General features: G+C 43.2%; 86 protein-coding genes, 3 tRNA genes and 1 rRNA gene (1 of these 90 cut by a window edge). 42 read left to right on the top strand and 48 right to left on the bottom strand.

The genetic code is table 11. The features are described from left to right. The coding region (locus QXL29_05350; GenBank protein ID MEM2284018.1) for a hypothetical protein at positions 1-448 on the top strand (448 nt) is incomplete at its 5' end. Positions 449-760: 312 nt separating this feature from the next. Here QXL29_05350 and QXL29_05345 read toward each other — a convergent pair. After that, entirely contained in the window at positions 761-1,078 is a 318-nt protein-coding gene (locus QXL29_05345; GenBank protein MEM2284017.1) for a hypothetical protein, read from the bottom strand. A gap of 57 nt (positions 1,079-1,135) precedes the next feature. Between QXL29_05345 and QXL29_05340 the strand changes: the two genes are divergently transcribed. The 4 genes from QXL29_05340 to QXL29_05325 are packed head-to-tail and all read left to right on the top strand — an operon-like array spanning position 1,136 to position 6,050. After that, positions 1,136-1,258 (top strand): hypothetical protein, encoded by a 123-nt coding sequence (locus tag QXL29_05340; protein ID MEM2284016.1) that lies wholly within the window; start codon positions 1,136-1,138, stop codon positions 1,256-1,258. 25 nt (positions 1,259-1,283) lie between these two features. Continuing rightward, positions 1,284-3,302, top strand: coding sequence for a hypothetical protein (locus tag QXL29_05335; protein ID MEM2284015.1), 2,019 nt, complete (start codon positions 1,284-1,286; stop codon positions 3,300-3,302). Positions 3,303-3,317: 15 nt separating this feature from the next. Next, complete coding sequence (locus tag QXL29_05330) at positions 3,318-4,649, top strand: tripartite tricarboxylate transporter permease (GenBank protein MEM2284014.1); 1,332 nt, start codon at positions 3,318-3,320, stop codon at positions 4,647-4,649. A 6-nt stretch (positions 4,650-4,655) separates the two neighbouring features. Continuing rightward, complete coding sequence (locus QXL29_05325; GenBank protein ID MEM2284013.1) at positions 4,656-6,050, top strand: metal-dependent hydrolase; 1,395 nt, start codon at positions 4,656-4,658, stop codon at positions 6,048-6,050. A 135-nt stretch (positions 6,051-6,185) separates the two neighbouring features. On the opposite strand, the gene QXL29_05320 is transcribed toward QXL29_05325, so the two are convergent. Continuing rightward, positions 6,186-6,635: a hypothetical protein gene (locus QXL29_05320; protein MEM2284012.1), complete on the bottom strand. Its 450-nt coding sequence runs from the start codon at positions 6,633-6,635 to the stop codon at positions 6,186-6,188. 201 nt (positions 6,636-6,836) lie between these two features. On the opposite strand from QXL29_05320, the gene QXL29_05315 reads away from it, so the two are divergent. From QXL29_05315 to QXL29_05300, 4 genes are all read left to right on the top strand, one after another. Next, positions 6,837-7,121 (top strand): hypothetical protein, encoded by a 285-nt coding sequence (locus tag QXL29_05315; GenBank protein ID MEM2284011.1) that lies wholly within the window; start codon positions 6,837-6,839, stop codon positions 7,119-7,121. A 155-nt stretch (positions 7,122-7,276) separates the two neighbouring features. Then, the gene (locus QXL29_05310) at positions 7,277-7,993 is read left to right on the top strand and encodes a phosphoribosyltransferase family protein (GenBank protein ID MEM2284010.1); all 717 of its coding nucleotides are present in this window, start codon (positions 7,277-7,279) and stop codon (positions 7,991-7,993) included. A 9-nt stretch (positions 7,994-8,002) separates the two neighbouring features. After that, positions 8,003-8,962, top strand: coding sequence for a triphosphoribosyl-dephospho-CoA synthase (locus tag QXL29_05305; GenBank protein MEM2284009.1), 960 nt, complete (start codon positions 8,003-8,005; stop codon positions 8,960-8,962). Continuing rightward, complete coding sequence (locus QXL29_05300) at positions 8,928-9,473, top strand: hypothetical protein (protein ID MEM2284008.1); 546 nt, start codon at positions 8,928-8,930, stop codon at positions 9,471-9,473. The genes QXL29_05305 and QXL29_05300 overlap by 35 nt, the downstream gene beginning before the upstream one ends. A gap of 27 nt (positions 9,474-9,500) precedes the next feature. On the opposite strand, the gene rimI is transcribed toward QXL29_05300, so the two are convergent. Next, entirely contained in the window at positions 9,501-9,977 is a 477-nt protein-coding gene (rimI, locus tag QXL29_05295; protein MEM2284007.1) for a ribosomal protein S18-alanine N-acetyltransferase, read from the bottom strand. A 59-nt stretch (positions 9,978-10,036) separates the two neighbouring features. Here rimI and coaBC point away from each other — a divergent pair, with 59 nt between their 5' ends. From coaBC to QXL29_05280, 3 genes are all read left to right on the top strand, one after another. Then, entirely contained in the window at positions 10,037-11,287 is a 1,251-nt protein-coding gene (gene coaBC, locus QXL29_05290) for a bifunctional phosphopantothenoylcysteine decarboxylase/phosphopantothenate--cysteine ligase CoaBC (GenBank protein MEM2284006.1), read from the top strand. Further along, a complete protein-coding gene (locus QXL29_05285) occupies positions 11,277-12,149 on the top strand; it encodes a hypothetical protein (protein MEM2284005.1) in 873 nt (290 codons plus the stop codon). Before coaBC ends, QXL29_05285 begins: the two co-directional genes overlap by 11 nt. A gap of 89 nt (positions 12,150-12,238) precedes the next feature. Next, positions 12,239-13,018, top strand: a complete 780-nt coding sequence (locus tag QXL29_05280) for a 4-phosphopantoate--beta-alanine ligase (protein ID MEM2284004.1) — start codon at positions 12,239-12,241, stop codon at positions 13,016-13,018. Positions 13,019-13,147: 129 nt separating this feature from the next. Here the strand turns inward: QXL29_05280 and panB are convergent, their stop codons facing one another. After that, positions 13,148-14,002, bottom strand: a complete 855-nt coding sequence (gene panB / locus QXL29_05275) for a 3-methyl-2-oxobutanoate hydroxymethyltransferase (protein ID MEM2284003.1) — start codon at positions 14,000-14,002, stop codon at positions 13,148-13,150. Between the two features lie 75 nt (positions 14,003-14,077). Continuing rightward, a complete protein-coding gene (locus QXL29_05270; protein ID MEM2284002.1) occupies positions 14,078-15,031 on the bottom strand; it encodes a 2-dehydropantoate 2-reductase in 954 nt (317 codons plus the stop codon). A gap of 87 nt (positions 15,032-15,118) precedes the next feature. Between QXL29_05270 and QXL29_05265 the strand changes: the two genes are divergently transcribed. The 4 genes from QXL29_05265 to QXL29_05250 all read left to right on the top strand — a co-directional run bounded on the left by QXL29_05265 (position 15,119) and on the right by QXL29_05250 (position 20,641). Next, the gene (locus tag QXL29_05265; GenBank protein MEM2284001.1) at positions 15,119-15,865 is read left to right on the top strand and encodes an ABC transporter ATP-binding protein; all 747 of its coding nucleotides are present in this window, start codon (positions 15,119-15,121) and stop codon (positions 15,863-15,865) included. Continuing rightward, entirely contained in the window at positions 15,862-17,091 is a 1,230-nt protein-coding gene (locus QXL29_05260) for an ABC transporter permease subunit (GenBank protein ID MEM2284000.1), read from the top strand. The genes QXL29_05265 and QXL29_05260 overlap by 4 nt, the downstream gene beginning before the upstream one ends. A 149-nt stretch (positions 17,092-17,240) precedes the next feature. Continuing rightward, on the top strand, positions 17,241-19,397 hold the full coding sequence (locus QXL29_05255) for an STT3 domain-containing protein (GenBank protein ID MEM2283999.1): 2,157 nt from the start codon (positions 17,241-17,243) through the stop codon (positions 19,395-19,397). A 14-nt stretch (positions 19,398-19,411) separates the two neighbouring features. Next, positions 19,412-20,641 (top strand): amidohydrolase family protein, encoded by a 1,230-nt coding sequence (locus QXL29_05250; protein MEM2283998.1) that lies wholly within the window; start codon positions 19,412-19,414, stop codon positions 20,639-20,641. On the opposite strand, the gene QXL29_05245 is transcribed toward QXL29_05250, so the two are convergent. Continuing rightward, positions 20,628-21,344, bottom strand: coding sequence for a VTT domain-containing protein (locus QXL29_05245; GenBank protein MEM2283997.1), 717 nt, complete (start codon positions 21,342-21,344; stop codon positions 20,628-20,630). The genes QXL29_05250 and QXL29_05245 overlap by 14 nt on opposite strands. A gap of 36 nt (positions 21,345-21,380) precedes the next feature. On the opposite strand from QXL29_05245, the gene QXL29_05240 reads away from it, so the two are divergent. Then, entirely contained in the window at positions 21,381-21,878 is a 498-nt protein-coding gene (locus tag QXL29_05240; protein ID MEM2283996.1) for a ZPR1 zinc finger domain-containing protein, read from the top strand. 617 nt (positions 21,879-22,495) lie between these two features. On the opposite strand, the gene QXL29_05235 is transcribed toward QXL29_05240, so the two are convergent. The 3 genes from QXL29_05235 to QXL29_05225 form a co-directional block, all read right to left on the bottom strand. Beyond that, on the bottom strand, positions 22,496-22,915 hold the full coding sequence (locus QXL29_05235) for a nucleotidyltransferase domain-containing protein (protein MEM2283995.1): 420 nt from the start codon (positions 22,913-22,915) through the stop codon (positions 22,496-22,498). Beyond that, positions 22,890-23,288 (bottom strand): HEPN domain-containing protein, encoded by a 399-nt coding sequence (locus QXL29_05230; protein ID MEM2283994.1) that lies wholly within the window; start codon positions 23,286-23,288, stop codon positions 22,890-22,892. The genes QXL29_05235 and QXL29_05230 overlap by 26 nt, the downstream gene beginning before the upstream one ends. Before the next feature lie 409 nt (positions 23,289-23,697). Further along, a tRNA-Arg gene (locus tag QXL29_05225) sits at positions 23,698-23,772 on the bottom strand. A 239-nt stretch (positions 23,773-24,011) separates the two neighbouring features. On the opposite strand from QXL29_05225, the gene QXL29_05220 reads away from it, so the two are divergent. Next, the gene (locus QXL29_05220; protein MEM2283993.1) at positions 24,012-24,863 is read left to right on the top strand and encodes a TIM barrel protein; all 852 of its coding nucleotides are present in this window, start codon (positions 24,012-24,014) and stop codon (positions 24,861-24,863) included. Here the strand turns inward: QXL29_05220 and QXL29_05215 are convergent. Continuing rightward, a complete protein-coding gene (locus QXL29_05215; protein MEM2283992.1) occupies positions 24,860-25,033 on the bottom strand; it encodes a hypothetical protein in 174 nt (57 codons plus the stop codon). The two genes, QXL29_05220 and QXL29_05215, sit on opposite strands and share 4 nt — an antisense overlap. Positions 25,034-25,143: 110 nt before the next feature. Between QXL29_05215 and QXL29_05210 the strand changes: the two genes are divergently transcribed. From QXL29_05210 to QXL29_05195, 4 genes are all read left to right on the top strand, one after another. Further along, complete coding sequence (locus tag QXL29_05210) at positions 25,144-26,550, top strand: TrkH family potassium uptake protein (GenBank protein MEM2283991.1); 1,407 nt, start codon at positions 25,144-25,146, stop codon at positions 26,548-26,550. An 85-nt stretch (positions 26,551-26,635) separates the two neighbouring features. After that, complete coding sequence (locus tag QXL29_05205; protein ID MEM2283990.1) at positions 26,636-27,313, top strand: NAD-binding protein; 678 nt, start codon at positions 26,636-26,638, stop codon at positions 27,311-27,313. 79 nt (positions 27,314-27,392) lie between these two features. Beyond that, positions 27,393-28,202, top strand: coding sequence for a hypothetical protein (locus QXL29_05200; GenBank protein ID MEM2283989.1), 810 nt, complete (start codon positions 27,393-27,395; stop codon positions 28,200-28,202). Continuing rightward, positions 28,199-28,819, top strand: a complete 621-nt coding sequence (locus QXL29_05195; protein MEM2283988.1) for a hypothetical protein — start codon at positions 28,199-28,201, stop codon at positions 28,817-28,819. Before QXL29_05200 ends, QXL29_05195 begins: the two co-directional genes overlap by 4 nt. A 56-nt stretch (positions 28,820-28,875) precedes the next feature. On the opposite strand, the gene QXL29_05190 is transcribed toward QXL29_05195, so the two are convergent. Genes QXL29_05190 through QXL29_05170 form a run of 5 tightly spaced genes read right to left on the bottom strand, consistent with a single transcriptional unit; the run spans position 28,876 to position 33,923 of the window. Beyond that, the gene (locus QXL29_05190) at positions 28,876-29,577 is read right to left on the bottom strand and encodes an ABC transporter ATP-binding protein (GenBank protein MEM2283987.1); all 702 of its coding nucleotides are present in this window, start codon (positions 29,575-29,577) and stop codon (positions 28,876-28,878) included. A 35-nt stretch (positions 29,578-29,612) separates the two neighbouring features. Continuing rightward, positions 29,613-30,032 carry a hypothetical protein gene (locus tag QXL29_05185; GenBank protein ID MEM2283986.1) on the bottom strand — a complete coding sequence of 140 codons (420 nt, stop codon included), beginning with the start codon at positions 30,030-30,032 and terminating at the stop codon, positions 29,613-29,615. Further along, complete coding sequence (locus QXL29_05180) at positions 30,011-31,576, bottom strand: hypothetical protein (GenBank protein MEM2283985.1); 1,566 nt, start codon at positions 31,574-31,576, stop codon at positions 30,011-30,013. Before QXL29_05180 ends, QXL29_05185 begins: the two co-directional genes overlap by 22 nt. Before the next feature lie 32 nt (positions 31,577-31,608). Beyond that, complete coding sequence (locus QXL29_05175; protein ID MEM2283984.1) at positions 31,609-33,315, bottom strand: hypothetical protein; 1,707 nt, start codon at positions 33,313-33,315, stop codon at positions 31,609-31,611. Next, complete coding sequence (locus QXL29_05170) at positions 33,312-33,923, bottom strand: DUF447 family protein (protein MEM2283983.1); 612 nt, start codon at positions 33,921-33,923, stop codon at positions 33,312-33,314. Before QXL29_05170 ends, QXL29_05175 begins: the two co-directional genes overlap by 4 nt. An 85-nt stretch (positions 33,924-34,008) precedes the next feature. Between QXL29_05170 and QXL29_05165 the strand changes: the two genes are divergently transcribed. Together QXL29_05165 and QXL29_05160 are read left to right on the top strand one after the other, a co-directional pair. Then, complete coding sequence (locus QXL29_05165; protein MEM2283982.1) at positions 34,009-34,716, top strand: 6-hydroxymethylpterin diphosphokinase MptE-like protein; 708 nt, start codon at positions 34,009-34,011, stop codon at positions 34,714-34,716. Continuing rightward, entirely contained in the window at positions 34,692-35,651 is a 960-nt protein-coding gene (locus QXL29_05160) for a hypothetical protein (GenBank protein ID MEM2283981.1), read from the top strand. The genes QXL29_05165 and QXL29_05160 overlap by 25 nt, the downstream gene beginning before the upstream one ends. A 23-nt stretch (positions 35,652-35,674) precedes the next feature. On the opposite strand, the gene QXL29_05155 is transcribed toward QXL29_05160, so the two are convergent. Next, entirely contained in the window at positions 35,675-36,655 is a 981-nt protein-coding gene (locus QXL29_05155; protein MEM2283980.1) for a hypothetical protein, read from the bottom strand. Between the two features lie 69 nt (positions 36,656-36,724). Between QXL29_05155 and QXL29_05150 the strand changes: the two genes are divergently transcribed. Next, positions 36,725-37,615: a RimK family alpha-L-glutamate ligase gene (locus tag QXL29_05150; GenBank protein MEM2283979.1), complete on the top strand. Its 891-nt coding sequence runs from the start codon at positions 36,725-36,727 to the stop codon at positions 37,613-37,615. A gap of 149 nt (positions 37,616-37,764) precedes the next feature. On the opposite strand, the gene QXL29_05145 is transcribed toward QXL29_05150, so the two are convergent. Further along, positions 37,765-38,241, bottom strand: a complete 477-nt coding sequence (locus tag QXL29_05145) for an Lrp/AsnC family transcriptional regulator (protein MEM2283978.1) — start codon at positions 38,239-38,241, stop codon at positions 37,765-37,767. Further along, positions 38,234-38,476: a hypothetical protein gene (locus QXL29_05140; GenBank protein MEM2283977.1), complete on the bottom strand. Its 243-nt coding sequence runs from the start codon at positions 38,474-38,476 to the stop codon at positions 38,234-38,236. Before QXL29_05140 ends, QXL29_05145 begins: the two co-directional genes overlap by 8 nt. A gap of 80 nt (positions 38,477-38,556) precedes the next feature. On the opposite strand from QXL29_05140, the gene ilvA reads away from it, so the two are divergent. Beyond that, positions 38,557-39,777 (top strand): threonine ammonia-lyase, encoded by a 1,221-nt coding sequence (gene ilvA, locus QXL29_05135; protein MEM2283976.1) that lies wholly within the window; start codon positions 38,557-38,559, stop codon positions 39,775-39,777. Next, positions 39,770-40,108: a hypothetical protein gene (locus QXL29_05130; GenBank protein ID MEM2283975.1), complete on the top strand. Its 339-nt coding sequence runs from the start codon at positions 39,770-39,772 to the stop codon at positions 40,106-40,108. The genes ilvA and QXL29_05130 overlap by 8 nt, the downstream gene beginning before the upstream one ends. On the opposite strand, the gene QXL29_05125 is transcribed toward QXL29_05130, so the two are convergent. After that, on the bottom strand, positions 40,086-40,739 hold the full coding sequence (locus tag QXL29_05125; protein MEM2283974.1) for a DUF1614 domain-containing protein: 654 nt from the start codon (positions 40,737-40,739) through the stop codon (positions 40,086-40,088). The genes QXL29_05130 and QXL29_05125 overlap by 23 nt on opposite strands. Before the next feature lie 186 nt (positions 40,740-40,925). On the opposite strand from QXL29_05125, the gene QXL29_05120 reads away from it, so the two are divergent. Further along, positions 40,926-41,762, top strand: a complete 837-nt coding sequence (locus tag QXL29_05120; protein MEM2283973.1) for a hypothetical protein — start codon at positions 40,926-40,928, stop codon at positions 41,760-41,762. Here the strand turns inward: QXL29_05120 and QXL29_05115 are convergent. From QXL29_05115 to rrf, 3 genes are all read right to left on the bottom strand, one after another. After that, positions 41,763-41,852: transfer RNA gene (locus QXL29_05115), tRNA-Gln, on the bottom strand. Positions 41,853-41,859: 7 nt separating this feature from the next. Continuing rightward, positions 41,860-41,948, bottom strand: a tRNA-Met gene (locus QXL29_05110). A gap of 137 nt (positions 41,949-42,085) precedes the next feature. Continuing rightward, positions 42,086-42,203: ribosomal RNA gene (rrf, locus tag QXL29_05105) — 5S ribosomal RNA — on the bottom strand. A 104-nt stretch (positions 42,204-42,307) separates the two neighbouring features. Between rrf and QXL29_05100 the strand changes: the two genes are divergently transcribed. The 7 genes from QXL29_05100 (at position 42,308) to QXL29_05070 (ending at position 47,609) form a co-directional block, all read left to right on the top strand. Further along, positions 42,308-43,084 (top strand): SagB/ThcOx family dehydrogenase, encoded by a 777-nt coding sequence (locus tag QXL29_05100; GenBank protein ID MEM2283972.1) that lies wholly within the window; start codon positions 42,308-42,310, stop codon positions 43,082-43,084. Between the two features lie 98 nt (positions 43,085-43,182). Beyond that, positions 43,183-43,434 carry a hypothetical protein gene (locus QXL29_05095; GenBank protein MEM2283971.1) on the top strand — a complete coding sequence of 84 codons (252 nt, stop codon included), beginning with the start codon at positions 43,183-43,185 and terminating at the stop codon, positions 43,432-43,434. A gap of 286 nt (positions 43,435-43,720) precedes the next feature. Beyond that, complete coding sequence (locus QXL29_05090) at positions 43,721-44,032, top strand: hypothetical protein (protein ID MEM2283970.1); 312 nt, start codon at positions 43,721-43,723, stop codon at positions 44,030-44,032. Further along, entirely contained in the window at positions 44,029-44,409 is a 381-nt protein-coding gene (locus QXL29_05085; protein MEM2283969.1) for a hypothetical protein, read from the top strand. Before QXL29_05090 ends, QXL29_05085 begins: the two co-directional genes overlap by 4 nt. Next, positions 44,409-44,807 carry a hypothetical protein gene (locus QXL29_05080; protein ID MEM2283968.1) on the top strand — a complete coding sequence of 133 codons (399 nt, stop codon included), beginning with the start codon at positions 44,409-44,411 and terminating at the stop codon, positions 44,805-44,807. The genes QXL29_05085 and QXL29_05080 overlap by 1 nt, the downstream gene beginning before the upstream one ends. Positions 44,808-44,862: 55 nt before the next feature. After that, positions 44,863-46,164 carry a hypothetical protein gene (locus tag QXL29_05075; protein MEM2283967.1) on the top strand — a complete coding sequence of 434 codons (1,302 nt, stop codon included), beginning with the start codon at positions 44,863-44,865 and terminating at the stop codon, positions 46,162-46,164. Next, a complete protein-coding gene (locus QXL29_05070) occupies positions 46,161-47,609 on the top strand; it encodes an acyl-CoA reductase (protein ID MEM2283966.1) in 1,449 nt (482 codons plus the stop codon). Before QXL29_05075 ends, QXL29_05070 begins: the two co-directional genes overlap by 4 nt. Positions 47,610-47,648: 39 nt before the next feature. On the opposite strand, the gene QXL29_05065 is transcribed toward QXL29_05070, so the two are convergent. After that, positions 47,649-48,506: a hypothetical protein gene (locus tag QXL29_05065; protein ID MEM2283965.1), complete on the bottom strand. Its 858-nt coding sequence runs from the start codon at positions 48,504-48,506 to the stop codon at positions 47,649-47,651. 186 nt (positions 48,507-48,692) lie between these two features. On the opposite strand from QXL29_05065, the gene QXL29_05060 reads away from it, so the two are divergent. The 7 genes from QXL29_05060 to QXL29_05030 all read left to right on the top strand — a co-directional run bounded on the left by QXL29_05060 (position 48,693) and on the right by QXL29_05030 (position 59,722). Then, the gene (locus tag QXL29_05060; protein MEM2283964.1) at positions 48,693-49,688 is read left to right on the top strand and encodes an NAD-dependent epimerase/dehydratase family protein; all 996 of its coding nucleotides are present in this window, start codon (positions 48,693-48,695) and stop codon (positions 49,686-49,688) included. Between the two features lie 275 nt (positions 49,689-49,963). Beyond that, on the top strand, positions 49,964-55,087 hold the full coding sequence (locus QXL29_05055; protein ID MEM2283963.1) for a carboxypeptidase regulatory-like domain-containing protein: 5,124 nt from the start codon (positions 49,964-49,966) through the stop codon (positions 55,085-55,087). Between the two features lie 147 nt (positions 55,088-55,234). Further along, positions 55,235-55,774, top strand: a complete 540-nt coding sequence (locus QXL29_05050) for a hypothetical protein (protein MEM2283962.1) — start codon at positions 55,235-55,237, stop codon at positions 55,772-55,774. 6 nt (positions 55,775-55,780) lie between these two features. After that, positions 55,781-56,791 (top strand): SPFH domain-containing protein, encoded by a 1,011-nt coding sequence (locus QXL29_05045; GenBank protein MEM2283961.1) that lies wholly within the window; start codon positions 55,781-55,783, stop codon positions 56,789-56,791. 2 nt (positions 56,792-56,793) lie between these two features. Further along, positions 56,794-57,774: a hypothetical protein gene (locus QXL29_05040; protein MEM2283960.1), complete on the top strand. Its 981-nt coding sequence runs from the start codon at positions 56,794-56,796 to the stop codon at positions 57,772-57,774. Between the two features lie 33 nt (positions 57,775-57,807). Then, on the top strand, positions 57,808-59,286 hold the full coding sequence (locus tag QXL29_05035; GenBank protein MEM2283959.1) for a hypothetical protein: 1,479 nt from the start codon (positions 57,808-57,810) through the stop codon (positions 59,284-59,286). 13 nt (positions 59,287-59,299) lie between these two features. Next, positions 59,300-59,722 (top strand): hypothetical protein, encoded by a 423-nt coding sequence (locus tag QXL29_05030; protein ID MEM2283958.1) that lies wholly within the window; start codon positions 59,300-59,302, stop codon positions 59,720-59,722. An 80-nt stretch (positions 59,723-59,802) separates the two neighbouring features. On the opposite strand, the gene QXL29_05025 is transcribed toward QXL29_05030, so the two are convergent. The 25 genes from QXL29_05025 to QXL29_04905 form a co-directional block, all read right to left on the bottom strand. Then, positions 59,803-60,753: a hypothetical protein gene (locus tag QXL29_05025; GenBank protein MEM2283957.1), complete on the bottom strand. Its 951-nt coding sequence runs from the start codon at positions 60,751-60,753 to the stop codon at positions 59,803-59,805. Between the two features lie 2 nt (positions 60,754-60,755). Continuing rightward, positions 60,756-62,246, bottom strand: a complete 1,491-nt coding sequence (locus tag QXL29_05020; protein MEM2283956.1) for a complex I subunit 5 family protein — start codon at positions 62,244-62,246, stop codon at positions 60,756-60,758. A gap of 66 nt (positions 62,247-62,312) precedes the next feature. Next, complete coding sequence (locus tag QXL29_05015) at positions 62,313-63,815, bottom strand: proton-conducting transporter membrane subunit (protein ID MEM2283955.1); 1,503 nt, start codon at positions 63,813-63,815, stop codon at positions 62,313-62,315. A 73-nt stretch (positions 63,816-63,888) separates the two neighbouring features. Next, complete coding sequence (locus QXL29_05010; protein MEM2283954.1) at positions 63,889-64,392, bottom strand: Na+/H+ antiporter subunit E; 504 nt, start codon at positions 64,390-64,392, stop codon at positions 63,889-63,891. Beyond that, positions 64,376-64,795, bottom strand: a complete 420-nt coding sequence (locus tag QXL29_05005) for a cation:proton antiporter subunit C (protein ID MEM2283953.1) — start codon at positions 64,793-64,795, stop codon at positions 64,376-64,378. The genes QXL29_05010 and QXL29_05005 overlap by 17 nt, the downstream gene beginning before the upstream one ends. Beyond that, positions 64,788-65,621 carry an MnhB domain-containing protein gene (locus QXL29_05000; GenBank protein ID MEM2283952.1) on the bottom strand — a complete coding sequence of 278 codons (834 nt, stop codon included), beginning with the start codon at positions 65,619-65,621 and terminating at the stop codon, positions 64,788-64,790. Before QXL29_05000 ends, QXL29_05005 begins: the two co-directional genes overlap by 8 nt. Further along, positions 65,618-65,866 carry a hydrogenase subunit MbhD domain-containing protein gene (locus QXL29_04995; protein ID MEM2283951.1) on the bottom strand — a complete coding sequence of 83 codons (249 nt, stop codon included), beginning with the start codon at positions 65,864-65,866 and terminating at the stop codon, positions 65,618-65,620. The genes QXL29_05000 and QXL29_04995 overlap by 4 nt, the downstream gene beginning before the upstream one ends. Then, positions 65,867-66,217 (bottom strand): monovalent cation/H(+) antiporter subunit G, encoded by a 351-nt coding sequence (gene mnhG, locus QXL29_04990; GenBank protein ID MEM2283950.1) that lies wholly within the window; start codon positions 66,215-66,217, stop codon positions 65,867-65,869. Between the two features lie 2 nt (positions 66,218-66,219). Continuing rightward, complete coding sequence (locus tag QXL29_04985) at positions 66,220-66,495, bottom strand: monovalent cation/H+ antiporter complex subunit F (protein MEM2283949.1); 276 nt, start codon at positions 66,493-66,495, stop codon at positions 66,220-66,222. Between the two features lie 634 nt (positions 66,496-67,129). Then, positions 67,130-68,053: an ABC transporter ATP-binding protein gene (locus QXL29_04980; GenBank protein MEM2283948.1), complete on the bottom strand. Its 924-nt coding sequence runs from the start codon at positions 68,051-68,053 to the stop codon at positions 67,130-67,132. Position 68,054: 1 nt separating this feature from the next. Continuing rightward, positions 68,055-71,042 (bottom strand): hypothetical protein, encoded by a 2,988-nt coding sequence (locus QXL29_04975; GenBank protein ID MEM2283947.1) that lies wholly within the window; start codon positions 71,040-71,042, stop codon positions 68,055-68,057. A 168-nt stretch (positions 71,043-71,210) separates the two neighbouring features. Next, complete coding sequence (gene aspS / locus QXL29_04970) at positions 71,211-72,950, bottom strand: aspartate--tRNA ligase (GenBank protein ID MEM2283946.1); 1,740 nt, start codon at positions 72,948-72,950, stop codon at positions 71,211-71,213. 159 nt (positions 72,951-73,109) lie between these two features. Further along, complete coding sequence (locus QXL29_04965) at positions 73,110-73,823, bottom strand: ABC transporter ATP-binding protein (GenBank protein MEM2283945.1); 714 nt, start codon at positions 73,821-73,823, stop codon at positions 73,110-73,112. A gap of 1 nt (position 73,824) precedes the next feature. Further along, complete coding sequence (locus tag QXL29_04960; protein ID MEM2283944.1) at positions 73,825-74,595, bottom strand: ABC transporter ATP-binding protein; 771 nt, start codon at positions 74,593-74,595, stop codon at positions 73,825-73,827. Continuing rightward, the gene (locus QXL29_04955) at positions 74,592-75,641 is read right to left on the bottom strand and encodes a branched-chain amino acid ABC transporter permease (protein ID MEM2283943.1); all 1,050 of its coding nucleotides are present in this window, start codon (positions 75,639-75,641) and stop codon (positions 74,592-74,594) included. The genes QXL29_04960 and QXL29_04955 overlap by 4 nt, the downstream gene beginning before the upstream one ends. Next, on the bottom strand, positions 75,638-76,594 hold the full coding sequence (locus QXL29_04950; protein ID MEM2283942.1) for a branched-chain amino acid ABC transporter permease: 957 nt from the start codon (positions 76,592-76,594) through the stop codon (positions 75,638-75,640). The genes QXL29_04955 and QXL29_04950 overlap by 4 nt, the downstream gene beginning before the upstream one ends. A gap of 80 nt (positions 76,595-76,674) precedes the next feature. Then, the gene (locus QXL29_04945; protein MEM2283941.1) at positions 76,675-77,931 is read right to left on the bottom strand and encodes a penicillin-binding protein activator; all 1,257 of its coding nucleotides are present in this window, start codon (positions 77,929-77,931) and stop codon (positions 76,675-76,677) included. A 232-nt stretch (positions 77,932-78,163) separates the two neighbouring features. Beyond that, positions 78,164-78,961, bottom strand: coding sequence for a biotin--[acetyl-CoA-carboxylase] ligase (locus QXL29_04940; GenBank protein ID MEM2283940.1), 798 nt, complete (start codon positions 78,959-78,961; stop codon positions 78,164-78,166). Between the two features lie 51 nt (positions 78,962-79,012). Then, entirely contained in the window at positions 79,013-79,438 is a 426-nt protein-coding gene (locus QXL29_04935) for a CBS domain-containing protein (GenBank protein ID MEM2283939.1), read from the bottom strand. 52 nt (positions 79,439-79,490) lie between these two features. Beyond that, positions 79,491-80,939 carry a sodium:solute symporter family protein gene (locus QXL29_04930; GenBank protein MEM2283938.1) on the bottom strand — a complete coding sequence of 483 codons (1,449 nt, stop codon included), beginning with the start codon at positions 80,937-80,939 and terminating at the stop codon, positions 79,491-79,493. Then, entirely contained in the window at positions 80,936-81,136 is a 201-nt protein-coding gene (locus QXL29_04925) for a hypothetical protein (GenBank protein ID MEM2283937.1), read from the bottom strand. The genes QXL29_04930 and QXL29_04925 overlap by 4 nt, the downstream gene beginning before the upstream one ends. Positions 81,137-81,225: 89 nt before the next feature. Further along, on the bottom strand, positions 81,226-81,945 hold the full coding sequence (locus QXL29_04920; protein MEM2283936.1) for an ABC transporter ATP-binding protein: 720 nt from the start codon (positions 81,943-81,945) through the stop codon (positions 81,226-81,228). Between the two features lie 10 nt (positions 81,946-81,955). Then, positions 81,956-82,690, bottom strand: a complete 735-nt coding sequence (locus QXL29_04915; GenBank protein MEM2283935.1) for an ABC transporter ATP-binding protein — start codon at positions 82,688-82,690, stop codon at positions 81,956-81,958. Continuing rightward, positions 82,687-83,670, bottom strand: coding sequence for a branched-chain amino acid ABC transporter permease (locus tag QXL29_04910; GenBank protein ID MEM2283934.1), 984 nt, complete (start codon positions 83,668-83,670; stop codon positions 82,687-82,689). The genes QXL29_04915 and QXL29_04910 overlap by 4 nt, the downstream gene beginning before the upstream one ends. 5 nt (positions 83,671-83,675) lie before the next feature. Beyond that, positions 83,676-84,210 carry the 3' portion of a branched-chain amino acid ABC transporter permease gene (locus QXL29_04905; protein ID MEM2283933.1) on the bottom strand. It continues 338 nt past the right edge of the window, so 535 of the gene's 873 nt are visible here — the last part of the coding sequence; its start codon lies off the right edge, out of view; the stop codon is at positions 83,676-83,678.

Here is an 84,210-nt window from a genome sequence, read left to right as displayed (position 1 = left end):
GAGTTACGCACGCCTACCCTACAGCATCTCACTCATAATCTGTAAAGCAGACCATAAGATAAGCGATAATGAAGTAGTTGCTTACGCCCTAGGCAGAAAAAGGTATGTGGCCTCACACATAATAATCCTGAAAAGCAACGTTAATTACTTGAAAGACAAGTACTTGATGATTTATGTGTTGACCCCGCTAAAACACGATGCTAGTAAAACCGAGATACTCATCAAGAATTTCTCTGAGTTGAAGAGTCTAGGCATTAAAGTGAGGGAAGTAGTATTCGCTAGATCATATTTAGAGAAGTATGGGAGGATACTTAAGCTCAAGAAAGATTTCCGCTACAAACTACTCGAAGAACTAGATATTAGAGTCATGGGGCGTTACGGGTCTTGGGAAGAACTCAGTATTTGCAACATAATCGCAACGACTTCAAGGTCTCGTGTAGAGACGTGAAGCCAATTGCGGCTCTTCCGGGTTTCGTGAGACTTATAGGGTTGATGTGATATTGTGGGTTGAGCCTGCCTACAATGTAGGTAAGTGGTAAAGACTCGAGTAGGTAGGGTATTCAAAGCCAGGATGTGGGGTTTCCCTACAGCAATGAACCAGAGCTAGATGAGGGTGAGCTGTGGGTGGGGTTACCCTGAAAGAGTGGAGACCGATGGCGTGGGCACCGATGAAAAGCGCTTCGAGGTCTATGAAGCCAAGGATCAACAACGAACAACATCAACCAACCTGAAACCCGAACCCCGCCCACTACCCCTGTACTCAAGCTACTTGCGCGTTCCCGAACTCGTTCTCGTCGTAGAAGACAGCTCCTATTAAAGCTATGTCTTTAGTTGCTCCCTCACCTTCGCAGGCGCTAAGGATTAAATCCTCGATTTCCTCGGGCGTGAGTTTTCTTGATACTACAAACTCTACGTTATTTATTATCAGTGTCACTCGCGATTCTCTCGACATGTAGGGTATCACGTAAACTTCTAAACCGTATTCATGAAATAGTTTCTGCGCTGTAATCCAGACCTGCTTAACTAAGTCTTCACCTAAAGGAGACCCATTAGTTACTATTATAACATCTACAGGCAAGTGACTCCCATAAAATAACTTGCTTTATTCTAGAAATTTTTAAAGACATTACCCATATTGCAGCCGAGAACCTCACTCTCTGATGAGAAGAATGCCTGCTTCAGGCTCCTCAGTAGAATTGCTTCTCTCGCATACGACTATCTAGAGGGTCATCCTACAACGAACGTGGAGCAATCTTAATTAATCTCGTCTAGTTTAAGTTATCATGGGGATAACTATAAAAACAGAAAAAGATTTGACTGAGATTGAAAAATATCTGTTTTATCCTGAGACTACTCCCCGTAAGTTGTATGACGTCGGTTTTCTCCGTGTAGTAGCTGTAACCCTAGTCTTAATAGGCTTAACAGGGATATACTTAGTTTCATATTATGCTCCTACGCCGGTAATGCCGATTAGCCAGTTAGTAGGCAACTTCTTAATGAATTACGCGACAGTGTATATAGAGGGTGTAGTTGTAGAGCCTCCTAGAGCAGAGTTGCAGGCGGGAGGTAAAGTCAGGATAACACTCTACGTAAGTGACGGGTCTACGGAGGAGTCTTTCACGATATTTGTTTATGACCCGACCTCAACAGAACTTCTTAAAATGAATAAGGTTCCGATGGTTGGTGACCGAGTGAGAATTCTTGTTCAAGTGAGAGTTAGAGAAGATTTTACGTATGCTTACTTGCAGGACGCGCGCTCAGTCTACATATATGAGAGGCCTGGCGGAGAGCCTGTCTTCGTGAATAACTTAAGTAATGTCTCTCAGTTTCAGTATGTGTGCGCTAACGGCTTAGTCTCAAACCCTAGGATAGTTAGTTCTGGCCTACTACTAAATCTTGACACTAGAGCCGGCAGCGTCACGGTACTCGTGCCTAATATTCTGCAATACATGTACGCGAATAGTGAAGTATTCAGTAGCTTGTGGGGCAGGCTGCAAGTCGCCAGAAATAACGTCACAGTATGTGGTGTTGTCTACTACTATAGAGGAACCTCACCAGAGATAGTTCCGAGAAGTATTGAGGAAATACGTGTTGAGAGTCTCGCAGAAGAAGCTAAAGAAATAGACATAAGTGAGCTTCCCGCTTACGTAGGTAAGTACGTGACACTTACGGGTAGATTAACTAAGCTCGGATATGACTCACCTACGTACATGTACTTGCTTTACCTTTCTAGTGATGAGAGTGGCGCACAAGCAGTGGGTCTCTGTGATAGGTCTACCCTAGTCACGACTATAGATCCCTGGAGTGTTGGTGTTGGGTCAAAACTGAGGGTTTACGGGTTAGTGAGAAGCGAGTCGATCATTGAGTTAATTAACATGTCAGTCATTGAGGTAGTTCAGCCCCCGAGCCTCACGATTAGTGAGGCTTTACAGGAAGCTTACGGAACAATAGTTATTTTGAGGAACGTCATCGTGAGAAACTCTTACACGACGTCAGGCGGGAGCTGGCAGATAGACGTAGAAGACAGTACTGGCTCAATAAGAATCTTCGTGCCTTCAAGCGTTGCTAGAGGAACAGGAATCTCGATTCCAGGAGTGAATACAGTCATCAGTGTTGCTGGTTACAGAGACGTTTACGGGTCTCTTGAGGAGGTAGTTGTTTTCAGCGAAAATGGTATTAGAATTGAAGGTATCACAACACCTACTACGCCGCCACCCACGCCCGCATTCATACCGATAGAAATAAGTCAAGTAAGTCAGTATATCGACAAGAACGTGTCTTTCGTCGGCGTGTTCTCTAAGATAAAGTACGTTAGTGGGGTGTACTACGTTGAGTTTACATCGCTAGACGGTTACTATGCGGTGAACGTGACTATGAGTAGGTCTCAACTAGCAAGTAATATAGATCCCGTGGTCGTCGGTTGGAAATCTGTCTTCAGGATAAACGGCACAGTTCGGGACGCCACGACCGTTACATTATTTAGTGTTAAGTTGATAGAGCTTAAGAGCCCTCTTGTCGTAAGTGTTGAGCAAGCGTTGAGTATTGGGTGGGGAGTGCCAGTAATGTTGATTAATGTTACAGTTGTGAGTTCTCGCTCGACTTCGGGAAATGACTGGCAAATCTACGTGACGGACCCAAGCAATAAAACCATACTGGTGTTTGTTCCGCGTTCAGTAGTTAGTGAACTTGAGTTTAGTTTGCCTACTCAAGGAACTCTCATAACTGTTGCAGGTTATAGAGACGTGTACGGGTCAACTGAGGAGATAATAGTATACAGTGTCAGCGGACTGATAGTAAAATGACGGGGGTGTTACGTGATGGAAGTCTTCATATCCCCGCTTGACGTCCTCTTATGGAGTCTTACTGGCTCAGCATTAGGACTAGTTTTTTCTTGGATGCCTGGCTTCCACATATACAATCTGCTAGCTTTAGTTGTTTTGCTAGCGCCTAGCTTCATAACCCTTAATCCCTACGCGTTACCTTACTTTGCTTTAGGCGCTGTAATAGCGTTCTCGTTCGCCAGTTCCATAGCGTCAACGTATCTTAGTGTAGCTGACGAGTCTATGATGCTCATGCTGTTTCCTAGCCAGAGATACTTGATGTTGGGTAAGGGTCATAAGGTAGTCTTACTATACTTAATCGGTGCACTCGGTGGCGCGTTATTCTTAAGCGTGTTTAGCTTGACGATCGGGATTTACGTTATGCCAGTAGTATACAACTTGTTTAGCCCCTACTATACGTGGGTACTTGTCGCGGTGGTTTTATTTCTGTTCTTAAGTGAGTGGCCTAAAGAAGGAGATAGGGAGGAGACAGGTTTTAAGAGACTTTTAGTTGCGTGGAGGCAAATACTTGGCGGGGTTTTCGTGTTCTTCACGTCAGGCATTTTAGGCTTCATAACTACCTACACGGGTTTGCTACCTGTTGAAGCTGCTTACGCGAGGCTAACCCCACTCTTCATAGGTTTCTTCGGCATGTCATGGGTTATTAGAAACCTCTTATCAAGGAAGACCCTACCCAAGCAAGACACTAGAGACTCTGTAGAGACTCACTTTACGGCCGTAGTGAATGGTGTCGCGTCAGGAGTTATAGGTGGGGGGATAGCTGCGTTCTTTCCGGTCATAACTGGCGGCATGGGTGCCTTGATAGGAGGTCATATAGCTAGTGGGAAGGGCGATGATACGTTCGTAGTCAGTCAGGGAGCTGCTCGTGTCATCTACTACGTTGGTGCTTTATTCCTTCTTTTCATGCCTACAGCTAGAGTTACTAGAGGTGCTGTGGCTTGGTTGATTGGCAGCATCTACACGCCTAAAACCTGGTTTGAGTTTTATTACGCTGGATTCACTATAATTTTAGTGGCCGCGATCTCCTTCATAGCTACTCTCTACATCTCTAAAGCTGTTTCTAGACTCCTCTCAGTGATTAGCTACGTTCACGTATCGCTGGTCGTCGCGGTATTTCTCGTTTTGCTGACTTACCTCATAACAGGTCCCGTAGGTATTCTATTACTTGCTGTCGCGACAGCGCTGGGCTTCACAGCGCAAGTCTTTAATACTAGGATTAGCTACTGCTTAGGAGCACTGATCTTGCCAGTACTACTTAATATGACTGGAACTTCAGGCATGCTGCTCAACCTACTAGGCAGTAGGTGAGGTGACGTGAGGGGCTGGACACACTACCTCTCAGGTCTTGCGATGTCTACCTTCTTTACCCCACTACTTGAAGACCTGGCTAGAGGGATTTTATGGCCTGTAATAACAGGATTCTACGCCTACTTGCCAGACTTCATAGACTTTAAGTTTAGGAGGTTCTTATGGAGACGTGACGTATTAGTAGATCCAGCGCCGCAAGACAGTGAATTGAGAGTGTCTCCGCGAAGAATACTGATCAGCAAGTTAAGACCTGAGAATAGATGGCAGTTCTACTACATAGAAGGTGTTGTGAAGGCCGTGACAACACACAGCGAAGAACTTACTGAGTTCGTAGTAGAGGACGACTCTGGAGAGATTAGAGTTGTTGCTAAGTATGAGGACTGTCAGAGACTAAAGGAAATCATTGGTGACGAGTTAAGCGTGGGTATGAGGGTTAGGGTTCCAGGCTACATGGACGTCGACGCTGAGGGCAACCCGTACTGGAATGTTGCTGACGCTCCCCACCCAAACTATATTGCCGGGTTAGTAGCTAAAGCTATTGATTTAGCTTACGAGACTGGCAAGAGAGTTACTGTGAAGATCTATAACATAAGAATGCCGGGAGACGTCTACAGAAGATTTCTCATTCATTATGATTCTTCTAATAAGAAGATACGTGTTTTGATGGGGCCTTTAGTATCTACTGGGGGCTTGCCAGTCGAGAATACTGGAGTCCCCTACTATAGGGCGCTTGGCGAGGCTAGCACGAAACACCCCTTCAAGAAAGTTTATCCTAGACCGACTATAATTGACGCGTTTAGTGGTCCAGAGATAGGCTTCGTCAAGAACTCTGAGGAGGGAGTAGTTGAGGAAGAATTCATACCTTGGCACAGAGGCTTTACTCACAGCTTTACCGCGGGTTTCATATTCTCGATTTTCTTAATCCCTATACTGCTTTTCTTAGGTTACGGGAATTACCTCTACTTGACTCTAGCAGCCATGCTGGGGTATTGGATGCACGTGATAGAAGATCAGATGGGGATGATGGGTTCGGTCTTGTTACCGCCAATAACTAAAAAGAGAGTTCCAGGCCTCATGATAGGTCCTCGAATGCCTGCCGCGATGAACTTCGCTACGAACTGGGCGATGATATCTTTAATTGTGTGGAATTTGAACAGGAGTCTTCCATCAATATCTCCCGGCTTCCCTAAAATCATAGACTTAACTAAATTTACGGGGTCGCTAGTACCTGATGTAGTAGCAGATCTCGCGTTGTTAGTGATATTGTTGACTCCCACAATACTTATCTACGTATTCGGGGTCATAGATAGAGCTAAGTTCATCAAGTTGCTGAAGGAGCAGATACGTGAAAAAGAACTTGAAGAACTCATAGATGAGATGGAAGAAGTAGGTGGTTTTTAATTATTGAGTACCTGAAAACTCTTTATTCTAGAGAAAAACCAACTCTTGAATTTACTAAAACATTACCTGACTTGATAGAAGTATTAAGCCGCTTCGAGATAATACGAGGACGTGCTGGAGATTCTTGCATAAGGATTAATTTACTGCAGTACTTGATAATTTCTTGCTTCTAGCTTCTTTTAAGTATTGTATTGCTGCTGAGATACTTCCTCTAGCTTCTATTAAGGGCCCCCACTTCACTCTGAATTTCTTTGGTGATAGCGGTCTTACCCTCTTTTTTATCTTTCTAGGTATGTATGTTGCTTCCATATCTTTAAGTCCGAAAGTGCCGTCTATCATCTCAACTACTAAGTCTTTATCTATTAATTTTAATAGAGTCTTCCTCAACCTGTCCTCTCCTACGAGACCACTTAATTCTTTTCTTAATTCTTTCCAAGTTAGTGGCCTGCCTCTACTCTCAATAATTGAGAGCACTATTTCTTCAAGTTCTTCATCACTAGGAGCTTTCATAACCATTATTTCCTCGTCCTCGTAAATAATCTTCGGTTTCTTCCTAACATCCTTAAAAGTGTTGACTTTCTCCAATATCTCACCCCGATAATAATAGGGGGCTCGTTGCATATAAACTTAAGCTTTAAACATTATTAACGTCGTTAAAGAAGAAACGTAATACCTTAGTAGCGTCAAGACTAATTTTGAGTTCTTTAGATCTGGAGGAGAACTCATGTAAGTGTAGGTAAGTCCTTAAAAGTAAGGTGTTTAACAAGATATAGTCTGGTGGTTTAAGTGAGGTCTTTAACTCTAGTAGCTGAGATACCTCCTCAAAAAAGTGAGGTCTACATGAAGAAACTAATCAAAATCAAGAACTACATTACAGAAGAGATAGGTATTAGTGTTTCTTTAGTTGTTGTAGCGACTAGCGAGCAGCCTAGGCTGATAGTCTATGACGAAGTAATTAACTTAAACGAAAGCTTTACTAACATACTGAAAGCAATAACTAAAGAACTAGCTAATGACTTAGGAGACCCGAACTTCCTGGAAAAAGCTGTAGGGGGTGCTAAGCCTAGCTAGTGACTCACAGTCGCCTTAAAGAACTGTCTTTAATAATTGACGAGTTAGTAGATTACGAGTTAAGAACGCAAAGCAATATTTCAACGCATTAATTAATTTGTAGTATTAATGGCCTTGATTTATTAAGGTTTGAATTAATACAATTATTGAAAGAGGTGTATGAGTTGCTTACTGACATACGTTTAATGGCTGTTGAGTTGCTGAGGGCATATAAGAAGATCCTAAAATATAAAGAGCTGGAAGAACTGACCGGACTTTCAGCGCCGGGTCTCTGGAGATATATCAATAAGCGCATACGCCCTACTAAAGAGAGATCAATAGAGTTGTTTGAGTTATTAACGAACCAACGCATAGTTGAAGAGATACTTAGGAATAAGCTGGTAGAGGTGGGTGACAACATAATTAACTTATCCCCCATAATATATGAAGTGCCTATTCTGAAGATACTTTCTTACGTTGCTTACAAAGAGTTCTACCGATATAATGTGAATGCAGTAGTCACTGTTGAGGTCGACGGCATACCTTTAGGGGTGATGATAGCAGACATACTTGAGTCTAAGTTAGTTATCGTCAGGAAAAGGCCTGAAGTGGGAGTCAAGAATTACAACCAAGTAAGCTATATAGCGAGAGACCCCCCAGCAGTAATTACTCTCTTCATGCCGTCAGAATCTCTTAAAGTAGGTGATAGAGTCTTAATAGTTGATGACTTACTCAATAGTGGGAGAACTTCCTCAGCTCTCGTGAAGCTGATACGCATGAGTGGAGCCACGCCCGTAGGCTTATTCTCTATAGTAGCTATAGGGGAGAAGTGGCGTGAGTTGTTAGAGAACGAAATAGACAAAATACACGTTGTATTAAAGCTTGGCAGATAAACCTAGTTAGTGAGTGAGTTGGGAGGAGTATTTCAAGACACGTTATTTAAGACCAGAGTAAACGTGGTAATAGATATATTCTCGACATCAATACTTTTAGAAGCTTTAGCTCCCTTCAAGCTAAGCACAGTCAGCGGGTATAAGAGCGTGAAAGACTTAAACATAATTCACTTCGTGTACACCCCTAACGTTCTGAGACCCTCGCTGGAGGAGACTGCTAGAGACGCGATCACTAGCAAAGACCTCAGGTTAGGCTCGTACTTGCTAAAGTATGTCGAGAGTGCCAGCACTCACCCGCTCCTCAAGACCAACACTGCTTTCGGGTACTTAATGCTCGCGTCCCCCCTCCTTTACGTGGTAATTAAGGCTCTAGTGTGTGGTGATTCAATAGCTGCCGTAGACAAAGTAGTTACTAAGTATCACCAAGTAATTATTGATGGACTTAAGAAAGAGACTCACAAGGATTTCTATCTGGCGTTAAAGAAAGCCTCGATAAGTCACTTAGGCGAGTATTTCGGGAGGATACCCTCAGTTAACGTTGAAACTGACTCGGCACTAAAGAACTTCAGTTTGTGGGATGTTTTGAAAGACTCTATGTACTTGGACGTAGTTAGTCATGAGATAGTGACGGGCTTCAAGAGAGTTCTGGGAGTTCATGAAAGTCTACTTGAAGAAAAGCCTACCCTAAGTACACTATTAGGCTCTGTCACGACAACGCATACGAAGGTGCTCTCAAGCAACCTAGATACTTTAGTGCTTAAAAGCAAGAACCTCAACAGCGCCCTACTACTCAAGCATTTATCTGTTCTAAGAGCCAGTATCGGTGAAGAGGTGTGGGAACGTATAGACAACTACGTTAGGGAGAACGAGTTAAATCCTGGAAGTACTTCAGACATAGTTGCTGCTGGCTTGGCATTATATCAGGTGAGTACCTATGTTACTCAGAATACTGAACGGAGCACGACTTAAACTCTCAAGAGAGCTCTACTCTCACGTAGACAGTAGTGTGAGTGCTTACGTTTTCGTGGGAGCACCTAGAATACCCCTATACTACGTGAGTTCAGTCCTCAAAAACTTCTTTATAGTGACTAGCAAGCATGACGACATATACGTAACCAAGACTGCCAGAAATTTAGGTGCTTTACTAGACGCCCGCTTAACTGACTTAGGTGATTACCTGATAGCAGGTGTAGGAGGTATAGACCCCTGGCACGCTATCTCGAGACTACGTGTATTGTTAAGTAATCAGTCAAGAAAAAGAATCTTGCTCTTTTCTTACTTTCCCGCCTACGGCTTATGCGACTTCGTGCCGGAGTTTGGGGTTAGGTCGGGACTACCAGAACTCAAAGATTTCCTAGATTATGTTAAGCCGTACGTATTTGTTAGCTCAAGCAACTCTGAGTGCTACACAAGCTATGGTGGAATTAGGGTCTACTCATTAGGTAGAGATACTCTCTTCTTAGACTTGAAACTTACTTGAGTATCGGAGAGTTTTCGGCTCAAGAACTTAAACTTCTCTAGCCATTAACCAAGCGTCTTCACCGTCAAGATAGTAAAACCTTATTCTCTGGACTTTTTTAAAGCCGAGCTTCTCATACAGCTTGATGGCTGACTCATTACTCACTCTAACCTCAAGATAGACTTCACTAACTTTATAGAATTCTTTTAATTTCCTCAGCGCCTCAACCATGAGAGAGTATCCTATGCCCCTACCCCTGTAGTCTGGGTGGACAGCTATGCTTATTATGTGTCCTAGTTTCTTAAGTAGTGATTTATTGATATAGCCTAGGCCTCTCTCAACCCTACACATAACGTACCCTACTACCTTAGAGTCTAAGTCAGCTACTAAGAAAGCTTCACCCCACATCTCTAAGTGGTGTCTCCAGAAGTCTTCAGGGTAGTGTTCTTTGAGTGATATCATGTTAATGTTTATGACTTCCAGAAGGTCTTCAGGCTTTGCTTTTCTTATGTGTACTGAGGTCACCTTAAAGACCCTAGAATAATTATTATTTTAGTATTTTAATTATGTTTGGATGAGTAATGTTGAAAGAGCTAGAGTCTCACCCGGCAGACGAGATTAGAGGTAGTGTCTCAAACCACTTAAGTAATGTTAAGATAGGCTTCGGGCTTACAGGCTCAGTAGCTATTTACAGAGTTATTGACGTTATGCGTGAGTTAGTCAGGAGAGGTGCGGACGTGTACGCTGTTATGTCTAAAGCAGCTACGGAATTACTAAACCCTACTTTAGTTGAGTGGGCTGTTGGTAGTAGAGTCTTAACAGAATTTAGGGGGGAGGTAGGTCATGTTTCTTTAGGTAGAGAAGTGTCTTCTTTCGCGATAGCCCCTGCTACGGCAGACATCATAAGTAAGTTAGCTCACGGCGTGTGTGATAATCCCGTCTCACTAACCGCTGTAAACGTGTTAGGTCTTGGAAAACCTGTCGTGGTAGTGCCTGCTATGCATTCAGGTCTGTGGTACTCGCCGCCAATAAACGAAGCAATGAAGAAGCTTGAAGAATTCGGTGTAGTAGTAGTTCCGCCAGACATCTCCAACACGAGAGCTAAACTGCCAGAGAACGACGACATTATTGCGGCCATAGAAGCATCAACGTTAAGAGGTAGAGACTTAAGAAATATTAAAATCCTAGTAACTGCTGGGCCTACGAGAGAGTACCTAGACCGCGTGAGATTCTTGACTAACGCTAGTTCTGGTAAGATGGGTATAGCCATAGCTAGGGAAGCGTACTTCCGCGGAGCAGACGTAACATTAGTTCACGGACCTCTATCGACTAAGAAGCCACACTACGTAAGGAGCATTAGCGTTACCACCACCGAGGAGATGCTTGACGCAGTATTAAGTGAGGTTAAGAACAGGAAGTATGACGTGGTTGTACTAGCCGCAGCACCTGCTGACTTCAGGTTTAAGAAGTATGTTGAGGGAAAGATCAAATCTGAAGTAGGGTTCTTATCTGTCGAACTAGAAGCTACGCCGAAGATATCGCTAAGTATAAGAAAAGAATTTTCAGGTCTCCTAGTAGGTTTCGCGGCTGAAGCGGCTGAAGGAGAAGTAAGTAAGTTAGCTGAGCTAGCTCTAGAGAAACTAGAGAAGAGAAGTTTTGACGTTATAGTAGCTAACGACATTAGCAGGAGTGATGTAGGCTTCACAGTCGACTATAACGAAGTACTCTTAATCAGTAAGAAAGGGCGTAAAGAGTTAGTAAGTAAGTCTCTTAAGGAAGTAGTAGCTAGGAAAATACTAGACTTGATTAAAGAGGAACTCAGAAATGCGTATTAAGATACCGTTACACATATCCGGTTTTTGGGTTCCGCACGTAACTAATAATCCGTTAACGACAGGCTCTTTAGGAGCTGGGATAACCCTAGAACCACCTGTTGAGGCGGAAATCAAGAAAGACGCTCTTAAGGATGAAGTACTAGTTAACTCTAGCGTCCTCAAGCATGACATTGTGAACGTAGTGAAGAGAATAGTTGGTGCGGACAGAGTCTACGCTGAAATAACTTCCCCGTCACATCTTGGGGAAGGCTTAGGGTTTAGTGCCGCTCTCTCTATAGTGATAGCGGCGTCAGCACTAAGTAATTTAGGGAAGCCCCTAACGCTGAACAGGGTGGGTGTCATAGCACACGAAGCTGAAGTGTCGTTGATGACTGGATTAGGCGACGTAGTCGCAGAATTACGTGGTGGGGGCCTAGTAGTTAGGCTTAAGCCAGGAGCTCCGGGAGTGAGTGAGTTGGATGTAGTTCCAGTAAGAGATTCTATCAGTATAATTCCATGCATCATTAGGAGAGAGATGACGACACCACAGATGCTCAGAGATTACTGGAGCTCAATAAAAGAAGCTGGTGAGAGAGCTTTCAGGAAGTTTATCGCAGAACCGACCTTCGACAGATTTCTTGAGTTGAGTGTCGAGTTTAGTAGGGCAGTATTCATGAGTAAAGAAACAGAAGAGAAACTTAGAGAAACTCTTCACAAACATCTAAGCTCTGGGGGCGTGATAACGTACTTCATTAAGAAAGGTACTCTAGTAGTGATTTCAGACAAACCAGATGAGGAACTCATGAGCGTTTTAAGAAGAAGTTTCAGCAGAGTCTTAGGGGTCTTTAAGCTAACTCACGAAGGTGCCTCAATAAAAATATAAATCTCACTGACTTCCTAACTTAACGAACCTCACGCGCTAGTAGGTATTTAGGACTCTATACTAGTGTTAATGTGGAGGTGTGAGCTTAGTTGGAGGTTAACATACCGCCCACGCACCCCAGGTACAAGTCACTCCTGATAAGAGAGAAGTTAATTAAGGGTTTTGAAGAAGGGTATGTTGCTATGGCTGGGTTAATAGCTCACGGAAGGGGGGAGTGTTTTGATTACTTAATAGGTGAGGTAACTATAGAACCGGCAGTGAGAGCCATAGAGGCTGCTGTAGCCGCCCTACTACTATCTAATAATCCCGTGATTTCAGTCAACGGTAATGTCGCTGCCTTAGTTCCTGGGGAAATAGTTAAGTTAGCTGAAGCCGTTAACGCTAAACTAGAAGTCAATTTGTTTTATAGGAGTGAGGATCGTGTAGCGAAGATAGCTGAGGTTCTCAGAGCTCACGGCGCGCATGAGGTACTTGGCGTAGACGACGCTATCGCTGAAATACCTGAGCTTATGAGTGAGAGAAGAAAAGTGAGTCCTAGGGGAATATTGATAGCAGACACTGTATTAGTACCTCTTGAAGACGGTGATAGAACTGAAGCTTTGAGGAGACTTGGCAAGACTGTCATAGCAATAGATCTCAATCCTCTTTCTAGAACTGCTAGGGCAGCTTCTATAACGATAGTTGATAATGTTGTCAGGGCAGTGCCTAAAATGATTGAGTATGCTCAGAAATTAAGTTCTACTCCCAGAAAAGACCTCTCTAAGATACTGGAGAGATACGATAATAACCTGATCTTAGCTGAGGTACTCAAGCATATAATGAATAGGCTAGAAGAACTCTCGAAATCTGACCTGTTAATTAGGTGTTGAGTCAAACTAGGAAAGTGGGTAAGAGCTCTTGCTCGCGACACTAACTTTTGTGAGTCTGTAAGCACGAGATAATTCTTTGAATGTGGAAACTGCGTGAAGCTCAGAATTGTTCTCACGCGAAGCTTCTACTTAGTCTTTCTTCACGACTCCTAAGCGCTCTTTAAATTTCTTTAGCTCGTCTTCACTCATTCCCCAGAATTCGTTAGGTCCTGGAAAGACGCCTTTTCTCACGTCTTCAGCGTATCTGCTTAAAGCTCTCTGTATCTCGTTATATAAGTCGGCATATTTCCTGACGAAGGGTGGTGGTGTGGGGTTTATCCCTAGGAGATCATGAATTACTAGTATTTGCCCGTCACATTCTGCGCCGGCACCTATGCAGATAGTAGGTACTTTAGTCGCGCGAGTCACTTCCGCAGCTACCTGCCAAGTCGTGTACTCGATAACTATTGAGAAGACTCCCGCGTCTTGGAGAGCCTTAGCTGACTCAAGAATGCTTAGAGCGTCCTCAACATTCTTACCTCTAAGTTTGTAGCCGCCTAGCATTAAGTATCTTTGTGGGTTGAGTCCTATATGACCCATTACTGGTATGCCTACTCTAGTCAGGGCCTCCACGATCTCCGAGACTTCTGAACCCCCTTCTATTTTAACCGCGTCTGCTCCCATCTTGATTAGTTCTCCAGCATTTCGGATGGCTTCAGTCTTGCTAACCTCGTAAGATAGGAAAGGCATGTCACCCACTACTAGAGCTCTGGGTCTCGCGTTCACTACCGCCTTAAGGTGATGCTTCACTTCATCAAGAGTGACTGGTAACGTTGAAGAATAGCCCATTACGACCATCCCAAGAGAATCTCCCACAAGTAAGCCGTCAATACCTGCCTTATCAGCTAAGAGCGCATCATAGTAAGAGTACGCGGTAACCATCACTATCTTCTCGCCGAGCTTCTTTTTCTTCAGAAAATCGTGCGGGTAAATCTTGGAACTCATTCACATCCTATAACTAAGACTTTCAAAGAGTTAATAATATTGAGGTTAACCTAGCTGATCAGTTTCGGTCAAGACTTACTCTAAGGCAACACTCTTAAGGAATTCTTTATATTTGATCATTAACCACAAAACCTCATTGACGGGTGTAGGCACGCCTACTTCTCTTCCCCTCACGACCACCTCGCCATTTATGTAGTCGATCTCTGTTTTCTTCTTATGCATTATGTCTTGAAGCATTGACGAGTAGTTTTCTCCAGTTGCTTTAGCTACTCTCATTACTTCTCCTAGGGGGTCTGTAGGCATCTTTACTCCGTATTTCTCAGCCACCTCCTGAACTTCTGCTACTACCATCGCGGCTATCCTAGAGAGGTTTTCATCAATTGCTATAAACTTGTTCTTCACCTCGTATAAGGCGGTTAGAGGATTTATGGCTGCATTAACAGCTAGTTTAAGCCATCTATAAGGCTCTATATCTTCAACTACCTGAACGTGAAGGTCTTTAAGTAAAGATGCTACAGAGGATAGCACTTCTTTTGGAACGCCTTTACTACCTAAATAACTAGTAGATCCGCCAATCCACTTGAATTCTTGAAGCCCTATCCTAAACACTCCATGATTTAGCACTATAGTGGCTGTTCTTTCAGGACCTAAGATCTTGAGTGCTTCCTCGTAAGACCTTAAGCCATTTTGGCACGTTACTAAAACACCCTCATCTCTTAAATACTCTTTTACAGTCTTGATAGCCTCTAAGGAATCATAAGCTTTAGTAGCTATTAGTATTAAGTCAAATAAATCAAGCATCCTTAGGTCTTCGTAAGATATGAAGTAAGACCCTCCAAGCCTCAGTAAAGAACCTTCAGCAGTAAATATTTTGACTCCTTCCCTCTTAAGAAACTCTAAGTGTTGAGGGTTCCTAACTAACACGTGAGCACTTAATCTCGCACCCGAGTTAATTAACGCGTAAGTTAATAAGACTCCTACATTCCCGCCACCAACTACGAGAACATTTTTGAAGTGCTTGCTCGCCATTAATGAAGTCCTCCTAATACTCTCATGAATGTATCTTTAGTCAGGATATTAAGCTATTAAAACATAGAGTATCTCGGGTTAGCGAGGATGTCTAGCACGAGTAAAGTAGTGTCTGTGCAGGGGGTAGTGAAGAATTTTGGGAAGATTAGAGCTCTTGATGGGGTAAGCGTAGAGATTGATGAGGGACTTATCTTCGGGTTGATAGGTCCTAACGGTGCTGGCAAGACTACCTTACTCAGGATCTTAGCTACCCTACTTAAACAGGATGAAGGTACTGTCAGAGTACTTGATTACAGCTTACCCGAGAATAGAGTCTTAATCAGGAGGTACATATCTTACTTGCCTGAAGACGCTGGACTCTACTCGCGCTTGACTGGCTGGGAGAACCTCTACTACTACGCGATGCTTTACTACGGTAAAACTACTAAAGCGTTAGAAGTTGCTGAAGTAGGTGCTAAGATTTCTGGCTTGAGTGAGCGAGACCTCAACAGGAGAACCTCAGAATATAGTAAGGGGATGGTTAGGAGGGTAGCTATAGCGAGGACCTTAATGATAGGTTCTAAGCTAGTCATATTAGATGAGCCTACATCAGGTCTTGACGTGTTCTCAGCGTACGCGATACGTAAGATTCTCAAAGAATACTCTAGGAGCAACTCAGTCACGATAATCCTCTCATCACATAACATGATTGAAGTTGAAGACTTGTGTGATGAGGTAGCTCTAATAAACAAAGGACGCATAGTAGTTCAGGGTCCTCCGAAAGACTTGATACGCGCGTACGGTAGCAAGAACCTCGAGGAAGTCTTCATAAGCTTGGCTGGTGAAGAGTCATGAATCCCGTCTACGTAGTTATTTGGAAAGAACTTAAAGACATGCTACGCGATATACGCACTTTAGCAGTGATTGCTTTCCTGCCACTCTTTATACTCCCACTCATGAGCTTAACCTCAATTTATGCTCAAGGACTTCAGCCAGGTTATGTAGCAGTAATCAACTACGACAGTTCTTCAGGCAACCTAGGAGGAGTTAATATAACTTCTGAAGACTTCTTAAGAGAAGTTAGTGGGGCTCTAGAGAAGTACGGCTTTCATGTGTTATACGGCGCTGCTAGCAACGTAGATGCTACAATCATAATTAGGGAGGGGTTCGCGAAAAACCTAACCTCACTGACTGACAGAGCTAGACTAGAGCTCATCAAGACTTTAGGGTCTAGCAAGGCGGACCAAGTAGAGAGTATCATATCGAACGTAATTAACGACTTGAATTTTAGGCTAGCTTCACTCAAGGTGATTGAGTTAAGTAGTGTTGCTGGAGTAAACGTCTCTGTAGATTCTGTTTTAAGACCTGTTGAAGCTCGAGTAAGTGTTGTGGGGGTTGGCGGCGCACCTGTTAGTTACGAGGAAGCACTCAAGGTCTACATTTCGAGGTTTCTTTCTTTCAGCCTCATATTCGTTACTACCCCCTCAACAGCTTACATAACAGACTCTGTGATAGGTGAGAAGGAGAGGAAGACTTTAGAAGCTCTGTTAAGTACGCCAGTGCCCAGGCACGCTCTAATACTAGGTAAAGTAGTCTCGACGTCCCTAATAGGGTTGCTCACAGGCTTCACTAACGCTTTAGGGCTTCTTTTGTTTGCTTACGTGCCTTCACTAGTTTACGGAGTCAACTTGTTCTTCTTGATCCCAGGGAGTGTCATGCTAGCTCACTTCATAGCTATATACTTCTCTGTCTTAAGTTCTCTCGCTCTAGTGACTCCCGCGGTGATTAGGTCTGGGAGCTACAGAGCTGCTCAAGCATCTTCGATGGTGATAATTAGTGTCGCCACTATAGTGTTCTTCATATCTTTATACGTAGATATCGAACAACTCAACGAAACCTATAAGTGGATACTATACCTAGTACCCTACACGCACGCGTCTTTATTCATAAAATTCGTTGCTCTCGGCATGCTGAATAACGCGTTAACACACTTAGTAGCTCTCTTGCTAGTTATTCTGTGCTTAATGTATATTTCAATAAAGCTTTTCAGCGAAGAACGCATAATTTATGGGAGGACCTGAACACCCTCTTTCTTTTACGGGTAGGTGAGCATGTTTGACACACTTACAATATAATATCTTCTTCACAGTCTTAATCGCGTCATTTGTGCCGGGCTATGACGGCTTATCTTTATTATGCTTTAAGCTAATTAGTTTTAGCAGGTGATTAGATGAGTTTGGGCTTCCGTGGATTGAGAAGAAAACACGTCACTATGCTGGTATCTTTAGTGGTTTTACTAGCTTCAGCGGTGATTGGTTCTTATCTTAGGCTTTATCCAGTCTTTAATTCTTTTGAATCAGGTTACGGACCTATGTTGAATGAATTAGACCCTTACTCAGAGTATTGGACTGCTGAGAAGCTTCTTGAGAAGGGTCTCGCTTATTTCTTCAGCTTAAACGAGCATAACGAGGAAACACATATTTTCTGGTATCCTTGGGGGAGAGACTTTGTTAGGTCTTCCCTGCCTCTAACACCGATGTTTTCTGTTATTACATACTATGTAGCACGCTTATTCAGTCCTGGTTTGAGCTTGTATGAGTGGATGATGTATGTTCCTGTAGTTTTCTTCATATTGTCCTTAATAGGCATCTACTTAACTACTAGGGAATTGTGGGGTGACATCCCCGCCGCCGTTTCTTCTTTAGTGGCGGCGATAATCTTTAATAGCAGGCAGTTAGCGGGCTTCACAGTAAAGTACTCTGCTGGATTAGGCTTTATTTTCCTGGCTACATACTTCCACGTGAGAACCTGGAAGAGAAGGAGTTACGTTGACGCGTTACTGTGCGGTATTTTCATGTCCTTGACTGCCGCCGGGTGGGCGGGCTTCAACTTACTTCTAGCAGCTATTTTCTTGCAGTTGGTTCTGCAACCCCTGATAACTAAGGTTGCTAAAGAAGACTTAATACTTTGGGGTTTTGAGACATTACCTCTTGCTTTGACTATAGCTATACTGCCTTTTTACGGCCCCTTATACCTGGTTTTGAGTGTAGGCATACTAATACCGTTAGGTTTTGCCGTTATAGGTATTGCTCTACTATTAGAGCACGTAGCGACTCAGAAAGTAGTTAAGTTAAAGTACCCTCTCTTAACTAAGTGGCGTTTCATCTACTTGCTCTTGATAGTCTTGATAGGTGTGGGCGGTCTCGTGGGACTTACTACAGGCTTCCTCCACTTGAAAGGTAAGGGTCTGGCCGCGATGGGTTTAGGGGAAATGACGCACGTGTTGGTAGGTACTGTGCAGGAGTACGCGTCAGCAAGCCCGCAGAACTTCATATGGAGTAGTGGGGCTCCTTTCATCATCTCGCTTTTGATGCTCGCATACTTCGCGTACAGAGCTTTTGTTAAGAAGAGTGTTTTAGATCTCTTCGTAGGCTTAATGGTGCTACTAGCAACGTACGCCACAGCTAACGTATCTTACTTCTTCCCATACCTGAACTGCATCGTGTCAATTTCTCAAGGTAGCTTCATTGCTTTACTAGTCCCATATCTCTCTAGAAAGAAAGACTTGATGCTAGCTTTGCTGAGCGCTTCGTTGATGGTTGCTTACCTGTTCGCTACGTTGTTCCAGGGAGTAACTGTCTGGGTGCCTGCCTACAAGTCTCAGACACCGATGATACTAGACTCAGGTCTCGGTTTCGGGAGAAACGTGCCTGCCTGGCTAGATACTCTAGAATGGATTAAGAACAACACACCTAAAGACTCCGTAATTATTTCGTGGTGGGATTACGGATACTGGCTCAGCGTCTTAGGGGAGAGAGCTACGGTAGCTGATGGCGCTACGCTCAACGCAACACAGATAGAGTTACTAGCTAAAGCTTTAACAGGTACTGAGGAAGAAGCTTTCGAGATATTTACTAGGTACTTCCGTGTACCGCCTGACAAGACATACGTAGTGCTATATGACGTAGTTTTATTCTCGGAACAGCTCAGCTCAGCTTACGTAGGCCCCCTAGCTTTCCAGGGAGGAACTTTCATCGGGGCAGACATGGCTAAAGGCATCTCAGCCATCTATAAGATAGCCGGTAAAAACCCCCCGACCACGACCGTCACTATAGGGCAATACAGCTACCTCATGCCAAACTGGACTAGTCAAACATTAACTAACGCGACCCTATACAAGATATTCCTTCACTCAGTCCATGAAGTATTCGGGACTACTGGCTACCCTGTCAGATTCCTTTACGGAGCACTCCAGTACCCGCAATATGCTCCGCGGCTAGAGAAGCCTGTGCTCACGATATTTAAGCCTGCACACATAGCTGTGAGTCAACTCTATGAAGGGAGTAGTGTTTACGTCGTAGTAGCTGTTTATAAGATGGGTGACTAAAACACTTGAATGAAGTGTGCGGAGATTACGTAGTGATAAACCCCTACCTTTGGTTATCTAAAGCTTGCGTACGTTTCGATACTAGAATTAAGGAAGTGTACGCAGCTCCAGAAACCGCAGAGAAACCTGACAGAGTGAAGATCATCACGCACGGCATGGCAACCACGCACACTCACTTAGGTCTCTACCCAATAAGAAACACTGTTGTATCTGGTATGAATCTAGATGATTGGGTTAAGAATTTCGTGTGGGGTTGGGAGAGGTTTTTAAGAGAGAATCCGGAAGTTAGTTACTACGCGTCTCTGCTAGCTATAAGAGAACTTCTTGCTTCAGGAGTCACAGCTTTCGCAGACATGCACGTTAATGAAGACATGGTTTACAAGGCGGTCTTAGAGAGTGGCGTTAAAGCAGACTTGAGTGTCCCTATAATGAATCGAGGTATCTTCGAGAGTTATGAGGAAGCTCTAGAAGAGAACTTAAGTCTACTCAAGATAGTTGATGAACCTAAGGTCAGGGTGAGGTTAGGACCCTGCACTCCTAGGTTGCTTCCCCCAGACCTCTTCAGAGAAGTAGTTGATTTAGCTAGAGAACGCGAGTTAGGGGTCCACACACACCTGGCAGAAGTTTTTGAAGATCTTGTGTGGCTTAAGAGTAAGTACTCAATGAGTCTCAGAGATTTCGTGAGATTTGTTGGTTTAGATAGAGTGAACGCTATTGTAGCCCATGCTGTGTGGGCTGAGGAAGTAGCGGACGTGCTGTCTTACAGTAACTTCGTAATCTCACACGCTCCAAGATCTAATATACTCTTAGGTGACGGGAGAGCGCCGGTGAAGAGTTACTTGAGGAGTCAGTCGAACGTGACTATAGGTGTTGATGTAGCCCCAACTTACGACATAAGAGATGACTTGAGGGCCTACGCACTCCTTCACTATGAGGGGGAGGGACTCCCTAATCTACAAGAAGCTTTCCTTCTCGCGACTACGGTCGCGTATAGGAGCTTAGGGTTCGGTAAGGGTGAGTTGATTGAAGGAGAGGACGCGGACTTGGTTGTGTGGTCTGTTGAGAATCCGGTTTTAGGGAATCCTGTAGCTCTCGTGAGTTGGTGTAACTCAGTCGTCGAAGAAGTCTACGTGTCAGGTTCTCTAGTCTTCAGTAGTGGGAGACTTACACACGCGCAGAAATCAGTAGACAAAGCACGTGAAGTTCTAGCAGAGATTCTTAACGAATTCTTTAAGCCTGGGTAAGCACTTTTTTAAGGTCCTCTACGATTCCCTTGCTTACTAGACTTAACTCCAGCATTATACACTTAATTGAGGCTTTGAGACCTCTGTCTATATGTGCTTCGACTACTTTAGACCAGTCGATCTTTATGATATAGTAGGAGAATACTAGAGAGACTGCTATGAGGATAGGTATCGTGTGGTATCCTAGCTCCTCACTCAGAGAAGCTAGGATACTCCCGTAAAACACCGCAATACTCTTTAAGAACAACTTACCTAGAAAGACTGAGAAGAAATACACCACCAGAGAAAAGCCTGAGAGTCCTAGGGGGAGGTAGAGTATGTCGTCAGGCAATGGTAGCGCCGCGAAAACGAATATGGCTAGCGCGAGAGACTTCTTAGCAATCTTGTTGAAGAGTTCTAGATTCTTTTTACTACTCTTACTTAAGAGTTTAGAAAATCCTTTCCCAATGAAGTATATGAGGATCTTACCTATGGAGGCCCCCAACGCTGAAGAAATCACTAGTAAGACTCTATCGTATAAGCTTGTATACTTGAATGCAAGCCCTATTATTACTAGCAAGTAAGGGAGTGAAACGAATGGGATAGAGTTACTTATTAAGCTGATTAAGAACGGACCTAGAAAGACTGTTTCGAGAGACTTAAGTACCTCAAGGATTCCATCTATCACTGCTACAGCACCGTTTAGCTCATATATCTCACTCATACTAACTTAATAAGTACTTGAGTAAGTTATGTTTTAGTGTGTGGCGTGATGGAACTAAATAAAGTCTTCAGTAGTGAGGGTAAGTGTCCTGTATGTGGTAGCGAAAAATTAGAAGTAAGTGCTTACGTATATGAAGTGCCTTACTTCAACAAAATAATTATTGAGGTGTGGAAATGCAGTAATTGCGGTTATAAGAGGTCTGACGTGAGTACTCTGGAGCACGAAGGTGAGGTCAAGATAGTTTTTCCAGTAAGGGAAGCAAGAGACTTGAACGCGCTCGTTATTAAGTCTTCTACTGCAAGCATAGAAATACCTGAACTAGGAGTCGAGATATTCCCGGGGCCCGCGGCACAAGGCTACATAACTACCGTCGAGGGACTCCTAGAAAGAATACTGGAAAACACTCCAACAGAGTGTTTTGAAGAAAGTAATCAATGCAACGAATTCGTTAATAGAATTAAGAAAGCAATGAACGGCGAAATAAGCTTTACCATAATACTCACAGACCCCTACGGAAGAAGCGCGATAAGATAATACATGACACTACTTAGCAGTTCCGTTAGTCAGAAAGTTAAGAGGCAATGAAAATATTAGCAAGTCAGGAACTCACAACTTCTCTCAAGACTACGTGTAACGCCCTAGATGTGGGAGTAGGCCCAAAGACGGGGTTTGGGTTTCATGTTTGTTGTCGACCCTTGGCTTCATTGACCTCAGGCCCCTTTTCATTGGAGGTCTTATCATCGGTCTCTACTCTTTCAGGGTAACCCCACCCACGGCTCGCCCTCACCTAGCTCTGGTTCATTGCTGTGGGGAAACCCCCACATACTGGCTTTAGATACCCCACCTACTCGGGTCTTCACTACACACTCACATTGTGGGTAAGCTTAACCCACAATAAAGTAACTTACGTCAACCCCTTATAGACCTTTATGAAACCCAAAACAGTTGCACTAGGCGGTAGTAGAGTGTTGCGATGCACTGAATGTGGATTCACGGGGCGACAAAGACGTAGTCAGACATAGTCGCGTGCATTAACTTATTCCTCAAGTACGCAAGATGTGGGATACGGGGAAAGAGATGAGGTGATGACATCACTTAATACAAACTCGCAACCCGAAAGCCTCGCCCTTTAGGGTGGGAAGAAGGTTAGCTTAGGTAGTAGGTGGTATAATCACCGAGGTTTCTGATTTTTTAAGTCCTTTTCTCAGAAGTTCTTCATAAAGTTTGAGAAGTTCCTTAAATTCCTCCCTACTATATAGGATTATACCTTCCGAAAGCGCATCAATAATTATTGGATTCCCCTTCTTAAGCATTTCAGTAGCTTCATTAAGAGTGTATGGGTGGGGTTCTATGTTTATATTTATGTTGCTTACTAACTCTAAAATATTTCCTATCCTATCTAGGTATCTCTCTCTAAAATCAGCTATTATCAATATATCGTAATCGCTCCACGGCTTATAATCCCCTCTAGCGCGAGAACCAAAAAGTATCACTGCATATGCTTTAAAACTGCTTAAAATCCTCTTAATAACTTCTGATAACCCTTCATAGTCTAAGTACGTTTTTGACAAATTGAATCACTCTCTCAGCCGCGTCTAGAGCCCTTCTCGAAGTCTCTTCGTCATAGGCTTCGTGAGGCGTTCCAGCTGGATGGGCGTTTGGATACCTAGACGGTATATAATGCCTATCCAATTCTCTCGCATAGGTCATAAGGTCATTTGGGGGAGTCTCACCGAGTCTACTATAGTACCGTGCGAGGAGCTCCCTAACACTATGCCCCCATGGAGCCTCATTAACATTGTAGAGAAGCGCCTTACAAGCCTTTTCAGCTGCTTGGTGAGAGTAGAATGCAGCCGCATTAAATCTCCTCTCCCTATATAGAATTTTGGCTGTATCAAGATCCCACAAAGCCTCATTAAACCATCTTAAAGCCTCACCCCTCATTTAGTACTCACCACAACTAATTCTCCTCCATATAAAGACTATACTAACTAAGCTTTAATATTGTATTTTCCTAGGTTTTCCTTTGTTACGTAGTTTAGAGCTTAGTTTCTAGGAAGCGAGATAGGTAGCCACTTATGATTTTACAAACGAGTTTATTCGCAATACCCTATATGAGGTCCTGAAGAAAGATCAGGTAGTCATACTAAAATTCATTAATTTTAGTCAGCATTATAACCTAGAGATTTCAACAACATGAGTAAACCATCTAAACTCATAGCGTGTTATGTTAATCTCGTTCTTCTGCACATCACTGGAATGTTGATATACATCTCGGGCTTCGTGCTCTGGCAGTCCGCAGAAACTGTTTAAAACGATGGTTTTACAAGCCATCACCATGCATGGGTATAAGCGGGCCCGCCGGGATTTGAACCCGGGACCTCCGGCTCCGGAGGCCGGCGCCCTATCCTGACTGGGCTACGGGCCCCTTTACTACTATGCGTAATAGAGCTTTAAATTGTGTTTCTCTTCTTATTTTGTGGCTTGTGTTTCTAGGCGAAAACTTTATAAGGTATGGTTGTTTTAGGATTTATGGGTCTACTGAGGGTCGTGTGAGACCCCGAGGTCGGTGGTTCAAATCCACCCCCCGCTACCACTTTGTTTTCTTATTTTCTGTCTGTTTTGTAGTTTTATGTTTTCTTAGTTCATATTTATGTGGTGGTTTGTTTGGGTCTTGGTGGTTTGTTTGTTGGTCCTGCAGGCATTCCTTTATCTGCTAAGGGTTCCGGGGTAGTGAGGGGTGTTAGAGTGGTTAGGGAGCTTGGCTTAAGTGCTATGGAGATTGAGTTTGTGAGGGGTGTGTGGCTTAAGTCTGAGGACGCTCCCTCTCTTAAGGAGGTAGCTTCTGAGGTGGGTGTTGTTCTCAGTGTTCACGCACCATACTACATCAACTTACTGTCTAAGGAGGAGAAAACAGTTAGAGAGTCTGTCGAGAGGATACTTAACTCAGCTAGAGTTGGGTATCTTGCTGGCGCCTGGTCACTAGTCTTCCACCCCGGCTATTATGGCAAGCTAAGTTCTGAAACAGCAGTGAGTGTCGTGAGGAATATACTCAAGAACGTTGTTTCTAAGCTGATTGACGAGGGAGTCAAGATCTGGGTAAGACCCGAGACAATGGGTGGGTTAGCAGAGTTCGGGTCTCTTGAAGAGGTAATAGCTGTTGTCGAGGGTGTTGAGATGGCGCACATAGCCCTCGACTTCGCACACCTCTACGCAAGGAGTAGAGGAACTATAAACAAACTGAGAGAATTTGAAGAGATTCTTGAATTAGTAGAAGCTAGGTTAGGCAAGGAAGCTTTGAAAAACATGCACATACATCTCTCGGGCATAGAGTACGGTGATAGGGGAGAGAAAAGACACTTAGACTTCAAAGACTCGAGATTTAACTGGGTTGACGCGGTCAAGGCCTTGAAGAACTACAACGTTGAGGGAGTCATAATATGTGAGTCTCCGAGTCTAGAAAGCGACGCCCTCTTAATAAAGCAGAAGATTGAAGAGTTAAACACACTACACACTTAGCTACACTTGATCTTAGAGTCTTTCGGGGGGCAAATCCTGAACTTCTCTAAAGCTGTGCAGACCTGATCAATAGGTATGAAGGCAGTAGCTCCTGACTTAAGCTTTATAAATACAGACTTCCCGACAACCTTGATCTCGGCTTCCTCACACGACGAGATTAATCTAACCACCAAGTATTCATTACGCTACGCGAGGATATAAGACTGATTAAGGACGCTCAACGTATGGAGTTGCCGGAAATATTATTAAGGCTTCTTATGAGCTAATATTGGGCTCTCGAATGCGTTTAAAAAACGTTTTGTTCGCTCTCTCTGGCTTGCTAGCTATAGTGGGTTTCTTAATGACTCTAATACCACTTACTGACTTGATAGTAGGTGATGAGTTAAGCTACTCTTTCCTAATACTTGGTGTTGCTTTAGTGATTATTGGGTACATGTCTTTTAAGAAGGCTCAGAGCTTAACAGTGATTGAGTCTCTCTTAGTAGCTTCACTAGCTTGGTTAATAATACCTGCCTTAAGCGCCTTAATCTTGATGATTGAAGTTAAGATAGACTTTATTGACGCTTTCTTCGAAAGCATGAGTGGTTTTACGGGCACTGGATTCACGGTCTTAAACCCCTCTACACTGAAAAAATCTATCTTGATGTGGAGGGCGCTTATGCAGTGGAGTGGTGAGTTAGGGATAGTGGTGTTTGCCATGATCGTGATACCCTACTTCTACGAGACTGCTAGAGCTGTTTACGGTCTTGAAAGACCGATAAGAATAGGCATGAACATGTATGAGACCGCGAAGAGGCTAATCCTAGTATACGTCACATTAACTCTAGTAGGTTTTGTTTCATACGTTTTGTCAGGACTAACACCTTTCGACGCGTTAACACACATAATGACTACTATAGCTACTGGAGGCATGTCCACGTATAGCGAAGGCTACAACGCAATATACGCGGGCTCCCCAAACTCAATAACCCCATTCATAGTCTTCATGATTCTAGGAGCTTTCAACTTCGTAGTACTCTACAACTTAGTCACGGGTAACTTCAGAGAAGTACTCAAGTCAGAGGAGTTGAGGTACTTCATCTTCATACTAATCATTCTTTCAGTGATTACGGGAGCTACATATTACGTTCTCGAAGAGAGAGACTTCTTGAGTGGGTTCTTTAATCAGGTATCAGGGATGAGCACTACAGGATTTAACATAGGCTCTTTAAAGAGTTTAAGAGACTTTACTAAGTCTTTACTGATACTCGGAATGTTTTTCGGGGGGATGACTTTCTCTACTGCGGGCGGAATAAAAACCCTCAGACTCATAATGCTCCTCAAGAAGCTGAATATCTATACGGAGAAGATAGTTTTACCACCCTCAGTTGTTAAGAGAGTCGTGATACAGGGCCAGAGTGTAAGTGACGACGAAGTATCTATTTCTTTCATGCTGATAGTCCTATACGCAGTATTTGCGTTCGTCATATCATCACTCATAACATTATTCAGTAGCGAGTACCTATTTATTGACACTTTATTTGAGACAGTCTCAGCATTAAGTTGTGTTGGCTTAAGTGTTGAAGTGATTACTCCTACAGCACCGCCAGCAGCTAAGATCTTGTTGATACTAGCTATGTATGTAGGTAGGCTTGAGTTCACACCACTACTTGTATTGAGGAGTCTGGCAGCGCGACGAAAGTATTAAGTCACTCAACTCAAAGTGTTTTGCGAGCGCGTCCATTAGCTAGTCATTTAAAAACGTGTGTTTAGCTATATATTTTGGTGTGGTAATGAGGATTTTAATTATTGGTGGCGGTCCAGTAACTCAGGAATTACTTAAAGCTTTCGAGTCTGAGAGAGAGCTTAAGAGAAATGAAGTCATCGTTGTTGAGGTAGACGCTGAGAAAGCAGAAGAGATCAGTAAGGCTTTCGACGTCATAGTCATTAAGGGAGATGCTAGAGACATTTCTCTCTACGAGTCTCAGATCGCGTCTCTAACACCTCTCAGTGAATTCGATGCTGTGTTAGCCTTGACAGACCGTGAAGAAGTCAATGTTTTTGCTTTAACTATAGCTAGGCATTACGGCTCGGCAGTCAGGCTAGCCAGAGTCAAGAGCGTTAGGGTGGGGGAGGTAGTCTCTAAGCTAGAGTTAGGCGTGCCTATCATAGTTCCTACAATCATAAGTGGTTTCATAAAGACTTACTTACAGACCTTACTTCAGCCAAGACTTGTAGGGGAGGTAGATGAGTACAAGATCTACTGCTTAACAACTTCAGGAACAGATAAAGCCGTTAATAAGAGGATAGACGAGCTGCAGTTGCCTGAAGACGTGAAGGTGTTGTTCGTGTTTGACGGGACTAGATTGTATGTGCCGAGCAAAGATGAAGTTATTAAGGAGGGTTACCTACTCTACATACTAGCTAAGACATCAGACATAAACGTAATTTCCGAGATTTTTAAAGGCTAGCACCTCGGCTTACTGCTCTAAACTCCTAGCAACTTAATAAGTCTCTCAACAAATATAAATCAGGCGAGGTAGTTTAGGGGTGGATGGCCCGCTAGAAAACATCTCCTTAGGCTTGCCTCTCTCATTTCAGGATTTCATGTTGATAATCATATTAGTAGTGGTTGCTGTAGCTCTCAGGTTTATTTTTTCTTGGCTACTCACTAACATAGCTAAAAGAGGAGTTATTTCTCAAGGAACGAGAATACTCGTTACTAGGATAGTAGACATAGTGATTGCAGTAATGATTCTCATAGGAGTAGTAGGTATAGTTACGGCGTCTCTAGTTCCCTACGTGGTAGTTTTCGTGATAGCGATACTCTCCCTACTGCTCTTCTATAACGAGGTAAGAGAGTTCTCAGCATACATAAACATTCAGTTAATGAGGCTGAAGAGAAACCCCTGGGTTGAAGTGTACTTGCCAGGCATAGATAAGCCATTAACTTGCAGAATACTCGACATCTCACCCTTCAATACCACGCTCGAAGACGTTTTCGGTAACAAGATATATGTCCCTAATACGGTCTTATCTAACTCCGTCTACAGGGCTAGACAACCACACGTAGTTATGAGGCTTGGGTTAAGCGTAATACACGGGCTAGCTAGTACAGGTGATTTCGACTGTAGCAGGATAGTTAATAAGGTGAGTGATGTAGCTAGAGACATGTTGTTTAGGGTAGAAGCTGAGAGCACTTTACTCAGGATGGTAGATCCGCAGAGAGTCGAGATTATGGTGAGTTTAGTGCCGGCTAAGCTACCCATAAGAGCGAGCGACATAACTAGACTAACTACTAAACTTTCTGAAGCCCTTAAAGACTATAAGCCGGAGATAGAGATAGTGAGGATTTCATGAGTCGCCGCTGGTTTAGTAAGCGAAACCATCAAGACAGCAGACTTCCTGCGGAGAGCTTAAACAGTTGTGAGAGTCTAGTTTTCGAGGTGTTTACTCACGGCTTAAGCTCTGAAGAAGCTGATGAAGTAGTTAACACTTTACAATTCTTCAGCCCTAAGAGGGTCGAGGTAAGAGTTCTTAGTGAGATACCAGAATCTTTCTTTAATTTAGTTAGGCACCAGTACGACGGGTTCTCAACAGCTAAGTGGGTAAACTCGCTACGTGTTTTAAAGAACTCAGTAGTTCTTGGGGTCATGAATATAGACGCTTACGTAGATCCACTAAATTTTATTTTCGGTATAGCGTTGCCTGAACTCAACGTAGCGACGGTGTACGTGATTAGACTAAGGATCAGTGTGTCTAAGAAAGGATTCTTGACTAGGATGAGGAAAGAGATAGTGCATGAGGTAGGTCACGTCTTCGGATTAAGACATTGTAAGAACAAGTCTTGCGTCATGAGCTTCAGCAACAGCTTGGCTGACGTAGATAAGAAAGACTTCAGGTTATGCAATATCCACTACACAGAGTTAAAGAGTAGGGTGCCTTGCGCAAGTGAGGAGTTACTGCTTAGAACTTAGCTTAGTTGGTTACTAGACCTCTAAGACTCAAACAAGTCCACTACATCCCTACTAGTTTACAGTTCTTTACGTTTGTATGTTGTGTCTTTCAGGTAGCCGTCCATTAGCGTGAGTGACCTGTCCATTAAGTCTAGAAGTCTTGGGTCGTGCGTGACTATAATTATAGTTGTTTTGAAGTCTTCTCTTATGTTCTTAAATAGTTCTATTACTTTCAGGGCAGTATTCCAGTCTAGGTTAGCTGTCGGCTCATCTGCCAGCAGTACTGAGGGGGTCATGACTAGAGCTCTGGCGATAGCTACTCTCTGCCTCTCACCGCCACTCAAGAGCTTAGTTTTCACGTTGACTTTATTGTGTAGTCCTATATAATCTAGGACTTCTTTAACTCTCCTACTTCTTTCTTCTTTACTTACTCCAGCAATAAGCATAGGCAACTCAACGTTCTCGAAGACTGTGAATTCGTCAATCACTCCGTAGTCTTGAGGTATGTAGCTAACCACAGTATTCCTGATCATCGCTAACCCGTTCTCGTCTAACATGTTGAGGTTATACCCATCAACAATTACTTCTCCTCTGTCAGGTCTTATGAGTCCAGCTATCAGCTTGAGTAGAGTTGTTTTGCCGGAGCCGCTGGGCCCGTGTATACCTATTATTTCTCCCCTCTTGAAAGAAGCGTTAATTTTCTTGAGTATCACTACCTTATTATTCCCTTCATCATATGTCTTCCACACGTCTTTCAAGAGAACAACGACTTCTTCCATAGCCTCCCCACCGTAAATTATAGACTTAAGAGGTGTTATATTTGGGGGATGGTGGCAGTATCTCTGACGCGTTTGTAGATCAAGCTTAACGTGGTTAAGACTATAAAGAACGTTAGGGTTAGAGCTAGTGAGAAGCTTAGCACGTCGACTGCTAAGTAAGGTAGTGAGAGCACGCTAGCTACTAACAACGAGTAAAGTAATATAAGTAACCTCACACTGTTAGGTCTCAAGCCGTAAACGAAGAGCACGTATAAGAGTATTGAGTGGAGTCTTGAATCAACTATTACTACTGCAGCCGAGGCCGCCATACTAAGCAACATAGTGAAGTAAGGTATTAGAGCGTTACTCCTGAAAAACAATATTACGAGTAAGTTGATTGAAATAATCACTGATATCTTAAGTCCCGAACCTTTAGTAACTGTCTTAATAAAAATTACGAAAACGTTGCTTCCCAAGCTTTGACACCACCTACTATCCTAGATATAGCTAGAGCGTTAATACTCCTACTCATGCTCTCAGACACTTCCTCAACCCCGAACACTACACTACTTATGTTTATGTATGACCTCTCGCTAGTGACGTTTATGAATATCGTTAAGTCTATTCCAGAACCCCAAGAATCTACGTAATTCATCTTAGCGTGAATGAAGGCCTCATCTCCCTCAATCCTCCACTCGACGTCCTCGACAGTGAAGAACTCGTTTGTCTTGATTAACTTGATGACGAATTCAACCAGCTTATTTATGTCAGTAATAGAAGACATTAAAACATACCTGGGTGTCGGCGGCATGTAAGCTTCTGTAACCAGCTTTTCCGGCTTAACCCTCAGAATTATGTATGTTGTCGAAGCAATCCACGAGATAATCAAGGTCACTACTGAGTTCAGTGTTGACGCACTACCCATCGAAACAAACACGTACGTTAGTGTGAGGAGTCCTGGAAACATTATTGAGGTGAACGTGTAGCTAACTATTATTATTGTCATAGCCCACGGCTGAAAACCCATGAAAGATATCTTGCTCCTCAACTCTCTTAAGTAGGGCGTAGTAGAAGAGAAGATTGATATTATTATGATTGAAGCAGTTATTGATGAAAGAATAGCGGAAATTAACGAGTCAGGTGTCGGTATCCGAGTTTCTGAGACGTAAGTCACGTAACCGCCGCCAGCTACAGCCGCCTCCGTGACAGGGTAGCGCGCCTCAAGAAACTCGAATACCTTCATAAGGTTGGGAGATTCACTCAAATTATTTATTACTATGTCTGTAGCCATTAGTTCTTCACTGCCCACGAGCTCCATCACGTTATCATAGGTTGATATTAAGACATGCTGTAACGGCACAGTTATTGGTTCTGCCCCTACATATCCTTGAATAGGTACTAGTGGAGTTTTATAAAATATAGTGTAGCTTTTCAGTAAGTTACTGTCTACTTGAATTAAATTAATCTCTATCCTCCTATCATCAACTAATATAGTGTCTTTCGTGAGTTCTTCTGAGAGCTCACTATAACCAAACGTGAGTTTAGGTAGTTCTCTGTTGAGGCTCAAGTCTTTCAGTACGGTCTCTTCAACCCCTATTAAGACGTATATTAACTTCTTGTTTTTCTCTAGCTGGTAGGGTCGATCTAAAATTACTCTATAGAAGTATGTGCAACGCCCTCCTAAGCTCAAATTACTTAATAGGGTTGAGCAAGCTTCAACACTGACTGGCTTGCTAAACCTGATCAGTATTGTGTGCTGAGTGCTCGCGACTGAAGAGTCTCTAATAACAACTAAGTTGTTCTCGTATCTAGTGTTGAGTCCTGACGTTATGACAGAGAAGATCGTGGCTAGTATTATCAAGTATGTGAAAGACTTTCTGAGTATGAGTAAGCTTAACTTATAGATGCCAACTACTCTCGCTAGTCTAGCTTTAATGACTACTTTAAATTCTCTAAGCATGCCTGACTCTGCTTCAACGTATTTGATGGCTGCGTAACCCACAGCTAGCGTGACTAACAAATAAACGAGTAGGAATATTACTGTGTTGATGACTATAACACCCCCGCCAAGCTCATCAGTACTGAAGTAGCTACGCCTAAGCCAGCACCTGCTAGGACTAGGCTTGAGTATGTGATTAAAGACTCGTAAACGTCGACTCCTATTCTAAAAGCCACGTACTTAATGATTGAAGCAATTAAGAAGAGTATTCCTAAGTCCGGAGTCAGTGTGACCCCAATTAATATGCCGAATAACGAGATGTTACTGAGACCTAAAAACCTGAAAACTATTATTAACAGAAAAGCCAAGAATAATCCTGTAAGAATAGAGTATAGATTGAAGGATGATAAGTCCCCCTTATAGAGATTGTTCATCCACATGACTAGAGGTACCCACCTAAGCAAATTAAGTTTAGGTGACGTGAGTCCGAATGTGTTGAGTAGTGTGTGTCCGTAGAGGAGAGTTATCGGCGCTCCTAAGAGCATCAATAAAGCAAGCGAGAAAGTCGCTACCTCAGCTCTGACCTCGAGAGTCTTGCCAGCTTTGACGTAGTTTAGGGTGTTGGCCGCCACGAATTGCGGCATCGGCACTCCAGTATAGGGGTCTAGCAACACGTACGGGGTAGCTCCTCTAGCACCTGACAAAAACAGTGTTAGTGTAGCTAGAGGCAGTGTTGCTTGCGAGACAGTCCCGGCCTCGCCGGCTACTCTCAAAGTGAAAATCGTTAAGAATATGTGGAGAGCTACGAGAACAGGAGTGATTAGAAGCATTGTTGTCGTGGCTTTACGCAAGTATATTAGTGGGACGACTAAGCTACTTATGAGGATAGCTGAGAAAAGCATGTAACGCATTAGATACCTGCTTGAGTAGACGTACTTTAGTGAGGTCTTGAAGTAACCCCTGCCAGTAATCATGTAATATGAGGACGCCACTATTAAGAAGCCGCTGATTAGCGAGGCTATGTAGGGGGCGGCAGCAGTAGCTAGTGCGTGATTGTCTAAAGAAGGTAAAGATATTAGGAGACCTAATGAAGCAAGTAGAGGCGTTACGAGCAAGTATGTTAGTACGTTACCAATCCCTATCCCGAGTGATGTGTTAAGGGGTATTAGTATCGCCAGCATTAAAACAAAAACGTCTAGAGTTAAGGCTAAGGCAGCCCCAGGTATTATCTTTTGCATGACAGAAGTCACGTCAAGAGTTAAGCCCCCTAAATACATTAAGGAAAGCTGTGTTAAGAAGCCTATAGAGAGAGCTAGTGCCAGGTACTCCCTCTTAAGGACTTTACCCACTTGAATGACTCTAGCTATGGACGAGCCTATAGGGTAAGGTAGTTTTTCTTTCTCTATGTAGTGTTTGTAGAAAACGTAGGCTATTAGAGACCCTGAGACAGATACTGCCGTAGCGTATGAGTAAAACAGTAAGACATCAATACTTAGAGAACCTACGTAGTAAGTCCATGAAGGAAGCTCTAGAGTTGCTGTATCTCCGTATGTGTTGAGCATAGTGTAAGTAATGTACATTCCTGCAGTTATAGTCGTTGAGATAGAGATTCCGGAGGCTATGATTACCCCTAAGAAGTGTTCAAAAACAGATGGTGTCTCCCTAAAAATCACCCTATACGCGACGAGAAATATTATAGCAGACACTATACCAGCTATCTCAGCCGTAGTGTAGCCGGTTACCGCGTATCCGTAAGTGTCTACGAAGCCTTGAAGAAGCCCGACTACTAAACCTAAGATAATCGCTCTCGCTAAACTCATCTCAACTTACCACCTAGCAACTCACTTAACTTACTCTCGATGGTGTTAGCCATCTCTACTAGTTCGAGATTCCCTAGCTTCCTGACTAAATTGAGGTTTATTCTTAATAAGTTTAGATACTCTGGTATCTCTTTATCTCCCTTACTAACTAACGCGGCGATCTTAGTGTAGTAGACTAACGCCTCAAGTAAAGCGTTATTAGCTCTACTTAAGGCTAGCTTAGACCCAAGACCTTCATAGATCTTCTCTGCCGTGACCAGAAAGACAGCTCTGTCATCAGCTGAATCTAAGAGTTTAGCCCGCCCCTCTACGTATAAATCAAAATTGCCTCTAATTACTGGTGGTCTTTCTAAACCACTAAACTCAAAATCTATTTCTTCTTGCTTGAAGATAGCTTTAAAAAAGTATCTCGCGTCATGCGTGAAATTCAGAGACAACATGGGTCTTAGAACTAGGTTCGTGTAAGTCTTGCTACTCCTGTAAGGCCTGAGTATTAAGTAGGGCTCACTATACTCCACACCCATGGGAGCTACGTGAGGACTTAACTCCTCATTTAGAGTTACAACTATTGATTCGTGATATCTAAACCTAAGGAACTTGTTAATCAATCTCTCCTCACCCTAATCTCAAGATATTTAGCAACTAAACAAAAGTTAATATTCTACGTGTTTTGTCTGTGTTTGGGTGCTGGTGTTGAACAGCCTAGTATGGGCCTCACTACATGACATCATTAGGCGTGAGTTCGGATTTAGTCATGAAGAAGATTTCACCGCAGCCGAGGTCTTGAATGTAGTGCTGCAAGGGTTTAGCAAGACACGGAATGAAGTATTAAGAGATTTAAGGAAGCTCATTAAAGACTCTAAAGTTCTGGTAGTTGGTGCTGGCCCCAGCTGTAAGGAAGTCCATAAGTTTATGAGTCTCTACGACGTGGTAGTAGCTGCTGACGGGGCTTTAAGGTGTTGTCGCTATGCTGGTGTAGAGCCTCAAGTAGTAGTCACAGACCTTGATGGTGTTAACTTAAGTGACTTAGTGTCTTTTAATGGGTTTATCGTAGTGCATGCTCACGGAGATAACATAGATAAATTAGTGTCTTGGACTCCCATACTAAAAGAGAAGAAAGTTCTGGGCACGTCTCAAGTCTTATTCTCGACATCTAACATAGGTTTTTCCGGAGGCTTTACAGACGGGGATAGAGCTGTTTACTTAGCTCTCGAGAATGGAGCAGCTGAAGTAGGGCTCATAGGTTTTAATTTTGAAGGAGTTGTAGGTAGGTACTCCAAGCCAAACTTAAAGAACGAGACTCCGGCGAGTCCGGTAAAGAAGAGAAAACTTTATTGGTGTAAAGTCTTAATTGACTTGATGAGGCTGAGCTGGGGATGCAGGATAGACTACGTAGCGTAAAGTTAAGAATTCCTTACAGACTTCACTTAGGCTTCTACAGGTATAGAGACTTACCCTACTTCTTCGGGTCTACCGGTGTAGCTGTGAAGGAACCCTACTTAGTAATGAAGGTTTCTAAAGATGTTGAGAGTAGCCCCTCTATCAAGACCCCTACTACAGAATCTGAGAATATAGTTTTAGAAGTGTTAAGAACGCTTAATATTGAGAGAGGCGTCAGCATAGAGATTAACGGCTTCTTAAAACATCATGTTGGTCTTGGGTCAAAAACTAAGTTGGTTATGGGTCTACTTAAGTCACTTAAAATTCTCGGTTGTATTGAAGAGAAGACTTCCCTAGATCATTTAGCTAAGAAGCTGGGTGTAGGACGTGTTTCAGGCATAGGAATCTACACTTTCTTGCATGGAGGTTTTGTAGCTGATACTGGCGTATTCCGAGGTAATGGAATTATTAAGTATCCTGAGTTACTACTTAGGCTGAGACCCCCTAGATGGAGAGTTTTGATCGTGGTGCCTGAGGGTGTTAGAGGCTTTCATGAGAAAGAGGAAGAAAACGTGTTAAGTAACATAGAGCCACACGAGAATCAAGCAGAACTTTACGCTCTCCTCACCCATCTAATCACTTCAGTTAGACTAAACGACTTTCAGCTCTTTAGTAAGGCTTTATCTAAAATACAGCTGTTTGCAGGACAATACTTCAGTAAGTATCAGGGCGGCATTTATTCTAGTGAAGCGTCTTCTCTCATAGCCGAGACATTAAGTAAGAATGGCGTCACAGCGTTGGGGCAGAGTAGTTGGGGGCCATCTATCTACGGCTTTGTTGAAAGCTGGAGAAAAGCTGAGGAGGTCGCTAAGGTATTAAACGACTTAAGTACTTCTCTCAAGCTGAGTTTCTGGATGACGGAAGTCTCGGGGAGAGGTTATTATATTCTCTATTAAGTTCGGTCTTACACGACATTATACTATACTCTAGTTAATATGTAGTATGTTATTAGCGATAAGACAGTGTTTAAGAATATGAGAAGACTATATGTCTTTACTAAGTCTTTTTCAGTGAGTGGATTCTTCAGAACTAGTAGTTGAACTAGCGTCACCGGAGTTTTTCTTGAGGTGTTGGGAGTTATCTTAACGTCTTCTGTTAGTACTACAGGTCTTGGGATACTCTCCTTGTTTTTGAATCCGCCGATGCTAGCTAGTATGCTGAAGCCGTTAATTATTAGAGGTATATGGAGCATGAGTGCTAAGTATTCTCTCCTTAATAGTATGGCTTGAGAAGCTACTAAAGACCCTAATATGAAGGACCCGCTATTCCCGTTAAATATTTTTGAGGGATATATGTTGAAGGGGAGGTAACTAATTAGGAGTGACACGACAAACAAGGCAAACACAAGTCCGCTGTCGAGTGGCTGAGGGCCGTCAATGGCGGCAGATATTAGTAGAGCTATTGATGAAGTGAGTGCTACTGTAGCTGCGATGCCGTTATGTGTGTCGACCATGTTGTATGCGTTTATAGATACTGTGTAAGCTAGCGGCAACAACAACGGGTACGCTATGTGTATTCTTAGAAGACCGACTAACGGCACGTAAGGTCTTGGTATGTAGGCAGCTCCTATCAAAACTGGTAGTGAGGGGAGCGTAAGTAAAGCAACTTTCCACAAAGCTCTGAGACCCTTGAAATCGTCGTATAATCCTATCATACCCGCGATAATCGCTGCTAAGATGTGGTAGGCTACTAACACCATGTTACTTGTTAACGAGAGGACTAGTCCAGCAAGTAAGGTCGTTATGAATGCTGGTCCGGCAGTCTTAGGTATTCTTGGTTTATCAGGCTTGTGTATGTCAGGAGCTACTATCTCTTTAGTTTTTTCAATATTTATTGTGATATAGGTCGACACTAACGTGACTACTATCGCCGTCAATACCCACTCAATCACGTACTTCACTCTAGTAATGTTTATTCATGTATACTCTTAAATAGTTGCTGAAGCTAAATAGACTTGAGGTAATGAGGTTTGAGAGTTGCTGTAATTCATGAGGCTCCAGTCCCTCCCCAGTCTGCTAGAGAGTTGCTTACAGAGTTGTTAAGGAGAGGGATTTCCGTCCTATATCTGAGGATCTCAAGACTCAACAGTGAGGTCTCGAGAGACGGTACTCTAAGGATAAGCTACGGTAGTGAACATGTAATCGAGATAGACGGTGGCTTAGTTAGGGGAGTCGGTTCTGTAGCGAGTATGGAGACTCTACTAAAGAGAATGAATACTCTGAAGCAGTTTGAGATGAGTGGCGTGCTTCTAGTTAATAGTACTGAGGGGTTTCTGAACGCTCGCGATAAGTATAGAGCGACTCAATTACTAGCTAGCTCAGGGATAAGAGTTCCTGAGACTAAAATTACTGAAGATGTTTACGTGTTGAGCGAGACTGTCAGAGTTTGGGGTAAGACAGTGATTAAGCCCTTGATAGGCAGCATGGGTTACGGCTCACTACTCGTCACAGACCCTGACATAGCCTACATAATAGGCAAGACTTGGCTTAGTCACAGCCAGCCACTCTTAATACAAAAATACACCAGATCTAGAGACCGAGACGTGAGGGTCTTCGTAGTAGGTGATGAAATTCTGGGGGCGATATACAGGTACAAACCGGAAGACACTTGGAAAACTAACGTGGCTCAGGGTGCGAGAGTTGAGAAAGCACCAGTTGATGCTGAGCTAGCAGAGATATCAATGAAAGCTACCAAGACTCTAAAACTAGATTACGCAGGAGTTGATGTGGGTGAGACAGAGGATGGCTACGTAGTTTACGAAGTCAACGCCATGCCTAACTGGCAGGGCTTTTACTCAGGTACGGGAATTAATCCTGCTCCTAAGATAGTAGATTACTTGCTTAGAAAACTGAAAAAGTAGATTCTCAACTTAAGAGCAAGAATGACATCACTCCCTCATGAAAGTAGGGGAGAAGTAAGAAACTATAAGCCCAAAAATCAGTTTCTTTGTTGTTTAAGTCACTGAGTTTTCATTTTGTTTGGGTTTGTGAGTTACGGTGAGGGATCCTCCTAAATACTTAGTCTTGAAAACGCTTTACTAACGTTCTTACTTTCTAGGGTTTTGAAGACGTACCTTACCTTCATTTCAGTAACTCCTTTAATCATAGCTATTTCGTCTATTACGGAAGAAAGTTCCTCGTTGTTAGTGGCAACTACCTTAATTAAGAGTGGATACTCACCACTTACTTCGTAAATTTCTAGGACGTTTGGTTTTCCCCGTAGTTCTTCTATGATGTTCTTCATGTATTGTGGAGCAACCTTAACCTCTACATACACTTGCTGTAGAAAGCCGAGCTTATTCAGGTCTATGTCTATCGTGTAGTTCTTCAAGATCTTGCTGTTCTTTAGTTTCTTGACTCTCAAATATATTGTTGACTCACTTACGTTTAGGTTGCGAGCTAATTGCCTGAAGGGAGTCCTAGAGTCTTCAAGTAATTTAGCAAGTATTTTTATGTCTAGTTTATCAATCTCTACGTCTTCAGACATCCTGCACGCACCTACTGCCAAACCTGTTCTCTATTATTAGGTAGTAATTATTATTTGCCTCCTCAATATCCACGAGTGATAATCCAGACTTAATCACGAGTTCCACGTACTTCTGTACTTCACTCACGTTCTTAACTGCTACTTTAACTCTTTCTCCACACTCCATAGTACTGCTCAATTCTTCGAAGAGCTCCTTAGCTTCTTTGACGCTCCTCACGATCTTCTGAGCCTGCAACACGCAACCTCCTCTCGTATTTCATTGTGTTCTTAATTTAATTAATCTGATGATTTAATGTTTTAGGGTGTGAGTATTTCGTGAGAGGTGGTGTTGACGACATATTTAGCTTAGTGCTTAAGGCGTCAGAAATTCTCAAGCCGGTTATTCACAGAACTCCAGTATTTCACTCAGCTTTCTTCTCTTCTCTCACAGGGAAATCCGTGTACTTAAAACTCGAGAATCTTCAGAAGACAGGGTCTTTCAAGGTTAGGGGCGCTTACTTCAAGATATATACTCTGCCTGAGGAAGTTAGGTCTAGAGGAGTCATCACTGCTTCTTCCGGTAATCACGCGCAGGGAGTCGCGTACTCAGCTAGAGAACTGAATATACCTTCTCTGATAGTAATGCCTGAGACTGCCCCCACGTACAAGATAAACGCTGTCAAGTCTTATGGTAGTGAGGTCTTACTATACGGTCAGATATATGATGACGCCTTCAAGAAGGCTCTAGAACTTAGTGGGGAGAGGGGAATGACCCTCATACACCCATTTAACGACCCCTACGTAATAGCTGGGCAAGGGACTATAGGGCTAGAGATTGTTGAGGACGTTAGCACGGTAGACACTGTTGTTGTGCCTATTGGTGGGGGTGGGTTGATAGCCGGCATTGCTCTAGCTGTTAAGAAGCTTAGTAGTGGGAGGATCAAGGTAGTTGGCGTAGAGCCTTCTGTAGCAGCCAAGACTAAACTGTCTTTAAGTATGGGCAGACCAGTAACCGTGATGCCGCAACCTTCACTTGCTGACGGAGTTTTAACTAAGGGTTTAGGTGACTTAACTTTTGAGATAATTCGTGATTACGTCGACTTAGTTCTTGAGGTCGAGGAAGACCAGATAGCGAGAGCTATCTACCTACTGCTAGAGAGGACTAAGTTACTCGCTGAGGGTGCTGGGGCTCTCCCCGTAGCAGCTCTACTGTCTAGGAGCGAGGAGATTCCTGGAGAGAATGTCGTGGCTGTTATTAGTGGCGGGAATGCAGACCTCACAACCCTCTACAGGATCTTAATGAGGGGCTTAATACGGGAGGGCAGAGTAGCTAAAATAACTCTTTCCCTGAAGGACGTTCCAGGAAGCTTGGAGAGAGTTCTGAAGATACTTGCTGACTTAAGATGCAATATTTTAGACATATCGCACGATAGGTTCGACCTTGACATAAAACCTGGTTATGCTAAAGTCAAGATATTGATGGAGGTTTCAAGCGAGCAAGTAATTAAGATTGCTATCACTAGATTGCGTGAGTTGGGGGTTGAAGTACTTGAGTAGCCGCGTGTTCTTCACAACAGCACTACTAGTAGAGTCTCTCCCCGAAACTTACGAAGTGCTGATTAGGGTCTTGAGTTTAGTGAAAGAGAACCTAAAAAAGTTAGGGTATGTTTGCAGTATCGAGGAGCACTCGTATGTTTGCGGGTCTTCAGACACTCTAATTAAGATTCTTCCTCAACTCTACGGCGTTGAGGCTAGAATGATTGAGTCACGGCACTTCATAGTTAAAGTATCTATAGACTCGCTGATTCCAGAGAAGATTGTGTTAATTAATGACTTAATCACCTCTCTGCTTAGAGAAGCAGGTCTTAAGTATAGGAGAGTAGAGTAATGAGACTGTAGACTATCCTCGTAGTTATTGAGGATATGGCTGGAATCAGAAATATCGCGTCTCTGACCCCGTACCCGCCCACGATTATCGACTTGGTTTTAAAGAATGTTACGTATCTTAGGTTAAGTAAGTCTACGCCTGTGAGAGTAGCTAAAGCACTAACAGAGTATGTCAGCATAAATAATGTGCTTGAGTCTAGTGAGTAGTGTGTGCCTACGGCAAGTACTAGCATAACTGTCGTGATGATGCTAGAAGCTAATGAGACTAGTATACCTTTCTCGAAAACCATGATTGAGAATCTGTTGTAAGCTATCGTTAAGAAAGAGAATAGCAAGAAATAGATGATGAAGTATTGGGGTAGCCGGTAAATCACGTAAATACCTAGCATCAACCCTAGAACAGTTGGGAAGAGTAGACCAGATAAGCTTACGTAGACTCTTAATTTCTGAGTGGTCTTCAACTTGATCTTCTGTAAGGCTCTTAAATTAGCGTAGCTTAAGTCAATTACTTTCAGTAAGTCACCACTGATAGTCTTGCTAAGCAGGAAAAACCTGATCTTGTCACTATAACATAGTAGTAGTGTGAGTATCGTGGACAGGTACGTGACGTACTCGACACTCAAACCTAACAATAAGCATAGTTCATGGAAGAGCAGGAACGTTACTATAGGGTAGGTAGCTTCCTTAATATATTTTCACCAAATATTATGTGAGTATCCTTAATTCGTTTTAAGACGTGACCCGATATCGAAGTGCTCGTTTGAGTTCATTTATTATTTTAATGTAGCTATATCTGGGGGTTGGTCTTGTCGGCGATTTTGCGTGGGCTGGTAGATTCTGTGGACTTAGCTGTTTACTCTTATGTTAAGCCTGGAGCGCCACATAGGTATTCCCTAAGATTTAAAGACTTGAGACCTTACGTGGCTTTATTGACTTCTGCTCTAAAGAATTACTTAAGGTCTGCTGAGTTAGGCGCTAGTGTAGCCACGGGATCTCTAGGTTTCGTAAATATTGGTTTAGGAGCACTTATAAGAGACTCTATTCAAGACAGCATATCTTACCTTAAGAGAGTTCAGTTACCTGAATTCCACATCTTCATGATTCCCGCCTGTATTGCTGCCTCATATACTTTAAAAATGAAGGATAAGTTCGTGATACAGACATACTTAAGTGCTAGAAAGTCGCTCTTGAGCTATACAGGACCTCATGAAGTTCTGAAGATCTATGAGGCTTTGAGGAACTCTGGCGGTGAGTTGAGTAGGTCGCTTTACGAGTCAGGCGTGACGTCTAGCAAGATAGTCGCTGAGTCACTGTCTCTTGAGGAGTTCTTAAACTTACTATCTAATAACTACAAGTACTTGAGCTTCGCGACAACTAAGTATAACTATATTCTAGAAGCCTCGAACGCCTTCATTAAAGAATATGAGAAAGAGAATGACTGGAACGCCTCAGCAGTCGCATCATACTCTACTTTACTGAACGCCTTAGGAGTCAACATCAAGTTCCCGCACAAGCTCGAAAATAGAGAAGACTTCAAGAAAATCTTAAGCCTCGACGTAGAACTAAGTAGTAAAAACGTGGACTACACACCACTCATATCACCGCTTACTGAAGCCATACTAATAAGCCTCTTAACAATCTACCCATCAAAGTAATGGTAGCCGGGCGGGGATTCGAACCCCGGTCACGGGGGCACTCCCCAGAGGACCAGAGCCCCGCATCCTTGGCCGCTAGACGACCCGGCTACGCAGGTGCCGCCGCGGGGATTCGAACCCCGGACCTCCGGATATCCCCGGGACGGCCGTATGAGTCCGGCGCTCTGCCCGCTAAGCTACGGCGGCACCAATAACTACTATAATAACTCACCTTAAAAATATTCTCGCATACGCAAATTTACTCGTTATCATAATCTTGTAATGACCCAGAGACTTCGTCATAATGACTCTAGAAGTGTAAACCGTTGTTTTCTAGTAGGGGCGGATCCCAGTTTGAGGGAGCTGCGAGGCCTCGCGGACCTCACTGCTCCCTCAACGCGGCCGGCTTAACTTCCGGGATCTGACGAGTCCGGGTGTTTCCCGACCGCTATGACCGGGACCGCCATAATCTTTTGTTTAAGAGGGTTTTTAAGTCTTATTTTGCTGTATTATAAACTTTGTAGAACTCGTTATTTACGGGTGTCTTTGTGAGGTTAGGTTTTATTTTGTCGGGCTTGACTACTGTTTTGATCGTCACCTACGTAATTTTTTCTTTATATTCTCCGCAGCAAGATTTAGGAGGTGTTGAAATCGTGGGTGAGGAACTGCTTCTTCCTCTCCCTAAGAAAATAACTACTATTACTGTTGAGGAGGCTATCCTTCTTAGGAAGAGTATTAGAGAGTGGAGAGATTCTCCTGTTACTGTTGAGCAGCTATCAATGATTCTCTGGGCGTCACAAGGGGTGGTCGAGAACGTTGACGGGTGGCTTAGGAGAGCTTCTCCCAGTGCTGGCGCTACCTACCCTCTAGAAGTATATGTGGTTATTGGTGAAGAAGGAGTTTCTCTAGGTGACGGGAGCTACGTTGAAGCAGGAGTTTATAAATACGATTATAAGAGACACTCACTAAAGTTAATTAAGAGCGGGGATTTCAGGAGTGACTTGTGGAGAGCTTCACTGAGGCAGGACTGGGTTAAGGAAGCGCCAGTAAGTCTAGTAATATGTGCTGTTTATGAGAGGACTACGTGGAGGTATGGTGAGAGAGGTGTTAGGTATGTCCATATTGAGGTAGGTCATGTAGGACAGAATATCTACTTGATGAGCACGGCTCTAGGCTTAGGCACTGTCGCTATAGGAGCTTTCTACGACGACGAGGTAGCTAAAGTAGTTGAAGCTCGTCGCGATGAACGCCCGTTGTACGTCTTCCCGGTAGGAGTTCCTCTTGAGCCCCACAAGACGGACTTTAGAGAGCTTCAGGAACTCTACACCAGGTTGAGAAGATGAGTAAAGCTAGAGAGACTTATTTTTGCCTTAGAATAGTTGAGTATACTTCGATCCCCTTAACAGTTTGCATCATATTTTACATAGTAAGTGGCTACGGCATGGTCTCACCCATCCTTAACATAGTAGGACTCACGTACTCAGTTTCAGCCAAGATGCACACACTCCCCCTTCTGAGGTTCGTAACTGCTGTTCTAGCTATACTTCACTTCTATGGTGGTGTCATGATTATCTCGAGTAGGCATGTTAAGCGTGAGAAAATAAGAGAACTGATTAAGTTAATCACTCTAGTAACTGCATTAATACTTTCGTCCCTGATTGTATTGAGTGAGTTTAAGATAATATTTGGTTAAGAATGCCTATCGTCACGCGGGGCTCCACTAACGTCTTAGTTGTTCCTCAATAATGAAGTTTCCATAGATTCTCTGTATACGCATGTGATTCACGTTTTTAGCTCACGAAGATGTGAGAGATCTAGTTCATTCTAGGTAAGGCATGTTCTGAGCTGTCTAAGACTAGACTCAACTGAAACTCATGAGTCTAGCTAGAATGTGAGGTCTTGAGAACGATCTTACAAACGCATCTCTGTGGTTCTCACATTTATTAACTCCTCACTACAATCTAGTAGGTGGAGTATTTATGGAAGTGAGTAAGACTCCCTTCTTGACCGGGATAGCTATACTCCTAGCAGGAGTCTTGATAGTTGTTTTCGGAGCTTTCTTAGCTTTTGAAGCATACCTTAACTACAGGCCTCTCTTACCTGTTGGAGGAGACTTACAGTCTTCTATTACTAACACGGTGTACGAGCTACTAAACTTAGTTATTAAGTTAGGTTTTCTTGGAGCTATGATATGGGCTGGCTCAATACTTCTAGGTAAAGGTGTTGACCTCTTCAAAGCTCTCTACGTTAGGGAGAAGAAACCTAAAGAGTCTGAGGAGACTAAGAAGTGAATACACTTCTTAAGCTAGGCATAGGCTTAGTAGCTTTTCTAGTATTGAGTGGCTTAGTAATTCCGGCGGTAGTCTTTGTCTACGAGTTGATGAGTGAGCCTAACTTAATAGATCTTAAGACCTCGTACGAGCAACTCAACGAAACTTCTACTAAATTAGTGTTTAGCATAACGTACAGGGGTACAGTACCCTTAAATGACGTCAAGCTCGAAATACTCAATAAAACGCTATATTTTGGTGATTTACGTAAAGACTCTACACTCACTAAATACTTAGTACTTGACGTTAGTTCACCTCCCGAACACTTGAGGGTCTTAATAAGTCTGAAGATCGCCGGGATTTACCGCTTTGAGTTAAGGATTAGAGGTGTTGAGTAGTGAGTGAGAAAACCGGTGTTAGGAAGGTAGTAGGTTCTGTTGTGGTCGGGGTTCTAACAGGACTGCTGTATTATTTTATCTACGTTGTGTTGCTTCCCACGCTATTCTCTAAAGTCTTCCCGGGTACTGAGATTTTAGAAACGCCTATTCTCTGGCTACTAGCTTTTGCGCTCTTCACAGGTTTAGGTCTGGCGAATTCCTTACTTAAAGAACATCCTATATCACTACCTCTCAGACTCTTGTCTAAGATTCTGGGAGCTCTCATAGTGCTTACTTTACTGAATTTCGGCGTGATTAGGGGTGAAATCGCTGTAGAGGGGTCTGTGATCGAGTACAGCATAGATATTTCGCTACCACTCTATGTAGTGATACTTTTTAGTATGCTGATGTTCCCCTAACAGCTGGAGCTTGAGTGCGTGAAACAATAAAAACGATTACATAGGTTTCTATTGAGTGGTGTTAGGTGCGTTGATTAACGAACTACCAACTATAGAAGAGATATATTCGGGAGCAGAAAAGAGTAAGTTTTTCAGTGACCCGCACGTGAAGAGGTTGTGGGAGCTTTCAGGAGACAGCACGCTATTCAGTAAGTCGCCAGATTACTTGAGGAGTCTTAGGAAGACCTTATTGAGAGACTCTCTCAAGTTCTTCGTAAGACACAGTAGTTTTTATGCTGAGTTGCTAGAGAGGCTTGAGATAGACCCTGACGCTGCTGAATACGCTGATTTAGTCAAGTTAGCAGTTCCTTCAGACATGTTGAGAGGTAATGAATACAGGAAACTCCTCATAGATGACGTTGATGAGAAGGGCTTTATTTTCTCATCGAGCGGAACCACGAGTAACGACCCTGTTAGAGTCTACAGGAGTTTCTTAGAGTTGGCTATGATGACTAGAGCTAACACACTACTATTTGAGTATGTGTATGGTGGTGTGTTGAGGGAGGGTGCTGGATTAGCTCTCTTCTTAGCAGCACGAGAGTTGCGGAACAAGCTAAACTTTGTTGCGTTCGTAGATTTAGCTCTCCAAGGGAAGAAGATAAAGTTATTGTACGGTATGGATTTAGTGAAAGAAGTTAGTAGTGGGTCTCAGTGGCAGAGACTCGTGCCTAATAAGAAGGCTATAATGGAGTTTCTCAAAAGTAAGGAAGAGCCTAAATTGCTTTTCACAGCACCTGCAGGCGTACACCTCCTTACAAAGCAGTTTGAGGGTATGAGTTTTGTGAAGAAGCTTGTGAGTAAGCTCTTCGCAGGCGTACCACCAGTACACTTGGGGACTGGAGGAGTAATAGTCACTGGCGGCGGTACTAAGGGCTTTACAGACTTACCGCCTTACGACGTCATAGTAGAGAATGCGAGAAGGTTCTTTAAAGCTAGAGATTTTGAAGGGAGAGAGGCCCCTACCCCCTTCATGGATGTCTTAGGGATGACTGAGACCCTGACAGCACTCATAGACAAGCACGGCGTTATGCATAAGATCCCCCACCCACTACAGGAAGTCTTCTTACTCGACCCCAAGTCGTACGAGCTTGTTGAAGAGCCGGGGAAAGAAGGTATTTTAGGTATTTACGACCCCTTAGCGATATCTTGGCTTGAGGTCTTCTTACCGGGAGACATAATGAAGTTTGTTGAGTCTGACAGGTACTACGGTAGAGAATACGTTTACGTCAGGAGGCTGACTAAAGACGAGGGCTGGGATCTCCAGAGAGCTTGCGGCGGCACTCTTGAAGAGCTTATGAGCGGGAGGAGTACAGCTTGACGAACTTGGAGCCGCTACACCCTATCAAAGAGAGCGTACCGTCTAACTATGTTGATGGTCGCTTGAAGTATCTTGAGCCCAAGATAGACTGGATTAGAGAGTACTTGAGTCGAGCTAAAGCAGTACAAGAAAAGCTGAGGAGCTTAGGTTTTGAGAAGCGTGTGAGGATACTAGATAGAGTTGGTAGAGTGTGGGCTGAGAAGCTAGAGAGCGGTTCTTTTGAGGCTCTCAAGAAAGAGTTGGTGAAGAGCACAGGGTATAGTGAGACAATGATTGAAGAAGACCTCAGACTTGTTAGTGAGGTATTCAAAAAAGAAAACGTTGAGTCCTTGATAAATTCGGGTCTTAATGGTGGTGTAAAGAGTCTTGATGACTTCGTTGAAGTTGCTCCGGGAGAGTATGTCTCTAACCTTCCTGCAGGACCAGTCTTTATAATAGCTTCGGGGAATTCAGTGATTCCGCCCCTGATACCTACAGTCACTTCATTAATTACTAACAACTTAACTATTTTGAGGCCTTCACTAACCAACTACGTGGTTGTTAGAGAAGTCTTTAAGTCTCTTGAGGACTTAGATGATGAGGCACTAGTTCTAGGTGATGCTCTCTTAATAACATACTTGAGTCACGACAGTAAGGTTTTAGGGTACTTGCTTAAGGAGGCCCCTCTAGGAGTGATTAATTACTGGGGTGGCGAGCCCGGGAGGACTGCGGTTTACAGGGCGGTAGCTGAGAACCCGTATAAGCCTAGATTGATCGTCAACGGTCCATTAACTGGTGTTGCTGTGATTGACGGAGATTCTCTAGGTAGTTCTTTAAGTGAGGTTTCTGAAGCTCTTGCTAGGGAAGTCTTAATGTATGACCAACAACTGTGTAGCTCGCCTACGATGGCTCTTTTTGTGGGGAGTTATGAGAAGGCTGTTCAGCTAGCTAGGGAAGTCAGTAAGTACTTAGATGTTATGGGGGGTTCTCACAAAATAGAGGTTTCGGAAGGCTGGTTATACAAGTTAAACACGCTCAGGAAGAGTCTAGAGTTTCAGGGGGCGAAAGTATTTAAGTCTAGCAATCCCGAGAACCCTTACACGATAGTTGTTAGTGAGGGCAAGTCTTCTTTTAGTGGGTTGAGATTAGTCCCGCTAGAGTTTCATTCTAGGAGGAGGTTTTTAGAGTTAGTAGTAGTTAGTGATTTGAGAGAGTGTGTTAGGCTTATTAGGGAGTTGCCTAAGGTAGCTGGGTACTCAGGCGTAGATAAAGTTCAGACGGTAGCTTTCTGGGTAGATAGAGAGAAAGTAGATAGTTACGTGAAAGAATTAGTTAGTGCGGGCGTGTATAGGGTGGTTCCTTTAGGTGAGTCTTTTCTTAGAACTCCTAATGAGCCTTACGATGGTGAGTATATACCGCGCTACTTTACTTACACTGTCTACCTTAGGGTGAAGAAGAGTATTTAGAGGTTTGTGTTTTGCAATAAAAACACGAATGGAGTAATTTTATTCTCCTCTGCTAGGTCTCTTTTCTGCTTCTATCAGGACTTTCTTGACTAAGTAGAAAGCTACTGGTATCAATATTACTGCGAAAGCTATCATGAGGCCTACAGAGAGCATTCTGAGTACGTCACCTACTACCGTGTACTGACTAAATATCGCTGAAAGTCCTACGAATATGAACACGAACACTATTATGAATTGTAGGAAGGGCGCGAGCTTGCTGAAGTCTGGGTGTGTTTCTGTGATAGTCTTGAATACTTCTATGACTATAATCACGCCTATAGCTATCGCTGTAACACCTACTAGAAGTGGGTATATCAGTGTTGAAGGCAACTTAAGTAGAGTGAAAGCTACCGTTAGAACTATAGCTATTAAACCTACGAGCAGCAGGTTCTCTATTAAGTTCACGAGAGACTTGTATGTCTCGCCGAAGCCAGTACTTAATAGCGTACCTATATATCTAGCTAGTGAGATAGCTAACACTAAGCCTAGAGTTATTACTGCTATACCGCCTATCAGGTAGGGCAAGTAAGATACTACACCGTATATTAGTTCCCCAGCTTCTCCGCCCAAAGGTATGTAGCTTATCGCTGCTACTAACGAGATCGATATTATGAATGCCTTCGTAAGTCCACCTATAAGCTCTGAGAATTCGAGTCCCATAGTAGCTAGAGTCTTCCCAAAAGGAGTTACTGAGAGAGGTCTCTCAACATATCTCCTGAGAACCTTAGTGACTACACTCCCCACTATAATGCCTACTATGATGCCTAAGATAATCCATATTATGGCAGCTATAACTCCCGGTATCATAGCCACTAACTGGTTCCATAAGGTATTGCCAAGGTCTTCTAGAGTAGGCATTAATAATCCCTCAAATCTCTAATATCGTCTCAGATATATAAATTTTAACTACAACGACTGAAAACATGGTTCTTTGACTAGACTTAGAATCCTGATTTCAGGTGAAAGAATATTCTGAATTCTAAGTATGGTGGTGTCTAGAACAACGTTAAAATGTTTGACTAGGTGTAGTGTTTGGTGGAGTAGGTGAGGGTATTAGTTACCGGCGCTTCAGGCTTTCTAGGAAGCTACTTAGTTGAGGAGTTAGTTAGAGGAGGCTATAGTGTTAGGGGAATGATAAGAGATTTTAAGAAAGCAAGTCGCTTGAGAGACTCAGGTGTTGAGGTTGTTTACGGTGACTTAACCCGACACGATACTCTCTCTCAAGTAGTTAAAGGTGTTGACGTGATTATTCATCTCGCGGCTTACTACACCTTCACGGGTTCTAAGAAGCTTTATAGGTTAGTGAATGTTGAAGGTACTCGCGCGCTTGCCCAGGTAGCTCTTAAGTCAGGGGTTAAGAGATTCATTTACTGCAGTTCTACTGAAGCTATAGGACCTGTAAAGAATCCTCCAGGTGATGAAGAAACTCCTCCTAACCCTCAGTTCGAGTACGGGGTCTCTAAGTTGTTGGCTGAGCAGGTAGTGAGGAGTTTGAGTGACTCCGGACTTGAGTACACTATAGTAAGACCTTCAGGCATTTACGGACCTGGAAACGTGGATGACGTGTCTTACTGGTTTATAATGACCGTGGCTAGAGGAGGTATTCTCTCCAAATTCATGATTGGAGAAGGCGAGTACTTGACTCAATTCGCTCACGTGAGAGACGTGGTTCAAGGCTTCAGACTAGTTCTAGAGAAGCCTGAAGTGTCTGTAGGCCAGACATACATAATTAGTAGTGAGAAACCTTACACGTACAAAGAAGTATACGAGATAATTTCTCAGATACTCGGTAAAGAACCCCCTAAAATCAAGTTAAGCCCTAGACTAGCTAAGTTCTTGCTAACCTTCACCGAAATATACGACAGAATAAGAGGTGGCGAAAACCTAATACTTAGAAGAAGTATCGTAGACGCAGTAACAACACACAGAGCATACAAAATAGATAAAGCTAAGAGAGAATTAGGTTATAAACCAAAATACGACTTAAGAGAAGGACTTGAAGAAACTATAAAATGGTATAGAGACAACGGATTCCTCTAAACAACCTTAAACTAAAAGAAATCTCTCAAGCAATGTTTCCCGGCAGAACTCACTTCAGCAAATAATTAAATTTCTATGTGTAACTCATAATATAATATAAATATTATTAAGACTTCCTCACATAAAATATATCACCCACAGGTTCTACAAATAAATAAGATTTGTTTCTTAATCAAAAACTTTAATTTAAATATGCCACTTAAAAAATATTTTTAAAAGTTAAACCACGAATAAACTTATTAACCCCTTTCTAAATTAATTGTTGAGGTGTCTTCATGAAAAGTAATAGGTTATTCGTTATTGGACTAATAGTTTTGCTGTTAGTGTCTGTGGTGAGCTGGCTACCTGGCGTGGTCTTGAACGCAGTAGCTAGTAATGATTTGGCAGGTAAAGTAGCGCCGCAACTACTGAGTAAGCTTGAGGGTATGAGAGAGGATGAGGTTATTGAAGTCGTTATAAGACTTAAGTCTCTACCGAGAGAGATAGTCAGTAATGTTAGAGGTAATTATAGGTTCGCGGTTCAGGCACTCAAGAATTGGGCTGAGTATACTCAGAGAGGATTAGTTAACTTAATACTTAATGAGGGCGGGGTAGTACTTAATAAGTTCTGGTTAGATAATGTAGTGCTTGCTAAGGTGCCTGTAGGCCTTATTCCAAAGATAGCTTCATTACCTGAGGTAGTGAGGATCTTCGAGAATTTTGAGGTGCGTGTAGTAGAGCCAGTCGTTAAGGAGGAGGCTGAAGTAAAGCCAGGACAACAAGTATCTAGTTGGGGAATCTTCAAAATCAGAGCTCCTGAGGCTTGGGCGTTAGGTTATACAGGTCAGGGAGTGAGGATAGCTGTCCTAGACACGGGTGTTGACATAACGCATCCAGCACTTCAGGGCAAGATGTTGACTCTAGACCCTGCAAGCCCCTACTACCCAGGAGGTTGGATGGAGTTTGATGGTGCGGGAAACCCAATACTGAGCACACCGCACGACACGGACGGACACGGGACGCATACTAGCGGGACTGCGTTGGGAGGCGATACTGTGAACATATTGATAGGTGTGGCTCCTGGCGCGACGCTAATGCACGGCCTAGTATTGCCTGGCGGTGGTGGTACGTTCGCTCAAGTGTTGGCTGGGATGCAGTGGACTGTAGAGCCTTTCTATATAGATCCCGGTACGGGTCAGCCGGTCTACACAGGGCTTCCGGCACACGTAGTCTCGATGAGTTTTGGCGCTTCCGAGTATTACGGTAATGACTTGTTCCCAGCAATTGAAGCAATGTTACTAACCAATATAATACCAGTAGCCTCGATAGGGAACAGCGGCCCCGGAACCTCGGGTAATCCAGGAAACGTGTGGGGCGTATTCGGTATTGGAGCAACAGATATTAACGATAACGTAGCTTCGTGGAGTAGTGGTAGAGTAGTTACCTGGCCATCCCCACCGCCTACGTGGCCCTTCTTCGACATGTACCCAAGCACTTACGTAAAGCCAGACTTCTCAGCTCCTGGAGTAAGTATAAGGAGCTCAGTGCCTGGCGGTGGCTATGAAGACTGGTCAGGAACCTCAATGTCATGTCCTCACGTATCAGGAACTGTAGCACTAATACTTCAAGCAGCCGGGTGGTTACACCATGACATACCTGACACTCCCGAGCAAGTCTACTTAATACTTAACTCAACAGCCATAGACTTCGGCGACCCAGGACTCGACACTAGGTACGGTTATGGCAGGATCGACGCTTACGAAGCAACTAAGAAGGCCATGGAGTTTGCTAAGAAGAGCGGTGTTGAAGGATTCGTTCTCGACTCACTAACTAGTGAGCCAGTACCTTGGGCAACTGTGACAGTAGTTGAGATAGGCAGGACCTTCACAGTAAACGCTTCCGGCTACTACAGGATACCGCTAGACCCAGGAACCTACACTCTAGTATTTGAGGCGTGGGGCTACGAACCCTACACTGCTACCGTTGAGGTAATACTACTTAACGGTACTATAACAGGCTTAGTGTTCAACGCATTAACAAACGAGCCGATCTCTGGTGCTAACGTGACAGTCGTTGAGCTTGGCATGACAGTCGTGACAGGTCCTGACGGGATCTATGAAGTGTCAGTACCGCCCGGAACTTACACGTTGGAAGCTGCCGCGTATGGGTACTTCCCCAGAACAGAGGTAGTGACTGTAGATGAAGCCGAAGTAGTCATAGTTGATTTCGGTCTATACCCGCTGGGTAACGGAACTATAGCTGGTCACGTGTATAACGCGGTAACAAACGAACCAATAAGCGACGTCCTCGTATGGACTTACGTTGATGGAACACCTGTCTATAACTACACAGACGCTACCGGATACTATGAGTTAAGCGTTCCTTCAGGAACCTACACAGTATACGCGTGGAAGCCGGGCTACGTGCAGGCAAGCACCCCAGGAGTTGTAGTAGCCCCTGAAGAGACAGTCATAGTTGATTTCTACCTACAGCCTATACCGCCCACCGTAGTAGTGCTAGCTAACGTCCACTACCGCACACAACCACACCTCAAGACTATAGTAGAAGCTCTTGAACTCCCAGTGACGGAATATAATGACATGACGCAACTACTGCAAGACTGGGTGAACGGCTTAATAAACCCTGCAGTAGTTATAATTGATCACACGATGCCCAGCCCCTACTCATATCCGAGTTCCGATGTAGTGTTAGCTTTCCACACACTAGCTGACTCGACCGGAACTACCCTGATATGGCTTGACACATCATACTCTGGTTATCCAGGCATCTACGTCTTATATCAATATAGTAGCCAGCTAATATCTGCTGGCTACCCAGCACCCGTAAGCAGACTATATGAATACCCATCAACAACCTACATTATAGTCACTATGCTGAACACTACACACCCAATATTTGAGGGGGTGACTCCCGATATACCTCCCAATAAATTCTACTTAGCTACTGGGTCTTACGCCGATTACGCGATAACCAACTTCACAGACCCGACAGGAAGGTTCGTAGTACTTGCCTACGTGAACGACACTAGAACAGGCTACCTTAGACACGGCGTCGGAGTTGCTGAATGGGTCAGCAATACTGGCTCGCCCTGGTACTATCTAGGTAGTTGGGCTGAGAGTTACTGGATGCAGTATCTGGAATCTGGTGCTGACGGCATGTATACTGACAACACTAAGAAGGTGTTAGAGAATGCTGTATTGCTTGGATGGACTAACTACGTGAGCTCTACTAGACTAGATAAGGGCAGGTTGAGTGCTGTGTTAAGTATCGTAGCGAGAAGCTCTGGTAAATCTCTCGAAACAAGTAGCGGTTTTAAGAGCTATCTCTACACACGGTTAGATGCCTACCTAAATAGACTCCCACACGGTTACGTAACAGGCACTGTGAGAGGCAGTGACGGTGCTATACTAGCTGGCGCTCTAGTCCAGTTCATAGGCACGCCCGTTAAAGTCTACACTAACGAGACAGGCCAGTTCTTTACTTGGCTACCTGAAGGTAACTACACAGCGTCAATAAAGATGGCTGGTTACAAGACCGTAGAAGTGAGTTTCACGGTCTTAGTTAATGAGACGACGGACCTAGGCCTCATAGTACTTAAGAGGCTGCCGCGCGTAGCAATACTCTACGACTACGCGGGATCTATAAAGAGTTTCTTAGAATCTATGGAGATTTACGCGGTAGATTACACAGACTTATCAGCACTTACGAACGACGTGCTAGCCGGCATGTACGACGCGGTTGTGTGGGCTGGTTACTATGGAGCTCCATTCCCAACATATTATGAGTTCATGTCATTCCTCAACGCAACACACACGGTTGGTGTTGGTGTTGTGTGGATGGATAGTTGGGGTACTTACGGCTACGGCATCAAAGCGTTACAGCAGTATTTAGGCGACCCACCCTCAGTAGGCTCTACGTGGGGTTATGGTGAGGTGTATGTTAGGGTTACTGGGAAGCACCCAATACTTAAAGGCTATGAAGTCGGTGACTTAATCAAGATAATTACGTACACGAGTGCTGACTTCTCATGGTTTAGCGGCTTCTCAGGAACCTCAATAGCTGATACGTACGTAGCTGGAACTACGTGGGGTAACTCAATAGCTTGGAAGGTATTCCCTGACGGCGTCAAATGGGCACTACTCTCTAGCTTCCCACCAACTCAGTGGAATACACCAACTTACTTCACTCCAGATGCTTGGAAGATAATCTATAACGCTATTAAATGGGTCATGACTAAACCACTCACTGTTGTCTTGGAGGAGCCGTACCTCCACGTAGGTGACGAAGCCATACTACATATTAGCGAAGCTCCAGCTAACACCACGTTACTGATATATCTGGACGGCCAATTAATAGGAGAAGTCTTGAGTGATGAGGCAGGCTACGCCAACTTCACCTTCACGGTACCGTTAATACCTGGTGGTGAACACTTAATTGAGGTATACACTGAAGACGAGATGTACTACGGCTACACACCACTTTACGTAATACTCAAGATCGTGGTAACCCCCACTGAGACTACCGCCCCAGGACTAGTAAAAATAAACGCTACTGGTTTACGGCCGTACCAGGCAGTAATGATATACTTAGACGGTAACTGGCTCTCCAACTATAGAGCAAACGCTTTAGGAACTTTTGAAATCAAGATAAACATACCTTTCGTAGTTACAGGAGAGCACGAGCTCAACATAGTAGATCTAGAGAAGGGTGAGTTGCTTGGGTCAACAACGCTCACGATAGCTAGCAGACTAGACGACATATTCGCGAAACTAGACGAGATAGGTGGTACGATAACTAATATATCAGGTGATGCTGTCTTCATAAAGACTAAATTAGGTGAAATTCAGGTCAGCCTAGATACTGTGCTCACCAACCTAGGAGTCATTGACGGCAAGCTAGCCAATATATCAGGTGGTGTCGTCTTCATAAAGACTAAATTAGGTGAAATTCAGGTATCTTTGAGTGACTTAATGGATGCTTTAATGAGCGTTAACGCGTCATTGACTCAAGTAGTGATAACAAGTAAAGGTGAAGTATTAGGAGTCATAAGCACGTCTAAGGGCGAGATATTAGCTAGCGTGAACGTAGTTAAGGAATTAATTGAGGCAGGACTACCAGTAGATACTCAAACCCTGCTAAACACTCTCACCAGCCTAATCAACGAGAAATCCGCGAGCATAATGAACAAACTAGACGAGATACTTCAGGCAGTAAGAGGAGTTAGAGATACTATGGCTTCAAAGACTGATGTTTCTGACTTATCTAGCAAGGTAGATACGATAGGTCAGAAGATAGACTCTAGCTCAGGAACTCTATCAACGTACGGCGCTGTTACTGTAGGCTTAATAATAGTTACGCTAATAGCCTCGATCTACGGCTTCTTCATAAAGAAGAAGTAACACGATTTTTACTTAAGACCAACATACTTTTTAAATCATTAAACAACTTCTTCAAAAATTAACTTCATAGTTAGTTAAATAACACACTTCCTCACCAGCTTTTAATTTATATTGGCTGATGTAGGGTAATATACTGATGATATTAAGGTGAGTCATTTGTCAGACGTGTTAAGAGATTTAAGTCAGAGAGAGGTTAGGTTGTATGAGAAACTCCTTATGGTGTTTCCTGGTTATAGGGGTTATAAAGAAAAAGAACTTATTAGAGAAACTGATAGGGTTGTGAGAGACAAGCTATTCAGGATGTTGAGGAAGAGCCTAGAAGATCTCAGGCGCTTGTACTCGGCCATAGTTTCTAGGGAGGGGTTAAGAGAAGACGCTAAGCGTTTAGAGTCGCTCATCTACAGAATTGATTCACTAGCTGAGAAGACTAGGCACGCGCCGTATGGATATAAACCATTATTTCACGTAACTAAAGTAGATGAAGAGAAACTAGTTAAGATGCTTGAACACGATTTACAGTTAGCTGACATAATAACTTCCCTGAACACACTTACTGGCAAGCTAGTCTCGGCTGACACTCCTTCAGGAGAGTTACGTTCTCTGCTCTCAGATGTTGAGAGATTCGTTAACGAATATGAAGTTAAGTTGAGTGAGAGGGAAGATATATTGTCGGGGTTTACGAGGTGATGATTCGTGAGTAAGACTAACGTGATTGAGTGGGTTAATCCAGGTCCTGACGACATTCTGTGGGTCTACCCACACGAGGACATCCGCTGGGGTACTGTGTTAGTAGTTCATGAGTACGAAACAGCTATATTCATGAGGGACGGCAAGATATATGATGTTCTCCCCCCAGGTCGTCACGTTCTGACTACTCAGAACTTGCCGCTTCTCACGAGAGCTTACAGGTTAGTCATGGGGTATGGGGAGACCCCCTTCAAAGCCCGCGTAGTGTTCGTATCACTTAAGCAGTTCAGAGGTAGGTTCGGTCTCTCAACGAGGGTTAAGCTAGGTCCTAGAACACTCTACATGACTGAACTCCAGAGCTTCGGCGAGTTCTGGTATCGTATTAGTGATCCTGTCCTTTTCTTAACCCAGATTGCCGGAGCTGTTAGAGAGATCTCCTCACCTATGGTTGCGGACTTCATCAGGAACTACTTTGTCGAGAGCTTCATTCAAGAGATAAGCAAATACACCGCCATAGACATATACTCAAACTTAAGTGAGGTTACTGCAAAGATAAAAGCAAGTAACATATACGATGCTTTCAAGCAGAGGGGTTTAGAGTTAATAGATGTTAAGATAGGTGGTGTGAGTCTCCCGCAACTTGAGAAGATGGAGAAAGAAGACCCGACTTACGGCCTACCACTACTGCTCGCTATCCAGAAAGGAGATGAAGACAAGGTTTTAGAAATCGTTAAGACTGTTGAGATCATGAGAGCTTTGGGGAGGTCTCCGGCGGCTGGGTGGATGGGCGCTCTAGTCGCCATGCCCGGACTATTACAGCCAGTCGTCCAGCAGCAAGCTCAGCCACCACAAGCTCCTCAACCACAGCAACAACCTACTCAGCCACCGCAAAAGAAGTCTCCAGTAATTGAGAAGCTGAGAGAGCTTAAAGAGATGCTTGATGAAGGGCTAATAACTCAGGAAGAGTATGATAAGCTGAAGAAAGAACTCCTAGAAAAGTATAAGCAGGAGATGTAGCGATGATATTCTTCAAGAGTGACGTAGAGAAATTTAATGACTTAATGAGCAAAGGTTTTAGTGACCGCAATAAAGGTAATTTAGAGGGTGCTGTGAAGAACTTTCTTCAAGCTTATGAAGTAGCCAGTAAGTCACGCGACACTAGCTTAGTTAGTAAGGCAGACCTACCACTATTCTACGCTTTATTCTACGACGCTCTAATCAAGAAGACTCCAGAGTCTTTCAGGAAGGCCTCTGAGCAGTGCAGGAAACTAGACCCTAGTACTGAGCTAGACTTAGGACTAGCCAGTAAGGTGTATCCTCCAGACTTAACTCGTGAATTAGAATTACTAGCTGAGTTAGCTAGCTTGCCAAGCTTCGAGATAGGTAAGGCTAAGTCTATGGACTTGAGCGTGGCCGAGAAGTATGAGAAAGTTGCCAACGTCTTGTTAGCTGAGGGAACACGAAGGTTAATCTTAGAAGATTTGGTAGGTATTCACGAACCACTCAACGTCATAGGTTTCAGGTTACTGGGATACGCTAAAATAATCAGAGCAACCAAGGTAGAAGAAAACGAGCCAGGTAATGCTGTAGAGATTTACTCGGAGGCGCTTGCTTTCCTACAGCAAGCTACTCCAGAAGTAAGAGAGTTCGTTAATGAGAGAATAACTAAGCTGGGCAAATCTACTAAGTGCTGGGTATGTCATAGAGAGATTCAGGGCGAGGAAGTAAACTATATATATTTGCCGGCATCAGTAAACGACTACATTAAGTCTAAGTACTACAGAGATGCACCCTACTTAATCAGTGATGACGGAAAGATAGCCGTATGCAGGGTCTGCTATACTATGGTGCGTGACTTGAGCGACAAGATAGCTAAGTATTACTACGACCTAGCCATTAAAGAGATGAGGCTCATGGAGGAACGCATAAACGCGAGGATAAGAGAATTGCAGGCTAGGGTAGACCTCATGAGAACTACCGTCAGGTTTGAGAGGAAATAAATTAACGAATTAAATGAGTATTAAGGTGATTTGGTGGAAGTATACAAGCTTAGGTGCACTAATTGTGGAGCGCCACTCCCGGAACCTAAGCAGGGCGATAGCTGGATTAAGTGCGAGTATTGTGGTTACACGAATAAAATCGTGGACGCGTCAAAATATGTTGAGAATCTGAAGCGGGAGCTAGAGAAATGGATTAGGGAGATATTACCTCCATCAGTTATCACATCAACTACTGTTGATGTCGCGGCCAGGTACCAGATCTTCCAGAACTTAATAAAACCTAAGGTTAGCTTAACTCGTGCAAACGTGCGTGCTAAGTATCTACAGCAACTCTCTCAGCCAATAACGCCGTTTATTACGGCAAAACTAGTCTTAAGCGACGATTCTAAACGATTCTTTGAAGAAGCTTTAAAGATAGAGAGTCTCAAAGACTTTGCAGTCGCTGAGGAAGACCAGAAGCTACTTAGTGAAACACTATTGTATGAGAATCTCACGGCGTACTTAGCTAACATGTTTAGGGCTTTAAGCAATAATGATTCTAGAACTGCTCTTAAGAATTGTGAGGAGGCACTTCAAGTAATACCTGAGTTGCCTGAGTATTCGTTGGTTAAGGAGAGGCTGAAAGCAGTACATTCTATGCTTAGCGCCATAAACGAGTTATGGAATAGGAACACGTCAGCTTCTCTCACACTAATAAATAATTCGGTAAGCTTATACAACTCACTACTGCAGAAAATTTCTGGTAAAGCAGTCCCTGAAGCCAATCCAGGGATACTTGAGGCAGAGAAACTGTGTGCTGAGTCTCTAGCAAACGTGATAGAAACAGCACACAGGCTCTTTACCGTCGGTGAAGACCCTCTGAAAATGATGGAGTGGTTTGAGAAGTACGTACCCCTCTTTAATAGGGTGAGAGAAACGCACAAGAGACCTATCCAAGACTTGCTTGAAATCACTACACGCGTTAAAGAAGTTGTCTACAGCAAGACCGGATTTAGCGAGTTGAACGTGGTGCGGGGTCAGGGAACCTACTACATTCCTTACTATATTGTTGAGGCGAGATTCTCTTACGTGAAGGGCTTCTTACTTAAGAAGGGCGCTGAGTCGTCAATAAAGCTGATGATTGCTGGCGCCGCACCAGTTATTGAGGGGCCAGTGCTTGACGTGCTCGGGGTGAGTGCTGGCAGACCAATACCGCCCGACAGGGTTGAGGAAGCCCCAGCTCTAAAATTCATTAATGAACTCCTTTCTAGGAAGGTTAAAGCGAGCATCCCCTCACGTGCTAAAACAGTGCCGCCGCTGATAGCTTCAGTACTTGTAGAGAAGTTAGCTGATTCGTACATAATGAATGCTAACAATTACTATAGAGGCAAGATAACATTCGCGTCAACAAGTGTGAGTGAACTCATATACCTTCCATTCACAGAAGTTGATAAAAAGACACTAGATTTTGAGGGTAGGTTGAGGGTTAAGTTAAACACAGACTTAAACGCTCTCGAGTCTTTAATAATATAGGTGGTGTACAAAAATGAACTCACTAGAATTAATTAATCTGCTCATAGCTTCAGTAGCCACGTTATTAATTGCCTTCCTCACCTTCAAACACGTTAAGATATCAACGAGTTTCAGAGACTTCACAATACTTGTAGTATCTCTCATATGTGCTATAGCCGTAACTATGACGCCCCCTCTAAATGAGGTCCCCCTACTTCCATGGATAATCATACTGTACGTCAATGGAGTGTGGTTTTACGGAGCTGAGCCTAAGACACCTCCTAAGAAGATATTCACTACGAGTCCTGCAGTAACGAGAGTCTTCTTAGGGTTATTACTGCTCGTAATTGCTTCATGGCTTTCTATGTCAGGCTATAATTTGGGTATAGCTTTAATAATTATCTTGATTTACGCGTTGCTCGGCGCTTACAAGGAGAGGGAGTTAATGAGGGCATAATACCTTAAAATAACTAGCAGGACGAAATGAGGTTAAATCAGGAAGACAAGGCTTTCCTGTGTAATTCTTTATTTTTATGCTTACGAACTTATCACTACTATGTAGATTAATAGCGCAGTTAGCACAAACATACTGACTAAGAGTAATAGTAGAGTAAAGTTGTGCTCCATGGCATACTGTAGTTTTTCTATTGCTAAGGATATTCTACGGAGTTTCTCAGTCATCCTGTGCTCTAACTCAGTAAAGAACTTCGTTGTTGAGTTCATTACGGATATAAACTTGTATAACTGAGTGTCAAGGCATCCCCCTACCTCAGACAAGGCGCCTACTTTCCTGTCGAGGTCTATTCTCTCAAAACCTATGTAGTGTTTCAGAGACCTCACTTTGTTGCTAAGTATCTCAATAGTCATAAAAACTCTAGTCCTGCCGCTAGTCGCAACGCACTTTGATTTTATATATAGCTCCACTAATGCGTTAATTTTTGATTGAATAGATGATGTCACACTCATTAAGTAGCTTACAATCCCTTTATTCTTTAGTGTTTTACTATATGATAAGAACATCGCGAAGGCGGCGAAAGGTATGGCAATCACTGCAGGCATCCAGTGCATGCCCTCCTCTGTGGTAGTCCAGGCAAATGACGCTATGACGTAATACAGAGCTCCTACCTCTACATATTTAATCTTGCGCTCATTAACGTTGGGGTTAGTACTATACATTATTAGAATTGACGTGTACGTTACTATATACATAATTAAGTTTGTAGCTACGCTGTAGCTTAGGTGCGTAGAGTAAAATAGTATGAGTAGCGTGAACACTGTTGCGGCAAACACTACAGCTGTTTGTATACCTTGAATTACGGCATTGAGCGCTACTAGTACTATAGCTATCTTAAATCCTCCCTCAAGAGAAACTATATCCTTGGTAATAATTCCGTAAGTCGTTGTAGCTATAATCGATAATAGTATGAATACATAGAAGAAGTTCCTTACGCTATTAACGTATTGCTCGCTCAATTTCTGCTCTTTCATAGCTATGCTGACCTCTCCTTACTAAGACCTTTAGTCATTGTATACATAGTTGCTCCAAGCACTATAAATAGTATTGTAGAGATTAACAGCGTCGTGAACATTTTCTTTAAGAGTTCTAGTTCTATATATCCTGTATATTTAATTACTAGGAGTGCCGCAACGAACAAGTAAATCGATAGTGAGGAAGCTAAGACATAGTGCTGTAAGCTTAATACACTCTTACTTCTTTCAATGTCTTCAATGCTTGGCACTTTTGCATCTCCCCTATAATGAGATTTTAGGTAGACCACGTTGTAGATTATTGAAAGAGCCACCTTTATAGACGCTATAACTAGCATTGCTAAGTACACCCAAGATTTAGCTAAGTACTTCGATATTGCTGTGAATAAGAATACTTTAGCTATGAATCCTGTTGAGGGGGGCATTCCTAATATGGCTAAAATAGTTGACAGGATGGCTATAGATTCTAGTGGGACTACCTTACTCATGTATCCCAGTCTCTCAATATATCTCTCGTGCGTAACAAGCTCTATGAGTCCTGAGTCCAAGAACATCGTTACTTTGTAGAAGGAATGAGCGACTGTATAGAGTATTGTAGCTTCCACGAATACTCTATCCATGGTTAAGAAGTACAGAGCCAGTGCGGCCGTGATTAAGGCTGTGTTAGATGTCGTGCTGTAAGCGAGTAACCTCTTTATATCGCGCTGAAGAGAGGCTTGGAGGGCCCCGTAAACTACTGTTAAGAAGCCTGAAAACAGCATCGTGTAGGCGGCTAGCGACGTGTCGATTCGGTAGAAGCTGATGAGGTATAGGCCGTAGATGCCCATCTTAACCATAAGTCCTGAGAGGAGTGCTGAAGCTGGTGCTGGAGCTATGCTATGCGCATCAGGTAGCCAGAAATGTAAAGGGAATATAGCTGCTTTAGAAAAGAACCCAACTATAACCATTATTAAGATAGCTGGATTCGTAAGATTAACAAACGTTTCTCTTATCGGCACAGTGAACGCTTCTTCGAAACCCACTAACGCTAAAATTATGAATAAGGCAATATCGGTTGGAATCATCGAGAATAAAAGGTATTTTACTGCAGCATATAGAGCGACTACATCACCTCTTGCCATATAATCGTACGCTATAAGGAAGAAGCCTAGAAGTTCGGTAAGAAGCCAAAAAGTTATGAACTCTATTAGATACTGTGAAGCAAACACCAAGATCATAGACACTACGAATAAATCTAGTAGAGGCACTAGATTAGTATTCCCGTATTTAAGGATAGAGTACTTCACAGAATAACCTGAGATCACGACTCCTACGATTATGCAAGTTAGCAGTATTAAGCTACTGAATAAGTCAGAGAAGGATATGTTTAAGCTAAGTAATGCAAAACCTATAACGCGTATTACAATACCGTAGACTCTAAACCTGGGAGTTAAGACACTCCCAGCAAAGATAAACGCTAACGGTACTGCGATGGTGGCTAAGCTACTGTACATTCTGATCCACTCTTAATACTTCAACACACCCTTTATAACTATGTTCGTCAGCTTAATTTGCATACATTAAGGTATTACAGTCTTGATGTACGTCCAGCTATCTAACACACCGTAACCGAATTCAACAACCTTATCCCTAAGAGTATCATATACTGTGAGCCCTATGCCGAGCCCAAGACACGCCATAAGTATAGACGCTAGTATGAAGATAGAGGCTACTACAGCTATATCGTGTTTACTACCTGAATCATTCAAGTTATTAGTGCTCCTATACTTCTGCAAGATCTTCATTAACGTGCTGAAGTATCCTATAGCACAAAGACCCGTTGATGCCAGCACTGCTATAGCAGCTACAGTCATGCCAGCTTTCACAAGACCTAAAACTAAAAGAGCTTTACTCCAGAAACCTGGAACGATAGGTATTACCCCGAAGAGGTTAATGAGCCCCACAATTAGTGTGACTCGTGCTAAAGAAAGTATAATTTTACGCTTACCCCCCTTAACAGGATTACTCGAATAATACTTTAGTATACCTACGCTGTAAAGCACAGAAGCATCGCCGAGTCCGTTAACTACGAGGTGCAGGATTGATCCAGACAAGCCCTCTGCTGTGCCAGACGCTACCCCAAGTAGAGATAAACTAAATTGAGAAATAGAGCTGTAGGCGATTAGTTTCCTGATAGTCCTTTGGTTTGCTACAAGCATAGACGCAATAACTGCTGACACAGTTCCTAAGAAAAAGAGCACACCTAACATCGTAGCTCTAAAGTCGCTAATGAGACTGCCTTCCGAGAAAACTAGGTAGTAGAGTCGTACTATCCCGTAAATGCCTAAGATGTCAGCTGAAGTCGTGAATAAGACTATTGCTGGGAGAGGTGCAGCTAAGTATGCTTCTGGAAGCCAGAAATGATTTGGTATTATACCTGATTTGAATAAGAAAATCCACGTTATGAGCGCTAAGGAAATCTTAGAGGGTAACAAAATATCTCCGAAAACGCCTCCTGAAAACTCAACTTCTAAATTTACGTTACGGCTCTTTAAAGCAATATCAGCAATATTCAGGGTCCCGTAAGAACCGTACAATATGAAACACGCTAGAAGTAGGAAAGAAGTTATGGCTGTCCCTGCGATGCCGTAAATTATAGCAGCTCTTACAGCTTTCCTCCCCCTGTAAAACCCTGTTAAAGCATATGAAGACATCGCGGCAAGTTCAATAGATACATAGAAATTGAATACGTCACCCGTGAAAAGACAGCCGTAGACGCCGGCCATGAGGAGGTAAATTAGAGAATATAGTAGATACTTATGCTCACTGCTCTCAAACACTACCACGTAAACTACTGTTAAAACGAGAGCGAAAGATACGGACACTGCTAGAAAAGAATTGAACTGATCGAAAACATACACGACACCTAGAGGCGCGGGGAATCCACCAAACCTATATACAGCAACGCCAACACTCTCAATGACCATAAATAACCTTAACGCGATAGTGAATATTATTATGCTTCCCAGAAGAGCTATTAAGTTACTGAGTTTCTTATTAGCGACCATTGAAGTAAGAGGCACTAAAGCTGCTAGCATAAGGCATATGAACGGTATTAAACTGGGTTCAGGACTGTGCATTTCTCATCCCTTAGAGTCACTCAAATATTTTCTTAGCTAGCATCTCGAACTCTCCTATGATTTCCTTCTTAATTTCTTCAACACTCCCGTGCTTGGCCGTAAGCCAGTGAACATATAGGGTACTTCTGTCTTTATCAAAGTCTACAGCTATTGTACCCGGCGCATTCGTTATGGTCAATGCTACTATCGAAACTCCGTAGTCTGAGTTTAACTCTAGAGGCACCTCAACTATATCTGGATTTACAGAGATACTTCTACTTAAAATAACTTTAGCAATCTTGAGGTGGTCAGTTATTTCTACGGCAATAAAGTGATACAGGTACTCAAATACGTAGATTAGCCTACCCACATCTCGTGGAAAAAGTTTTCTCTTGATGATTATGCCGTCGAACGCTACTGCAATTATCAAGGATATTGCCAGACCTGCAACTATCGTTAACTCTGTTAATATGCCAGTAAACATAGTGTATAAAATAAAAGAAGTTATCATTATGATGATTTTATTAAACATCCTCTTCATGCTCTCCTACCTCTACGGCTACTCTTATATCTAAGGTCTGATAATACTTGTAGTAGAGAAGAGCTAGACTCAAGAGGAACGTAATAACGGAAAACCCTATAACTATAGCTGTAATTACAAATGCTTGAGGCAAGGGATCTACGCTAACCTCTGCAAACTTCAGTAAATCTTGTGGGTTTCTAGGCTCTGTCTCTAGTATTGGTGGTGAAGGATACCCGTCCACAACTCTGAATCCTATAGCTATAGAGAACATGTTAATAGAATCAGAGAATATTGTTAAAGCTAAGATTTTCTTAACTAAGTTGTGTTTTGCAAATATGCCGTACGTGGCTATGGCAATGTTTATAACAAATGTCGTCACAGCTACGGAGAAAGCCAGAGTTAGTAGGTCTAGATTATTCATTAAGTCCACCCACGTGGCTACTCTTATCGCCTTCGTAGACTAATATAGTAAGTATAGCGTACGTAATGGCTGAAGCGACGGTAATGGTTTCAAGAACGTTGAAGATGAATACGGTGCCGGCTAAAGGAGTCGTGAAAAATTTAGAGGGCATCGAGAAGACTGAGTCCTCTTTAACTTGATTCTGCAATATGTATGCGTATCCGAAGCCCAAAACTATCAACACGAGAGGAACTAACGCAATAATAAGTATCGTCATTAGCGCCGCGTACCTAATCTTAAGCATAAGTTCCCTGCTAATACCTAGTCTATACAGAAACTGAAGAGAAAATGCTATAATAATTAATGATGCTGTGACGGCAATAGCTGATCCTGCCTGAAATCCTCCGCCAGGCGTTAGATGACCGTGTATAGATAGAGATGCTGAACCAATAAGCGTGAGTATCACAACTATCTTGGTCGAAGACTTCACGATAATCGACATGCCTCGACCTCTAGACTCTCTCGCATCTGTTATACCCCGAAGAATAGTTGCCACACCTGTTATGGCCGCCATGAGTACAGCAGTTTCAAATATGGTGTCTATCCCTCTATAGTCCCATATTACCGCGGACACTGCGTTAAGTGAATATGAGGTTAGGGTGGTGTTCCATGGGTTGTAGGCGTTCACTACTATTGAACGCGCTAACCCTCTCAGGGTTCTAGGAGGTAATATGCCTAGACCACCAATATTCAGAACCATAGCTAACGCGAGTGTTAGTATAGCCAATGACATTGCTACGAGTATGTCTCTCTTCCTGTACCTCATTCTAATTCTTCTTGAATTCATTCTTCAAGCCTCTTAGATTTCTTGAGGACTATAATAACTATGATTGGGAGAAGTATAGACGACACAGGTATGTATGCTAGCACAACGTCCGCGGCTAGCAAGATATAGTATATTAACGTATAGAGTATTCCAATGAAAGCAATGTAAATTGTAGCTAAGAGCAGGTCTTTTTCAATGACTGTTAAGTAAGCCATGATTACGGAGAGCATAGACGCTATTAAAACGATCAAGATAGGTATTAACATTTAAGCACCCTCAACTCTGTCTCGATTACCCTTCTTCCTACTTATATAAGCTGCTCTTACGATCGCGTGAGTCCCAGAAGGGACAATTATGAGTAACAACAAAGCTGTAATAACACATAAACCTGCTAGATACAATCTACTTAAGCCAAGTTCTGTAAAGCTTAGAGATATTAAAGCTATGCCTAATAAAGGTAAGACCGCGCCTCCCACAGCAGCCACAGTTGCAGCATGCGCCCTAGTAAAGAAATCAGGCATCCTCGTAATACCTATGGCTCCTACAATCTCAAAAAAACCTCCGAGTAGTAAAAAGAATGCACCACAATACTTAATTATCTCTATAATAACCTCCACAACTACTCACCTATATCCTCAAACTCTACATACTTAGATACGTAGAGGTCTAGTGCATAAGCCCATAAAGCTATTAAAGCCATAGGAAAAGCTATGAGGTATCTCCCAGTATAGAGAACTATTAAAGCCATAAATACTGTGAGGTCGCAACTTAAAGCGTCAACAGCTATAACTCTATCAAATATTGTGGGTCCTTTCAATACTCTCAACAAGAATAAAACCATGGATGTCATGTATATAACTATGGTGACTTCAAGTATTTGATGTATACTAAGCACTATCCCAACCTCCATCAGTAAATGATAGCCCAATACTTATAAAGTTGCAAAGTTGTGATGTCTCGTACATCATTATAGTTCAACCGAAAGTAGGCCTCTTTCATAATTCTAGCAGTATAGATGATCACTTAGGTTTAGCACGAACATCTTTGCCTTTCTGCTGTGAGAGGATCTTATCTAATGTGAGGGAGATTTGTAGTGGGTAGATAAGGGGTTCAGCTCTTGTGTTGGTTTCATTGCCTTATTTCTTTTTCCGTTTCCCGTCCTAGGTTTTTCTAGGGCGAGTTGTGCCTCCTACCCCGCGGTTCACTGTGGCTACTAGCTACTCCACGCGAGGGTCATGGACACCCTTCGAGCCCAACAGCACGAGACTCACATCTAATTCTATCTTTAGGGTAGCTTGAAGTATCTCTCATCATGAGAAAATCCTGCAAAACCCTTATAAACTAACACACTAAAACAGTTGCGTACCTTCACGTCTTGAGTAACTTGGGGAGAGCCATTCTACAGGGCTTTCAAACCATCATCAAACTACTCCCGCACATGAAGCACCAAAGACAATTACAAGCGTTTCCATCTACATCAACTGATATGAGACTCGAGACAATTACATCGAGGCTTTAGTTGTGAGTTTTTAGGAACTGCCTATGGAAGTCAGCAGTTCTGTTAAAGCTTCTTTCATGAGTCTAAGCTTTGTTGCTTTTGAGTAGAATTCTTCAGCCGACAACATATTTTTTCTAAACATCTCTTCAGTCTCTCTTATTTCTTTTTCTATGTTTGCTATCTTAACTTTTATTATTTCTGAGAGAGTTGCTGAGGCTTCTCGTGGCGCACTGCTTACGACGCTTTTTTCTAGGTCTATAGGCTTTGCCTCACCTACTAGTCTGCCGTCTTCTAGTCTTAGTATTCTGTCTGTGTTGACGGCTACTCTAGGGTCGTGTGTAGCCAAGATTACTGTCTTGCCGTAGTCTCTAGCCAGTCCGACGAGCACGTCAACGACTTTCTTAGCGTTTTGTGAGTCGAGCTCGGCTGTAGGCTCGTCAGCTGCGATTAGTGAGGGGTCGTTAGCTAGCGCCACAGCTATAGCTACCCTTTGTTGCTCACCACCACTCAGCTCTTCAGGATACCTGCTAGCCTTATCTCCTAGTCCGACTAACTTTAGTAGCTCGTGAGCTCTCTTAACTGATTCCTGTCTGCTGAGGCCCGCCATCTGTGCAGGGAGCATTACGTTCTCTAAAGCGGTCAGAGTAGGTATCAAGTTGAGTGCTTGAAAGACGAAGCCAACATTCATTAACCTATACTTATCTAGCTCAACACCCTTAAGTTCGTGAACTTTAATCTTACCTACATTTACTTGACCGCCTGTCGGCGTATCAATACCTCCTATCAAGTTCAAGAGTGTTGTCTTACCAGAGCCTGAAGGACCCATTACGCACGTCAGCGTTCCCGGCGCGAACGATGCAGTGACTCCCTTAAGTGCTTGTACCTCACCACCCTTATACTTGTATATCTTTACTAAGTCTCTCACCTCAACCACAACACCAGACTTCACGAACACATTACCTCACCTCAATAAACCTCTCCCTTACCTGACCCCTATACACTAGCTGAATAGTCAAGATAGGTATTAAAGGAATTAAAACAGACGTAAGAAGAATCGCTGATGTCAAGACTGGCGACACTACAACCCTCAAAACACCTAAGCCAAGCTGAAGCCCCTTGAGACCTAAAAGCTGAGAAAACAAGTAAGTCAGTGAGGCTCCAAGCCCTCCAGGCGAAATATAAGTGTTTAAATCACTTAATCCTAACGTCAGACCTATCACAACACCTATAATTACTGAAGTAACTATAACAGTAAACCAGTACAAACTATTGAGTTTAAGCATTCCGGAAGGAGTTAAGCCCCTGACTCTCATTAAGAGAGCTGTTTTGCCGGTCTCCAGAGCTACCACATAAGCAACTACTACTGCAATCCCTCCTGACAACAGCATGAAGACTAAGTAAGTTTCTGAGGAGCCTCCTGTAGAAGTAATTAAAGACCTGACTATCTTGACTAGGGGGTCATTCTTTAAGTCCTCTAAAGACTTAACCAGCGTAAAACCCTCGCTAATTAACTCTTCCGTAGTTGAGTTGCTAAAGCTGTAAACGTAGATAGTGAGCCCCGTGTAATTCACTCCTACTTCTGGTCCAGGAACTGCGTATAGGCTTTCAGTCAAGTTAGGCATGTCTAGTATCCAGTCGCCAGCAACTAGAGCCGGACTTCCCCGCATTAAGTACATGCTAGGCCCGCCGGGAAAGCCAGACCACGCATCAATTACTTCAGGAGAGAATACTGCAGAAGAGTATGGGTAAGGTCTTATGAGAGATACACTCACGTTTCGGAGGTCTACGCTAGCTGATGCAATAAATGTTGTTAATTCTCGAACGACAACAACCTTACCCTCTGACGAAACCTCATTAATGGAATTACTGAGATTTCCTCTTAAGCTCCACTCATTATACCAGTAAGTGTTTTGCAGGAATGTGTTCGGATTTAACACTATTACTAGAGGCACCGTGCCAGAGTAGGATTCTGAACCAACCTTAACAGAACTCCAGATAGAAAATACTAGAACACTTGACGCGCCATCATAGCTCTTACTGAGTACCTCGAGTACGTCGGGACTGGTGTTGAGCGACTCGCGCAGAGTTGTGTTAGAGGTTAAGGAGACTTTTAAGTCTTTCTTAAGTAGGAACTCTGATCCTACTGACGCCCTAGTAGCCGAGTCTACTAGGGAATTCATTGAGTAACTATATAGTATTGACTGAGTCATGATGCTAGTAGAAAATGCTAGTAACATTAATATAGGAGTTACTCTCCTCCTAATAGTCAAGGCTATGCTCTTACTAGGTAGCGCGAGACTAGACTTACTGAGTACGGACTTATGTAGGAAGTCCCAGAATTTCTCATGGTTAATCATGTAGAGTTTTATGAAGCCGTAAGCAGCTACTGCAGGAGCGAAAGGCTTTAGTAAGGACTCGAACATAGCTATTATAGCTAGCACAACTATTAAAGCCACGTTAGCTCCTCCTGGAGTACCAATCAAGGACGTGGTCAAGAGTCTCGTGGCCGAGTAGTTTGTTATGCCTGTGACGATAAAGTATAGGCCAACTCCTACAGAAAACCAGCCGAAACCCCCCATCTTCGCAGGCTCTAGTAAGCTCTCAGGTATTAAGGTAGTCTTGAGAGTCTCGGAAGGAGATATGCTAGAAGCCACGCGAGAGATTCTTCGAGTCAAGATTAGCAACTCTATTACGAGTAGGATAGCTAGCATGATTAGTATCGTTGGGTCGGTCAGCACTTGCATCGGATTATAGAGCCTAAAGTAGGAAATCGCTAGTAAGTAGCTAATTAGCAAGCCCAGGCAGAGACCACTTACAAGAGAAAGTAGCAAGACACTGTAAAACCACTTCCTAACAACCGCCTGAGAAATTCCTCTAACACGCATTAAGCCGAAGACTCTCCTAACACTGAGGACTAACATCTCAGATATAGGTTGTAACACTACGATCAGAGCCACAAACGCTGGCAAAACACCGGTGACAGAGCTTACTCTAAAAGCTGTTTCGATGACTTGATAACCACTTAGTATTTCCTGAAGTGGCGCGTTAGTTAGCCTAACTAAATTGAGGGAGCTCCTCAAGTCATTAGCTACTGCTCCAGCATTCTCTAGACTCCCCTGTATTGAGGCTGGGTTGAAGTAAGACTCGGTCTTTAAGTCTATAAACACTAGAACGTCTACGGTGTAGTACTCAACGCTAATGTTTAAGATCTTCAACCTATCATTGATTGTGTTCAGATGACTCATGCCAATTTTCTCAAACGTGCTCGAGTCCCATATTATGGGGCTCTTCAGAACTGTCAAAGGATTGTAAGCAACGCACGAACGATAAAATTGCGTAGTGTAGTACTCGAGACAATGGATCTGGCGTAGCTCATCAAGCATGTCACTAAGCTCTCTCGAATATTCTGTGGTGTAGTTAAGTCCATTAAAGAGCAGGTTAAATAGACTAGCCTTAGTTGCGTTAGCCTCATCAACCATGTCGACAATAATGCTTGAGAGGTTCTCTACTACATAACTGCTTAAAGCAACATCTTGCGAGACACCTATGTCACTAAGCTTAACACCATATAAAACGAGCACGGGCAAATTCGCGAGAGCCTCAACTACGCGGAAAATGATGGGATTACTGACTGTACTTAAGTCTGAGTAATTGACATATAGATTAACTACTTGAATAATCAAGTAATTCGAGATTCTCAAATCACTAGATAATCCTTCGAGAATTTCTTTTGACGCCTTGACTCCCTCGTTGACAGGAACATACTCTGTAGGTCGTTCTCCAGGCTTGTAACCCAACTGAAGAGGAAAACCATACTTAGAACCAGATAACTCCCACTTAGCTAACTCACTAATGTTGCTCATGATATTCGCAATCAAAGAAGTAGCTGATAAGAAAACAGTAGTAACAGATAAAACAGTAAACGTTATTAGTACCACACCCACTATAGGCAAAGGACTTCTAAGAAAAGGCTTCAACGTCTATACACCCCCACTCTTCTAAACTATTTAATCAGAAGCTTCTAATATATTTGAGTTTATTTCCTTACAAGATATAATCTTATTAATCCACGTTTACTAGCTCGGGAGAAACTCTCCGCTAGAATTCTAGACCTAGACGTTTATTTTAAGCCACTTAATCTCTCTTAAGTGTTCTTCGGGCGGCTTGCCCGGTGCTCCAGTCATGGGGTCCATCATTTCTTTGTTCTTGGGGAATGCTATGACTTCTCTAATGGACTCGTAACCTAACATTACTGCGACTAGCCGGTCAAGACCTATAGCTATCCCGCCGTGTGGTGGTGCACCGTACTCGAGCGCTTCTAATAGGAAGCCGTACCTATCATACATTTCTTCAGTAGTTAAGCCAAGCATCTTGAGTATCTTTTCTTGGAGTTCTCTATTATTTATTCTTATACTCCCGCCACCCACTTCATAACCGTTTAAAACTAGGTCGTAAGATAAGGCTATCACTTTAAGTGGGTCTGTATCAAGCTTTGGTATGTCCTCAGGTCTTGGCGCTGTGAATGGGTGATGCATCGACACTAGAACTCCCTCCTCGTTAACCTCAAAGAGTGGGAAGTCTATTATCCATAACATTGCGTAGTCGTCTTTTCTTGCTAGCTCTAGGTACTTACCTAAAGAGTTTCTTAAAGTCCCTAAAGCCTCTGAAGCCTTCACGTAGTCACCAACAGAGATCACGGCAGCTTCATCTATTCCTAGATTCAGCGACATCATTAACTCAGTCTCTACTTCTCTGACATTACTTACGAGAGAGCCTGCACTCTTGATAAGGTAATAATGCCTCGTGCCGTTCTCGTGAGTTAAGACTTCTCCAATAAATTCTCTTACTGCCTCAGGTTTCTTACCCCTTAACTCGAATCGTAAGACCCTTACGGCTTCGTTAGGTCTTGCTTTTAGGGCGGTCCTCAGGTTCTCATCACCGTCTTCAAGATAATTCTCAAATCTTATGTCAGGCTTGTCTATCCCATATTTCTTTAATGCTTCGAAATACGTGAGTCTAGGTAGTGGTCTAGGCAACTCTTTCTTCATTGTTTTACTAAATACTTCAAGCATTAAGTCCTCTACAGTATTCATTACGTCTTCTCTAGTAACGAAAGACATCTCGATATCTAATTGCGTGAATTCTGGTTGTCTATCGGCTCTAGGGTCCTCGTCTCTGAAGCACCTGGCAAACTGGTAGTATCTCTCAAAACCTGCTATCATCAGGAGTTGCTTGAATAACTGTGGTGACTGAGTTAGAGCGTAAAACTTTCCTGGGTAGAGCCTGCTAGGAACTAGGAAATCTCTAGCTCCTTCTGGGGTGCTCCTGGCTAAGTAGGGTGTCTCAACTTCTATAAATCCTTTCGAATCTAGTGAGTTCCTAAGAACTCTGACTAACTCTGCCCTGAAAAACAAGTTGTATTGCATCTCAGGCCTCCTAAGATCTAAGTACCTATACTTTAACCTCATAGTCTCTGACGTAGTCTTCATTAACTCACGATCAAAAATTGGTAGAGGGAGTGATTTAGCTTTGTTAAGAATGACTAACTCTTTTAGCTCAACCTCGACCTCACCCGTAGGTAGCTCAGGATTTACTTGAGCAGGCGGTCTAGCCCTCACAACACCTCTCACAGCAACAACTGTTTCAGGAGTTAATGCCTCCACAGCTTCGTAGTAAGGATTCTTAGAACTCACAACAACTTGAATAACGCCAGTCCTGTCTCTAACTAAAATGAAAGATATTTTGCCGATTTTACGTATTGTGTGAACCCACCCGTTCAAGACAACTTCACTACCTATATGCTCTTTCCGTAACTCACCACACCAGTGAGTCCTTCTAGGAAACGCAAACACGTCAACGCACCAATTACCTTAGTCTACTAAGTAATATAAGAATTTCAAGAGGAGATTAACTAAATTAGAGCCATAAAACTAACTTAGTCGAGAAATCTTCAATAACTAGTACAGAAATAGATTAAAGAGGCTGAGTCATCTTTGAAAGGAAACTTGGTTTCAGGACTTTGCTCCCATGAAGAATAGTTTCTCGATATCTACTTTTCTTAAGTCTTCAGCTAACGCTTCCTTGATTATCCTTCCACTCACTAAGACGTATCCCTTATCAGCTATTTCAAGAGCTCTCCTAACGTTCTGCTCTACTAGTAGTATAGTGACTCCCCTACTATCTCTAATTTCTTTTATTTTCTTCATTAATGTCGCGCCTGCCTTTGGCGATAGTCCTGCTGTTGGCTCGTCTAGTAATAACATCTTAGGCTTAGACATTAAGGCTCTAGCTACTGCAAGCATCTGTCTCTCGCCACCGCTCAAGGTCTTAGCTTTCTGATTTTTCCTTCTCTCTATTTCAGGAAATATGTTGAACACTTCTTCTATGTCGTTCTTTATTGCAGGGTCATTACCTCTAATGTAGGAGCCCATCTGCAGGTTCTCCAAGACTGTAAGGTTAGGGAAGACGTTATCTAGCTGTGGTGCGTAGCTGATCCCCATCCTTACTATGTCGTGTGGGCTCATCTTATGTATTGGAGTGCCCTCAAAAGTTATCTCTCCTTCATGGATTGTTGCTAGACCGTATATAGAGTTCAAGAGTGTAGTCTTTCCTGCTCCGTTAGGACCTAAGACAGCTACTATCTCACCTTCCTTAACATATATGTTTACGTCCTGCAATACTATCATTTTTCCGTAGCCAGACTTTAGATTATTTACTTTCAGCATGTTAGACACCTATGTAAGCCTCTATTACTTTAGGATCTGAAATGACTTCTTGAGGTTTACCCTCAGAGAGTAACTTACCGTTATGAAGAACATAAACATAGTCTACGTACTCCATAAGTATCTCTAGTCTATGCTCGATAATGAAGAATGTTAAGTTGTGTTCGTCTCTTAATCTCTTCACGTAAGTAAAGAGTTCTTTAGCCATCATATAATCAACTCCTGCAGCCGGCTCGTCAAGTAGGTATAGCTTGGCTGGCGTCATAAGGCCCCTAATAGTCTCGAGCATCTTTATGTGCGCAGCAGATAGCTCTGAAATCCTCGAGTTTACGTAGTGTAACATATTGAATTTCTTGAGGAGTTCTATAGCCTTCTCAGCTAGTTCTCTCTCTTGAGTACTCCAAGAATTCCTGAAGAGTGCTCTAACAGGGCTCTCCCCCTTCTGTCCTATAGGAGTAACCAGCAAATTCTCAAGCACTGTTAGCGAGCTAAAGAGCCTCGGTATCTGGAAAGTTCTCACGATACCCTTCTTAAACACTTCATTTGGATTTAGCCCATCTACCCTGACTAAATCATTAGATTCTTTGAATAAGACACTACCTCTGTCAGGCACGTAGAAGCCCGTTATCACGTTAAAGAGTGTTGTCTTGCCGGAGCCGTTAGGACCTATAAGCCCTACTAACCCTCTCTCAGGCACTGTCAGAGAAACCCCGTCAAGTGCTTTGACACCACCGAAATACTTAGCTACATCTCTTACCTCAAGTATCACACTCACCTAGACTCACCTCTAAGTTCTTCTAACACCACATCTAACGCGGGAGTCTTAATCGGTTTTTCTGGAAGCAACCCTTTAGGATTAACTAGCAGTACTATCACTATTAAAAGCCCTACTATAATCCACCTCAAGTAGTCTGGTGATATGACGGTAACACCTAGCTGAGGCGTTACGAAAGTTAGTACTCTATCAACAAACGTTATTATTGCTGCTCCGAGTAAAGACCCTTTCAAATTACCGAAGCCTCCTAAAATTATCATAGCCCATACGTTGAAGGTCACTGCAGGCACGAACATGTTAGGATTGACTGACGTCAGGTAGTAGGCTAGGAGAACTCCTGCTATGCCAGCAAATCCAGAACCTATGAAAAGGATTGTTGCTTTAATCCTGGGTACGTGTTTACCCAAACACAACGCAGCTATTTCATCGTCTCTGAGAGCTCTAAGAGTCCTCCCTAGGGGCGAGTTAATTAATTTGTGAGTGACTACGTAAGTCAACGCGAGAAGACCTAATACTAAACTTAAGTATGCTGCCTCACGAACCCTACTATCAGTTATCCACCCAAATGGTGTTGGAATGGCCATTAAGCCCTTGCTAGCACCTACGGGCTCGTAATGTTGTAAGAATATCCTCAAGAGTTCTCCCGAACTCAACAGAGTAAACCCCACAAATGCCGGGCCCACCCTGAGAATAGGGTACGTTAGTAAGTAGCCGAGAGACCCAGATACCGCAAACGCTATCATGAGAGAGAGCACTAGTAAGCCAATGTTTAGCATAGGACTCTTGTTACCTAACTCACCAAGCAGTATTATCCCTTCTATGTCGTAGGGCGGGGTCTCACTAACGTCAACTCCATTTAGCATTAAGATTAGGTAGGCCGTCAGCGTTGCGCTAACATATGCTCCAACACCATAGAAGACTACCTTACCGAAGTTGGTTATTCCAGCAGTTCCTGATTCTAGATTAAGCGTGAGCGAAAGTATCGCGTATATACCGAACAGAGTTAACCAACTAATCATGAAGCCTACAATATCAAAGCCTATCATTTCCTACTCCCCCTCTTCAAAAACCTATATGGTAACCCACCCCCAGCACCTAGCGGCGGAGACACTATTAGAGTAGTTATTAGCGTTACGAAAGTTAGGAAGGGTCTAAAACTCACTGGAACTCCGAAATACGTATTAAGTATTGCTATACCCACATTCTCAATAGTAGCTATCAGCACAGCCCCTATTCCTGTTCTCAGGAGAGAAACCAATCCACCAATAAAGCCTACAGTAAATACTTGAAGAATCATTGAATCACCTGCTTCAGGAGTTATAGCACCCGAGAAAGAAGTCCATATTACTCCTCCTATCCCCGCGATGCCGCCACAGATAAACCAAGTCAAATTCACAACGAATGATTTAGGTATTCCTGAAATCTCAGCGAGCGAGGGATTATCAGCGACAGCTCTCATAGCTCTACCAATCTTGGTCTTCTCTAGAAGTAGATAGAGTAGCACTACGACTAATGATGCAGTAATCAAACTCGCTACGAATGCTTGACTAAGCTCAACACCTCCTACACTACCTCTAGGCACGTCCGAGTACGTAATTCTTCCGTAAGACACGAAATTCTTGATGGTGTAATAATGCGCTATGTCAGTAGTCATGTAAAGCAGGTACTTGTAAGCTATCCATAAACCCATCGAAGATATCATTATTATAGCTGGTGAAGAACCTCTCTTCTGAAGAGGTGTAAAAACAAGTACGTTATTTAGAACTGCTATGGCGCCGGTAATCAGAAAAGCGAGAATTGCAGCTACTGACATGATATTCAAGCCCATAATACCGTGTAAGAATATAGCCACGTATGCACCATAAGTTATGAAATTCGCGTGCGCGAAATTGATTACCTTAGTCGTTCTATAACTTAAGGTTAGTGGTAGTGAAAAAATCAAGTAGAATAACATGTATTGAAGCGTGTTCATTATTGCCTGCTGTATGCCGGGTATCAAACTCCCACCCACGTCTTCCTAAACTCGTTTTATATGATGCTTAAATTTTTATGTTTTAATTTAATTTAATACTTTAAAAATTACGAATATGCTTCCTCAAGGAATATTATAGAGCCTCTCTCATACAAACCAACATCTTTGAATTGGTAACCCATAGGTCCTCCAGGAACTATAGCCCACACACCGTAATCCTGCTGTGCTTTATCACCTGCAGAATCGAAGACGGTCCATCCGCTGGGGCCGTAGTAAGTCTTGGCTACTTCTATTAAGGCTGCTCTTATCGCTTCCCCGTCATAAGTACCCGCTCTAAGTATTGCCCAGCCGGCAAGCTTTATGGCATCATACAAGTTCTCGCTAAATACGCCTGGCTCCTCACCGAATCTCTGCACCATTCTATTCTTGAAGTCCTCATATAATGGGTTAGCTATGAATAGAGGTCTAGTCCCGAAGAGCCTCACTCTTGACGCGAATTGACCAACAGCTGAAGATAGTAACTCCTTCGCACCGTGCGGTCCCTCAGAGATAAACCACCTCACACTAGAGAGTACATCTGATTCAGCAGCGTGAGAGAGTATGTTAGCCCCGTCGGTATCGAAAGCTATTAACACTACAGCTTCGGCTCCCTCACTCTGGACCTTGCTCGCTAGGGTAGCTACTTCTGATGCGTAATCTGGCAAACCTGTCTGGTAGGGGAGCTTAACCACGGTACCTCCCATCTCTCTGAAGTAGTTCTCAAAGAAGTCTGCAAATGCTTTACCGTACTCATCGTTCCTGTAGAATACGATGACTTTTCTAGCGCCTTCTTGATAAGCTAAAGCAGCTAATGCTTTAGCTTGTCCGGCGTCAGAACCTACAGTCCTGAAAATGTAGTCGTTAGGTATTGCTAGGGTAGGTGCAGTAGAAGACGGAGATATTAGAACTATTTTGTTAGCGTCAACGTAAGATTTAACAGCCTTAACTTGAGCGCTGGCTGCAGGTCCTATGACTACTTTAATACCTTGCTGAACAAAGCTCTGCACGTTCTGCAGTGCTCTCTCCGCGGTAGTGCCGTCATCTAGTATCACAGAACGGAACTCAACGTTAAAGCCGTAAGCCTGAACCTCTCTGTTTAGGTCCTCAATAGCTAGCTGAACTACTTTCTCCCATACCTTACCTATTGAAGACAGTTCTCCCGAGAGTGGTAGAGTGAAGCCTATAGTGTATACCTTCTTCTCAGGAGTCACGGTCACGGTAGTGACCGCACCACCGCCCGTCACAGCTGCTATGCCGTAACCTACTGCTAGACCTATTATCAAGACCACTATTACTAAAGCAAGAGTTTTCATGTCAAATGCCATGTGTTAAGACACCTCATATTATTTTGTTGTAATGGGTTTTTAAGTTTTTCTAGTTGTAAGTAATAAGTAATAACAAATTAAATTACAGACCTCTTAATAACATAACAAAATATTTCTGTGAATTTGATTTTAGTGATACTATGTTTCGATATGTATAGAGTATTAATCACATAAACATTTGTGAAGTAGGAGTCTTCCTGCGTATGGACGTCATTTTGACTTGATATTCCTTCTAATTAGGGAACTGTGTTAAGTGTGTCACGTCACCACTGTAGATGACGCGTCTAATCCCAGCTCTATCCACTACTATTAGTGAGCCATCAGATGTTACGTCAACTGCTACTCCCTCAATAACTTCTTCTCCAGTAACTACCTTAACTTTCTTTCCCAGAGTTCCTGCAAGACTACGCCACTCTCTCAGAATCTCGTCTGTCTTTTCCTCAAGTAACTTAGAGTAAGTTTCCTCAATTTCTTGAAGTATCCTTGCTAGTAAGGGAGCCCTAGAGACTTGTCGAGTGAGGACTTCCTTAATACTTACTGCTTTCTCCTTCAGTTCTTCTGGTATCTCATTATTTACATTAACTCCCACACCTACGAAGAGGGCTATGCTAAGCTTCTTCTTTCCCTCTATCAGGACTCCGGAAATCTTCTTTTCATTCACTAAAACGTCGTTAGGCCACTTAACTACTGCGTTAAGCCCATAGAGTTCTTTAAGTGCTTTAGCTACTGAAGAACCTACTCCTAAGCTAAGTATCTGAAGATTAGTTGGTTTAGGAGGTGTGAGGACTAAAGTGAACCAAAGACCTCCTGGAGTAGCCGTCCAACTCCTTCCTAATCTGCCTCTCCCTGAACTCATCTCTTCCGAGAGAACTACTAAGCCCTCGCCATAGCCTTGCTCGAAAAGCGACATGGCTAGGTCTTGAGTAGAGGAGCAACTACTTACATGAAAGATTACATACCTTAACCTACTCTTTCCACTTAAGTATTTTGTCAAGTCGCTGAAATCATCTATCAAGCTTCGAACCCTCACTAAAATATGATTCTCTACACACGCTTTAAGCTAAAAAGTATTATTCTGCAATTAAGCAAAAACCTTAATAAAAGTTAGTATTGCGTCAATAACGTCTCTTAATGATACCATACCTACAGGCTTTTTCTCCAGGTCAGTCACTGGCAGGTGCCTTATGTTATTCTCACGCATTTTCTGTAGAGCCTCATCTATTGGAGCGTCCGGCTCTATTGTTACGGGGTTCTCAGTCATTATCATGTAAGCGGGGAGATTCTTGCCTATCTTCCCATTAGCTACAGCGAATATGAGGTCTCTCTCGGTTATTATCCCTGTCAAATACCCTCCTGAATCAACTATCATCACGCTACCAATGTTGTTCTCGTTCATGATCTTAGCAATCTCTTCTACGGGAGTATTGTCTCTGGCTGTTATCGGTGGTGTGCTCATGATGTCAGCTACTCTTATGGGGAACTTTCTACTACGCCTAATTATAGGCACGTGTCAACACCACATAATATCAACTAGTTTTAGCTAATAAATTCACAAGTTCTTATCTTCTTATTGTTTTTCTTATTACGTAGGTAGTTGAGAGAGTTGCTAGGTTCGCTGTTAGACCCCATATTATTAGGTGTATGCTGAACGGTTCTTGACCCCAGAAAGCAGACATTAGTAGTACTGTCAGCTCCCCTGCTAGTAATCCGCTTAAAACCTCGTATTTTTGGAGGTCTTTCCAGAAAATACCTATGAAGAGACCTGGGAGTAACTGAGTCACGCCAGCGTAACCCATCAAGAGTAAATCAACTAGAAGTGCTGGAGATAGGTAAGCCAAGATCGTCGATACTATCCCTAATCCCACTACGGCAATCCTAGTCAGAGTCACTAGTTCCTTATCTCCTAGTTTATTCTTAAAGACTTGCTGTATCAGATTTCTTGATATAGTGCTTGCTTGATCTAGTAGGAGACCTGCCGCCGTAGAGAGAGATGCTGCTGCCCCACCAGCAGCTACTAAGCCCAGCACTACAGGTCCGAAAGCCTCACTGACTAGCGTGATGAAGGCGTAGTCACTACTCCTTAACCGAGTGCCTAGAGCTAAAGCAACTAACCCCATGTGAGTTACCCAGAGTGACCCCAAGACTAGGTACCAAGAGTTAAGAACCATACCTTTCTTGATTACTCTAACATCTTTGGCGGTAAATAGTGTCTGAACTCTTTGAGACCAGCACCAAAAACCTATTCCGGTACCTATGACTGAAGATATGAACCAAGTCTCAGGTCTTAAGCCACCAGGACCTGGGAGTGTTAGGTGGGTAGGCGAGACTGACGAAACTGCCTCGTAAAGACCTGGCAACCCACCAAAGTACTTGAGAATTATAGCCCAGCTACCACCGAACATCGTGGCGAGCATTAAAGCGCCGAGAAACACATTAGTTAGCGCTATAGACATCATCCCGCCGAGAAACACGTAGAGAATCACTAAACCGAAAACTACTACAGATAGGTGTAGTGAGGGTAGTGAGCCGTAAGATGTTGTGTCAATTATTATCGAGACTGCCTGTATCTGTAGTTGCACGTAAGGTATCTGGAAAACTACTGAGATTATCGCGGCTAACACCATTAAAGCCTTGCTGTTATATCTCCACATGATGAAGTCAGATAGAGTTAGTAGGTTGTTTTTCTTAGCTAGGCTCCACACTCGAGGAGCTACTAAGTATCCTACGATATAACCTAGAAGTGATGTGCCCCAAACAAACATAGTCGCCGCACCGTACTTGTAAGAGTAACCGGCAGTACCTAAGAAGGTATAGCCGCTATAGATCACGGCAGCCGAGTTAAGGAAGAAGACGAGAGTTCCTAAAGTCCTTCCAGCAACTATGTACGTGTCTGCTCTCAGAACCTTGACTCTCAGCTTAGACACTAGAAGCCCTATGAACACAGATATAGCTATCACGGAGAATACTATAGAAGAAGCTATTAATGCCTCAGCCTCCAAAAACTTCACCTCTCAGTCAAGTACATTACTGTTAACGCTAGAGTAGTAGCTATAGACAATAATATGTAGTAAAACCAAAGCAGAGGAATACCGAGAATCTTGACATCAGACCTGTTAATTAGGGGTAACATAGCAGTCCACAAAACGAAGATAATCAAGCCAGCAATCACTTGATACTTCTTAGGTCCTATAGGGGGCTCTTCCAACACATCACCTACAGTATAAACAAGACATCAAATTATAAAGTTTAAAACACGGCTTGTTCTCATGGAATAAGCAGTGGTGTGCTGTTGCGTTATATGATTAAGTATGCCTTCCGCAACCTCTCATCACTTATTAAGGTAGAACTCTCTCCCTCTAACACTATCTTACCTGATTCCATCACGTAAGCTCTGTGTGAAATCTCCAGAGAATTCTTGACATGCTGTTCCACCAAGAGTAGAGTGACTTTCCATTCCTCATTCAACTTCTTAAACGTTTCGAAAAGCTCTGAAACTATCTTAGGCGCTAAGCCAAGACTTGGTTCATCTAAGAGTAGTATTTTAGGTCTCGACATTAATGCTCTTCCTATGGCAAGCATTTGTGACTCACCCCCAGAGAGTGTGTCTGCTACTTGACTTCTCCTTTCTTTAAGCTTAGGGAATATAGTGAACACCATCTCAAGAGAGTCGTTAAGTTTCTGCCTAGCTTCCTCATGATAAGCACCTAGATAGAGATTCTCGAGCACAGTCAACGGCGCGAAAATCCCTCTACCTTCAGGAACTAACGCTAATCCTCTCTTGATTCTATTATGTGGCGGGACCTCGTTAATCCTCGACCCATCGAATACTATCTCGCCCTTGAATAGATTCGTAAGACCTACTATGGTCTTAAGCGTCGTTGTCTTGCCCGCTCCGTTAGGACCTACTAACGCTACGATTTCTCCCTTATCTACTTTGAGACTCACGCCGTGGAGAACTCTGAAGACTCCGTAGCCCGCTTCTACATCTTTTAACTCGAGTAACGTGTTGCTCATGAGGAACCACCTAAACAGGCTTAGTACCTAAGTAAGCTTCTACCACTAAGGGGTCTCTCGCGACCTCAGCGGGAGTCCCGTGTGTTAGCAGTCTACCCTCATGCAGTACTACTATCCTATCACTAATATTCATTACAAACCTCATGACGTGTTCTATCACGCCTAAAGTTATCTTCATCTCTCTGTTTATCTTTTTGACTACGTCAGCTATAACGTCAACTTCGTGAGGCCTTAACCCAGCAACTACTTCATCCAAGAATAAGAGCTTAGGTTTAGTAGCTATAGCCCTAGCCAAATCCACTAGCTTGTGTTCTATTAAGGTAATGTTCTTACCAAGCATCTCAAACTTGCTTCTAGGGAAGCCTATGAACTCTAGTACTTCCGTAGCCTCCTCTCTAGCTCTCAGAACATCTTTAGTTCTTAACAAAGCCCCGGCAGTAACTGCTTCGATGACTGACATGTTGTAGAAGGGTCTTATCTTTTGCCAAGTTCTCGCGATGCCCTTAACCGCTATGACATGTGGGGGTTTACCAGTTATATCTTCTCCTAAGAAGATAACTTTCCCGCTATCTGGCTTGTAGATGCCCGTCACACAATTTACTAGCGTTGTTTTGCCCGCCCCGTTAGGACCTATTATACCGACTATCTCTCCCTCGTTAATTCTTAAACTAACGTTGTTGAGAGCTACGATGCCGCCGAAACGCTTACTCAAGCTATCTACTTCGAGGAGTACTGCGTTACTCACGTGTACCACCTCAATACTTTCACCTTAATTTTTCTTGTGAGCGTGTCTGTAAGTGATGAAAGTCCTTCAGGTCTTAGAATACCCACGACTATGAGCAAAGTGCCAAATAATAGCAGGTGGAGACCCGGCAATACACCGCCTAAGTACCCCCTAAGGTACTCCTCAACAATCTTGAGTATTAGAGCTGCTGAAAATACTCCGCTAACAGAGCCCAGCCCCCCCACAATTCCTATTATAGCTACGTAAACTGATTGAGGACCGCTGAACGTGTTATACGAGAAGGTTCTCTGAGATACTATGTATAGGTAGCCGATGAACCCTAAGATAGACGCGTAAATTACTAAGGCTAGCAACTTATATTTTCTCACGTTTATGCCTACAGCTTCAGCAGCTACCTCATCTTCTCTTATAGCCTTTAAGTAATAGCCTAATTTGCTTCTGCTTATGTAGAGATTCAGCGAGATAATGAAAGCTAGCACTGCTAAACTGAAGTAGTAGAGATTCTCCCACGTCCTGAATCTAATGTAGTACCAGCCCTCAACAAACGGTATATAGTAGTCGAAAGGCCCTAAGACCATTATAGAGGCTTCATGCAGTATCACTACCAGTGCGGCGGTTGATAGAGCATACCAAACACCCTTTATACCAAAACGAAATAGAGGGAATCCTATAATGAACGCTAAAGCAGCTGAAACCCCAGCACCCAAAAACATGCCGAGCCACGGTGTTATGTTATGCTCTATCATGAGCATAGTTGCTAGTATTCCTCCAAGACCTATGTAAGCGAATGAAGCGAGGTCTAGCTGACCAGCATACCCTCCTATTATATTCCACGCTAGAGCAATCGAGGCCATTATGACTGACTGGAGAGCCAGCAACACGTAGTACTGATTAAAGCCTACTAAGAACGGTATGGTTGCGCCAGCAAGCACGACAATGAGTGAAGGCAATACTATAGAGAATATGTTTCTTGAGTTCACTTGAGTCACCCCTTACCAAAGAGTCCTTGAGGTCTAAACCACAACACTATTATGAAGACTACGTAAGGTATTGCTAAACTCACAGTTGGTGAGACTAAAGTCATTGTCAAAGACTGTATCACGCCTACGATCACGCTAGACGCTAGAAGACCTGAAACTCCGCCTAAACCACCTAACGCTATTATGACCCAAGTTAAGAGACCGAATGAGGAGCCTATGTAGGGGTCAGCCTGACCGAAAGTCATCCAGAGAGATGCCGCGAGGCCTGTGAGAGCTATACCAAGACTAAAGACTAACAAGAATACCTTACCTACGTTAATACCCATTAAAGAAGCTACTTCCCTATCATACGCGGTAGCCCTAATAGCTAGACCGACCCAAGTCTTAGTGAGGAGGTAGTGAACCCCGAGAACGATGAATAGGCTGAGAAGAGCGGAGATTAATTTAGCTACGTGAACGCTTACCAAACCTAAGTTTAAGTAGAAGTTTAGGTAAGTAGTCTGGACTGCTCTAGGTTCTGCTCGAAACATCATTAAGGCG

The organism is Zestosphaera sp., assembly GCA_038843015.1.
Taxonomy (GTDB): domain Archaea; phylum Thermoproteota; class Thermoprotei_A; order Sulfolobales; family NBVN01; genus Zestomicrobium.
Note: the sequence above shows the minus strand (reverse complement) of the source record. Positions and strands in the feature narration are given on the sequence as shown.

What these genes read in the sequence shown, in the direction of transcription:
- QXL29_05335 (MEM2284015.1), top strand. Translation starts at nt 1,284, where the DNA reads ATGGGGATAACTATAAAAACAGAAAAAGATTTGACTGAGATTGAAAAA.
- QXL29_05330 (MEM2284014.1), top strand. Translation starts at nt 3,318, where the DNA reads ATGGAAGTCTTCATATCCCCGCTTGACGTCCTCTTATGGAGTCTTACT.
- QXL29_05300 (MEM2284008.1), top strand. Translation starts at nt 8,928, where the DNA reads ATGTTACTCAGAATACTGAACGGAGCACGACTTAAACTCTCAAGAGAG.
- QXL29_05285 (MEM2284005.1), top strand. Translation starts at nt 11,277, where the DNA reads ATGCGTATTAAGATACCGTTACACATATCCGGTTTTTGGGTTCCGCAC.
- panB (MEM2284003.1), bottom strand. Translation starts at nt 14,002, where the DNA reads ATGAGTTCCAAGATTTACCCGCACGATTTTCTGAAGAAAAAGAAGCTC.
- QXL29_05270 (MEM2284002.1), bottom strand. Translation starts at nt 15,031, where the DNA reads ATGGCGAGCAAGCACTTCAAAAATGTTCTCGTAGTTGGTGGCGGGAAT.
- QXL29_05265 (MEM2284001.1), top strand. Translation starts at nt 15,119, where the DNA reads ATGTCTAGCACGAGTAAAGTAGTGTCTGTGCAGGGGGTAGTGAAGAAT.
- QXL29_05260 (MEM2284000.1), top strand. Translation starts at nt 15,862, where the DNA reads ATGAATCCCGTCTACGTAGTTATTTGGAAAGAACTTAAAGACATGCTA.
- QXL29_05255 (MEM2283999.1), top strand. Translation starts at nt 17,241, where the DNA reads ATGAGTTTGGGCTTCCGTGGATTGAGAAGAAAACACGTCACTATGCTG.
- QXL29_05245 (MEM2283997.1), bottom strand. Translation starts at nt 21,344, where the DNA reads ATGAGTGAGATATATGAGCTAAACGGTGCTGTAGCAGTGATAGATGGA.
- QXL29_05230 (MEM2283994.1), bottom strand. Translation starts at nt 23,288, where the DNA reads ATGAGGGGTGAGGCTTTAAGATGGTTTAATGAGGCTTTGTGGGATCTT.
- QXL29_05210 (MEM2283991.1), top strand. Translation starts at nt 25,144, where the DNA reads ATGCGTTTAAAAAACGTTTTGTTCGCTCTCTCTGGCTTGCTAGCTATA.
- QXL29_05205 (MEM2283990.1), top strand. Translation starts at nt 26,636, where the DNA reads ATGAGGATTTTAATTATTGGTGGCGGTCCAGTAACTCAGGAATTACTT.
- QXL29_05195 (MEM2283988.1), top strand. Translation starts at nt 28,199, where the DNA reads ATGAGTCGCCGCTGGTTTAGTAAGCGAAACCATCAAGACAGCAGACTT.
- QXL29_05190 (MEM2283987.1), bottom strand. Translation starts at nt 29,577, where the DNA reads ATGGAAGAAGTCGTTGTTCTCTTGAAAGACGTGTGGAAGACATATGAT.
- QXL29_05175 (MEM2283984.1), bottom strand. Translation starts at nt 33,315, where the DNA reads ATGAGTTTAGCGAGAGCGATTATCTTAGGTTTAGTAGTCGGGCTTCTT.
- QXL29_05160 (MEM2283981.1), top strand. Translation starts at nt 34,692, where the DNA reads ATGCAGGATAGACTACGTAGCGTAAAGTTAAGAATTCCTTACAGACTT.
- QXL29_05145 (MEM2283978.1), bottom strand. Translation starts at nt 38,241, where the DNA reads ATGTCTGAAGACGTAGAGATTGATAAACTAGACATAAAAATACTTGCT.
- QXL29_05095 (MEM2283971.1), top strand. Translation starts at nt 43,183, where the DNA reads ATGGTCTCACCCATCCTTAACATAGTAGGACTCACGTACTCAGTTTCA.
- QXL29_05090 (MEM2283970.1), top strand. Translation starts at nt 43,721, where the DNA reads ATGGAAGTGAGTAAGACTCCCTTCTTGACCGGGATAGCTATACTCCTA.
- QXL29_05065 (MEM2283965.1), bottom strand. Translation starts at nt 48,506, where the DNA reads ATGCCTACTCTAGAAGACCTTGGCAATACCTTATGGAACCAGTTAGTG.
- QXL29_05055 (MEM2283963.1), top strand. Translation starts at nt 49,964, where the DNA reads ATGAAAAGTAATAGGTTATTCGTTATTGGACTAATAGTTTTGCTGTTA.
- QXL29_05040 (MEM2283960.1), top strand. Translation starts at nt 56,794, where the DNA reads ATGATATTCTTCAAGAGTGACGTAGAGAAATTTAATGACTTAATGAGC.
- QXL29_05030 (MEM2283958.1), top strand. Translation starts at nt 59,300, where the DNA reads ATGAACTCACTAGAATTAATTAATCTGCTCATAGCTTCAGTAGCCACG.
- QXL29_05025 (MEM2283957.1), bottom strand. Translation starts at nt 60,753, where the DNA reads ATGAAAGAGCAGAAATTGAGCGAGCAATACGTTAATAGCGTAAGGAAC.
- QXL29_05020 (MEM2283956.1), bottom strand. Translation starts at nt 62,246, where the DNA reads ATGTACAGTAGCTTAGCCACCATCGCAGTACCGTTAGCGTTTATCTTT.
- QXL29_05010 (MEM2283954.1), bottom strand. Translation starts at nt 64,392, where the DNA reads ATGAAGAGGATGTTTAATAAAATCATCATAATGATAACTTCTTTTATT.
- QXL29_05005 (MEM2283953.1), bottom strand. Translation starts at nt 64,795, where the DNA reads ATGAATAATCTAGACCTACTAACTCTGGCTTTCTCCGTAGCTGTGACG.
- QXL29_05000 (MEM2283952.1), bottom strand. Translation starts at nt 65,621, where the DNA reads ATGAATTCAAGAAGAATTAGAATGAGGTACAGGAAGAGAGACATACTC.
- QXL29_04995 (MEM2283951.1), bottom strand. Translation starts at nt 65,866, where the DNA reads ATGTTAATACCTATCTTGATCGTTTTAATAGCGTCTATGCTCTCCGTA.
- QXL29_04965 (MEM2283945.1), bottom strand. Translation starts at nt 73,823, where the DNA reads ATGCTGAAAGTAAATAATCTAAAGTCTGGCTACGGAAAAATGATAGTA.
- QXL29_04955 (MEM2283943.1), bottom strand. Translation starts at nt 75,641, where the DNA reads ATGATAGGCTTTGATATTGTAGGCTTCATGATTAGTTGGTTAACTCTG.
- QXL29_04945 (MEM2283941.1), bottom strand. Translation starts at nt 77,931, where the DNA reads ATGGCATTTGACATGAAAACTCTTGCTTTAGTAATAGTGGTCTTGATA.
- QXL29_04920 (MEM2283936.1), bottom strand. Translation starts at nt 81,945, where the DNA reads ATGAGCAACACGTTACTCGAGTTAAAAGATGTAGAAGCGGGCTACGGA.